This window comes from Cryptosporangium sp. NPDC051539, assembly GCF_044454545.1.
Classification (GTDB): domain Bacteria; phylum Actinomycetota; class Actinomycetes; order Mycobacteriales; family Cryptosporangiaceae; genus Cryptosporangium.
The window spans coordinates 103,814-219,156 of record NZ_JBITDV010000010.1; the positions used below are offsets into that span (position 1 = coordinate 103,814).

The window sequence follows — 115,343 nt, forward strand, 5'->3', positions numbered from 1 at the left end:
CGTCGGCGGGACCGTCGGTGGCGGGACCGTCGGTGGCGGGACCGTCGGTGGCGGGACCGTCGGTGGCGGGACCGTCGGTGGCGGGACCGTCGGTGGCGGGACCGTCGGTGGCGGGGCCGTCGGTGGCGGACGGGGTGGTGCCGATCACCGGCGCGGGGCCGGAGCGGCGGACGAGCAGGAGCGCGACGGCCGCGAGGAGTGCCACGCCGACCAGCTCGGTGAGGAGCGGCGCGAACACCCCCAGGGGTGGCTTCCAGCTGCCTTTCAGCACGTTGAACCCGGACCCGAGCCCGTACTGGAACCGCGTCTGGACGAGCAGCAGCGCCCAGAGGTGGAGCACACCGGTGACCACCGCGACCCCCGGCACGATGCGCCCGATGCCGGTGCGTCCCAGCGCCCGGTCGACCCGCCGCAGCGAGACCGCCGCCAGCACCAGGCCCACCCCGAACGGCATGACGTACCGGCCGTGCTGCGACCAGCCGATCGTGCGCAGGTACGCGAACTCCAGCGCGATCAGCGCCAGGAACGACGTCGCGAAGATCGCCGCCAGCACCAGCGCGTGCCGCCGCTTCACCACCGCGAGGGCCGGCCCGACGAGTGCGCCGACCAGCAGGTACCAGCCGATGATCGTCCAGCTCGGCAACGTCGTCTCGCCGTAGCTGAACTGGCCGACGATCTGGTTGACCCAGAACGACATCCGGGTCAGCGAGAGCTGCCGCACCGCGTCCGACCACGGGATCGACGAGGCGTCGTTACCGACCGCCCCCTCGCTGTCGGAGAGACCGGCCAGCAGCATCCAGCCGATCGCGTACAGACCGACCACCGCGCTGGCACCGAGCACCCACCACACGTCGTGGCGGCGCACCAGCGACATCACGGCCACCCGCCGGGACAGCAGCAGGCAGGCCGCCAGAATCAGGATCAGCCAGATCGGCCCCAGCGCGCGCAGCACGAGCAGCAACGAGCCCGAGACCCCGGCCAGCACCACGAGTTGGCGGGTGAACCGCTCGGTCAGCTCGCCTTCGCGGGCGCGGAACAGCGTCAGGAGCGTCGTCCAGAGCAGAACACCGGCGGCGATCTCCCACCCGTTCGGGTTGATCGCGCCGTTGAGGTCGATCGCCATCGGCGTCGCGACGACGATCACGCCGGCGACCAGCAGCGGACGACGGCGGCGCACCGCGATCCAGACCGCGAGGCCGAGCAGCACGGCCGCGCCGAGCGACGAGACCAGCCGGGCCGCGACGATGCCCGACAGGTCGGGAGAGGCAACCAGCGGGAGGCCGACGATCGCGTAGTAGACGGGGTTGTACCGGCCGGCGGCGCTGGCCACCCGCTCGGTCGTGTCGTCGTGGGGGGCGGGCGTCTGGCAACTGGCGGAGGTGCGCTCTTTCCAAGCGCAGTCGAGGTCGCCGGGGAGCAGGCTGCGCGGGACGTCGAACCAGGCGCCGCCACCGCGGATCGCGTTCGCCGGCTCCGCGTAGATCTGGCCGCTGGCCGCGCCGTAGGCCCGCACCAGGTGCTGGGACTCGTCGTACGTGCCGTTGACCGGCAGCGCGAACGCCCACCCGGCGCCCATCAGGAAGAACGAGACCACGGCGGCGAGCAGTATCCACCGGCCACGATTGCTACCCGGGTCTGCCGCCTCCGGGGTTCGGGCAACCGCCGTTCCGGACCCGGCCACGACCTCATCCTCTCCGGCGAAGAACCCCTGCCCCGCCTCGTCTCGGACACCCTAGTGGTCCGGTGCGACGGGCCTGCGCGCGGCGCGGCCTGTCAGCGCGGCGAGCCGGTGCTGAACCGATTCGCGAGGACAGCCGCTAGGACCTCGGTGCCGGTACTCCCGCGGTGAGCGGCAGCGCGTCCGCCGGGACGGTGGCGGGCTCGGTGGCGTCCGCCGAGGGAAGTTCGGCCCCAAGACCGGCCCCGGGACCGCCGAGGGACGTCCGCGGAGCCCGGCTCAGAACGATCGTCGCGACGATGAGGACGCCGCCGACGGCGGTGAAGAGCAGTGGGATCTGCGGGCCCACCGCCGGAAGCCAGGACCCGTGCAGCGCCCCGAGCGCCTTGAACCGCTGCGTCACCTGGAAGCGGGTCATGACGACGGCGAGCGCCCAGACGTGCATGACCGCTACCGAAAGGCCGCAGATCAGCACGAACCGGCGGGTAGCCAACTCGCCGAGCCGGAACTCCCACCGGCGCAGCGACCCAGCGAACAGCAGCGCGCCGACGCCGAACGGCAGGATGTACCGGCTCTGCTGCGCCCAGCCGATGTGCTGGTAGTAGAGGACCTCGAACCCGACCAGGAACACCACGCTGGTCACGACGATGCCGCTGATCAGCAACGCCTGGCGCCGGGTCGCGAACAGCAGCGTGGGCACGATGATCAGGAACGCGAGACCGAACCAGACCACCAGCATCGTGTTCGGCGCGACCACCTCGCCGTAGCTGAACCGCCCGACGATCTGCGCGGTCCACTGCGTCAGCCGGTCGGCCAGGATGTAGGAGATCTTGTCCACGAACGAGAGGTGCGGCGGTGGCGGCTGCGCGTCCGGGTTGTTGAGGACGCCGGAGAACAGCGTCCACCCGATGCCGAGTACGGCCGCGACCGCGACCCCGATGCCGACACCACGCGAGTCCCGCCGCTGGATCAGCTCCTTCGTCCGGCCGGGCCGGGCCGCGGCCGTGCAGGCGAGCACGGTGAGCCCCAGCAGCAGCGGGCCGAGCGTCCGGATCGAGACCAGCGTCGCGGCGCCGATGCCTGCGGCGATCAGCAACTGACCGGTCCAGCGGTCACTGAGCTCGCCGGACCGCGCGCGGACGAGCGCCAGGAGAGCGGTCCAGGTCAGCACGCCGGCGGCCAGCTCGAGGCCACTCGGGTTGATCGACCCGGCGAGGTTGAGCATGTTCGGGGTGGCCGCGACGATCAGCGACGCCAGCAGCAGCGGGCTGCGACGGCGGACCGCGATCGTGACCGCGGCGGCGAGCATCGCGGCGACCATCGCGCCCGAGATCAGCCGCCCGACGACGATGCCGCCCATGTTCGGGCTGATCACCATCGGGATACCGACCGGCACGTAGTAGAGCGGGTTGTACCGGCCCGCCGCCGTCGCCGTCTGCGTGCGGCTCGGGTCGTCCGGCGGACGCTGCAGGCAGGACGCCGGAAGCTCCCACCGCTGGGCGCAGTCGGCGTTCACCGGCAGCAGGCTGCGCGGGACGCTGTACCAGGCGCCGCCGCCGCGGGCGGCCGCGGCGGGCGAGGAGTACAGCTGACCGCTGGCCGCGCCGTACGCGCGGATGATGTGCTCGTCCTCGTCGTTGGTGCCGTTGGCGGGCAGCGCGAGCGCCCAACCGGCACTGACCAGGAAAAAGGCAGAGAAAGCGAGCAGAAAAACGAGTCGGGAACGGACCGGCCGGACGAGCCAGTTGTTGACGTCAGACGACGATCCGAGCGACACGGAACCTCCTGGCGCGCGAGCGCCCGGTACTCGTCGTCGGGGCACCCTCGAAAGGATGCCCCGACGCCGTTGCGAAACCCCGGCAGGTGCCCTCTACCCCCAACAAGGGGACGTTAAGCACCGGCTGCCGGTTCGATCAGTACCGGTAGTGGTCGGGCTTGTACGGCCCCTCGACCGCTACGCCGATGTAGTCGGCCTGGTCCTTCGACAGCTCGGTGAGCTTCACGCCGAGGGCGGCGAGGTGCAGCCGGGCCACCTTCTCGTCCAGGTGCTTCGGCAGAACGTACACCTGCTTGTCATATTCGGACGTCTTGGTGAACAGCTCGATCTGGGCGATCGTCTGGTTCGCGAAGCTGTTCGACATCACGAAGCTCGGGTGACCGGTGGCGTTGCCCAGGTTCAGCAGGCGGCCCTCGGACAGCACGATGATCGAGTGGCCGTCCTCGAAGACCCACTCGTCGACCTGCGGCTTGATGTTGTTGCGCTTGACGCCCGGGGTCTTGGCCAGGCCGGCCATGTCGATCTCGTTGTCGAAGTGGCCGATGTTGCCGACGATCGCCTGGTGCTTCATCTTGGCCATGTCGGCGGCCATGATGATGTCTTTGTTGCCGGTCGTCGTGATGAAGATGTCGGCGTACCCGACCACGTCGTCCAGCGTCGCGACCTGGTAGCCGTCCATCGCCGCCTGCAGCGCGCAGATCGGGTCGATCTCGGTGACGATGACCCGGGCGCCCTGGCCGCGGAGCGACTCGGCGCAGCCCTTGCCCACGTCGCCGTAGCCGAAGACGACCGCGACCTTGCCGCCGATCAGCACGTCGGTGGCGCGGTTGATGCCGTCGATCAGCGAGTGGCGGCAGCCGTACTTGTTGTCGAACTTGCTCTTGGTGACCGAGTCGTTGACGTTGATCGCCGGGAAGAGCAGGTTGCCGGCCTTGGCGAACTCGTACAGGCGGTGAACGCCGGTCGTGGTCTCCTCGGTGACGCCCTTGATGTCCTTGGCGATCGTGGTCCAGCGCTGCGGGTCTTCCGCGAGGGTGCGGTTGAGCAGCGTCAGGATGACGCCGAACTCCTCACTCTCGGCGGTCGACGGGTCGGGCGCGGAGCCGACCTTCTCGAACTCGACGCCCTTGTGCACGAGCAGCGTCACGTCGCCGCCGTCGTCCAGGATCATGTTCGGGCCCTTACCGCCCGGCCACGCCAGGATCTGCTCGGTGCACCACCAGTACTCCTCCAGCGTCTCGCCCTTCCAGGCGAAGACCGGGACGCCCTGCGGGTCCTCCGGAGTGCCGTTCGGGCCGACGGCGACGGCCGCGGCGGCGTGGTCCTGGGTCGAGAAGATGTTGCAGGAGGCCCAGCGGACCTCGGCGCCGAGCGCCACCAGCGTCTCGATGAGCACGGCGGTCTGGATCGTCATGTGCAGCGAACCGGTGACCCGGGCGCCGCGCAGCGGCTGCTCCGCTGCGAATTCCTTGCGGATCGACATCAGGCCGGGCATCTCGTGCTCGGCGAGCTGGATCTCCTTGCGGCCGAACGCGGCCAGGGAGAGGTCGGCGACCTTGAACGGGGTGGTCCCCGCCGGGGCGTCGGTGACGGCTGTCATCAGTTCTCCTCGTGGTTCCGGTGCGCTCCGGGGCGCCTTTCGGTTTCCCGGAGGTCGACGACCGGGTACGTCCCGGTGTCGTCCGGTATGTCTACGATCGGGTATGCCCCGGTGGGGGCGTCAACCGGGGCCGGGCGTGAGCGTTGGGCGACCGGGATCTCGGCCAGCAACTTCTGGTGCTTGTCGTATTCCCAGCGCAACCAGTCGTCAGCGGGGATGTCCGCCGGGGGAGCCGGCCGGGCCTCGAACCACTCGTCCAGCGCCGCCCGTAGTTCCTCGTCGCGGCGCAGCCGCAGCGCGAAGCCGACGTCGGTCAGCCCGATGTCGAAGCTCTGCAGCAACTCGCGCAGCGTGCGGAGGCGTTGCAACTCGGCCGGACCGTACAGGCGGTACCCGCCGGCCGACCGCGGTGCGGCCACCAGCCCGACCTGCTCGATGTAGCGGAGCATCCGCGGTGACCACCCTGTGGTCTCCGCCGCCTCTTGGATCGTGAGCGTACTCATTACCTCTTGAGGTTAGCAGCGTTCTGTGAAGGTTTCCGAATCGGCCGCAAAACGCAACCGAAGCCACCTGGATGACGTCAATAGACCGTCGGATGAGTCTGTTTCATGACAACGGCGGGGAACGTCCTCGGGCATCTGGCCGAAGGGTGAGAGCATGGACGAGGTTTGTTCGGGATCGTTCCGCTGGGCGGACAGCGCGGATCCGGAGCGTGACAGCTTCGGGCGGTGCGCTCGGTCCCGAACATGCCTCGAGGGGCGACCGGAGGCGAGGAACTGCATGTCCACGACCAGCGACGCCCTTCCGTACGGCTTACGGGACGACGCGTCGGTGCTCGAGGCCCTGCGTCAGGGTGACGACACCGGCTCCTCCGTCGCGCCCGGCACCCGGGCGAGCTGGACCGGGAGCTTCCGCCGCGAGTTGTCCGACGGGATCTCCCGCGTCGGACTCGACGCCCTCTTCGACCGCTACCACCGTTGGTTGTTCGGTCTTTTCATGCGGACGCTACGCGACGGCGACAATGCGACGTTCGCGCTCGGCCAGACGCTGGCGAACGTGGCCGGTGCCCGGCTGACCAGGCCGGAGCAGCTGCGGACGGCGGTCGCCCGTGCGGCGTACGAGAGCGGCTTGCGGGTCGGCGAGGCACGCAGCCGTTCACTACGGACGCGGCGGGCAACCGACGCGGCGACCAGCATCCTGGTCGGCATCATGGACTCCGGGAGCGACGGCGAACTCCGGCGCCTCGTCTGGCGCGCGATGGAGTCGCTCAGCTTCCGCGAACGGTTGCTGTTCGAGCTCGAATGGCACGATCTTCTGGACGAGCGGGAGCTCGCCACCGTGATCGGTGGGCGGCACCCGCTGACCGTGCTGAACCGCTCGCGAGACCGCATCCGCGCGACGCTGACCACCGCGGTAGCCGTCTGGTACGGCAGCGAGAGGTGCACCGACCTGCGTCGTCTCGTGCGGCACGCCGGTGCGGCAGAGGGACGTCCCGGCGCGATGCGCGGGGTGATCGAGCGGCATCTGTACGGCACCCGGTCCGAGGCGCCGTGCGCGACCTGCCGGGACAATCAAGACACGTACGCGCTGAACGTGCTGGGCGAGGCGCTGCCGGTGTTCGGGGTGCCGGCCGGGTTGCGGGAGGCGGCCATCGAGGTAGCCCTCGACTACCGCCGGGCCGTTCGGCCGGTCCAGGGCGCGGCCGGGGCTCCGCGGTCGGCCGTGACGCGCTTGTCCGCGCCGGTGGGGGCGGGTGCTGGAGTCGAGGACGTGGCACTCAGCGGCGTCGCCTCCTATGGCGTGGCCGCCGCGAGTGCGGATTCGGCTGCTTCCGTCGCCGGCGCCACCCGAAAGACGACGGGCGCCGGCGACCAGGACGTCCGCCTCGACGGCCCGCCTCTGGCGTCCATCGACCTCGGCGCGGCCGACGACGACCTCAGCGCGATCACCGTCGACCTGGGCAACCGCTCCGACGGCCTGGATGCGGCTCCCGACCTGCGTACCACCACGAGCCTGGGCGCGGCGCTACTGCGTCATGTCGACGCCGCCGAGGAAAGCCCGGCGGCCACGGTCGCCGAGGGCCTTGGGCTCAGTGCAGGCACGGAGCCGGGTGCGGGCTCGGAGCCGGGTGCGGCGACCGTCGCAGGCCCGGGCAGCGCGGCGACCGGCGAGCGCGCGAGCAGCCCGGCGCACGAGGCGGGCCTGGAGCCTGCCACCGTCACAAACCTGGACAGCGCGGTCCTGGCCGACCTGGCGCGCATGGCCGGCGGCGGTTCGGCCGGCGCGGCCGGCCCTGCCGACATCGGCGACGGCATCAGCGGCGGCCCGGCTGCCGCGGCGGGCCGACCCGCGGCGGGCGACGACACCGTAGTGGCGAGCGATCGCCGCGCGATCGGCGTACCCGGCAGCCTGGCCGCAGCTCTGACCAGCGGTCGCACCGCCGCGGCAAGCAGGCGCACGGCCGCTACTCCCCCGGCGAGCCGGTCCGCCGACGACCCGAGCAGCCTCGGCTCCGCCGCAACGAGCGCGGGCGACCACGCCGTCGGCAGGCCGATCGCCGCCGGCCTGGCGGCCAACGCGGCACCTGCCCCCGCCGTCGGACAGGCGGTAGGCCCCTCCGAAATCGGCGAAGGCGCCAGCACGTCCGGCGCGCCCGGCGCGGGCGGGGCACCCAGCATGGGCGGCAACGCGACCGAGGCACCAGGCACGAGCGGCCCCGCGGCCGAGGCACCAGGCACGAGCGGCCCCGCGGCCGGGATACCGGGCACGAGCGGAAGCGCGGCTGAGGCACCCGGCACAAGCGGCAACGGGGCCGAGGCACCCGGCATAGGCGCAAACACAGCCGGGGCACCCGGCACGAGCGGAATCGTTGCCGGGGCGCCCGGCATGGGCGGCAACGCGGCCGGGATACCGGGCGCCAGCGACGGGCCTGGACTCGGCGGTGTCGCCGTAAGCGGGCCGAGTGCCAACGGCTCGGCCGGTGGCGACCCCGGCGTGGCGAACAGCGCACCCGGCGGCCCGGGAATCGGCGGCGACTTCGGCTCGGGTGGTGCGATCGGCGCCGCCGCGAGCGGACACAATGCGTCCGGCCCGGCCGGCGGTGACCCAGGAATGGCAGCGAGCGCCGCGGGCGCCCCCGGTACGAGCGGCGAGGGCCTCGGCGCCAGCGCGGCGAACGGACCGCACGCGAGCGGCGACCCCGGCATGGCCGGATCCGCCGCCAGCGGACCCGACATGAACGCCAACGCCGCCGGAGCGCCCAGCGCAAACGGCAGCGCCGCAGCCGGGCCCGGGATGGGCGGCAGCACCGCGGGCGGGCCTGGCATGAGCAGCAACGCCGCAGCCGGACCCGGCATGAGCAGCAACGCCGCAGGCGGACCGCAGGCCAGCGGTCTGGCCGGAAACACCCCCGGCATGGCCGGATCCGCCAGCAACGGACCCGGGATGGGCGGCGGCACCGTCGGCGGACCGCACGCCAGCGGCCTCGCCGGAAACACCCCCGGCATGGCCGGATCCGCCAGCAACGGACCCGGGATGGGCGGCGGCACCGTCGGCGGACCGCACGCCAGCGGCCTCGCCGGAAACACCCCCGGCACGAGCGCCAACGCCGGCGCTGCACCCGGCGCAAACGGCAGCACCGCAGGCGGGCCCGGGATGGGCGGCAGCACCGCGGGCGGGCCCGGGATGGGCGGCAGCACCGCGGGCGGGCCCGGGATGGGCGGCAGCACCGCGGGCGGGCCCGGTATGAGCGGCAACGCCGCAGCCGGACCGCAGGCCACCGGCCTCGCCGGAAACAACCCCGGCATGGCCGGATCCGCCAGCAACGGACCCGGCATGAACGCCAACGCAGGCGCAGCACCCGGCGCAAACGGCAGCGCCACAGCCGGGCCGCAGGCCGGTGGCATGGCCGGGGGCGGGCACGGCGTGGGCGGATCCGCGATCGGTGGGCCCGGGATGGGCGGCGGCGCCGTCGGCGGGCCGCAGGTCAGCGGGGCGGCCAGCGGCGGGCCTGGGGCCGGCGGGTCTGCCGCCGGCAGCGATGGGGCGAGTGGCGCGGCTTCGGGCTCTCGGGGCGACGGGCCGGAAGCGATCTCCCACCGCGACGAGCCCGGCCGCAAGCATGCGGACTACTCGGGTGCGGGGCACTCCGGGTCGCCGTGGGGGGCCCCGGAAGAGCTCCGCCAGGTGCGGACGTTCGACTCGGTGGTGCCGCTGAGGCCGAACGCGACGCCGTCCCGGAAGCGGCGGCTGGCGGCGTACGCTTCGGCGGCCGTCCTGGCGATGCTGTTCGGGTTCGGCGCGGTCTGGGTGATCCAGAATCAGGCAACGGAGGACCACACCGACGTGCTCGCCGCGGCCAGCCCCTCCACCAGCGACGGGACGACCGTCGGCGGACCGTCGCCGAAGTCGACCGGGCCCGGGCGGAGCGCCGGCAACGACAAGGGCAACTACGCGGTCGACCTGGACGACAACGAGGCTCCGCCTCCGATGCCGCATCCGTCGACCACCTCGGCGTCGCCTCAGCCGACGCCGTCTCGGCCCAGCCCGTCGCCGTCGAAGCCGTCGACTCCGGCGCCCAGCAGCGTGTCACCCGACCCGCCCGAATCGCCGCAGGAGCCGGACCCGCCGACGGACGATCCGACCACGCCGCCGGACGATCCGACGCCGTCGACTCAGTCGGCACCGGCCTCGCCGACGGTCCCGCGATCCAGCCCGGCGACCGTGCTCATCCCGGCCTGAGACAGACCCCACCCCCAGACCGCCACCACCCCGGCCCACCCGGCCCGAGATCCGACCCACCGGTGAGCCACCCCACCAGAAACCGCCACCACCCCGGCCCGAGACCGGGCCCACCGGGCCCACCGGGCCCACCGGGCCCACACGGCCCACACGGCCCACACGGCCCACACGGCCACCCGGCCGAAACCGGCGCGACTCCGGCCCGAGCCCGGGCCCGGGCCCGAGCCCCCGGTGCGAGACCCGGGCTACAGGTTCGTCGTGGCCTGGAAAACAGTGCCCTCGCCCGAGACCGTGAGCGTCGGGTGCCCCGACGGCAGGTAGCCCGACTGGCCACCGCTGAGCACCACCGGCCCGGTGCCGTCTTCCACCGTCACGACGCCCTCCAGGACGAAGACGATCCGCGGGCCGGTGGCCGTCAGCGTCGCCTGGCCTCCCGCCTCCGCGAGCACGACCCTGGTCAGCGAGAACTCCGGCACCGGCGGGCTCCAGACCCGGACGCCGGGGGCGGGCGACTCCGGCTCGAACGGCACCGCGGCCGACTCTTCGAATCGGACGACGCGCAACAGCTCGGGAACGTCGATGTGCTTCGGCGTCAGTCCGCCGCGCAGCACGTTGTCCGAGCAGGCCATGATCTCGACGCCGACTCCGTGCAGGTACGCGTGCAAGACGCCGGCTCGCAGGAAGATGGCCTCGCCGGGCTCGAGCGAGAGACGGTTGAGCAGCAGCGCCAGCACGATCCCGATGTCACCGGGGTACTGCTCCGCCAGCGACACGGCCAGCGCGTGGTCGGGCGAGGACCCGCCGGCCCGGCAGGCGTCCGCGAAAGAAACGGCGACCTGCTCGGCGTCCGGAAGAGCGAAGAGACCGGCCACGAACGCACGGAGGTCGGCTCCCTCGCGCAGAGAATCGACGAGCGCGCGCAGCGCGGGAATGTCCTGCACGACCGGCGCGAGGACCTCGACCGACCGGGAGACCGGCCGGAAACCGCACAAAGCGGAGAACGGCGTCACCGCACAGATCAGTTCCGGCTTGTGGTGCGGGTCGACGTAGCTGCGGCGAGGGTCACCGAGCGGCGGACCGGATTCCTCCGCCTGAGCGAAACCCTCGCGCGCCTGCGCCTCGCTCGGGTGCGCCTGCAGTGACAGCGGCGTCTCCGCGGCGAGCAGCTTCATCAGGAACGGCAGCCGGGCGCCCAGCGCGGCGGCGACGTCCGCGCCGAGCTCGCCGGCCGGGTCCGCTTCGACGAGCGTGTCGAGCGCGCCGCGGGCGAGCTGGGACGGCGCGGACGGGTGCCCGCCCATCCAGAGCTCGGCCTCCGGCTCCGGGCTGGGGACGGGACGGCCCTGCACCCCGGCGATCGCGGACGTCGAGCCCCAGGCGTAGGGGCGGATGACGTTAGTGAGCAGCTCCATGCGGGGTTTCCTCTTCCGCATCGGTCTTCGGCTTGCCCGCGTGGTAGATGTCGGGCTCGAGATAGATCACCCGGGCGATCGGCACGGCGACCCGGATCCGCGACTCGGCGGCGTCGATCGCGTCGGCGACCTTGGCCGCGGTGTCGTCGTGGTGCACCGCGATCTTCGCGGCGACCAGCAGTTCCTCCGGCCCGAGGTAGAGCGTCTTCATGTGGATGATCCGCTCGACCGTGCCGTGGTCCTGCGTGATCGCCTGCTCGATGCGGGTCAGGTCCTCCGGGTTGGCACCCTCGCCGAGCAGCAGGCTCTGCGTCTCCATCGCGAGGAAGATCGCGACGACGACGAGCAGGAGGCCGATCGCGAGCGTGCCGATGCCGTCCCAGACGCCGTTGTCGGTCAGCAGGGTCAGCGCGACACCGAACAGCGCGAACACCAGGCCGAGCAGCGCCGCGGTGTCTTCGAGCAGCACGACCGGGAGCTCGGGCGCCTTGGCCCGCCGGATGAACCGGATCAGCGACGCCGAGCCGCGGGACTTGTTCGTCTCGCGCATCGCGGTCATGAACGAGTAGCCCTCGAGCGCGATCGCGATCACCAGCACCACGACCGGCACCCACTGCCAGGAGTGGATCGCCTCCGGGTGCTGGAGCTTGTGGTAGCCCTCGTACAGCGCGAACAGGCCACCGACGCTGAACAGCACGATCGAGACGATGAACGCGTAGATGTAGCGCTCGCGACCGTAGCCGAACGGGTGCTCGGGCGTCGCCGGCTTCTGCGCACGACGGCCGCCGATGAGCAGCAGCAGCTGGTTACCCGAGTCGGCGAGCGAGTGGATCGACTCCGCCAGCATCGACGACGATCCGGTGAGCAACCAGGCGAGCAGCTTGGTGACGGCGATGCCGAGGTTCGCGGTGAGCGCCGCGATGATCGCCCTGGTACCGCCTTCCGCACTCACGCGTTGGTCCGTTCCTTCAGCTCGGAGACGGCGCGGACCGCGATCGGGTCGAGGCCGTGCAGCAGGGCCAGGTAGACCGAGGCGAAGTCGGGGACGGCGATCAACGAGGCCAGGCGCTCGAGCTCGGAACCGCCCTCGGCGGTCAGCACGCTGACGCCGATACCGCGCTCACGCGCCAGGTCTTCGATCGCGTTCGCGCGGGCGGCGTCGACCTCGGACTCGCTGTCGTCGCGCAGCAGCACCAGCCGCAGCTTGGTCGAACCGGCCGAGTCCACCCGGTCGGCGAAGAAGTCGTCGACGTCGTCGGCGAGCGAGCCGAACACGCCGTCGATCAGGCCGACCCGGCCCCGACCGGCCTCGATCAGGTTGCCGGCGATGGCGGGGTACCGGGCGTTCGCGGCGAGCTGGTCGGCGAACCGGTTGGCCGCGACGGTCGCCAGCGCCGAGGTGCCCCAGACGACCGGGATCGTGTTCGCGAGCTCGATCGCGAGCGACTTGCCCTCGTTGACGAACGACTCGGCGGTCGGGCGGCAGCGGTCGGCGTCGTTGTCGAGCCGGGTCGCGGTCTCGGCGAAGTCGGCCTCGGCGACCTGGCACATGCCCAGCCCGCGTCCGGCGAGCAGCACCGGCGCGACGAGCGACCAGAACGCCACCCGGGCCGGGCGGCGGCGCGGCACCGGCACGAACAGCGCGCGGGCGCGCTCGGCCATCGACTGCAGCTCGCTGTCGGCCGCGCCGATCGCGACCAGCCGCGCGCCGCGGTGCATGGCGGCCTCCGCAGCGGCGAGCGCTTCCGGACTGCGTCCGGAAGCGGAGACCGCGATGACGACGTCGGCCGCACCGACCCAGCCCGGGACGCCCCGGCTGCGGTGCAGGATGACCGGCACCGGGCAGCGCGGGCCGGCGACGGCGTTCAGCACGTCACCGGTGCGGGCGGCGGTGCCGACGCCGGCCAGCACCAACGCCCGGGGGCGGATCTCCTCGGACAGGACGTGCAGACCGGCCTCTCCGGCCAGCGCGACCGCCTCACGCAGCTGCGGGCCGGCCCCGGCGGTGGCCCGGAGCATCTCGGCCGGGTCGGCGCCGGACAGGACGTCGGTGTCGTCCAGACGGGTCTCGTCGATCTGCGCCGTCACTGGTCACCCCGGTGGCGAGCTTCGTCGAGGAGCAGCACCGGAATGCCGTCCCGGATCGGGTAGGAGCGGTCGCAGACCGTGCAGGCCAGCTCCCCCGCCTCCTCGTCCAGGCGCAGCGGCGCGTGATCGTCGCTGGGGCAGGCCAGGATCTCCAGAAGTGCGGAATCGACAGTCATTCATGCCTCCGGGGTAGCGCGGACCAGGGCGAGCACCCGGTCGCGGATCTCGGCCATCCGTACATCCGTGGCCGCTTCGACGTTCAAGCGGAGCAACGGCTCGGTATTGGACGCGCGCAGGTTGAACCAGGCTCCGTCCGGAAAGGTCACCGTGGTGCCGTCCAGATCGTCGACGTCCGCGTCGGGGAAGGCCGCCAGCACGGCCTGCACCCGACCGGCCTGGTCGGCCACGGTCGAGTTGATCTCGCCGGACGCCACGTACCGCTCGTATTCGGCGCCGAGCGACGACAGCGGCCGGTCGCTCTCACCCAGCGCCGCGAGCACGTGCATCGCGGCCAGCATGCCGGTGTCGGCCCGCCAGAAGTCGCGGAAGTAGTAGTGGGCGGAGTGCTCGCCGCCGAACACCGCGCCGGTCTCGGCCATCTGCGCCTTGATGAACGAGTGCCCGACCCGGGTGCGCACCGGTTTGCCGCCGTGCTCGCGGACGATCTCCGGCACGGCGCGCGAGGTGATCAGGTTGTGGATGATCGTCGCGCCCGGGTTCTTGGCCAGTTCTCGCACGGCTACCAGCCCGGTGATCGCGCTCGGGCTCACCGGCTCGCCCCGCTCGTCCACCACGAAGCACCGGTCGGCGTCGCCGTCGAAGGCCAGACCGATGTCTGCCTTGTGTTCGACGACGGCCTTCTGCAGATCGACGAGGTTCTTCGGGTCGAGCGGGTTGGCCTCGTGGTTCGGGAAGTCACCGTCGAGCTCGAAGTAGAGCGGCACGACGTCGAGCGGCAGGCCCTCACCGAGGACGACCGGCACCGTGTAGCCACCCATGCCGTTGCCCGCGTCGACCACGACCTTCAGGGGCCGGATGCCGGTCAGGTCGACGAGCGACCGGAGGTAGTTCGCGTACTCGGTGAGCAGGTCGACCGCGCTGATGTCTCCGGGCACCTCGGCGGCCGGCGCGCCCTCGGAGAGAATCCGCTCGGCCTCCGCACGGATCGTCGCCAGGCCACTGGCCTGCCCGATCGGAGTCGCGCCGGCCCGGCAGAGCTTGATGCCGTTGTACTTGGCCGGGTTGTGGCTCGCGGTGAACATCGCGCCCGGCAGGTTCAGGTGACCGGCGGCGAAGTACAGCAGGTCGGTGGAACCGAGACCGGCTTCGACGACCGATACGCCCTGGCTCATCGCACCCTCGGCGAACGCCCGGGACAGCGGCACCGAGCTCTCCCGCATGTCGTACGCGGTCACCAGACTGCGGCCGCCCTCGGCCACGATCAGACGAGCGAACGCGGCGCCGAGCGCGCGGGCGACGTCTTCGCTGAACGGGTCGGGCACCACGCCGCGGACGTCGTACGCCTTGACCAGGCCGGAAAGGTCGTGGGAAGACACGGCGCCTGCTCCTTCGATGTGGTGCGTTGGAGAGGAGCCTATCCGGGGCGGACTCAGCGGGGATTGGGTAGGGCGCGCAGGTGCCCGCGGCGGCCCACCTGAGGAGCGGCCTCGGTGCTCTCGGGCTGCGCGGGCCGGGCCGCCTCGCGCACCGCGTCGGCCAATGCGGCCAGGTCGTCGCTGCTCGGCGGCGGCGCGGCCCAGTCGCCCTCGGCACGGACGAGGTCCCAGCCCTTGGGGGCGGTGAGCCGCTCGGCGTGGCCTTCGCACAGGTCGTAGGTGTGCGGTTCGTGCGAAACGGCGAGCGGACCGATCACCGCGGTGGATTCCGCGTAGACGTAGGTCAACGTCGCCACCGCAGGCTGAGAACAGCCATTCTTTGAGCAGCGCCGGTGAGACCTCACGGCGGAACGGTATCGGGCGGGGGGCTCCGGCGCCAACGGTCGGGGCCGGTGTCGCGGGTGTGTCGCGCTTCGAACCCCGGATTCCCTGGTTTCCCGGCGCACTATCCTGCTGACATGGCCACCCCTGCCGAGCACCGGCGCCGACCCGGCACGTCCCGCCGCGACCGGCGCGGCCGGGGCATGCGCGGGCGGCTGGTTCCGGCCACCGTTCCCCTCTCCCGCAGCCGGGCGCAGATCTTCGACGATCTGGTGCTGGACGCGGTCGAGCACCTGGAGCCGCGCTGGGCCACCCAGCTGCGCGACGTCGAGTTCGCGGTGGAGGACGTGCCGCCCGAGCTGCCGTCGTACGACTCCGACGTGCTGGAAGACGGCAACGTGCCGCTGGCCCGGTTGTTGCCGGGCCGCGACGGTGGCCGCGGGCGCAGCACCCCTCCGCGCATCGTCGTGTACCGGCGTCCGCTCGAGGCCCGGGCCTACGACCGGGACGACTTGGCCGACCTCGTCCACGACGTCGTCGTCGAGCAGGTGGCGAACCTGCTCGGCCTCGATCCGGACGACGTCGATCCGCCGAACCACTGACCCCCGGGGGCCTGCCCCCAGACGGACGTCTTGGCAGCACCCGACCTTCGCTATCTCGTCCCCGCTCCGGTAGCGCGGGTTCCATCATGTAACCCGTGACGAGCAGCCCGGTGCGTTACCAAGGGCGCCACGAGCTCGTGCGGGTGGGCCCCGTGCGAGCTCGGCGGTGGCCGGTGGCGCTGCTGGTCGTGGCGTCGGCGGCGGTGGCGTACGCCGGGGCGGCGCTGGCCGGGCCGTTCTCGGCCCCGGTGCCCGACCGGTTCGAGTCCGCACTGATCACGAAGCCGGACGGTGTGGCCGGGCTCCAGGTGACGGCCTACACCGCGCTGCGGGGTTCGTCCGTGACCGCGGCGCGCGAGTTGATGGTGCTGGCCTCGGTCGTGACCGTGCTGCTCATCGCGGTGCTGGTGCGGCGGTTCGGGCTGAGCGTCCCGGCGACGGTGCTGGCCGCGGTGGTGACGGCCGGGCTGCCCTGGGCGCTCGCCGCGCATCGGACGGTGACACCGGTGAACCTGGCGGTGCCGTGGCTGCTCGCGGCCGCGCTCCTGGCCGGGCTGAGGGCCCGCCGACGGCCGGCGCTCGGTTTGGCGGGAGTGTGCCTGCTGGTCGCCGCGCTCACCGCGCCGGTGGTCGTCCCGATTGCGGTGACGGCGATCGCGGTGCTGCTGGCCGGCCACGACATCGGCATCGGCTGGCCTCCCCCGGCGCGGGTGATCGCGGTCGCCGGGCTCGCGGTGCTGGCGGTGGCGACGATGGTGGCCGCCGTCGGGCCCTGGGCCCAGCCCGCCGGGGTGATCGCGCCGCACGTCCTCGACCTGGTCGCGGTGGCCGCCGTCGCCCTCGGAGCCGGGTTCGGCGCGGTGGTCCGCTGGCTGCGGCCGTTCGCGCTGATCGTGTTCGTCGGCGTGGGTGCCGCCGCGCTGTCGACGCCGAGCCGCACGCCGCTGCTCCTGGTGACGCTGCCCGCGGCCGCCGTGGTGCTCGGCGCCGCGTTCGACGCGGCCGCCGAGGCCGCCGGCGTCTTCCGGCGCGGGTTCCGGACGCTCACCGCGGTCGTGGTGCTGGTGGTCGTCGGGGCGTCACTGCTGGTCGCGGTGCCCTCCGCGCGGGCCGATACGTCCGCGGTCGTGCGCACGGATCCCTCGCGGTAGACGCAGCCCTAGCGGCGGGCCAGGTCTTCCAGCAGACCGGCGGCCACCTCCAGGAGGCCCCGCTCGGCCTCGGTGAGGTCGTCCAGGGCCACGGCCAGCCAGGCGTCCCGCTGGGCCATGTCGCTGTGCAGCGCGTCGCGCCCGGCGTCGGTCAGGTGCAGCACCCAGGCCCGCCGGTCGGTCTCGCTGCGGACGCGGAGCACCAGCCCGTCGGCCTCGAGGTCGGCGAAGACGCGGGTGAGCGACTGCGGTTGCTGGTGCTCGGCGGCGGCGATCGCGCCGGGCGTGCTCGGGCCGGAGCGGTAGAGGGCCGCGAGCACGGCGATCTTGTTGGCGCTCAGCGCGGAGGGCGGGCGCTCGACCCGGAGCCGGCGCGCGAGGCGGGTGACCCCGCGCCGGATCGTGACGACTCGGTCCGGGCTCACGTCATGCACACTAGTAAGCTATCACTGAGTACTTCGAGCCAAAAAGCCGACAAGTACCATTAGTTTAATAAGCGATGCGTATCAACTCGGCGATCATCCTGCTCCTCGGCGCGCTGGCGGCGTTCGCGTCCGCGTTGCCGATCGACGCGGCCGTGGGGACGCACGGCGCATTGGCGGTCCTCGGAGTCGTCCTCGCGATGTCGTTCGGCCGGGCCGAGCGCCGCGCGGGCCTGCGCACCCGCCTCGTGAGCCTGGCCGCGATACCCGCGGTGGCCCTCGGAGCGGGGGCCGTCGGCGCGCTCCTGCGTACGGTTCCCCCGCTCGGCGCGGCCCTGTTCGTCGCCGGGCTGGCCGGCGCGATCTGGCTCCGCCGCTTCGGCCCCCGGGGAGCCCTGGCCGGCCGTCTGCTCACGCTCCCGCTGATCGCGATGCTGGTGGTCCCCGTGCCCGTACTGGTACCGCCGGGCCGCCCTCCCTGGACCGTGGCCCTGGGAGCCGCGGTCGTCGCCCTGCTCGCCGCCGCCTGGGCCACGGCGCTGCCCCTGGCGGCCACCCGGCTGCGCCGGCCGCCGCACGAACCGCACGAACCGCACGGTCCGGCGCTCGGCGTTCCGGAACCCGCACCGGTGACCCGCGCGAGCACACTGCGGCCGATCCCCAGTACCCGGCTGGCCGTTCAGATGGCGGTCGCGCTCGCCGCCGCGTTCCTGCTCGGACACCTCGTCAGCCCGGCCCACGGCACCTGGGCCGTCCTCACCGCATTCCTGGTCGGCAGCGGAAACCGCGGCCGGGGCGACGTCGTCTGGAAGGGCGTACTGAGGCTGGCCGGTGCAGCCGGCGGCACTCTCGCCGCCACCCTCCTGGGCCAGGCGTTCGCTCCGGGCGACCCACTCGCGATCGCGGCGATCTTCGCGCTGCTCGGGGTGGCCGCCTGGCTCCGCGAGTACAGCTACGCCTACTGGGCCGCCGGGGTCACCGGAGCGCTCGCGATCCTCTACGCCTATTACGGCGAAGCCGGACCGGCGGCGCTCGGCGCCCGCCTGATCGGCATCCTGGTCGGCGCGATCCTCGCCGTCGGCGCGGCCTGGTTCGTCCTGCCGATCCGGACGTCCGACGTGGCCCGGCGCCGCACCGCCGACGCCCTGGCCGCCCTGAGCGACCTCCTACCGGCCCTGCACACGGACCGTCCGGCCGTCCTGGCCGCGCACGCACGCTTCCACCAGGCCGTCGAGGGCCTGAATCAGCTCGCGCCACCCCTGCGAGCGCTCCGCGCCACAAAAGCCGGCCCCGCCGCCCTCGCGGACGCGATCGACGCGCTGAACGCCTGCGCCGCCCCGCTCGAGACGCTCCTGGACGCCCCGCCCGGCCTCTTCGGCCGCGCGCCGCTCCGACGGGACGTCGGAGCGGCGCGGTCGTCGATCGGTGGTGTCCGGCGCACACTCGCCGGACGGCCGGAGCCGGACGCAACAGCCACGCCCCCACGTGACCCGTCACGGACGGACAGTCCAGCGGAAACTTGCCGGGAGAGCGCCGCACTCGCAGCGCTCGGCGCACACCTGGAAACGGTCAGAGTCGTCTGGAGCCGAAGCCCTCGGCGACGTACACCCTGACGAGCGCGGACGGCGTCAGACGACCCGCTTCTTCAGCTTGCGCCGCTCGCGCTCCGACAGGCCGCCCCAGATTCCGAAGCGTTCGTCGTGCGCCAGCGCGTATTCCAAGCACTCCGCCTTGACCTCGCACCCGGTGCAGATGCGCTTGGCCTCGCGGGTCGAACCGCCCTTCTCCGGAAAGAACGCCTCCGGATCTGTCTGCGCGCAGAGCGCGCGATCCTGCCACTCCGGTGCCTCACCGCTCACGATCTCGGTGATCACTTCTGCGGCCACTCCCGTGCCTCCTCCACTCGTACGCCGGCCGCGCGGCTGGCGCGTCGAACCCCCTGTGGAAGGCGATATGAGCTATCCCCGATGGGAATTACACGCGTGTAATGCCGGTCGCGTCAAGAGACAAATTGACCTGATATGTGTATTTTTATCACGTGTCAGCCTAGGTGAGGGAACCCACCCCGGCAAAAAGGGTCGAAGTATCGCCGACTGGGAACGCCGGTAACCGCAACTTGCAGGGTTCTCACGCCGCTCCAGGGTCCCCATCGTGCGCAATCACCCCAACCGCGAAGCCTGTTCACCAAAATCCCCCAAACAGGGATATTGTTCCCCTATCGCCAGTGTGGGGGAGCAACAGTGGATCGTCCGACCAGCGGTTACTGGCCCAGCAGGGAGACCGTGCTAACCGCACCCGACCGGATCGCCGCCGTCGAACGAGCGACCGCCTCCGCATCCCGGTGCCTGGCCGACCAGCTCGCCCGGCTCGTCGCGGAGGCCTGCGGCGCTCCGAACGCGCTGATCTCGCTGGTCCACGTTCAGCGTCAGGTCGTACTCGGATCGTTCGGTGCCGGCCGGGCCGGCGCCGGTCCGGCCGAGATCGCCGCCGAACGGTCCCTCTGCGAGTCGGTGGTGGCCGCCGGGATCCCGATCATCGTCAGCGACGCCACCCAGGACCGCCGGTTCGCCGAGACGGCCGCCGTCCGCAAACACGGGCTGGGCGCGTACGTCGGCTTTCCGATCCGTGATGCGGACGATCTGGTGGTCGGCGTCCTCGCGATCGGTGACCACCTCCCCCGGGAATGGTCGGCCCGGCAGCTGACCGTCATCGACGACGCCGCCCAGCTCTTCACCGCCGGGCTCTCCGGCGAGATCGACCGCCACCTCCGCGACGCCCCGGAGCAGGAGTCGGTGCCGGACACGATCGCCGAGCTCACCGACGGGCTCGACACGATCCACGCGTTCACCGGCGCGCTGCTCACCAGCCTGCAGACCGGTGTCGCCGCCTGCGACCGCGACGGCAACCTGATCGTCTTCAACCAGGCGATGCGCCGGCTGCTGTCGATGGCGGACGGCGATGACAGCGCCGACCTGGTCCCGGACGAGTGGCCGACCGCCATGCACCTCTACCACCCCGACCACCGCCCGTTCGCCGCCGACGACGTCCCGCTGCGCCGGGCCCTGCGTGGCGAGCGCCTCCGCGAGATCGACGTGCTCGCGCTGGCGCCCGGACGACGTCCGCGGGTGCTTTCGATCAACGGGCAGCCGATCGTCGACGCGTCGGGCGACCGGGTGGGTGCGGTGATCACCGCCGAGGACATCACGCACCGGCGGCGGTCCGAGCAACTGCAAGCCTGCGAGCTGGCCGCGGCCCAGGCCCTGGTCGACACACCCTCGCTGCCGGTCGCCGCCGGCCACGCGCTCGCCGCGATCGGTGAGTGCCTGCACTGGCCGCACGCCGAGCTCTGGCTGGCCGACGAGCTGACCGGTGCGCTGACCCCGACCGCCCGCTGGGACCAGCCCGGCCGGGCACCGATCCCCCGGCTCCCGGACTCGGTCCTCGACACCGACGCCGGGCTGGTGCACACGGTCTGGAAGTCCGGCGCGCCGCTCTGGGTGGCCGACATCGCGTCCGGGCCGATGGCCGACCCGATGGCGGCCGGCTGCGGCCTGCACGCCGCCCTGGCCGTCCCGGTCCGCAGCGGCGAGCGGACGACCGGCGTCCTGACGGTGTTCTCCGCCCACGCCGAGGAGCCGGAGAGCTCGCTGATCTCGGTGCTGCTGGGCATCGCCGCCCAGATCGGCCAGCACCTCGACCGGCGCCGGGCCGAGAGCTACGCCGCGCGGCTGGCCCGCTCCGAGGAGGAGTACATCGCGCTGGTCGGCCACGAGCTGCGTACGCCGCTGACGTCGATCTCGGCCTACACCGAGCTGATCAAGGAGTCCGAGGACGACGAGACGCTCGGCAACGTCCGGCCGCTGCTCGAGGTCGTCGACCGGAACACGCGGCTGTTGCTGAACATCGTCGAAAACCTGCTCGACCTGGCCGCGCTCGACTCCGGACACACGATGCTCGAGCTGGTCCCGACCGATCTGGCGACAATCGTCCGGGACGCGATCGAGGGCTACCGGCCGATGGCCGAGGAGCAGGGGGTCACGGTCCGCGCCGAGCTGCCCACCGACGCCCCGCTGGTGGCCGACCCCGAACGCCTGCGGCAGGCCGTCGACCACCTGATCGACAACGCCGTGCGGTACAGCCCGGACGGCGGCCACGTCGACGTCGGACTCGATCTGAGCGGAGGAGCGCTCGCGCTGACGGTCGCGGATTCCGGGATCGGGATTCCGGTCAACGAGCTCGAGCTCGTCACCCGGCGGCTGCGCCGGGGAACCCGGAGCACCGAACGCAAGATCCGCGGCACCGGCCTCGGGCTGGCCATCGCCACCACCGTGCTGGCCCGGCACGGCGGCACGCTCACGCTCCACTCGGCCGGCGAGCAGGGCACCACGGCCACTGCCCGCCTTCCTCTGCGTCCCCCGCCGGCGGCTACGCCAGAGTGAGCGACGGGCGGGAGGGGACCTCTCCGTAGGTCGTGGTGCGCTGGCGGACCGGGCGGCCGGCGGCCGCGGCCATCGCGGTCAGCTCCTCCACGCTCCGCTCGCTGCCGTTCTCCGACCCGGCCATCCGGCTGATCGTCTCCTCCATCAGCGTCCCGCCGACGTCGTCCGCGCCGCCTTCGAGGATCTGCACCGCTCCGGTGTCGCCGAGCTTCACCCAGGAGCACTGGATGTGGTCGATCCGACCGTGGAACGCCAGCCGTGCGAGCGCGTGCACGGCGCGGTTCTGCGCGTTGGTCGGCCCCGGCCGGGCGATGCCGGCCAGATAGATCGGTGCGTTGTGGTGGACGAACGGCAGCGGCACGAACTCGGTGAAGCCGCCGGTCTCGTCCTGGATGGCAGCCAGCGTCCGGAAGTGCCCGAGCCAGTGCCCGCTGTGGTCGACGTGCCCGTACATCATCGTCGACGACGACCGGATGCCCAGCTTGTGAGCGGTCGTGACGATCTCGATCCACTCCGCGGCCGGCAGCTTGCCCTTGGTGAGCACCCAGCGGACCTCGTCGTCGAGGATCTCGGCCGCCGTGCCGGGGATCGTGTCGAGCCCGGCCTCCTTCATCATCACGAGCCAGTCGTGCACGGACATGTTCGCCTTCGCCGATGCGGTGGCGACCTCCATCGGGCTGAACGCGTGCACGTGCATGCCCGGGACCCGCTGCTTGACCGCCCGGACCAGGTCGGCGTACCCGCGCCCGGACAGCTCCGGGTCGATGCCACCCTGCATGCACACCTCGGTCGCGCCGACGGTCCAGGCCTCCGCGGCCCGGTCGGCCACCTCCTCGTGCGAGAGGCGGTAGGCGTCGGCGTCGGTCCGGCGCTGGGCGAACGCGCAGAACCGGCACCCGACGTAGCAGACGTTGGTGAAGTTGATGTTGCGGTTCACCACGTAGGTGATCGCGTCGCCGTTGACCTCGCGCCGTAGGTCGTCGGCCAGCTTCGTCAGTGTTTCGAGGGCTGCGCCCTCGGCCGCGAACAGCGCCAGCGTCGCGTCGGTGTTGGCCTCGTCGAGCAGTGCGGCCGGATCCGCTGCCGCGATGTCCAGACCTTTACGGACGTCGGACGCGAGCCGTTCCGGAGCCGCCCGCAGCGGGGTCTCGACGTGTTCGGCGACGGCCTCCCAATCGCCGTAGACGGTCGAGAAGTCGCCGCGGCGGTCTTCGGTGCGGCCGGTCGTGTCGATCGTGCTGCCCAGGTCGGCCCGGCCCATCGTCTCCAACAGGGCCGGGTCGGGCTCCTGCCAGGGACGGCCGACCGGCGTCGCGGCCTCGTTCGCCAGCCCGGTCTCGGGGTCCATCAGCGCGGCCACGTGACCGGCCACCCGCGGGTCGATCCAGGGCTCGCCGGCCAGCGCGTACTTGGCGTGGACGGTGAGGCGCTCCTTCAACGTGAACCCGGCCTGGGCGGTACGGCGGGCCAGCTCCTCGATCTGAGGCCACGGACGCTCGGGGTTGACGTGGTCCGGGGTCACCGGCGAGACGCCACCCCAGTCGTCGATACCGGCCCGGAGCAGCAGCGAGTACTCGTCGCGGGTGCCCTCGGCCTCGGGGGTGTGCAGCTCGTCCAGCAGGTTCGGGGGCGCCTGCAGACGCATCTTCGGCCCGAGAACCAGCCGGGAGACCGCGACCGTGGCCAGGAAGTCGTCGAAGTCGGCGTCGGGCTCGTTGCGCATCGCGGTGTCGGGCTTGGCGCGGAAGTTCTGGATGATGACTTCCTGGATGTGCCCGTACTCGCGGGCCGACTGCCGGATCGCGAACAGCGACTCGGCGCGCTCGGAGCGGGTCTCGCCGATGCCGACCAGGATCCCGGTCGTGAACGGGACGCCGACCCGGCCGGCGTCGGTGAGCGTCCGCAGGCGGACGGCCGGCTCCTTGTCGGGCGAGCCGTAGTGCGGGCCGCCCGGCTCGCTCCACAGCCGGGTGGCGGTGGTCTCGAGCATCATGCCCATGCTCGGAGCGACCGGCTTGAGCCGCTGGAGCTCGGCCCAGCTCATCACCCCGGGATTGAGATGAGGGAGCAGCCCTGTCTCTTCGAGCACCGCGATCGCGCAGGCCCGGACGTAGTCGAGTGTGGACGCGTATCCGCGCGAGTCGAGCCACTCGCGGGCGGCCGGCCAGCGTTCTTCGGGCCGGTCGCCGAGCGTGAACAGGGCTTCTTTACAGCCCTGTTCGGCGCCCGCACGGGCGATCGCCACCACTTCGTCCCGATCGAGGAACGTGTGCGGGACCTTGTGCGGGACGGTCGCGAAAGTGCAGTAGTGACAGCGGTCGCGGCAGAGCCTCGTGACCGGGATGAAGACCTTGCGGGAGTACGTGACGATCCCGGGACGCCCGGCATCAACGAGCCCGGCGTCACGCACCCGGGACGCGATCGTCAGCAGCTCGTCCAGGCGCTCGCCCCGGGCGGAGAGCAGCGTGGCTGCTTCGCTCGGGTCGAGGCTGACGCCGTCCCGGGCGCGCCGGAGCGCGCGTTTGAGTCCTCGGTCGTCCGGAGTGCTAGCGACGTTCGGGCGCGTGACCTCGACCATGACGGCCACCTTATGTCGCTGCGCCGCCCGGTGAACCGGGGACGGTTGTGGCGCGGGTTACCTCTCGTCGTGGCGGTGGCGACCCTGGTCGGGCGGGAGCAGGTCGTTGACGTTCACGACGTTCGTCTCCTGCGCGTCCGGGCCGTTGCCGGGCGGGGTCGGGTAGGCGCCCTGAGCCCCCTGGTAGCCGCCGGGCTGGCCCGGGGCCTGGTAGCCGCCGTACGGGGCACCGGAGGCGGGCTGGCTCGGCGCGGCCGGGCCGGACGTCGGGGCCGCGCCGGGCCACTGGCCGGGCTGCTGGGGCTGGCCCGGCTGCGGCTGAGGCTGGCCGGGCTGGGGCTGGCCGGGCTGGGGCTGACCGGGCTGGGGCTGACCCGGCTGGGGCTGACCGGGCCAGGCGGGCTGAGCGGCCCAGCCTTGCGTGGTCTGGTGCGGCTGGACCGCACCCGGCTGTGCGGGCTGACCCCAGTTGCTGCCGCCCTGCGACGGCCAGTTGGCCTGGCCGGGCTGGTCGGGAGCACCGTAGGGGCCGCCCGAGCTCGGCTGACCGGGCTGGCCGCCGTAGGGCACGCCCGAGCTGGGCTGGACCGGCTGACCGTAAGCACCGGGCTGACCGGGAGCGCCGGGCTGACCGGGAGCGCCGTACGGGCCGCCGGAGCTGGGCTGGCCGTACTGGCCCGGCTGGGGCTGACCCGGCTGGGGGTAGCCCGGCTGGCCGTAAGGCGACTGGCGCGCTCCGCTGTCGCCGCCGGTGCCGTCGGACGGGGCCTCACCGTACGGACCGCCCGGGTAGCCACCGGGGCCGTAGCCGGCCTGCCCGGCCGGACGCGCCGGGCGGGTGACGAGCATCGTGCGCACCGCGTAGAACAACCCGCCGGCGACGAGGACCTCCCACCCGACGCCGTCGAGGAAGTTGATGAACCGCGACTCCCAGCCGTACCCGGCGACGAAACCGCCGAGGATCGAGATCAGGCCGAAGAGCGCGGAGAAACCGAGCTCGGCGACGGCCGCGGTGGTCACCAGCTGCGCGAGCGACTCACGCGCGGGCTGCAGGACCACGACCAGGAGGATCGCGAGCACCGGCAGCAGGAACGGGACGATCCCGATGAAACCGCCGCGCGCAGCGGACAGCCGATCGGAGAAGTCACCGCCCAGGATCACGACCGCGAGCAGCTGGACGAGCAGCAGGAAACCGTTGACCCCGACCAGCAGGAGCGCCAGCGGCCCACGTAGCTGCTGGAACAGAGTCCGGGCAGGCGTTTCGGCCTCGGTGGACGACACGGTCCCTCCTTCGTCGGGCGTGGTCTCCGTTTATCCACTAGTGCGCCCGTCAGCCTGGCACATCCCGGGCACGGCGTGCGAGGGGGCGCCACGCCGGGGCCTGGGCGAATCCGGTCCGGGACGTGCGCGACGATGGGAGCATGCGCATCGTCGTACTCGCCGGGGGCATCGGCGGAGCCCGTTTCCTGCAAGGCGTCCGGGCCTGGGCTGATGGTCGTCCGGGAGATCACGAGATCACCGCGGTGGTCAACACCGCGGACGACGTCACCCTGCACGGCCTGCGGATCTGTACCGACCTCGACAGCGTCATGTACACGCTGGGCGGCGGTCACGACGAGGAACGCGGCTGGGGCCGGGTCGGCGAGACCTGGGCGGTGAAGGACGAACTCGCCGAGTACGGCGCGGAGCCGGCCTGGTTCGGGCTCGGCGACCGGGACATCGCGACCCACCTGGTCCGGACGCGGATGCTGGACGCGGGCTACCCGCTCTCCGCGGTGACCGAGGCACTGTGCGACCGCTGGAAGCCCGGCGTCCGGCTGCTGCCGATGTCCGACGACCGGGTGGAGACGCACGTCGTCCTGGCCGAGGAACTGGAGGGCGCAGGCGTGCGGCGGCGCGCGGTGCACTTCCAGGAGTGGTGGGTGCGCTACCGGGCCGGGTTGGAGGCCGATCGGTTCGTCCAGGTCGGCATCGAGGACGCGAAGCCGGCGCCGGGCGTGCTGGAGGCGCTGGCCGCGGCCGACCTCATCCTGTTCGCACCGAGCAATCCGGTGGTGAGCATCGACACGATTCTCGGGGTGCCGGGGATCCGGGCCGGGCTGGCGGCGGCGTCGGCCAAGGTCGTCGGGGTGTCGCCGATCATCGGGGGTGCACCGGTGCGCGGCATGGCGGAGAAGTGCCTGCCGGTCGTCGGCGTCGAGGTGTCGGCCTCGGGCGTCGGCGCGCACTACGGGGCGCGGGCCTACGGCGGCCTGCTGGACGGCTGGCTGGTCGACGAGACCGACGCCGGCACCGTGCTGTTCGGCGCCGACGTGCGCGCGGTGCCGCTCTGGATGACCGATCCCGCGACGACGGCCAGGACGATGGTCGCCGAAGCCGCCGCGATCGGCGGGATCGCCTGATGGGCGTCGTGGGGCCGCAGCCCTCCCCCGCCCCCGCCGGGGGTGCGGCGGCACGGGCGGACGACGTGCGGGTGCTGCCCGTTCCCGGGCTGCCCGAGGTGACGGCGGGCAGCGACCTCGGCGAGTTGCTCGCCGCGGCGGCTCCGTGGCTGGCGGACGGCGACGTGGTCGTGGTCACCAGCAAGATCGTCAGCAAGGCGGAGGGACGGCTGGTCCCGGCCGGCGACGACCGGGAGGCCACGCGCGAGGCCGCGATCGCCGCCGAGACCACCGCGGTGGTCGCCACCCGGGGCCGCACCCAGATCGTCCGGACCCGGCAGGGCCTGGTGCTGGCCTCGGCCGGCGTCGACACGTCGAACGTGGGTCAGGACGTCGTCGCGCTGCTGCCGGAAGACTCCGACGCCTCGGCCAGGCGGCTCCGCGCGGGACTGCGCGACCGGCTCGGGGTGGACGTCGGCGTCATCGTCAGCGACACGATGGGCCGCCCCTGGCGGGTCGGCGTCGCGGACGTGGCGATCGGGGCGGCCGGTCTGCGTCCGCTGCGCGACCTCCGCGGGCAGACCGACGGGCACGGCAACGACCTGGCGATGACCGTCGTCGCCGACTCCGACCAGATCGCCGGGGCCGCGGAACTCGTCAAGGGCAAGAGCGGCGGGGTACCGGTCGCGGTGGTCCGCGGGGTGGCGTCGCTGGTCGACGTCGGCGGGGACGACGGGCCCGGCGCCGCGGCGCTGGTACGCGTGCTCGAAGAGGACATGTTCGCGCTGGGCACGGCCGAGGCCCGGGCACTGGGCCACCGCGAGGCGGTGACGCTGCGCCGCTCGGTGCGCGCGTTCACGTCCGAGCCGGTCGACCCGGCCGCGATCGCCCGTGCGGTGGCCGTCGCGGTCACCGCGCCGGCCCCCCACCACACCACCCCGTGGCGCTTCGTCCACGTCGCGTCGGACGGCGTCCGCAAGCGTCTGCTGGCCGGGATGCGCGACGCGTGGGCCACCGACCTGCGCGCCGACGGGTTCGACGAGGCGGCCATCGGCCGCCGCCTCCGGCGCGGCGACCTCCTCTGGGAAGCTCCGGCCCTGGTGGTGCCGGTTCTGGCACTCGACGGTGCCCACACCTATCCGGACGCCCGGCGGGCCGGCAGCGAGCGCGCGATGTTCCAGGTCGCGATGGGCGCGGGCGTGCAGAACTTCCTGGTCGCGCTGGCGACCGAGGGCATCGGATCGTGCTGGGTGTCGTCGACGATGTTCTGCGCCGGCCTGGTGAAGGCGGAGCTCGACCTGCCCGACGACTGGCACCCGATGGGGTCGGTGGCGGTCGGGTACGCCGCCGAGGAGCCGCGACCCCGTCCGCCTCGGGACGCGAGCAACTTCCTGCTCACTCGTTGATAATTTCCCCATTGGTAGTTGCATGTACGAACAGGACAGCTCGGCATTCCGAATGACTTTCCAGGCTGACCGATAATTGCCTGGAACAGAGCGCCTCCACGTATCCGAACGGTCGGTGCGCGGTAACCCCACGGGCATCGGACGACCGCCGTACGGCGGGTCCTCACCGCCGAGTGGTTCACTCGGCGTTCACCCCGGAAAAAGTTTTGTCCCGGCGCGTACATTCGAATCATCGCCATCCCGGATTACTGGTGCATGTGGACGGTGACCCCCGTTCGGATGTCGCACCGTGTCCGGGTTCGGCGTTTCATGTGTAGTGAGCAGCTGGGGGCTGTCATGCAGGGGGGAACAGTGCGCGGTGGTGGGCTGCGCCCTGGGCGCATTACCGTGGGTGGGCGGCGATGAAGAATCGGAATCCGTTGATTTGGCTGTCCGCGGCCGATCCGGAGATCCTCGCGCGGTGCCGGACCGACCGGCCGAAGTACGTGGGGCTGGGTGCGGCGGTGCTGATCACCGCGTGCATCGGCGGGCTGTCGTGCGCGTTCGCGCTGGCGATGGCGTTACGGGTCAATCCGGTGGTCGCGGCCGTGATGGGGGCCTTCTGGGCGCTCGCGATCATGAGCATCGACCGGTGGATGATCTCGTCGGTCAAGCGCCAGGAGCGCTGGTACCAGAACCTGGGCGCCGCCGCGCCCCGGATCGTCCTGGCCGTCCTGATCGGAATCATCATCTCGACGCCGCTGGTCCTCCGCATCTTCGAACCCGAGATCAACTCGGAGATCGTCAAGATGCACAGCGAAGACGACTCCGCCTACAACCGGTCGCTCCGCACGGATCCGGACGGCAAGCAACTCCAGGCGCTCCGAAAAGAGCAGACCACCCTCAACGGCCAGATCAAGACCCTCCAGTCGGGAAACGTCGACGTCAATTCCGACGCCGAGGTCAAGCGGACGAAAGCCGACCGCGACAGCAAGCAGAAGACCTACAACCAGAACAACGCCGCGTATGACCGGTGCTACCTCGACGACGAATGCGGAGCGGTCAGCAAGTCACAGGCCCTGCCCCTGCTGCAGGCCCAGCGCGACTCGGCGCGGAAAGCCCTGGTCCAGGCCAAGGACGACTACAACGCCGCCCTCGATACTGCGCGGACGTCCCTCCAGGGTGCCCAATCGAAGGACCTCGGGGCCAAGCAGGATCGCCTCACCGAGGTCGAGAAAGGCATCGCCGATCTGGAGAAGCAGCAAGCGGACAGCCGGACCGAACACCAGGCGCGGACGAAGGACAACACCGGGCTGTTGATCCGGATCGAGGCGTTGAACCGGGTCACGGATGACCGGCCCACGTTGCTCTGGGCGCACCTGCTGCTGTTCTTGTTCCTCACTACGTTCGAGTGTCTGCCGGTGTTGGTGAAGTTCCTGCTCTCGCTCGGGAAACCGACCGTGTACGAGCAGGCGGTCGAGGCCAACGAGAACGATCAGATCGCTATCGAGAAGCAGCTCTCGCGGGAGCGGCGGGCTACGCAGCTGATGCTCAACCGGGATCCGTACGTCTCCGCGACGCTCTGGCGCGACAAACGGGACGAGGTCATCCCGGGCCTGGTCGACGAGACGATCGCGGCCGATCGGGACGTGTATCTGACCGCGCTGCGGGAGTCCCAGGAGCGGCGCCGGGCGCGGGCGATCTCCGATCCGGACGCGTATCTCCGGTCGGTCGGCGAGCGCTTCGGGGGCGGCCTCGCGCCGCAGGGTGGCGCGCCGGTGCAGGGGCCGACGGCAGACATCCCGCCGCCCCGCTACCCGAACGCCCCTTACCCGCAGGCCACGCCGGCCGCTCCGCCGAGCCCGCCGGCCGCCTTCCCCTCCACGCCGGGCCAAGCACCCCCGTACCCGGGCCCCGACGCCCCGTACCCCGACGCCCCGTACCCGGCCGCCGAGAACCCAGCCGCCCAATACCCGACCGCCCAATACCCGACCGCCGAGAACCCGGCCGCCGAGAACCCGGCCGCCCAGTACCCGCCGGCCGCCTCGCCGACGAACGGCGCGGCCAACGGGAACAACGGCGACGATCCGCTGATCAACGGGGCGGGGGCGTGGCCACGCTTCGAGCCCGGGTCGCGAGGACGCCGCTCATGACCGGCGCGGCCCTCAACATCGCCGCCACCTGGCGCCGCACCCGTTCGCTCGGCCCCGGCGTCCGCTCGGTCGCCTGGGTGCAGGGGTGCCCGTTCAGCTGCCCCGGCTGCGTCTCCCCGGAATGGATTCCGTTCACCGCGGCGAACGCGTACTCCCCCGAGCAGCTGGCCGAGACCCTGCTCGCGCACAGCGCGGGCGACTCGTCGTTCGAGGGCCTGACGTTCTCCGGCGGCGAGCCGATGGAACAGGCCGAGGGCCTCGCCGCGACGATGCGCGCGGCCCGGTCGATGGTTCCGCACTCGAAGAAGCTGTCGCTGATCTGCTACACGGGCTACCGGCTCGAGCGACTCCGCCGCGATCCCCCGAACCCGGGCGTCGCCGACCTGCTCGCGCTCACCGACGTCCTCATCGACGGCCGTTACGTCGCGGCCCGCAACGACGACCGGGGCCTGCGCGGCAGCAGCAACCAGCGGGTCCACCACCTCACCGACCGCTACCGCGACCGCTCGGACGAATTCGAGCGCGGACGGCGGCGGGTCGAGGTCCGGATCCGTCCGGACGGCGTCCAGATGGTCGGCGTCCCCGGGACCGGCGTCGCGTCCGCCCTCAACGTCGCGTCCGCCCTCGATCGGGCCGTCACGAACAGTGGAGACCCCCGATGAGCGGCAAGAAGACCAGTTACGTCAGCGTCGACCAGGACGCCTGGCGCAATGCCCAGCGTGCGGCCGCCCGGCTCAGTGACGTCCGCAAAGACCTACCACGGATGCTGAACGACGTACGCGAGCAGACCCGGCGGGACGCCGAGCAGGTCACTGCGGGCCTGAGCGCGCGGCAGAGTGCCGCGGAAGCCTCGATCGCCGCGCTGAGCGCGGAGAACCAGCGGATCGAGACCGAGACCAACCGACGGCTGGCCGAGCAGTCCGCCCGGCTGATGGGCGAGATCCGGCAGGAGTCGGACAGCATCCGGGCCGACACGACCGCGGCGCTCGCCCGGCAGGAGAGCGCGCTGCGCGGCGCGCTGGCGGCCGAGCGCCGGCAGCGCGAGCAGCAGGTCGCCGAGCTGCGGCGGGACCTGGCCGACCTGCAGTCCGACCGGGTGCGGGCGCAGGAGGCGGCCGCGGCCTGGATCTCCGACGCGGGGGTCATCCGCGACCTGATCCGCAAGAGCCTCCCGCACGAGCGGTTCGCGCCCGGGCAGCTCGACCGGCTCGACCGCGAGCTGGCGACCGTGCAGAACACGCACAACTCCGGGATGGGCGAGGCGGCGCTGGCCGGCGCGCAGAGGCTCAAGCACGCGCTGGACGACCTGCGCTTGGAGGTCATTTACGCGAAGGACGAATGGGACGTCGTCCGGCTGGCCGCGGGCAAGGACCTGCGAGCGCTCGAGGCGACGATCAACCACAGCGCCACGGTGAAGGGCATCGACGCGACCGGCACCGAGGACGACGAGACCGAGGTCGACGTCGACTACTGGTCGGACGGTGCGCTGCAGGAGCTGCGCGACGAGGTGCACACCGCCCTCGCGTCCACCACCGACGCCTCCGCGCTGACGACCGACCAGCTCCGCGTCCTGCTGGAAGAACGTCAGCCGGAGCTGGTGGAGCGGCTGAACTCGGTCCTCGCGCAGGCGAAGCTGGCGCAGCTCAGCTCGCAGCTGCGTACGAACGTGGCCGACACCGTCGTCGGGGTGCTGGTCGACAGCGGCTACCAGCTCGACGGGCACACGTTCGCGCACGACGACCAGCGGGAGGCGTTCTACGCCAAGGTCGTCCATCCGGACGGCAGCGAGGTCGTGATCGACGTGTCGCCGCGGCCGGAGCAGCCGGAGAGCTCCCAGCTGCGGATCCTCACGTACGACGAGGAGGGCTCGGACGAGATCCGCCGGGTGCGGGCCGACGAGCTGGCCGGCGCGCTCCGCCAGGAGGGGCTCGACGTGCCGCCGCCCCGCGAGGAGGGCAACGGGATCCCGGACGAGCGCTTCCGGGGCATCGAGAACCTCCGCCGCGGCACGGCCGGGGTTCCGGCGCGGGCGTCGGCGAGGCAGGGCCAGAGCGGCTCGGCGGGATGACCGTCGAAGCGGTCGGCTATCAGGGCCCGGCCGAACGCGTCACGGGCGCGCTCCGGCTCACCCGTGGTCCGTTCGCGGTCGTGCACGGGCTGGGCATCGAGGACCGGTTCATCGGCAGCGACTACGTCGAACGCGGCATCGAAGAAGCGCTCTGGGAGGCGCTGCGCGCCGCCGGGTTCGAACGGATCGCGTACTGCTCGGCGCGCGATGCGCTGTACTTCCGCGACGACGAGTCGCGGCAGGTCGGGACGAAGCGCTCGACGGCCCCGGCGGCTGAGGCCCCGGCGCGGCCCAAGGGCATGCGGTTCTTCAGCGGGCCGCAGGGCAAGCGGAATCGCCTGGGTGGCGCGGCCGAGGCCCGGTCCGGCTCGGCCGGCGCCCCGCCGGCGTCCGCGGCCCGACCGCGGACGATGACCGACGCGTTCCTGATCCAGAACCTCGACTACCTGATGACGCAGGACGACGTCCGGACCGCAGTGGTGATCTCGCGCGCCGATCAGTTCCTCGACTTCGTGCGCGACACCCGGGCCCTGGCCGAGAACTTCGGCCGCTGGGTGAGCCGTCCGACCGCCAACCGCTGCCTGCTGCTGTTCCCGCAGCGCGAGGTCGAGCGGGTGCTGGAGCTCGTCCGGGAGAGCCGGAACTACCGCGACCTGGCCGAGTTCCTGGACGCCGGCACCCAGCGGTCGACGTCGCCGTTCGGGCAGATCGGCGAGCCGGAGGCCGACGAGCTGGCCCGGCTGATCTCGCTCGTCCGGCTGCGCGACGGGCTGGAGATCGGCGACTGGAACGAGCTCCCGAAGCTGATCGCGGCGGCGGCCGCCCAGCGCGAGATGGGGGCCTCCGGATGGCTGGCCGAGCTGCGCGAACTCGCCCGCACCGACACCCCGCTCACCGCGCGGGTGCTGAGCCGGCGCGGAGTGATGGCGAGCGCGCTCCCCGACCGCACCGCGCAGGAGCGGCTGGACGAGCTCGTCGGGCTCGCGCCGGTGAAGGAGCACCTCCGGTCGCTGATCCGGCGGGTCGCGGTCGACCAGGCGTTCCGGGAGGCCGGGCACGCCGACCGCTCCGAACCGCCTGCGCGTCACCTCGTCTTCACCGGCAACCCGGGCACCGGCAAGACGACGGTCGCGCGGCTGGTCGGGGAGATCTATCGCGATCTCGGCGTGCTCCGCCGTGGTCAGCTGGTGGCGCCGGAGGTCAGCGACCTGGTCGCCGACTACGTCGGCGGTACCGCCACGAACACCAACCGCCTGGTGGACGAGGCGATGGACGGCGTGTTGTTCATCGACGAGGCCTACCGGCTGAGCGAGCAGCGCGACGGGTTCGGGCAGGAAGCGATCAACGCGCTGCTGTCCCGGATGGAAGACGCCCGCGATCGGCTGGTCGTGATCGCGGCCGGCTATCCGAACGAGATGTCGACGTTCCTCGACTCGAATCCGGGGCTGCGCAGCCGGATCCCGTTGGCGAACGTCGTCGAGTTCCCCGACTACGAGCCGGCCGAACTGCTGACGATCCTGCACGACGAGCTGGGACGGGCCGGGCTGGCCGTGGCGCCGTCGTTCGCCGACCAGCTCCGCGAGGTCATCGACGGCGTCTACCGGACCCGTCAGAAAGACTTCGGCAACGCCCGGACGATGCGCGAGTTCGCCCAGGAGCTGCGGAACCGCTGGGCCGACCGGGTGCTGCCGGGTGACGCCCGGCGTCCGACGCCGGAGCAGGTGGCGGCGGCCCGGGCCGAACCGCTCACCGAGGACGACCTGCCCGAGCGGTACCGGGTGCACCTGGCCGCGTCGGTGCCGACGATCGACGTCGTGCTGTCCGAGTTGGACGCGATGGTGGGGCTCGGCTCGGTGAAGGACACGATCCGCCGGCTGGCCAACCGGCTGCGGCTGCGGCAACGCCTCGGCGGCGAAGCGCCGGTCGCGCCGCACCTGCTGTTCCTCGGGCCGCCGGGCACCGGCAAGACCACGGTGGCCGCGACGATCGGCCGGATCCTGCACAGCCTGGGCCTGCTGGCCAAGGGGCACGTCGTCGAGGCGACCCGCGACAAGCTGGTCGCGGGTTACGTCGGACAGACCGAGGGCAAGACGACCGCGCTGATCGAGAAGGCGCTCGACGGCGTCCTGTTCATCGACGAGGCCTACAGCCTGGCCGGGCGGGGCGAGAACGACTTCGGCCGGGACGCGATCAACGTCCTGGTGCCGGCGATGGAGTCGCTGCGGGGGCGGCTGGTCGTGGTCGCCGCCGGATACCCGGAGCCGATGCGCGAGTTCCTGGCGCAGAACGAGGGGCTCGCGTCCCGGTTCACGGTCGAGGTCGACTTCCCCTCGTACACGCCGGACGAGCTGGGGCTGATCCTGACCCGGATGGCGGAGTCCTCGCGCCCGGCCTACCAGGTGCTGCCCGAGGTGCGGACGCGGGCCGAGCTGGTGCTCGCGCGCCGGCAGCAGGCGCGTCCGCGAGACTTCGGCAACGGCCGGGCCGCGCGCGGGCTGCTGGTGGAGATGGAGGAGCGGCTGGCCGAGCGCACGCTCGAGCTCCCGGAGGACGTCGATCCGCAGCAGCTCACGACGTTCCGACCGGAGGACGTGCCCGATGCCTGAGTGCTGTCCGGTGTGCCTGCGGGAGATCGAGCCGGCCGACGTGTGCGGCGGATGCGGCTGGGTGCTGCGCAGCGGGGTGCGCCTCGGCGGTCTGACCGACGCGGCCCGCGAGGCGTTCGCGGCGAAGCTGGGGGCGGCCCAGCACGCCATCGACGCCCGGGCGGCGGTACGGGTGCTCGACTCGCTCGGCGCGGACGAGCCCGGGCTGGCCGATCGGATGCGGCGGGTGATGCGTGGATCGGGTGCACCGGTGGCGGGCGGCGGTGCCCGGCCCCGGGCCGAGGATCTCGGCGGGATGCTCGCGCCGCATCTGGCCCGGTTGGTGGCCGGGGAGATCGACCGCTTGGCCGTCGTCGAGATCGGGGCCGAGGCGGTGACCCTGCACCGCGTGCGGGTCGATCGGATCGGGACACCGGTCTCCGATCCGGCGGTGGCGTGGGCGTGGACCGCGCTGGTTCCGGCGCTGCCGTCCGACCGTGAGCTGCGGCTGCTCCGGCTGGCCGGAGGGATCGGCGACGGCGACGGCGCGGCGCCGACGGGAGCCGAGCTGACCGCCGGACGGCTGCCGGCGGAGTTGACCGAACGATCGCTGAGCGGTGCGTTGGTGCTGGTCCGGCGGGTCGCCAGCTGGCCGGTGCTGGACGCGCTGGTAGACGCGCTGGCCGAACGACTCGGGACGCCGGCCGCGGTGACGGTCGCCGGCGCGCTGGACGACGCCCTCCGGCGCGCTCCGCTGAGGCACGACTACGCGCTCGCGATCGCCTCGCTCGATCCGTCGACCGGGCGGGTGGCGGTGGTCCCGAAAGTCCTGTTCGGACGGGGAACCAGCGTCGTCCCCGGACGGGAGCCGATCGAGGACGTCCCGGTGGCCCGGATCGGCGCCGACGATGAGGTGACGCTGGCGGTGGTCGCGTGTCCGGAAGGCCGGCCGGAGGACTGGTATCCGGTGCAGGCCGCCGTCGTCGCACTGCCGGGGGACGGCGTGACCGTGCAGATCGCGTTGGAGGGGCCGGGCAAGGTCCGGTTCCTCGCGCCGGTCGGGGTGCGGGACGTTCCGCTGGAGTGGAACTCGCTGCTCGGGCGTGTGCAGGACGCGGAGGTCCACCAGCCGGTCGACTGCGTGTTCGCGGTGGAGCTCGGCGGTGCTCCGGCCGAGGTCCAGGCGCGGCTGGACCTGATCGAGAACACGCTTGCGCTGCTCGCCGCCGAACACCCGCAGCCGCTGGCGTTGCGGGTGGCGGTCATCGGCTACGACGACCACGTGCTGGACGGCGGGCGGCGGGTGCCGCCGGTCGTGCACCCGGCCGGGCTCGAACCGATCGCCGCCGCGCGTACCCGGGTGCGGACGCTCCGCCCGGCCGAACGCGGCCATCCACTGGTCGCACCGGTCGAGGACGCGATCGCCGAACTGCCGGCGCTGGACTGGCGCACCGGGATCCCCCACGTTCTCGCGGTGCTGGGTAGCCGGCCACCGCATCCACCGGAGGGCGACGGCAGGAGCCCGCGCTGCCCACGCCAGTTCAACTGGGAGACGACGATGGACGGTCTCGTCCGAATGCAGTCACTGCGCCGCGTGGCGGTGCGGTTCCGGCCGGAGATCGAGCCGGTGACCTTCGAGCGCAACGCACCGGGCCGGGCCCAAAAGGCCTGGCACGGGCTCGGCGCCGACGGGGTCCTCGACGGCGAGGTCACGTCGGCGTGGGACCTGGCCCAGCTGACCGGCTTGGAGCCACGTCCACGGCTCCGGTCCGGGGTACCGCTCCCCGGCCTGGTGCTCGGGGGTGCGGCATGACCTCCCCTTACCTGGAAGCGCACGGCGTCCGCATCGGCCTGTGGGGTGCCAGCGGTAGCGGCAAGACCACGTACCTCGGCTCGATGCGCACCGCGGTCACCCAGGCGTCGAAGGACAAGGTGGCCTGGACGGTCCGCGGCGCGGACGAGGCCTCGGTGTCGATGCTCGCCCAGTGGCAGGACACGTTGACCGGCGAGCGCGCGTTCCCCGAGGGCACGACGAGCAACACCCCGATGCGCTGGATCTTCCAGGGCGAGCGGCAGCCCGGTGGGCGTCCGATCGGGATCCAGCAGCCGAGCAGCCGGCGCAACGACCACGTCCAGTTCGCGCTGGACGTGCTCGACGTCCCGGGCGGCCTGGCGAACAACCAGGCCTGGCTGAACCCGCAGCCGGACGAACCGCAGCCGGTGGACGACCTGGACTTCGACTTCGAACCGGCCGAGGCGGGCGCCGAAGCCGCCAGCCGCTCGACGCCGCTCGCCGATTTCGTCGAGCACCTCGCGGGCTGCGACGGGATCCTCTACCTGCTCGACCCGGTCACCAACGATCTGGAGGACCAGGCGTTCCAGAACTTCAGCGGGCTCCTGGCCCAGATCGAGTATCTGGTCGCGACCCAGAACCGGCTCCGCGGCACCCGGCTGCCGCACTTCCTCGCGTTCTGCGTCACGAAGTTCGACGACCCGGTCGTCCTGGAGATGGCGCTCGGTCAAGACGGCATCCAGGCGCTGAAGGGCCAGCGGCCGCCGATCAAGCCGACCCAGGAGGACGCCCGGCGCTGCCTGGAGATGCTGAAGTACAACTCGGCGAACGGCGGGGTGGCGAACGTCCTCGACGCGGTCGGCCACTTCTTCCTGCCCGGCCACGTCCGGTACTTCGCGACGTCCTCGATCGGCTTCCGCTACGGACCGGACTCCCGTTTCGACCCGGGCGATTACCTCAACACGGTTCCGCAAGGCAACAAGACCCGGATCCGCGGCTCGATCCGCCCGTTCAACGTGCTCGAACCGCTGGTCTGGCTGGTGAGCCGGATCCGTGAGGCACAGCGGAAGAGCCCCGCCAATGGCTTCTGAACCCGGCGGTGTGCTCGTCGAGTGGGCGCAGTACGGCAAGCACGCCGGCCAGCGGGCCGACTACGGAGTTCTGGCCTGCAGCGCCGGAGCGCTGACGCAACGCCACTTCGACAAGATCATCCAGCAGTTCTCCCCCGGAACCGCCTCGGTCCGGCGTACCGGCCAGGTCGACTCGCTGCCCTGGGTGACGTTCACCGCGGCCCGGATCGCCAAGGTGCCGTACGTCGGCGTCGCGGTCCAGGAGTGGCCGACCGACCCGACGGCGGTGGACCACTTCGGCCGCAGCATCGTCGACACCCGGTTCTTCACCGTGCCGCTCGACGTGTTCCTGGCCGGCTTCGGCACGTACGGCTCGTTCTACCGGGCCGTGCAGCACCAGCGGCCGACCGAGAACGGGGCCGAGGAGCGGGTACCGGCCGCGCCCGATCGCCCGGCTCCGGTCGTCAGCGAGTCGACCGCTCGGGGCGTGGCCGCGCGACTGCTCAACGGGCCGGTCGTGCTCCTGCCGGCGTCGCGGAACACCGTCGAAGCGCGGATCGCGGTCATCGACCAGGTCGCGTCCTGGCTCCCGGCCGGGGCCCGGGCGAGCCTGACCGCGAGCACCTGGGTCGACCGCCGCTCGTCGCACTCGCTGCGGCTGGTCTTCGCCCAGCCCCTCCGCTCCGAGGACGACGACGTCGACCTCGATCAGCCGGTTCCGCCGGCGGGCAGCACCGAGTACCGGCAGTACCTCGCCGCGTACCGGGAGCTGCTCGGCGGCGACTCCGGGGTTCAGGACCGCCTGGCCGCCGACACCGGGCACTACAGCTTCGCCACCCCGGACGAGATCGTCGCCGCCGTCCGCCGGCCCGTCGTCGACGAGTTGCGTCGCCGGGCGGCGTCCGGTTCGTTCGACGTTCCGCGGGCGGTGGCGGTACTGACCGAGCTGCCGACGACCGTGGACGACGACGGCGTGATCCTGACCGCGCTTCTCCCGTCCCTGCACGGCGCCGACCTGAAGGTGCTGGAGAAACACTGGGTGCCCGCGGTCTTCCCGGCCGCCCGCGACGCCGTGATCACCGCGGCCGGCACCCCGTCCTCGGCCGATTTCGTCGCGCTGGTCGACGCGCTGACCGCCGTCGGCGAGCTTCCCCCGCTGATCACGGCGCTGCTGGCCCCCGGCTCCAACGGACTCCCCGACCCGCAGCGGGCCGATCTCGCCGCGCGGATCCTCACCGGCTGGTCGCTGAGCGCCGCCGACGCGGACTCGTTGCGCGGGTGGTTCAACGCGCACCCGGACGCCGCGCTGTTCCTCGTCACCCGGCAGGCCGTGTGGCTGGGGAAGAACGAGCCGCAGGTCTCGGTGGCCGCCCTGCTCGAGAGCCTCCGGAGCGTGCTGACCGGGACGCTCGGCACCGAACTGCACCCCTTCCGGCTACTCGCCGCGCGAGCGGGCGAACAACTGCCCGGTCTGAGCCCGGCCTCGCTCACCCAGCTGACCCGCCACCACACGCTGCAGGACTGGCCGGCCGCGACGCTCCTCCATGCCGCCGCGACCCTGCGGCGGGTCACGCCCGAGGTCACCCACGCCTATCAGATCTGGTATCGCGAGAACGAGCAGTCGTTCGACGGTGATCGCCGGGGGTTGTGGGCCACGGAGTTCCAGTACGCCGGCATCGAGGTCCCACGCCCGAAAATCCAGTATTGGGGCCGGCGCAAGGAGAAAGAACCCCAGGAACTGACCGAGTTCGTCGCCGACGTGCTGGCGCCGTCCCAGGACCCGCACAAGGGCGTTTTCAACGCGGCGATCACCCGCTACTTCGAGCCCCGCCGCGGTGACCTGGCCGTGCTCGCCGGGGCCGACGGCCGGGTGATCGTCGTCGACGCGCGGAATGCCGGTGGCCCGTCCGCGGTCCGCTGGGCGGTCGGATATCCGGACGTGGCTCGCATCGGGCTGACCTGCCTGCTGCGCAGCACGATCGCCGCGGTCCCACCCGGCCGCGGACCGTGCCGGGTCGCCGTCGTCCCCACGCCCGCGGGACGCGTGGGCGGGTACATCGACGGCTTGGGGCTCGGCAACGTTGCCGCGGTGGCCGCCGTACTGCTGACCGGCCCGGCGACGATCGTGGGAGCCCCGGCGAATCTGGAGCAGCGACTCGCGTTGCTGGAGTCCGTCGGAGCGCTGCTGCCACGGGGGTGCCTCGCGTCGCTGCGGATGACGACCGGCCCGAGCACGGCGCCGCACCACCCGTTCCACCTCCAGTTCGCCGACCCGCCCGAGACCCCGAAACACGGGGCCGTGCTGACCTGGGCCGACCTGCGGAAGTCGGCCCAGCCGTTCCTGGTCGACGCTCGCAGCAGGCTCTACCTCCAGCGGCTGATGCTGACCCGCGCGATGCACCGCGGCACCGACGGCCTGGTGGATTGCCTCGCGGCCGACGGCACCGCGCTCGATCTGGACGACGCCGACGACACCGGGTCGCTCCCGGACTGGCGGCGGATCGGCCTCAGCTGGCCCTCGGCCGACGGCCGACCCCAGGACGACGCGGTCTCGGACGACCTGCGCGAGGCGCGGCACCGGATCCGCTGGGACATGTTCGACGGTGACCGCAGCCTGGTCTCGACGATCCACACGCTGCTCGGCGAGGGCACGATGGCCGACTTCGAGCGCGTCCGCGAGTACGTCGTCGCCTACCAGGGCTCGCGGGAGTCCCTCCTGCAGACACTCGGCCGATCGTGCGAGAAGCTCAGCGGGCGGAAGGGCCAGCGCGACGAGCGCATCCTGCAGGGCGTCGCGTGGCTGCTGACGGAGTTCGTCCCCCTCCCGGCCTCGAGCGACACCCCGAACCCGCAGTCCCTCGCCGAGCTGGCGCGTTGGCCGGCGCTCTCGGTGCGACTGTTGTTCCAGGTCGCCCGCACTGACCCGCCCGTGGTCAGCACCTGGGTCAGCGCGATCTCGGCCGCGCGCGGCGGTCTGCCGCCCGAGCTCACGAGTTTCGGCGTTCTGATCTGGCCGAACGAGTTCCCGTTCGACGAACGCGCGGTCCGTCAGATGGTCGAGACGCACCGGGCGAACGCGACGTCCGCGCTGATCAGCCTGGCGCTGCTCAACGGCGCGACGCACCCGGTCGTCGGTGCGCTCGTGGACGCGGCCGAGCGTGGTGGTTCCCCGGTGCCGGCCAGCCTGCTGGGGATCAGTGACGTCGTGGAGCCCCGGGCCGGAGTGGCGCAGTGAGTGGCGTCGGGGTCGTGCTCGGCGGCGACTACGCCGCCGTGCACCGCGAAAGCTCCTCCACCCTCGTCCGGGGCCTCGTCTCGTGGACCGGGCTCGACCCTCGGGCCGGGGCGACCTCGCTCGATCGGTTGCCGTGCTGCGACCCCGAGGTCGTCGGCGACATCGTCGGACTGCTCGCCTCCTCCCCCGACCGCTGGAGCCGCCCGGTCACGCCGAGTGGGCGCACCGCCGCGGACGTGTGCGCCGGGTTCCTGAGCGCGCTGCTCGGTGAGCCGGACGAGACGCTCACGATCGCGGTGCCGGACCGCTGGTTCGGCACCCCGACGTTGAGCCTCGCCGCCGACCGGCTGACCCGCCTGCTGGACAGCGCGCCTACGCTCGCGCCCTACTCCTGCTGCGTCACGGCGGGCCTGTCCGAGCAGGGCTCGGCGCTGGTCTGCCACGTCGACCAGACGCGCGTCGACGTCGGGCTCTGCGACACCGACGGCGACACCATCCGGCTCGTCGACATCGGCAGCGCCGCCTTTCCGGACGTCGTGCAGCAACTGGCCGACGCCGCCCAGCCGCCCTCCGGGCACGAGCCCGATCAGCTGCGCGAAGCCATCCTGCGCTGCCTGGCCCCGCAATCCGACCGGGCGAGAACCGCGGTCCGGCACTGGCGCGCGGCCCGGGCCTACGCGCCGGTCGTGGCCGGTGTCCGCTACCAGGTGCCGGCCGGCGCGGTACTCGACGCGAGCGACGCCGTCGCCTCGGCGTTGACCACGGCGTTGCAGGGCCGGAGCGCGGCGAACGTCGTCCGCATCGGCTCCCTGAGCCCGCTCCCGATCGTCGGCGACGTCCTCGGCGCCACCGCGATCACCGCCACCGCGCTCACCGCGGCCCGCGGCGCCGCGTGGCTCACGAACTTCAGCGTCGGCCAGGGGCACGACGTCACGCTCCGGGTCAACCAGATTCGCGGCGGACGGCCGCTGACCGCCGACCTGCCTCTGCTCGCAGCCGACCGTCCGCCGTGGCTGGACGACGGAGCGACTCCGCTGGTGGTCGTCGACGACGACTTCCCCGGCCTGGTCGAGCTCGACGTCCGGCCGCTCAGCGGGCCGGCCAGCCGCTGGGACGCCCGGGTGACCGACCTCCGGCCGGGCGATTACCGGGTGCGGGTGCGGATGTCCCGGCACCGGCCCGAAGCACTCGTCCTGCGCCCGGCCGACGGCGGCACCGAGCGGGTCCTGCTCCTTCAGGAGGCGACATGACAACCCTTCGGGAGGCGAGATGAGTACCGACGTGGCCGGTTCGGCCGCGCTGACGTCGTTGCGTTCCGCGCTCACCTGGGCCGCGGACGCTCTCCGCGCGGCGACGCAGGCCGAAACCGACGAATCCGGTGCCGGTCTCGTGCTCGCACTCGCGCTGACCACCACGCTCGACGCCGCGGACGACTTCGGCGTCGCGCTGGGCGGGTTCCTGGCCGCGGTGGAGGTCGGCGCGGCCGGCACCGACGCGATCACTCACCGCGCGGCCGCGCTGACCCAGCTCGCCGACGAGGTGCAGCGGCTCCGGGTGACGGTGGCCGCACAGCGCCGGGCCGACGTCGAGCGCGCCGAGCTGAGCGCGGAGTACGACCGGCTGACGGCCGAGCTCGACGGGCTCCGGCGCGCCGCGGAGCGGGCCGAGCTGATCCCCGAGCTCAAGGCCGCTGCCCGCATGCTGCGCGGATCGGTGGACTCGGCCGCGGCCGAGTCCGGTCTGGCCGAGCGAGCGGTCACCGTCGCGGCCGCCGACTTCGGCGACCAGCTGGATCGCCTCCTGCCCTTGTTCGAGGGCGAGCTGCGCCGCACCGTCGCCGAGGCCCTCACCGCCCAGCGGCGGCTCCGCGACACGCTGCGCACCCGCACCGAGGCGATGGCCGATACCGAGCTGGAGGCCACCCGCCTCGCCGCCGAGCTGGCCGACGTCGAGGCCCGGCTGGAGGCCGCCATCGGCTCCCACCAGGACCGATGCTCGGCACTCAAGGCCCACGTCGCCGACGACCGGCGTATCAACGAGAACGTCGGCCGCCTGTCCGAGGTCGAGACGCTGCTCAGCCGCGCCGACGGCATCCTGACCCGTCTCCTCGACGAGAACGCGGACGCGGCCACGCGTCTGAGGGCCACGCGGGGACTGAGCGGAGATCAGACGTGAGCTGCTACTGCCGCCAGACGATCCAGGTGTCCACCTCGGAGTGGGCGATCGCGAGCTCGGCCCGCGACGAGCTCGCACGCCTCGGCTCGACGATCCCCGGCCGGCTGGCCGACCTCCGCGCCCAGGCCCGGCGCGACCTGGAGCAGAGCGTGGCCGAGCTCGGCGCCCGGGCGAGTGCGTCCGAGCGGGCGCTGGCCGGGCTCACCGGTGCCGCCGCCGACCTGAACCGCTCCATCGACCGACGGCTGGCCGGGATCGACCGGGACGTCGCCGCCGGGATCGGCGAGCAGCGTGCGCTGGGCGTCGAGCTCAAGGACCTGATCGCGGCCGCGGGCGCCCGGTTGAACGCGGCGGTCACCGCCGAGCGGCGGGCTCGCGAGGTGCAACTGGCGGCCCTCCGCGCCGATTACCGGTCCTTGGCCGACGCCCGGTCGTTCGCCGCCGGGACCGCGCGCGACGTCCTCGCCGGCGCTCGGGCCACCGCGACGCTCATCGCGGACGCCCTGCCGCACGAACGCTTCGCCCCGGGGCGGCTGGCTCGGCTGAACGCCCGGCTCGACGACGCGGTCGCGAGCGCGAACTCCGGATTCGGCGAGGCCGCGACGGCGGAGGGGCAGGCGGTCCTGGCCGAACTCGTCGAACTGCGGCTCGAGGTCGAACTGGCCGACCGCGACCATCGACTGCTGCGAGTCACCGCGTCCGAGGCGTTGGGGCTGGTGGAACTGGCCACCGAGGACGTCCGGACGGTTCCCGCGGTCGACACCGACGGCAAGCCGATCGACGTCACCGTGGACGTTCCGTACTGGTCCGCCGGTGCGTACGACGAGCTGATCGCCGACCTCGCCGAGGCCCGGCGCGAGATCGACGAGGCGAGCCCGGAGCGGTTGCGGGAGATCGTCACGGTGGTGGCGCCCGAGCTGGAAACGCGGTCGGTCCAGGTGGCGACGAACGCCCGCAGCGCGCAGGCGCAGTCGCAGCTGCGGGTCAACGTCGCCGATGTGGCCGCCGGCGTGCTGGCCGACCAGGGCTTCGAGCTGGAAGGCGGCGTCTGGGCCGGCGGCGACGACCGCAACGCGTTCCACGCCTGGCTGGTCCATCCCGACTCGACGGAGGTCGTCCTCGTGGTCGAACCGAACGCCGACGGCACCGGCAGCCCGGCGCTGCGCCTGGAGTCGTTCGACTCCGCGGACACCGCGGCGGCCGAGGAGATCCGGAAGCAGCGCGGGCTCGACCTGGCCTCGGCCCTTCGCGACGCCGGGCTGGGCGCCGGGGTTCCGTCCCGTGACCAGGGCAAACCCGACCCCGCTCTGCGTGACCTCGACCGGGTCGAACGGACCGCGCCGGTCCGCCGGCGCGGTTAGACGCGGCCCGCGTCGAGCGTTGTGAGGATGCGCGCCAGCGTCGGTACGTCCACCCCGCTGGGCGCCTCCACGGCGGTGAGGATGCCGACCATCGAGCTGGCTTCCATCAGCGCGATCCGGGTGGGCGGGTGGCCGGCATCGCGGAGCTGGTCGCTCAGCGCCTGAATGATCCGGTTCGGCCACTCGGCCGACTCCGCCGCCTGGCACACCGCCGCATAACCCTCGACGACACCGGTGCTGATCTCCGAGCGTCCGTCCTTGGCCAGCAACCGGCCGAGCGGTGTCGGCGGCCGCCCGCCGTCGAGGTAGAGCAGCACGGTGAGCATGCCGACCATCCGCCCGTTGCGGTGGTCCGGCGCGGTCAGCGGGATCCACCGGCTCAGCACGTCGATCCACCGGCGGAAGCTCGCGGCGCCCAGCTCCGGCCCGTAGCGGCACAGCCAGACCAGCGCGTTCCACAGCTCCGGCCGCAGCTCCGCCGCGGCCGGAGCCGTCGCCCGCAGCGCGCCGAGCGCGTACTCCACCGCCTCCGGCGCCCCCGGAGGCCCGGCCAGCAGAGCCCTCAGGTCACCCAGCGATCCGCCACTACTTTCCGGCGGACGCGAAATCGCGAGCGGTCCGAGCTCGGCCTCCCGGTGGATCGGCGCCAGCACCGACAACGCGTGCTTCAGGTCGACGCCGTGCGGCCGGCCGTGGAAGGCCAGGTGATCGATCAGGGCCGCGGTCTCGGCCGGTCCGTCCACCAGTTCCCAGAGCAGCGCGCGGTACCGCTCGGTGGGCTCGCGCACCTCACCCCACTCCCGCGACTCGCCCCATCGGACGGCCTCGTCGCCGGGGCGCGTCCGGGCGGTGACCGCGAGCCGGATCCGGTGCTCGGCATCGGCCTGCGCCCAGGTGCTCACGGTCAGCCGGGCCCGCTGGCCGTACGGAAGCAGGGACGTGACCGCGTCGAGGAACGCCAGCCGCTGCGACACGTGCTGCTCCGTCGTGACCGGGGGCGCGCCGAGCACCGCGACCGGGCTCTTGAGCAGCAGCGCGGTCGTGTCCACGACCAGATCGAGCCCGGCCCGGTCGATCTCGGCCTCGAGCGCCTCGGGGTCGAGCGGCGGCAGCCGGAGTTCGAGCGTCGCGCCGTCCGGCCGGGACGGGATGTCGGCGGCGCGGATCGCGCGGTACAGGTCGGTGTAGGTCACCGGATGGCCGGCCAGCATCGCGAACGGCACGCACGCGAACGTCGTGGTCGCGATCGGACGCCCGGCGGCGTCCAGATCCCGGGTCCACTCCCGAACCGCGAGCCCGAGGACGCCCGGCCGGCCGGTGCGGGCCGCATAGCCGGTCGACACCCACGGCAATGCGTCCGGCGTCGGGCGGGCCGACGGGGGACGCGGTGTGCCCGGGCTGAAGCGGGAGAGGATCGCCAGGTACTCGCGGGGGGTGAACGTCGTCCGGTCGGACCGCAGGATCCGGTAGTCACCGGCGGCTCCCGGGGTCTTCCCGAGTACCGCCCACCCGGCCGCCAGAGGCAGCCCGGCCACCCTCAGCTCCCGACGCCCGCGGCGCGGACCTTCTTTTCCAGCCAGAGGAACGGCTCCAGGACGCTCACCGGGCGGACCTGCGAGCGGATGACCGGGGCCCCGTTCGGCGTCACCCGCACGTTCGAGTGGTCGTGGAGCAGGAACCGCCCGGTCGGGCCCACGTAGAAGCCCACCGACGAGCTCGCGAAGTACTGGACCCGATCGGGGTGGAAGTACCGCTGGATGCTGGCCCGGACGATCGCGCCGGAGTCGTCGGCCTGGTCGGGCGTCAGGTGCTCGAACAGCTCACGGGCGTACTCGGGCGGGACGTACGGCAGCATCATCTCGTCGGTACCGGTGAACACCGCACCGATCCGGAACGCCTCCCGGAACACGTCCTGGTCGTCGAGTTTGGTGATACAGACCGACAGGTGGTGCGGCAACTTGCCGTCGGTGATGCGCCCTAGTTCGTCGGCCCGGCGCACGAGTTGCTCGAGCGTCCGCTGCACGTAGCTGTACGGCGTGCGGCCTTTGGGGTCGAACAGGTAGACGAGCGCGTCGCACTGCGCGAGGTGGCGGTACATCCGCTCCAGGTCGTCTTCGGGGATCTCGGGGTCGTCGAACGCGCTCAGGCCCTGGTCGTCGTCGTCCGCGCCGAAGTCGAGGTCGTAGCCGCCGTCGTCGTCGGGCTCGGGCTGGACGTTCGCGAACAGCCGGCCGGCGACGTCGACCGTCTCGACCTCGAACACGTGCTGGGTCGGGCGCCGGCGGCGTAAGAACCCGGTGCGGACGTCGGGCCCGCGGCTGAAGAACCGCCAGCCGAGCACCGTGGAGTTGCTCGTCGCGCTCGGGAAGATGCGCAGTTCGTCGAGCTGATGCGTGCTCTGGCTCAGGAAGTCGGACGCGGTGTCGTCCCGCCCGGCGATGATCCAGTCGCTCTGATCAGTGGGACGGACCACCGCGATCTGCAACGCGGCCAGGAACGACGTCTTCCCGCTCTGCGGTGCCCCCCACAAGCCGATGCGCACGGTACGCGCCGGTCCGGTCTGCGAGGATTCGGTCCCCGTTGCCAAGCTCACCATCGTCCCCAGACCCCCCGACGCGCCCCCACGTTCCACCGTCCACTTTCTCACGACGGGGCGAGGCCGAGGGTCGTCGATCCGGTCAGAAACTCCGGTAGTCGCGGGGGGAGAACCGAGGCCCACGGCGGGGCGGACGGGCCGCCGGGCCGACCTCGACCAGCCGGATCGCCCGCGCGCGATGCGGTGCGTACGGCGCCAGCACCTCGAGCATCCCGGCGTCGTCGAGCCTTCGCCCGACCAGCGCCCAGCCGACGACGTTCGGCAGGTGGTAGTCACCGACGCTGACCGCGTCCGCGCCGGACATCGCGCGTTGCACCGCCTCGGCGGCGGTCCAGGGGCCGATGCCCGGCAACGTGCACAGCACCCGGACGGCGTCCGCGACCGATCCCGAGACGAGCTGATCGAGCCGGGCGGCCACGGTAGCCGCGGCCCGGATCGCGCGCCGCCGGGACACGTCGACCCCGGCCTTGTGCCACTCCCAGTCCGGGATCGCCAGCCAGTCGGCCGGGTACGGCGCCACGGCCATCCCCGCGGGTGCCGGGCCCGGCGCAGGTGACCCGAACCGCCAGACCAGTTCACGCCACGACCGGCGGGCCTCGATGCCGGTCACCTTCTGCTCGAGCACGGCCACCGACACCTGGTCGAACAGCAGCCGCGTGGCCGGGAAGCGCAGTCCGCCCCCACAGATGCGCCAAGCCTCGGACAACACCGGGTGCGGAGCGGCGTCCAGCACCCCGACGAAGTCGTCGACGCGGTCGTCGGCACAGAGCAGTGGGGGGAGGTGCTCCAGCATCCAGTCCGCACCCGGCCCCCAGGCCTCGGCCACGACCGTGTCGGTACGGCGCAGGCGCAGCGTGACCGGCCCGGACGGCGTCGGGGCGGTCCGCCACAGCGCACCGTCGGTCAGCCGCTGGGTGGGGTCACCCTTCCCGCGGGCCAGGTGCCCGAGCGATCGCCGGATGTCCAGCGGGAAGTCCGGCCGCCACTCGCGCGTCCGGGGCTCGGAGACGACGGCCTCAGCAGAGATTGCTCGCACCCTTGTTCCTGAGTGCCTCGACGAGCTTCTTGACCTCCTGCGCCCGGTCGCGGGGGCAGACCAGCAGCGCGTCCGGAGTATCGACGACGACCACGTCACGCATGCCGAGCAGCGCGACCGTGCGGCTCGCGCTCGGCACCACCATCGAGCCGGTCGTGTCGACCGTGATGATCCGGTCGGCCGAGCCGACCACGACGTTGCCGTCCGCGTCGGCCTCGAGCACCGCGCCCAGCGTGTCCCAGTCGCCCAGGTCGTTCCAGCCGAACCCGCCCGGGACGACCGCGACCTGCTCGCGGGCGGCCGCGTCCTCCATGATGCCGTGGTCGATCGAGATCTTCGGCAGCCGCGGCCAGACCTCGGCCAGCACCTCGTCCCGGCGCGGCAGGTCCCACGACTCGCAGATCTTCATCAGACCGCTGTAGAGGTCGGGCAGCTGACGCTCGACCTCGGCGAGCAGTGCGTCCACCCGCCAGACGAACATGCCGGCGTTCCAGACGTACTCACCGGAGTCGACGTACTGCTTCGCGACGTCGGCGGTGGGCTTCTCCTTGAACTCCAGCACCTCGCGGGCGCCGGTCGGCAGGTAGTCGCCACAGCGGATGTAGCCGTAGCCGGTCTCCGGGTGCGTCGGCGTGATGCCGATGCAGACCAGCTTGTGGTCGGCCGCCGTCTTGATCGCGGTCTTCACCGTCGAGACGAACGACCGCACGTCGCGGACGACGTGGTCGGCCGCGAACGAGCCCATCACGGCGTCCGGATCGCGACGCTGGATCAGCGCGGCGGCCAGCGCGATCGCCGGGCCGGACTCCTTCGGGCCCGGCTCGACCACGATGTTCGACGCCGGCACCTCGGGCAGCTGGCGGGCCACCGCGGCCGCGTGGGCGGCGCCGGTGACGACGAACGTGTCACCGGGCAGCGACAGCGAGCGCAAGCGGTCCATCGTCTCCTGGATCAGCGTGCGATCGCCGCCGGTGAGCGGGTGCAGGAACTTCGGGTGCCCGGCCCGGGAGAGCGGCCACAGACGCGTGCCACTGCCACCGGCCGGGATGACCGGGTAGAAAGCGCCGCTCATGAGGTGGCCGCAACCGCTCTGGTGAAGCTGGCCAGGTGTGCCTCGGCCGACGCGTCCCAGGAGAACTCGAGCGAGCGGGCGCGGCCGGCCTCACCGAGCTGGGCCCTGCGGTCGTGGTCGTCGAGCAGCGCGGCCAGGTCGGTGCCGATCTGGTCGGCGTCTTCGCTGGTGTAGGCGACCGCTTCGCCGCCGACCTCGGGCAGCGAGAGGCGGGGGGTCGTCAGCACGCAGGCGCCGCAGGCCATGGCCTCGAGCACCGGCAGGCCGAAGCCCTCGCCGTGGCTCGGGTAGGCCACCACGATCGCACCGCCGAGGTAGCCGGGCAGGTCGGCGTAGCGCAGGTAACCGGGGCGGATCAGCCGCAGGTGCGGCGGGATCTCCTCGATCGCGGTGTCGATCTCCTCGTCGTGGCCGGAGCCACCGGCGATCACCAGCGCCGGCGGCGCCTCGCGGTGCTCGCAGGCCCGGGCCCAGCCGCGGATCAGGTTCGGGACGTTCTTCCGCGGCTCCTGGGCCCCGAGGAACGCGACGTAGCTGGCCTGGCCGATACCCAGCCGGGCCCGGACGCGTGCGCACTCGGCGTCGTCGGGCACGTGGAACACCCTCGGATCCACACCGTGGTAGGCGACGTCGAGCTTCGTCGGGTCGGCGTCCAGCAGGCGGATCAGCTCGTCGCGCGTCGCCTTGCTCGGCACGATCACCCGGGACGCCCGGCGCATCGCGGTGCGGGTCGCCGACCGGAAGAACGCGCCCTTGCCCTTGTCGTAGTGCCGCGGGTCGGTGAAGAACGTCGCGTCGTGCACCGTCACCACGACCGGGCAGGAAACCCGCAGCGGCTGGGTGTAGTGCGGCGAGTGGACCACCTGGGCGGCGACGTGCTGGGCCACCAGAGGCAGGCCGGTCTGCTCCCACGCCAGCCGGGCCGGACGGTGGGCCACCGCCGCCGGAGCCGGGACCACCGTCGCGGCCGGAACGAGCCGGCCGTAACGCTCCGCATCGGCCCGCTGGCAGACGACTGCCAGATTTGCACCCGCTCGGCCGAGGGCTGGTAGCAGCCCGTCGACGTACCGACCGACGCCACCACGGTCCGCGGGGACCGCCGTGGCGTCGACAAGGACTCGGGGGCCGTTGCCGCCTGTCACCAGTTGTCTCCTCGTCGACCTGTTCGTCTTACCCAGGTTGCCGACTTGCGCCTGTACCCGGGGTCGGCCGTGACCCCGTTCACGGAAGGCCTCCCCGGCCTCCCGCGCTGTAGAGCGTACGCCCGAGTGGCACCCGTCACCGCACGGTCGGCCCCGTCCGGCTGGGCGGATGAGGATGCCCCGTCCGGATAGTGACACGTTCCTCCGCTGTCCGGTTAGCGGCCACTGGATCAATTCATTCCAGCGTTTCCGGAGGGTTTCCTGGGGCTTCACCTGAATGCGGACGGTGACCGCCGGGGAGTCCCCGACGGCCACCGTAGCGGGTCGGATTACTTCGTGAACCCGATGTAGGTGCTCTTCAGGTTGAGGTTCACGCGGAACTGCGAGCCGGTGACCGTCACCGCGGTCGACTTGCCGCCGGCCACCGTGCCGTACAGCTTGATCGACTCCGCCCGGCCGCCCCACTTGCCCGCCCCGGTGCGAGTCACGACCTGGATCGCGCTCACCGAGGTCAGACCGGCGGCGCCGTCGGCCGCCGCGAGCCGCGCCGGGGTCAGCACGACGCTCCAGTTGGTCGCGGACGAGGCCGCCGCCAGCGTGTACGGGTCGGCCTTGGCCGGCAGGTAGCCGACCTTGCCGGGCGCGGTGTAGCCGCCGCTGTCGGAGGAGAACTCCGCGCTGATGATCTTGCCGCCGACCGTGAGCACGGTGCCCGCGGTGGCCGCGATCGCCGCGTCGGTGGCCGCGGTCTGCGACAGCGCGCCGTCCCAGCACTGGTTGGCCTGGGTATCGATCACGTCGTAGTAACGCGACGGGGTGATCTTCGCGGCGGCGTAGGTCCGCGCCGCCAGCGTCTGCGCCTGCAGGGCCGCGGCCGGCCAGCTGGACGGCATCTCCGAGGCGACGACGCCCGACAGGTACGTGTCGAGCGGCATGTTCGCGACGAACCGGGCCGCGTTGTCGGAGACCACCGCGGTCAGCGAGCCGGTGAACGTCACGCTGCTGCCGCCGCGGCAGTCGCCCTTGGGCGTGCTGTAGTCGACCTTCAGGGTCTTCGGACCGCTGAACGTGACCGGTGCGGCGAGCGTGTAGCCGGTCTTCCAGACCGAACCGACCTTCTCCTGGACGACGTAGCTCGCGCCGTTGCGGGCGACCCGCCAGGCCGCCTTGGCCGGCAGCTTCACGGTGGTGCCGTCGGCCGCCTTGGCGACGACGCCGCTCACCGTGGTGCCCGCGGTCGGTACGAGCGCGAAGAAGCCGTTGTCGATCGCGGAGAGCCGGACGCGCAGGTTCGGGTTGCCCTTCGCGGTCAGCGCCGCGCCGGGGTAGTAGAAGCCGACGATCTGGGTCGCGGTCAGGCCCTGCTTGGCGGCGCCCTTCGCGCCGTACTGGCTCAGGCCGCGGCCGTGGCCGTTACCCGCGCCGAAGAGCGTGAGGCCGGTCGCCGGGACGGCGGTGGCGCCGGTCGGCAGCGCCGGGGTGACCGGCGCGGTGGTGACGGCCGCGACCGGCTTCGTGGTCACGGCGGGCGTCGGCGTGGGCCGAGCCACCGGCTTCGTGGACGTGGTGGGCTTGGCGACCACCGGGTTGGCGGTCACGGCGCCGAGCTTGTACGCGGAGACCAGGGACTTCGCGCGGGTGCGGACCCAGTCCAGGATCGCCAGGCCGTAGGTGCCGGGGCACGCGGTGGAGCTGGTGCTCTGGTGCGGGTAGATCGTCGGCAGCGTGAGCGTCGTCTTGGTCGTGAACTTCGTGGACGGGCCACCGGTGAGCGCGGTGGTGCCGGCCGGGTTGACCTTCGCCGTGCCGAGCTTGAACGCGGAGTAGCGGGCGACGGCCTCCTTGGCCGCGGCCGAGACGGCGACCTTGGTGTGGTCACCGATGATGCCGATGCCGCTGGTCCCCGAGTTGAAGCCACCGGCGTGCGCGCCGACGACCGCCCGGGTGAGGCCGCCGTAGCGTCCCTCCCAGACCCGGCCGAAACGGTCGATGAGCACGTTGTAGCCCACGTCGCCGTACTTCTCGGTGACGGCCATGTAGTAGTAGATCGAGCGGATCATCGCCGGGACCTGCTCGGCCGTGTAGCCGTTCGAGGTCGCGGTGTGGTGCACGACGATCGCGTTGACCTTCGGCGCGTAGGCCGGTGTCCACTTCAGGTACGCGGGGTTCGCGCCCCAGGCCGCGCGGCTGTAGATCTTGACGACGCCGTTGCCGTAGGCGGTGGGCGTGGGAGCAGCGGTCAGCGGGTCGGACTGGGCCACCTCGTCGCCGTCGGTGACCGGGGCCGGGGCCGGGGCACTGTCGGCGCCCGGGTCGATCAGATCGACCTTGACGTCGACCGGCTGACGACCGGAGACCGTGGTGACGACGACCTCGGCGGTCACCGCCTCGCCGGTCCAGATCAGGCCGGGGCCCTCCCGCACGTCCAGCGGAACCGCGTTCGTGCCGTTGCGGTCGTCGTTCTCGCCGTTGCGCGCCGTCGTCCACGAGGACCAGGCGCCGGAGGACGACGCACGGGTGCGGACCGCGACGCTGACCTTGCCGAGCGACGGGTCGCGCTGCCAGCTGACGCCGACCGCGGAGAACGAGCCGGAGACGACCGTGCGCAGCACACGAGGCTCGTCGGCGGCCGCCGCGGCGGCGGGGGCGAACGCGAGCGGGACACCGGCGGGCTGGCTGACGGCGGCGGACGCGCCGCGAGCGGGCCGGTCAGCGCTGCCGAGCGCGTGGGTGCGGACCGAGATCCTGGCCGGGGTGGCGGATCCCTTGACCGTGCTGCCGTCCGCGACGGCGGCGGCCGTCTGCTGGGTCGCGTTCGCGGGGACGGCCGAGGCCGGAGCAGCGGGGGCCGGAGCGATCGGGGCCGGGGCCACGGCCGCGGAGGCCGCGTGCTCGGTGGCCGCGCCGGCCAGCGGAAGGGCCGTGGCCGGTGCGAGTGCGAAGCCGCCGGCGACCGCCGCGACGACCGTGGCCGGGAGGGCGATGGCCCACCGGCGCGCTGTCGTGTGTCGAGCCATGAAGCTGATCTCCCGCGTTCGTCGAGCTACGGCTTGAGTCGTGGAGCTGGCGTCCACGAACAAGCCGTCGGCGGGTTCGGTTGCAGGATGAGTGAGCCGGACGCCGTGCACCCGGGGCTCACCCGGCGTGCAACGATGCGGCAACCGAACAGGCTCGAAGGGCGGCGGACGAGGCATGGAGACACCCGACGCGGTGCTGCGGAAGGCGCTCGCGGACGACCCCGGCCGCCCGTTGATCACCCAGTACGACGACCGCACCGGCGAGCGCGTGGAGCTCTCGGTCGCGACCGTCGACAACTGGGTCGCGAAGACCGCGAACCTGCTGCAGGAGACCGGGGTGGAGCCCGCCGCCACGGCCGCGGTGCTGCTGCCCGCGCACTGGCAGACCGCGGTGATCCTGCTGGGCTGCTGGCGCGCCGGGGTCGCGGTCGACTACGCCGCCGTCGCGGCCGGCGAACGCGAGGCGGACGCCGCCTTCGTCGCCGCGGATCGCGCGGACGAGGCACCGGACGCCGACGAGGTGTGGGCGCTGTCTCTGGCCCCGATGGCCGCACCGCTCCGCGAGGTGCCGCCGGGCACGGACGACTACGCGGTCGAGGTGCGCGGGCAGGGCGACCGGTTCACGCCGTACCGGCCGGTCGACGCGGACGGACCGGGGCTGATCGGCGTCGGATCGCTCGCCGAGGTGGTCGCGCTGGGGCGCACCCGGGCCGCAGAGCTCGGCCTGGCCTCCGGCGGCCGTCTGCTCGTGGGCACCGACGAGCGGAACCAGCCCTCACCGGTCGACTGGTTGCTCGCGCCGCTGGTCGCGGGCGCCGGTCTGGTGCTGCTGCGCCACCCCGACCCGGCCCGGGTCGACCACCTGGCGGAGACCGAACGGGTGACCGTCCGCTACTGACAGCAGAACCCCGGCTCGCGGTCCGCGAGCCGGGGTCCCTGTGCTGGATAGCTGTGTTGCGTCTTCTTGGGGTGCGCTGGGGGCTCCACCCCCTGGGGAGGATCGAGTGGAGAATCCGGCGCCCCTCCGAACCGTGTCGCCGAAGCGTCTACCGCGTGCTGCGGCGACGGGCTTCAGCAGAACCGGCTAATAAGTCGCCGTCTTGGACCCGGGTGGCCCCGGATCGCGGACGGCAACTCCTCGATTTAGCCGGTGGCCCTGGCGACGCTGCCACCGACTGAATCGGGACCGAAGCTCCTGCCATGCCACCTCCTTCCGGACGTCCAGATAAGGACATAACGTGTCTATCAGACTCAATGCCGCAATGGAAGCTTTGGGGCACTCTGCACCCAATTGCAACTCTGGTCTCGTTGGTATCTGTCCAGAGGTGTCTGCGCCGGGTGGCCGGAGATCCCTAGACTCACCGCGTGAAGCTCTCGGTGCTGATGCCCGTCTTCAACGAGGAACGCACGGTCGCGGCTGCGGTCAAACGCGTCCTCGACGTGGACTACCCCTGCGAGATGGAACTCGTCGTGGTCGACGACGGGAGCCGGGACGGCACCGCGGCCGCGCTCGCCGGGCTCAGCGACCAACGCCTGGTGCACGGCGCGCACCCGCTCAACCGCGGTAAGGGCGCCGCCGTCCGCACCGCCGCCGGTCTGGCCACCGGCGACTACGTCGTCGTCTGCGACGCCGACCTGGAGTACGCCCCGGAAGACATCCCGAAGCTCGTGCGCCCGGTGCTCAACGGCGACACCGACGTCGTCTTCGGCACCCGGACGTTCGGGTCGCACGCGTCGTACTCGTACTGGTACGTGCTGGGCAACCGGGGCGTCACCACGGCCTGCAACGTGCTGTTCAACTGCTACCTCACCGACCTCGAGACCGGCTTCAAGCTGATGCCGACGTCGCTCTACCGCGACCTCGACATCCGCGAACCCGGCTTCGGCATGGAGGCCGAGGTCGCCGCGAAGCTGCTCAAGCGCGGGATCCGGCCTTACGAGGTGCCGATCAACTACCGGGCCCGGGGCCGCGCCGAGGGCAAGAAGATCACCTGGCGCGACGGGGTCGAGGCGGTCTGGATCCTCGGCCGGATCCGCGCCGGCGGCCGGTGACCTTCTCGGTACTCGGCCAGGATCCGGTCACCGGAGAGCTGGGCGTCGGAGTGGCGTCCTGTGTGCTGGCGGTCGGGCGGGCGGTGCCGTGGGGGAAGGCCGGGATCGGGGTCGTCGTCACCCAGTCGCAGCCGCGGCGGGGCTACGGCCCGCACGCGCTGGCCGGGCTGGAGGCGGGCGTTCCGGTCGGGTCGGTGCTGTCGACGCTGCTCGGGCGCGACGCCGGAGCCTCCGGCCGCCAGGTCGCGGTGCTGGCTGCGGACGGGTCGGTCGCGGTGCACACCGGCGACGACTGCCTGGCCACCGCCGGTGACCGCTACAGCGACGGCTGGAGCGTCCAGGGCAACCTGCTCCGCTCCCCCGCCGTTCTGGACGCGATGGCGGACGCGTGGGTGCGTAGCGCGGCGCCGCTGGCCGAGCGGCTGCTGACCGTGCTGGAGGCCGGTGAAGCCGCGGGCGGCGATCTGCGCGGACGCCAGTCGGCGGCGCTGCTGGTCGTCGGCGGCCGCCGGGTGACCGAGCCGTGGGACGCGGTCGCCGTCGATCTCCGGGTCGACCACGCGGAGAACCCGCTGGCGCAGCTACGCCAGTTGCTGGCGATGCAGAGGGCCTACGAGGACGGGGACAGCGCGGCGCTGGCCGAGCTGGCCCCGGACAGCACCCGGGCCGTCCACGCGGCCCTGGACGCCGCCCGGCGCGGGGATCTGGACGGCGCCCGGGCCGCGCTGGCGGAGCTGCGCCGGAATCCGGAATGGGAGCGGTGGCTGCGCTCCGGGGCGATGGCCGGGAGGTTTCCGTACCTCACCCGGTTGCTCGACTGAGAAGGTCCCTTGACCCGCGTCTGACCATGGACAACGCTGGTGGTGCTGACGTGACCTGATGGCCCGGCCCCGGGGAGACCTGATGCGGCACTTCGGAAGCCTGGTTCTCGCCCTGATACTCGCGCCGGTGGCGTGGGTCGGTGTCGGGTTCGGTGGCAATCACCTGATCCGGGGGACGGTGCGGCTCCAGAACGCCACCGATACCGACCGATATATCGGTATCGCGATGTTAGTGGTGGCGGCGATCGCCATCGGGGTGCTGCTGGCGACGCGGCTGTCTCCGGTGGGGCCGCTGGTCGCCGGTATCGGGCTGCTCGCGGTGTCCGGGCTCGGGCTCTCGACGAGTTCGCCGGTCTACGACCTCGGCAAGGACGTGCTCAGCACGGCCGATCAGCAGGCGCTGGTGACGCCGATCGCGAACGGGTGGCTCTGGTTTCTCGGGGTGTTGCTGCTGATGCCGGTGGTGGTGCCCGCGCGGTGGCGGAAGAAGCCTCCGCCGCCGGCCCCGGTCCCGTCTCCCGACCGTCGCCTGCCCCTGGGCGCCCAGCCCCCGGGCGGACCCGGTGGACCTGGTGGGCCGGTTGGTCCTGGTGGACCGGTTGGGCCTGGTGGACCTGGTGGACCTGGTGGGCCGGGAGCGCCCGGTGGGCCCTACGGGCCGCCGCCGGGTGCCGGCGGGCCGGGCAGCTTCGGTGCCCCCGGGACTCCGGGCGGGCCGGGCGGGCCGGGCGGGCCAGGGCAGCAGGCTCCCGGTGTGTACGGGTCGCCGCCGAACTACGACCCGCCACCGGCCTACGACCCGCCGCCGAGTTACGACGCCCCTCCGGCGCCGAACTTCGACGACACCCCCGCCCCGCAGCCGACGAAGCCGTTCCCGGCCAGCTACGGGCCGTCGACCTACGGGGCGTCGCCGAACTACGACACCCGGCCGGCCGAGGCACCGGGCTCGGCGCAGTTCCCGTCCGCCTCGCCGTACCCGGGCAGCCCCGGCAACGTCGGCCAGCAGTACCCGGCGTCCACGTACCCGTCGGCGTACTCCGCCCCGGAGCCACCGCAGGCCCAGAACCCGGGCCCGACGAGCTACGCACCGACCGTCTACGGCCGCTCCCGCAACGACGACGACCCGGCCCCGCCGCCGCCCGACAACGACGATCCCCAGGAGACCCGCCGCCTCTGACGGGTCAGTTCTCGCTGACCGCGCCGGGCAGCCACTCCGCGAGCTTCCCGCGCACCTGCGGGTCGCCGAAGAACGCGGTGTGCACCACCGCGTTCGCCGACGGCACCACGTACGGCGTGCTCACCCGGTAGGCGCCGGCCTCGTACACGCCCTGCGTCGGCACGACCAGGTCGTTGCCGGCGCCGAAGAACGGGTCGACCAGCGCGTTCAGCGCGGTCAGCTTCAGGTTGCCCGCCGCCGGGGTGAAGTCGGACGCGATCGCCCGGACCGCGCCCGCGATGCCCTGCGCACCGGCTCCGAGCGACCCGGTGTTGGCCGCCGCGACCGCCGGGTTGCCCGGGTCCATGGCCGCCAGACCGGACAGCCCGTTGAACACGCCGGTCGCGATCTGCTTCACCAGCTCGATCACCGCTTCCGCCGTCGCCGTGGCCGGCTCGTCCGGCAACAGCGAGAACAGGTTGCTGAACACGTCGATCAGCGTCGTCCAGCGCTTGGGTGACGCCAGGACCGTGCCGTCGTTCGGCGTCCCGACGTGGATGAGCCGGCGGATCGTCGGAGCCGGGACCCCCGCCGCCGCGGCCAGTGCGGGGTCGGCGATCCGCCGGCCCACCAGCCCCCCTCGCGAGTGCGTCAGCAGGTCGAGCGTCAGCGGCCGGTCGCGCGGTAACCGCCCGAGGAACCAGGTCGCGTTGAACGCCGGGTCGACGTGCAGGGTCTGGTGGTCGAAGCCCAGCACCCGGCCCTCGTACCGCTCGATCAGCTCGGCCAGGTCGGGCCCGGCACCGGGCCGGCCGAGTCCGGCGAACCCGCCCCGGATCGTGCTGAACGTGCCGTGCACCAGCACCAGGAACGGCTTGTCGGCCAGCCCGGCCAGCCGGGTGGCGTCCACACCGCCGGGCTCGGGCACCGCGTCGACGTTGTCGGGCGTCAGCAGCCGGAGTGCGTGCGGCCGGTTCCGGTCCTCCCACCAGCCCACGACGACCTTGCCCGCGGCCGCCGCCGCGGACTCGATCGGGAACCGGATCAGGTGCAGCACCTTCCGGATGCCGAACCCGAGCAGCCCCCGGCGCCCGTCGCCGTTCTCGACCGGCGACATCGGAATGACGAACGTCTGCGTCACCCCGGCGCGCACCGGGGCGATCCCGAGCACGGAAGTGCGCGGTGACCCGTCGGCGATCGCCGCCGCCGTGGCCACCGCGTCGGCGTCGACGTGCCAGCGCATCAGCCCGGCGGAGTCGACTTCCAGCACGACCTGGCCCTCGTCCGGGCCCGGCGCCGGCACCGTCATCTCGACGTGCGGCGCGCCGGTCATCCCGCGCGCCGGGCCGCCCGCGCCCGATGCCCCCGTGAGGCCCGATGCACCCGTGAGGCCCGGTTCCACCGTGATGTTGTCCATCGGCACCGCGAGCACCGACCGCATCCCGGCCGCCTCGACCACCGGGCCGAGCTTGGCGTCGATCCCGTCCTGGGCCGCGAGCGCGGCAGTGAATCCGCCCGGCGCGACCGACCGCACCGGTGCCGACATCGTCGCGGCCGGTACGACGTCGGCGGTCGCGCTCGTCCCGACCGACCGCATCCGCACGCCGTACGGCAGTTCCAGTTGACTATCGCGTTCGAGCTCAGGCACTGCTGACCTTCCCGATCCACCTCACCCGCAGCCGCGGGTGACCGAAATAGACATGGGCCGGTGAGCGCAGGCAGGACCGGCCCGGTCCGCGCGCCGACCAGCACCGCACCGCGTGCGGCGGTCGCTCGAGCGCGGTCCGGAGCCCGGCCGGGATCGGCCCGCACTCCAGCCGCGCCACCGCCTCCGGGCCGAGCACGCTCGGCCGAGACCCTGGACGGACGCCGGAGCGCCTCGGTCGTCACCCCGGGGACGACCGGGTCCGGGTCGTCGAACGCACGCGGCACCGCAGCGAGGTCGGTGACCGGCAGCGGCGACGGCAGCACGCCGACAGTGTGGTGCACCGGCGCGAGGCCGCGCGATCACTTCAAGAGTTGGCGCGCCATCACGATGCGGTTGATCTGGTTCGTGCCCTCGTAGATCTGCGTGATCTTCGCGTCCCGCATCATCCGCTCGACCGGGAAATCCTTCGTGTACCCCGCGCCACCGAGCAACTGCACCGCGTCGGTGGTCACCGACATCGCGGTGTCGGACGCCAGCACCTTGGCCGAGGCCGAGAAGAAGGTCAGGTCGGGCTCACCGCGCTCGGCCTTGGCCGCAGCGACGTACACCAACTGCCGTGCCGACTCGATCTTCATCGCCATGTCGGCGAGCATGAACTGCAGGCTCTGGAAGTCGGCGATCGAGCGGCCGAACTGTTTGCGCTGCTTGACGTAGTCGCGCGCGACCTCGAACGCGCCCTGGGCGATGCCGACGGCCTGGGCGCCGATCGCGAGCCGGGTGTGGTCGAGCGTGCGCATGGCGGTGGCGAAGCCGGTGCCCGGCTCACCGACGATGCGGTGCAGCGGCACCGTGCAGTTCTCGAAGTAGACCTCGCAGGTCGGCGAACCCTTGATGCCGAGCTTGCGCTCCGGCGTCCCGACCGAGAAGCCCGGGTCGTCCTTGTGGACCACGAAAGCGGAGATCCCGCGCGCACCGGCCGTCGGATCGGTCTTCGCCATCACGGTGTAATAGGTCGAGATGCCGGAGTTGGTGATCCATGCCTTGGTGCCGTTGATCACCCAGTTCTCACCGTCGCGCACGGCCCGGGTCGTCATCGACGCCGGGTCGGAGCCGGCCTCGCGCTCGGACAACGCGTACGAGAACATCGCCTCGCCCCGAGCCAGCGGCGGCAGGACCTCGCGCTTCAGCTCGTCCGACCCCGACAGGATCACCGGCGTCGAGCCGAGCTTGTTGACGGCCGGGATCAGCGAGCTCGACGCACAGACCCGGGCCACCTCCTCGACGACGATCGCACCGGTGATCGCGTCGGCGCCCTCGCCGTCGTACTCCTTGGGCACGTGCACCGCGTGGAATCCGGCTCTGGTCAGCGCTTCCCGGGCCTCTTCCGGAAAGCGCGCCTGGTCGTCGACCTCGGCCGCGTGCGGGGCGATCACCTCGTCGGCGATCTCCCGAACCGCGTCGCGCACATAACCGTGTTCCTCCGCAAGCCGGTAGATACCGAACGAAGCGTCCACGGCATAAATCCCTTCCGCCCGGATAAAAGGTGAACACGAGCCTTAACGCTCATTAAGTTGTTCTGACTGTAGCGGTCGGGGAGAGTAGTTCGGCGTGCGGCATGGTAGGCACCACCTATGCTCGTACGGTTGAGACGACCCGGACGGCCCCTGCACCCCGCCCGGCCCCAATAGAGCTGACCCGGTGGGTCTTGCCACAGGAGGAAGCACGCGTGTCGGAATCGATCCCCCAACGACCTCGCCTCACCGTTCTCGGCACGGGTTATCTAGGGGCCACCCATGCCGTCTCCATGGCCGAACTCGGCTATGAAGTGCTCGGTGTAGACGTCGATGAGTCCAAGATCACCAAACTCGCCGACGGCCAGGTGCCGTTCCACGAGCCCGGCCTCGACGAGATGCTCCGTCGCAATCTCGCCACCGGCCGGTTGCGCTTCACGACCTCGTATGCCGAAGCCGCAGAATTCGGCGACGTGCACTTCGTTTGCGTCGGAACGCCCCAAAAGGCGGGTTCGATGGCCGCAGACATGCGCTATGTCGAATCGGCCGTGGTGTCACTCGCGCCGCATCTGACGCGAAAGGCGCTGGTAGTCGGGAAGTCGACCGTTCCCGTGGGCACGGCCGAGTGGGTCGAAGAACTCGTCGCGCAGCACTCGCCCGACGGCCTCGGCGTCGAGGTGGCGTGGAACCCGGAGTTCCTCCGTGAGGGCTTCGCGGTCGAGGACACGCTCCGGCCCGACCGCCTGGTGTTCGGCGTCAAGAGCGAGTGGGCGCAGCAGATGCTCGAGGCCACCTACAAGGGTGTGTACGAGCTCGGGGTGGCCGAAGACCGCGAGGTACCGACGGTCGTCACCGACTTCCCGACCGCCGAGCTGGTGAAGGTCGCCGCGAACTCGTACCTCGCGACGAAGATCTCGTTCATCAACGCGATGGCCGAGGTGTCGGAGGTCGCGGGCGCGGACGTCACGCAGCTCGCCCGGGCGATCGGCTACGACGTCCGGATCGGCAACAAGTTCCTCCGCGCCGGTGTCGGCTTCGGCGGCGGCTGCCTGCCCAAGGACATCCGGGCCTTCCAGGCCCGCGCCGACGAGCTCGGCGTCGGTCACGCGCTGCGGTTCCTCAACGAGGTCGACCAGATCAACGACCGCCGTCGGGAGAAGGCCGTCTCGCTCGTGACCGAGCTCGTCGGGGGCTCGTTGAGCGGGGCCCGGGTCGGTGTGCTCGGTGCCACGTTCAAGCCGAACTCCGACGACGTGCGCGACTCGCCTGCGGTGGCGGTCACGCGTCTGCTGGTCGAGGCGGGTGCACAGGTCACCGTCTACGACCCGCAGGGCATCGACAACGCACGGCGAGCACTGCCGACCGTGACCTACGCCACCTCGGCGATCGACGCGATCCGGGACGCGGACGCGGTCGCGGTGCTGACCGAGTGGGAAGAGTTCCGTCACGCCGACCCGGTGACGCTCGGCAAGGTCGTCGCGCACAAGCGCGTGGTCGACGGTCGTAACTGCCTCGACCCGGCCGTGTGGCGTGCCGCGGGCTGGGAGTACCGGGGCATGGGTCGCGCCTGAACCCGACGTACGTTGGAATCATGCACAGCTCGGCAGAAGACATCCGGAAGCTGCTGGCGGCGAAGACGTGGGCGTTCGTGGGCCTCACGGATTCGCCGTACCGGACCGTGTACCAGATGGCGGCGTTCCTGCAGCGCAACGGCGTCCGGATCGTGCCGGTGAACCCACGGGCGGAGTCCGTGCTAGGTGAAGAGGGTCACACGTCGGTGCCGACCGGCATCGACGTCGTGGCCGTCTACCGTCGCTCGCAGTTCGTCGGGCCGCACTTCGACGAGGCGGTCTCCGCCGGAGCCTCGGGCGTCTGGACGCCGTTGGACGTGACCGACGAGGCCGCGGCGGCCCGCGCTCTGGACGCGGGCCTCACCGTCGTCATGGACCACTGCCCCAAGATCGAGTGGCCCGCGCACGGGCCTAGCTGAGCTCTTTCCGGAGCGCGGCGTCTTTGGTGGCCACCAGGGCTCGCAGGTCGTCCTGGAACGTGGCCATCTTGGCGCGGAGGGTCTCGTCGGTCGCCGCGAGGATGCGTACGGCCAGCAGGCCGGCGTTCCGCGCGCCGCCGATGCTCACCGTGGCCACCGGGACGCCGGCCGGCATCTGGACGATCGAGAGCAGCGAGTCCAGGCCGTCCAGGTGCTTGAGCGGCACCGGCACGCCGATCACCGGCAGCGGCGTCATCGACGCGACCATGCCCGGCAGATGGGCGGCGCCGCCCGCACCGGCGATGATCACCGTCAGCCCCCGGTCGACAGCCGACTCCGCGTAGTCGAGCATCACCCGAGGAGTGCGGTGCGCGGACACCACCCGCACCTCGTGATCGACGCCGAACTCGGTCAGCGCCTCGGCCGCCGCTTTCATCGTGGGCCAGTCCGAGTCGCTGCCCATGATCAAACCGACGGTCACGAATCTTCTCCCTCTCGTAGCCAGTGCACGGCCCGGCGCGCACGGCGCAGGACGTCCTCCAGATCGTCGCCGAGTGCGGTGACGTGCCCGACCTTCCGCCCGGGGCGGAGTTCCTTGCCGTACAGGTGCACCTTGACGCCCGGCTCAGCCGCCATCATGTGGTGGATCCGCTCGTCGAGCGTCATCTCGGCCGGAGGCTTGTGGTGGTGCTCGCCGTCGTCCCCGGAGGCGTCCGCGCGCAGGGCCGCCCCGCTGGGGGCTGCCATTCCGGGGGTCGGGGGCGTCACGTCGCCGCCGAGCAGGTTGGCCATCACGACGTAGGGCGCGGTGAGCCCGGTCGCACCGAGCGGGTAGTCGAGCACCGCCCGCAGGTGCTGCTCGAACTGCGACGTCCGCGAACCCTCGATCGTCCAGTGCGCCGAGTTGTGCGGGCGCATGGCCAGCTCGTTGACCAGGATTCCGTCCGCCGTCTCGAACAGCTCGACCGCCAGCACCCCGACGACGCCCAGTTCGGCGGCGAGCCGGATCGCCAGTTCCTGCGCCTCGATCGCCCGCTCTTCGGAGAGGCCCGGCGCCGGGGCGATCACCTCGACGTTGATGCCGTCGCGCTGCACGGTCTCGACCACCGGCCAGGCCGCGACCTGCCCGAACGGCGACCGGGCGACGACCGCGGCCAGCTCGCGGACCAACGGGACCCGCTCCTCGACGATCAGCGGAGTCCCGGCGTCGAGGAGCTCCTGGACCTGCGCCGGGTCGTCGACCATCCAGACACCGCGGCCGTCGTAACCGCCGCGGGTGGCCTTGGCCACGGCCGGGACCCCGAACCGGATCACGTCGTCCACCGACGCGACCGGGGCCCAGCGGGGCATCGGCGCGGCAAGCGCGGCCAGTTTCTCGCGCATGACCTGCTTGTCTTGCGCGTGGATCAGCGCGTCCGGACCCGGGTGAACCGTGACGCCCTCGGCGACCAGCGCCCGCAGGTGCTCCGGCGGCACGTGCTCGTGGTCGAACGTCACCACCTCGGCGCCGGCCGCGAGCTTGCGGAGCGCGGCCAGGTCGGTGTGCTCGCCGATCAGGACGTCGGCCGCGACGAGCGCGGCACCGTCGTCGGGGTGGGCGGCGAGGATGCGCAGTGACTGCCCGAGTGCGATCGCGGCTTGATGGGTCATCCGGGCGAGTTGGCCGGCGCCCACCATGCCGACTACCGGGAGCCCGGTACGGGGGTGCATGGCAGAAGGCTATCCGGACCGGCCGGTCGAACCGGGGACGGCCGGGGTCCGTGACCATGACATGCAAGACCTTGCCCCGCGAGCGCCTCGGAACGGCGGCGCATATCCTCGATCGGTGAACTTCGTCCGCCGTCTTCGTGACCGCTGGCACGCGCTGATCAAGGAGCTCACGAAGTTCGGCATCATCGGCGTCGTCAACACCGTGCTGGACTTCGCGGTCTGGAACGCGCTGCTGTCGATCGGCCCGATCAAGGCCCAGGTGGCCTCGACCGTGGTGTCTGCCACGTCGTCGTACTTCATGAACCGGCACTGGACGTTCCGGCACCGGGCGCGGTCCGGCCTGCGCCGCGAGTACCTGCTGTTCTTCGTCTTCAACGCGATCGGGCTCGTGATCACCGCGGGCATCCTGGCCATCGCGTCCTACGGGTTCGACGTCGGGAACGTGGCCGCGTTGAACGTCGTCAAGCTGTTCGCGATCGCGATCGCGACGGTGTTCCGGTTCTGGGCGTATCGGCGCTGGGTGTTCCTGCATCCGGAGGACACCCTGTACGAGCCCGACCCGGCGAGAATCTAACCCGTGATTCTTGGTGACGTGCACAGAGTCTCTATCGTGGCGCACGTGACTTTGTTGGCGAAGCTCCGAGCCGGTCGGGACGGGCTCTTCCGTCAGTTGGCGTCGTTCGGGGTCATCGGCGCGGTGAACTTCGTGATCGACACCGCGATCTTCAACCTGCTCTTCGTGATCGGTCCGGTGAAGGCGCAGATCGTGGCCACCACGGTGGCGACGACGCTGGCGTACTTCGCGAACCGCCACTGGACGTTCCGGAAGCACGAGCGGTCCGGGCTGCGACGCGAGTACATGCTGTTCTTCGCGCTCAACGGCGTCGGGCTGGCGATCACCGCGGCGATCGTGGGGGTCGCGAAGTACGGGTTCGACCTGCACGACCAGGTCGCGCTGAACGTCGTCCGGCTGTTCGCGGTGGGCGTCGCCACGCTGTTCCGGTTCTGGTCGTACAAGCGCTGGGTGTTCGGCGGGGTCGTCGTCCCCGACGAGGACGTGGCCGCCGCGGTCGCCGCCGCCGCCCCGCCCGAGTCCGCCGCCGAACTGATGGCCGCGGAGGCCGCTGACGCCGCTGAGATCCACGATCCGCACGCTTCCGAGGCGGACGATCGAGGGGCGGACGAGGCCGTGCTGCCGGAAGGCTCGGTTCCGGGCCAGCGAACCGATCTCGAGCCCGCCCGCGCCGACAGTTAGTCGAGGTCGTCCTCGTCCAGGTCGTCCTCGTCGGACTCGTCGTCCTCGTCGGACTCGTCGGGGAGCGGCTGCTCCTCGAGGAGTTCGTAGATCACGGCGTGGACGTGCTCGACCCGGGGAACGTTCTGCACGACGACAACGCCCCGGTCGGACGCCAGGTCGACGTAGAGAGTGCCGGCGCCCAGCATCCGCTCCAGCAGCGTGTGCTCGAACGAGACGTCCTCGATCCGCCCCAGCGGAATGTCTCGCCCGTACCGCGCCAACACGCCGGACCGCAGCACCAGGCGCCGATCGGTCACGGTCAGCGTCGTCGTCAGCCAGTGCAGCACCGGCCTGGACGCCGACGCCAGCAGCACCAGCACCGCCACCGCCGCGATCCCCCACCGGGTCGACGGCTGCGACACCACGTACCCGAGCGGCCCGGCCAGCCCCACCACGACGACCGCGATCACCGCGGGCCGGACGAGCACCCGCACGTGAGGGTGGCGGTGGACGAGGAGCTCCTCGGAACCGAGCAACAAAACAGCCACCGGCGTCTCCGGAATAATCCGACAAATCGACTGCGTCGGTACTCGACCTCGCGTCCGGCAGGCTAGAGCATGTGGGCGACCAGCGGGGGGAGCTTCATGCGGCGACACGACATCCGAACCATCGGGGTGGGACTGGTACTCACCGGCCTACTCGGAGCCACGGCGGCCTGCGGTGGTGACGACAGCCCGGAACCCGCTGCTCCCACTACGTCCGGATCGAGTAGTGCCGTGACCGGAACCACCGCGGCGGCGAGCCCGGTGACCGGGTCCGCCGCCATCGACGCGGCGATCACGCTGAGCGCACCGGCTGAGGGCGCGACCGTCGGTCGCAGCTTCCTGGTCCGAGGGTCCGGCGTCGCGTTCGAGGGGACGCTGCTCTGGAGCCTGGACGGGCCGGGCGAGCCGATCACCGGCTACACCAGCGCGGGCAGCACCCAGAAACAACCGTTCCAGTTCACGGTCGAGGTACCGGCGGCCGGCGCCTACGAGCTCGCGGTCTACCGGGAGTCGGCCGCGGACGGCAGCCGCACCGACGTGGTCGAACGCCACATCACCGTCAAGTAGCGGCTACTCCTCGCCCGGTCCGTCCACGATCAGGATCAGGCGGCGGGCGACGTCGGCCGGGTCGAGGCGGCCGTCGGCCACCGCGGCGCAGAGCGAGTCGTGGTCGGGCAGGTCGAGCACCCGGGCGAGCATGGAGAGCGGCCGGTCGTGAGCGAGCACGCGGCCCTCGGCGGCCAGCGCCGCCGCGATGTCGCGCCTGCCGTTCTCCACCGAGAGCTCCGAGACGCCCTCGGTGAACCAACGGCGGATCTGGATCTGGGCCTGCGGGCTCTTCGTGAACTGCAGCCACTCCTCGCTCGGCCCCGAATACTCTGACGGCGACGTGAGGACTTCCACCACGTCGCCGTCGGAGAGGGGCCGGGCCAGCGGTACGAGCTGGCCGTTCACCTTGGAACCGATACACCGGTCGCCGAGATGGGTGGAGACCGCGTACGCGAAGTCGACCGGGGTCGCGTCTTCCGGCAGGCTGATCGCCCGGCCGTTCGGCGTGAACACCATGACTTCGTGGTCGGCCAGGCCGGAACGCAGCGAGTCCATGAACTCGCCCGGCTCGGCGGCGTCGCCTTCCCAGTCGAGCACCCGTTGCAGCCACTCGAGTTCGGCGGCCGAGTCACCGACGCGGTCGCGCCCGAACCGGTGCAGCGCCGCGATGCCGTACTCGGCCACCCGGTTCATGCCCTCGGTGCGGATCAGCACGTCACAGCGGCCGTCGGGAGCGATCACGGTGGTGTGCAGCGACTGGTACATGTTGAACTTCGGGACGCCGATGTGGTCTTTGAACCGGCCCGGTATCGGGTGCCAGCGTCCGTGGATGATGCCCAGCGCCGCGTAACAATCGGTCGGCTCACCCTCGATGACCACGACGAGCCGGTCGGCGCCGATGAAGTCGGCGGGCGCGTTCGGGGTCTTGTTGATCTGCTTCCAGACCGACTTGAGGTGGCGGTCGCGCCAGGTCACGGTGGCTTTGATCCGGGCGCCACGCAGTTCGGCCGCGGCACCGGCCACCAGCTCGTCGAGGTACTTGCGGCGTTCGGTCATCCGCATCTCGACCCGGTGCTCGACCTCGGCGTACGCCTCGGGCTGCAGGATGCGGAAGACGAGGTCTTCCAGCTCGCGCTTGATCTGGTGGATCCCGAGCCGACCGGCGAGCGGGATCAGCACCTCGTTCGTCGCGCGCGCGATGCGCTGCTGCGACGGGCCGGACTTGAAGCCGAGCGTCCGCATGTTGTGGACGCGGTCGGCGAGCTTGATCACCAGCACGCGCGGGTCGCGGCCGGCGGTGATGATCATCTTGCGGTTGGTCTCGGCTTCGGCGGCCGCGCTGCCGAACCGGACTTTGTCGAGCTTCGTCAGCCCGTCGACGAGAAGCGCGACCTCGCCGCCGAAGTCGGCACGGAGCTGGTCGAGCGTGTACTGCGTGTCTTCGACCGTGTCGTGCAGGATCGCGGCGACCAGCGCGGTCGTGTCCATCCCCAGCTCGGCGCAGATCTCGGTGACCGCGAGCGGGTGCGTGATGTACGGTTCTCCGCTCTTGCGCATCTGACCACGGTGAGCACGCTCAGCGATCGTGTAGGCGCGGCGGAGGACGTCGACTTCAGCCTTGGGATGCACGGCCCGGTGCAGCCCGAGCAGCGTGTGCAGCGGGTCGGTCTCACGGCTCCCGGCGACACCACCCCGCAACAGAGCCCGGAAGGCTCTGACCGGCCCCCCCGTTACCGTTCCGCCGGTTTCCGCGTCGCTTGACGCGCGCCGGCCGAGCGGCTGAGTCGGATTCGACCCGAACGGGGTGGCCTCGGCGCTCATGCCTCGGCCCGTCCAGGGACTGTCGCAAACCTGCGACCGGACGCGGACCGTTGGGTGTGCTGGTCGAAACCCAGACACGAATCGAAAGCGGTCGAGAGCGCACGCGTCGACATGCGGGCCGCTCACCCCCTAGTCGGTCGCCGAGACAGGAAGTCGAGATGTACCGATGGTATGCGCCCAAACGGCGCGTTGGGGCCCCCGACGGGGCGTCCGATCCGTGCGGCGCCCTCAGATAGGCCGTTCGACGGAGCCCGGCTAACCGATTGATCTCGGCGAGGCTTGCGTATCGATGTGTTTCCGATATATCGTTAGTGCATCGGTACTACATCTACTCAGGAGGCACTCATGTACCGCACACCTCATGAACACCGCGGCCGAGGCCGTGGACGGCATGGTTTCTTCCCCGGCTTCGGCGGTCAGCCGCCGTTTCCGCCGGGGGCTCCGGGCTTCGGTCCGGGGGGCCCGGGCGGTCCGGGTTTCGGCGGCCCGTTCGGTCCGCACGGCCGGGGCGGGCGTCGGGGCCGGCGTGGCAACGTTCGCGCCGCTGTTCTCGTCCTGCTCCGCGATCGGCCGATGCACGGTTACGAGATGATCGGCGAGATCGCCGAGCGCAGTAACGGAATGTGGCGGCCCAGCCCGGGCTCGCTCTACCCCGCTCTCCAGCTCATGGAGGACGAGGGACTGGTCACGATCGAAGAGAGCAACGGGAAGCGTCTCGTCTCTCTCACCGACAGTGGCCGCGCCGAGGCCGACGCACTCGCCGAGCAGCCCGCACCGTGGGCGCAGGCGTCCGAGGGCGTCGAGCAGAGCATGATCGACCTGCACCAGGCGATCGGCCCGATGGTTCAGGCCGCCGGTCAGGTCGCTCAGGTCGGCACGGAGGAGCAGCGGCAGAAGGCGGTGGAGATCCTCACCGAGGCCCGCCGTCGCCTGTACGGCCTACTAGCCGAATCGGAGTGAACACCAACATCGATGGCCCGCGTCGTTTCCGACGCGGGCCATCGGCTTGCGCGCTGCCCCCGAGCCCAAGCCTGCGCTCCGCCCCCGAGCCCGCGCTTGCCCTCTGACCCCCGAGCCCAAGCCTGCGCGCCGCCCCCGAGCCCGCGCCTTGCTCTGACCAGGAGCCCGTTCAGATGAGGCGGCGGTCTACGGCCCAGCGGGACAGTTCGTAGCGGTTGGACATCTGGAGCTTGCGGAGCACGCTCGACACGTGCGTCTCCACCGTCTTGACGCTGATGAACAGCTCGCTCGCGATCTCCTTGTACGCGTAGCCGCGGGCCAGTAAACGCAGCACCTCGCGCTCGCGGTTCGTGAGCAGGTCGAGCTCCGGGTCGCGCACCACGGTCTCGGGCCGTTGCGTGAACGCGTCGAGCACGAACCCGGCCAGCCGCGGCGAGAACACCGCGTCGCCGTCGGCGACCCGCTTCACCGCGTCGGCCAGCTCGTCCGCGGCGATCGTCTTCGTGACGTAGCCCCTGGCGCCGGCCCGGATCAGCCCGATCACGTCCTCGGCCGCGTCCGACACGCTCAGAGCCAGGAACTTCACCTGTGGCAGCGTCGGCCGGATCGCTTCCAGCACGGCCCGTCCCCCACCGTCGGGCATGTGGACGTCGAGCAGCACGACGTCGGGGGTGAGCGCGGTGATCACCGACACCGCCTGCGGCACCGTGCTGGCCTCACCCACGACCTCGACCGATCCGCCGAGTTCGGCGCGGACGCCGGCGCGGAACATCCCGTGGTCGTCGACCAGGACGACCCGGACCCGGCCGTCAGTTGGTGTCGTCATCTCAGTCACCGTTCGTGCGTTTCATCGTCAGCCGGACCTCGGTACCGCTACCCGGACTGCTCCGGATCTCTGCTTTCCCACCGTGCCGCTCCATCCGACCGAGGATCGAGCCGCGCACGCCGTGCCGGTCGTCGTCGACGTTCGACGGGTCGAAACCGCGGCCCCGGTCACGGATGAAGACGCTGACCTGATCGGGCTCGATCTCGGCGTACAGCGACACGGACGCTACCCCGGCGTGCTTGCCCGCGTTGACCAAAGCCTCGCGGGACGCCTGCACCAGCGCGGTCAGCCCCGGGTCGAGCGCGCAGTCACCGACCACCACCGCGTCGACGCTCACCGCGAACGCGTCCTCGACCTCGGCCGCGGCCTCCTCGAGCGCCGCGCCGATCCGCTCGGCCGCGGACGCGGTCGGCTTGTACAGCCAGTTGCGCAGCGAGCGCTCCTGGCCGCGGGCCAGCCGCGCGACCTCGCGGGGGTCGGCCGACCGGCGCTGGATCAGCGCGAGCGTGTGCAGCACCTGGTCGTGGACCATCGCGGCGATCTCGGCCCGCTCCTGCGAGCGGATCCGCTCGCTGCGCTCGGCGCGCAGCTCGATGATGATCTGCGCCAGCCAGGGCGCCAGCACCAGGGCGACGCCGGCCAGCAGCACGCCGCCGAACAGCAGACCGTCGCGGACCGACTCCCACTCGCCGGCGAAGACGAGGAAGCCGACCAGCCCGATCATCACCAGGACGCCGCCGCCGAGCAGCCGGACCGCCATCATTCCGCGGCCGCCACTCAGCACCGGCCCGAGCCAGGGCACCTGCGGCGCGGCCGCTACCCAGCGCTGGCGCTGGATCGGATCGGCCCGGCGCCAGACCAGCGCGGCACCGACCGCGACGACGCCGAGACACCAGACCAGCACCAGCTGGCTGCTCCCCCCGACACCGAGCAACACGACGATGATGCCGAGGCCGAACACCACGAACGCGACGAGCTGGCCGGTGTCGCGGCGACGTCCGCGCTGTTCGGCGGCCGGGTCGATCGCGAGCACGGCCCAGAACACCGCGTAGAGCACGGCGCCGATGCCGCCGAACGCCAGCAGCACCAGGAACACCAGCCGGACGACGAGCGGCCGCGCGCCGACGTGCTCGGCGATACCGGACGCGACGCCGCCGAGCACCCGGTCGTCGGTGCGCCGGTAGAGCCGGCGGATCGGGACGCCGGACGCCGTCGAGAGGCCGGAGTCGAAGCCGGGTGCGGCCGCGCTGGCCGCTCCGGCCGCGGCCCGGGTCGCCGCGGCGGCCACCTTGCGGGCCGCGGCGGCCGCGCGCTCGGCAGCCACGCCGTGGGCGGCGAGGTGGCGCGCGGACGCCTTCTCGGCGCTCTGACGGGCGGCATCGGCGTGCTTCGCCGCGATCCGGGCCGCGGCCTCACGCATCTCCTCGGCCGAGCGGGTGCGCTCGGCGGCGGCCTGCTGGGCCGCCGCGAGGTACTGGGCCGCGAGATGCTGTGCGTCCGCGTACGGCGTCGGCGGGGCACTCGTCACGTACGGCGCGTGGGGCGCCGCCGTGTGAAGGGCCGTCGCACGAAGGGCCGTCGTGTGGGGAGCTCCGTTCGGGAAAGGAGCCATGGGCGGGGCTGACTGGGGCGCGGGAGGGGCCTCGGCGGGGCCGGCGCCGGGCCCGCGATGGGCTGGCGTAGTGATGATTCCTCCCGGGTTCACAAGTTGACGTCTCCGATCGTCACACCATCCGGGCCCGCTGACCACGGGGAGCTTCCCCGAGATCTGGTCCGAGCGCAGATCAGGGTCCGATCAGGGTCGTGCCCGATGGTCCGCGAGCGTCCCGGCCGAGAGTATCGATCACATGGACAGCCTCGACCCCCCTCGCGAGCCAGTGCCGGACACCGGCTCCACCTCGCCCAGCGGCTCAGCCGCGGCGTCGGACTCCGCATCAGCCGGGTCGACGTCGTCCGCCGGGCCGCAGCCCACCCAGCCCCCGCCTCCCCCCGGACCGGTTCCGCCGCCACCGGGCGCACCCTGGGCCGCCGGTACCGGTACCAGCGCCGGCAACGGATCGGCCTGGAACCGCTACCGGACCCTGACGCGCACGAAGCAGGGCAAGGTCGTCGCCGGTGTCTGTGCCGGCCTCGGCCGCACCACCGGCACGGACCCGATCCTGTTCCGGGTCATCCTGACCGTGCTGGTCTTCTTCGGCGGCGTCGGCGCGCTGCTCTACCTGGTGGCCTGGGTCGTGCTGCCGATGGACGACGAGCCGGCCTCGCCGCTGGAGTCGCTGCTCGGACGCGGCCGCTCCGGTACCTCGCCGGCCGCGACGGTCGGGCTGATCGCGCTGGCCGCGATCGTGCTCGTCGCCTCGTTCTCGAACGGGCTGCCGTCCACGCTGCTGCTGGCCGCCTGTCTCATCGGCGGCATGATGCTGCTCCGGCGGACCGGTCAGCACCACGGCTACCCGCCCGCGCCGGTCGGCGCCGGGTATCCGGGCGGCTGGACCCCGCCGACCGGCCCCGAAGGACCGTCGGGCCCGGGTGGCCCCGGTGGGGGCGGCCCCGGTGGGGGCGGCCCCGGTGGCGGTGCGCCGACCTCGCCGACCTCGCCGAGCGGTGCGTCGTTCGGTGACGGGCCCGGCAGTGCCCCGACCACGGTCACCACGGCGGCCGCCGCCGACCTGAGCGACCCGTCCGGCCCCGGCCCGTCCGGCCCCGGCCCGTCCGGCCCCGACCAGTCCGGCTCCGACGCGACCGGCACCCACACGACCGGCTCCGCTCAGACCGGCTCCGCCCAGACTGGATCGTGGGCCGCCATGGGCGCCGCTGCCGATGCTCCGGTCACCGCACCGGTGCCCCCGTCGGTGCCCTCGGCCCCCGAGGCTCCGTTCGTGGCGTCCGCCCCGCCGTACGGTGCTCCGTCCGCTCCGGGCTACGGACCGGCACCCTACGACCGGCCGGCCGCGCCCGGTTACGGCGGCCCGCAGACCTACGGTGCTGCTGCGTACGGGGCTGCCGCGTACGGGGCTCCTGCGTCCGGAGCTCCCGCCTATGGAGCCCCGGCCGCCGACCCCTACACGCAGCCGTTCGCGCCCTACGGGCCGTACGGACCCCAGGGCGGCCCCGGCTACCCGGCGGTGCCCCCGGTCCCGCCGTTCCCCCCGCGCGGACGCAAGGCCAAGCGTCCGAAGGAGCGCTCGATCCTCGGCCGGCTGACGTTCTCGGTGGCCTGCCTCGCGATCGTCGTCCTGCTGATCATCGTTTCGGCCGGGGTGCACATCCCGTTCAGTGGCTTCGTGGCCCTGGCGCTCGGCATCCTGGCCGCCGGTCTGCTGGTCGGCACCTGGTTCGGCCGTGCCCGCTGGCTGATCCCGATCGGCGTGATCCTGACGCTCATGCTGGGCGTCAGCGCAGCCGCGGAGAACTCCGACGGCGGCCACCAAGGCCGCCGGGACGTCAGCTACGCGCCGACCGCTCTCGAGCAGGTCATGCCGCAGTACCAGCTCGGCGCCGGTGACTTCGAACTCGACCTCCGCAACATCGACTTCAACGGCGTGACCCGGACGATCGAGATCAACACCGGATTGGGTGACACGAAGGTCCAGCTCCCGCCGGACGTCGACGTCACGGTCGACTACGACATGGGCGCCGGCGACGCGGAGGTCTTCGACCACGACGACAGCGGGCTGGGCATCAACGGCGTCTACTCCGACTACGGTGCGAACGGGGCGGACACCAGCGACCTGAAGCTGGTCATCCACCACGGCGCCGGTGACCTGGAGGTTTCCCGATGAAGCGGCACCCCGTCGACAGCGTCTCGCTGGTCTTCGCGCTGCTGTTCGCCGCGGCCGTGTCGTGGTGGGGCGTGGCGATGATCAGCAGCGACCCGCTGCACGTCCCGGCGGCGTGGATCGGAGCCAGCCTGCTGCTGATCATCGGGCTCGTCGGCCTGATCAGCGCGCTGCGTCCGCAGCGTCCGCAGGCCGCAGCACCGATCACGGTGCCGCAGGCCCCGCAGCCGACGCTCGAGCCCGACCCGTACAACGACCCGTTCCTCGCCTCGATGCAGCTCCCGCGCGTCGACGGGGTGCTGGACGCGGACGCGATCGCCGCGGCCTACCGGGAGGCGGGCTTCGACGATCCCTCCCACGCCGGTCCGGCGCACGTCGGCCCGTCGAGCCCGATCTCGCCCGCCGGCACCGCGGTGCTCGACCGTCCGTCCGAACTCTCCGAGCTTTCCGAGGACGACGCGGACGAGCCGGACGCGCCGAAGGTCGAGTCCGGTACCAACACCGCGCCGACCGCCGAGCTGCCGGTGCGCGACCGGAAGGCCGGGGAGACCAAGGAACTCCCGGCCGACCGGGACGGCGGGGCGGCCTCGTGATCGCGCTGCTGCTCACCGGGGTACTCGGGCTCTGTGCGCTGGCCGCGGTGATCCGGGTGGACACCGCACCACCGACCGAGCGATAACCGACCCGACAGCCGGACGCGGCCTCAGCAATATGCTGGGGCCGCGTCCGGCTGTTGGGGTTCGGACGGAAACGCCGACACGCAGGGTGAGTGATGGCAGACCACGCAGATTTCCCCCGGCCGGACGCCGGACCGCTCGCACTGTCCGACCGGGCCGTCGGGCCGGTGGCCGCGAAAGCACTGACCGCCGAGGTCGCCCGGCATCCGGGTCCGAAAACGGTCCTGGTGGTGGGCGTGACCCCCGGTGACACGGTGGTCGACCGGGTGCTCGGCGTGATCATGCCGAACGACCAGGTGGTCGTGGTCGCCGACGGGCCGGCCGACGAGCTGCTCGGCGGCAGCGACACGTTCGCCGGGCGGGTGACCGTACGCAAGGACCTCCCGGCCGACGTCGCCGAGCTGCCCGCCCCGGTCGACGTGGCGGTCGTCGCGCGTCCGGCGCTGCACCCGACCGTCGTCGACCGGATCCGGCCGCTGCTGGCCGCGGACGGCGTCCTGACCGTGGCCACGGATGCGACCGGCGGCGACCCGCTGTCCGGCGTCGCCGACGATCACGCCGTGCGCACCGACCGGGTGTTCCGGTCGTTCCCGCCGCTACGGGTGCACCAGCTGCGCTTCACGCCGGCGACGCCTCACCTCGCGGCCCGCCTGGGCCCGGCCGAGGTGCCGAGTCACGTCGCGGTGACCAAGCGGATGGGCATCGACTCGAACGGCGTCGCGTTCGGCGGGCTCGTCGCGGGTGCGGCGGTGCTGACCAAGCTCGTGCGCCCGCGGTCGAAGGCGTGGCTGGTGCCGGCCGCACTGGCGCTGCCGGTGGCGGCGTTCTTCCGCGACCCGCGCCGGATCGTGCCGGACGACCCGCGGGCCGTGGTGTCGTCGGCCGACGGCAAGGTGCTGGCCGTCGAGCGGCTGACCGACACCCGCTTCGGTGCGGACGAGTGGCTGCGGATCTCGGTGTTCCTGTCGGTGCTCGACGTGCACGTGAACCGGTCGCCGGTGGCCGGGCGGGTCGTGACCGTGCTCCGCGAGGAGGGCGGGTACGCAAATGCGATGACCGCGGCCGCGGAGCACAACGTCGCCTGCTACACGGTGCTCGAGACCGTGCACGGGCGGGTCGTCGTCGCGCAGCGCTCCGGGCTGATCGCACGGCGGATCGTGAACCGGGCCGGCGTCGGGGCGCTCCTCGCGAAGGGCGAGCGCTACGGCCTGATCCGGTTCGGCTCCCGCACCGACGTCTACCTCCCGGCCGCCGCTGCCGAGCCCCTCGTCAGCCCCGGCGAGCGAGTAGTGGGCGGCGAGACCCCCCTCGCCCACTGGATCTGAGGTGGGCGGCCTGCTGAGGGCGACGCTGACAGGCGAGCGCGCCTCCTTGTGGCGGGAACCCTGAGGCCACGGCGTCGTCGCGCTCGACTGTCAGCCCCGCCCTCAGCAGGCTCCACGTCAGAACAGAAAGGCCGTCCCGCCTTCACGGGCGGGGCGGCCTTGTTTGATTCATTGACCTGGAGCCTGCCGAGGGCGGGGCTGCCTAGCGTGCGCGACGACGCCGCGTATGCCTGATACTCAAGTCGTCGCGCACGCTTGGCAGCGTCGCCCTCGGCAGGCCGCCCACGTAAGTCGTCCTCGGCAGGCCGCTCACACAGCCGCGATGCCGCGTTTCTGGCGGGCCCAGAGTAGGGGGCCCGACAGCAGGTACGCGCCTACCAGGAGGCCCAGGGTCGTCGTGGGGTCGAGGACCACCGCAACGGCGCCCAGCGGCAGCAGCCACTTCGGCACCCGCTTCAGCGCCCCGATCTTCAGGTACGGGAACGAACTCACCATCGCGATCGCCAGCGCGGCCACGAACAGCGGCGCCGCCCAGCGGCCGGCGTCCGGCCGTATCAGCACCGCGAGCACCGCGATCGCCGCCGCGATCGTCGTCGGCACGCCGGAGAAGAACCGCCCGTTCTTCGGCGAGACGTTGAACCGAGCCAGCCGGATCGCCGCGCAGATCGCGATCAGCCCGCACGACACCCCGGCGACCACGGTCGGGCTCGGCCCGGCCAGCCAGGCGAACACCACGACCGGTGTCGCGATGCCGAACGAGCACATGTCGGCGAGCGAATCCATCTGCGCGCCGAACGGCGTCGAGACGCCGAACGCCCGCGCCAGCGCGCCGTCGACGCCGTCGAAGACGACGCAGCCGAGCAGCACGGCCGCGGCGATCCGCACCTCGCCGTGCAGGACGGCGAAGATCGCCGCCAGGCCCAGCAGCAGGCTCGCCAGCGTGCACGACTGCACCACCGCGAACTGGCATCGGCGAACGATCGTCGGCTCCCCGGTCAGCAGCGGCGCCGGCTGCGGCGCTTCGGCCGCGAGCCGCTCAGCGGTGGTCTCGAGGGCTGGGCGCCCCCGGCGCCGACGGACCGACACTGTGTGCACCGGGTCTCCGATCCGCTGAGTCTCCCCATCGGGCCAGGTGAGCGTGGTGTACGGGCCGACCGGCTGCATCTCGTCGGCGCCGGGCGGACCGCCCGCGTCGATGCCGCCGCGCCGCCTGACCAGCACGCGACGGGCGAATGTGCCGCCGCGGCGGAGCCCACGGCTCCACCGACGGCCAGCCGGACGGGGACGGCCTGAACTGCGCCGCCATGGTCTCGCTTGCACCCCGAATTCCTCCTGGGCCTGCGCCGGGTCTGAGGTTCGCGCCGATCGGTGCGGCGCGCCTCCTGCATGGACCTCGAGCGTCTCCTACGCCTGGGTCCCGAACTAGCGGACGTACATTCGCATATACGTCTCGCGGCGTTCAGATGTTCGACCAAGAAGTATGAGTTCCCCGTTGAGTCGCCGCCCAAGCGGAAGACACCCCGAACGGGGGCACAAACTGGTCCGATCCCTCCACGCGGACCCGCCACCAGGCGGTGGCTCCGCACGTTGGACCTGCTCATCGCGGTGCGGTTCGTTCCACGTTACCCCACCGGAGCTACCCGAGTGAGACTGCTCACATTCGGCATCCGGACCTCCGAAGAGGGGTAATCACTCCCATTCGATGGTGCCCGGCGGTTTGCTCGTCACGTCGAGCACCACCCGGTTCACCTCGGCGACCTCGTTGGTGATGCGGGTGGAGATCTTCGACAGCACGTCGAACGGCACCCGGGCCCAGTCGGCGGTCATCGCGTCCTCGCTGGTGACCGGACGCAGCACGACCGGGTGCCCGTACGTACGCCCGTCGCCCTGGACGCCGACGCTGCGCACGTCGGCCAGCAGGACCACCGGACACTGCCAGATGCTCCGGTCGAGCCCGGCAGCGGACATCTCCTCGCGGACGATCGCGTCCGCCTGCCGGAGCAGGGCGAGACGGTCGGCGGTGACCTCGCCGATGATCCGGATCGACAGCCCGGGGCCGGGGAACGGCTGCCGCCAGACGATCGCCTCGGGCAGGCCCAGCTCCAGGCCGACCTGGCGCACCTCGTCCTTGAACAGCATCCGCAGCGGCTCGATCAGCGAGAACTGCAGGTCTTCGGGGAGACCGCCGACGTTGTGGTGGCTCTTGATGTTCGCGGTGCCGGTGCCGCCCCCGGACTCGACCACGTCCGGGTAGAGCGTGCCCTGGACCAGGAACTCGATCGTCTCGCCGTGCTCGCCCGCCTCCGCGATCAGCTCGCGCTCGGCGGCCTCGAACGTCCGGATGAACTCCCGGCCGACGATCTTCCGCTTCTGCTCGGGGTCGGTCACCCCCGCGAGCGCGTCCAGGAACTGCTGCTGCGCGTTCACTACTTTCAGGCGGACGCCGGTCGAGGCGACGTAATCCTTCTCGACCTGCTCGGCTTCGCCGTCCCTCAGCAGCCCGTGGTCGACGAATACGCAGGTCAACTGGTCTCCGACGGCCTTCTGGACGAGGGCCGCGGCGACGGCGGAGTCGACACCGCCGGACAGGGCGCAGATGACCTGCTTGGTGCCGACCTGGCTTCTGATCAAGTCGACCTGGTCGGCGATGACGTTGCCCATCGTCCAGTCGGGAGCGATACCGGCGACCTCGTAGAGGAACCGCTCGAGCATCTTCTGGCCCTGGGCGGTGTGCAGCACCTCGGGGTGGAACTGCACACCGGCGAAGCCGCGGGCGGTGTTCTCGAACGCGGCGACCGGTGCGCCCGCGGTGGCTGCGGTGACCAGGAAGCCCTCGGGGGCGCGGCTCACGGCGTCGCCGTGGCTCATCCAGACGTCCTGCTCGGTGGGGAGGTCGGCGAAGACGACGCCCGGATCGAGGACGGTGAGCTTCGTGCCGCCGTACTCGCGGTTGCCGGTGTGCGCGACCGTGCCGCCGAGCGCCTGGGCCATGGCCTGGAAGCCGTAACAGATGCCGAAGACCGGCACCTGGGCGTCGAACAGCGTCGCGTCGACGCCGGGAGCGCCGTCGGCGTAGACGCTGGACGGGCCGCCGGACAGGACGATCGCGGCGGGCTTGCGCGCGAGCATCTCGGCGACCGGCATCGTGTGCGGAACGACCTCTGAGTAGACCTTCGCTTCCCGAATCCGGCGAGCGATCAACTGCGCGTACTGCGCACCGAAATCAACCACGAGAACGGGGGAAGGCAAACTCATACGTCCCAGCGTAGTAGCCCCAACTACCCCTAATCGATGGCGGCCCACCGAGAGCGAGCCCGGCGGGCTCCAGGTCAGTGCGTCGGGGCGCTGGGGCGCAGGGCGCCTTCGGCGTCGGCGGGTACGGCGGGGAGCCTCGGCGGCACCGGCGCCACCACGCGGTACGAAGCGCCCTGGGCCGGGCGGGGATCCACGTCGCCCCGGTTGGGCCAGCAGGACATGGCTCGCTCGGCCTGAGCGGTGATCGACAGGCTCGGGTTCACGCCCAGGTTGGCGCTCAGGGCGGCCCCGTCCACCACGTGCAGGCCCGGGTAGCCGTAGACGCGGTGGTACGGATCGACCACCCCGGTCTCGCGCGAGTCGCCGATCGCACAGCCCCCGATGAAGTGCGCGGTCATCGGCACGTCGAACGCCTCGACCAGCGTTCCGCCCGCCATGCCGCCGATGCGTTCGGCCGTCCGCCGGGTCGCCTCGTGCCCCAGCGGCAGGTAGGTCGGGTTCGGGGCCCCGTGGCCCTGCCGGGTCGTCATCCGGCGCCGCCCGAACAGCGTCCGCCTGGTGTACGTCGTCAGCGAGTTGTCGGCCGACTGCATCACGAGCAGGATGATCGTCCGCTCCGACCAGCGGCGCAGCCACAGGATGTGGCGAGCCTTCCCGGCGTTCCGCGCCATCGCGCCGAGCCACCCCACCCACCGCGGCTTCCCTGGCGGCGGGAGCACGGTGGTCAGCATCCCCATGAAGTTGCTGCCGCGCCCGTACCGCACCGGCTCGATGTGCGTCTGGGCGTCCGGATGGAACGACGACGTGATCGCGACGCCGTCGGCGAAGTTCTCCCCCTCCTCGACCCGCAGACGGTTCGCGCCCAGCAACGCCTCGGAGTTCGTCCGGGCGAGCACGCCGAGGCGCGGCGACAGGTCGGGAAGGTGGCCCTCGTCCCGGCAGGAATGCAGCAACCGTTGGGTCCCCAGCGCGCCCGCCGCCAGCACGACCTGCGAAGCCGTGAACGTGCGCCGGCGTCTTCCCCGTCCGGTCGCCACCGTGTCGACGGAGTACCCGTCGTCGACCGGCCTGATCGCCACCGCGGTCGTCCGCTCGAAGACCACCGCACCGTTGGCCTCGGCCAGGTACAGGTAGTTCTTGACCAACGTGTTCTTCGCGTTGTGCCGGCACCCGGTCATGCACTCGCCGCAGTGCGTGCACCCGACCCGGCCGGGTCCCGCTCCCCCGAAGTACGGGTCCGGCACCGCGACGCCGGGCGTTCCCAGAAAGACTCCGACCGGCGTCGGGCGGAACGTGTCCTCCACCCCCATCGACGCGGCCACCGTCCGCATCACCCGGTCGGCCGGGGTCGTCCGCGGATACGACCGGACGCCGAGCATCCGCGCGGCCTGGTCGAAGTGCGGCGCGAGCTCGGCCTTCCAGTCGGCGATGTGCCGCCACTGCGGATCGTCGTAGAACGCCTGCGGCGGCTCGTAGAGCGTGTTCGCGTACACCAGCGAGCCCCCGCCGACTCCGGCACCGGCCAGGATCAGCACGTCCCTCAACAGCGTGATCCGCTGGATCCCGTAGCAGCCCAGCCACGGCGCCCAGAGGTAGCGCCGCACGTCCCACGACGACCGCGGCAGCTCCTCGTCGGCGAACCGCCGACCGGCCTCGAGAACCGCGACCCGATAGCCCTTCTCGGTCAGCCGCAGCGCGCTGACGCTGCCACCGAATCCCGATCCGATGACCACGACGTCGAAGTGATCCATCGTCGAACCGTGACATCAGCGAATGGCGGAGTCAATCTTCTGGCCGAGATAAGTCGTCGGCTGATCCGATACAGCGATCTCGTGGAACCCCAGACGGTCGTAGAACGCCCGGGCCTTCACGTTGGCGGGCACCATGCCCAGATGCACCGCCGGGACGCCCTGGGCCGCCAGAGCACCGAAGAAACGCCCGATCAGCGCACGCCCGAACCCCCGCCCCTGGACCTCCGGAAGCAGATCGACGTGCAGATGGGCGGGGTACGGCGTCAATTCGGGCAGCAACATCCGCTCGGGATCGTGCAGCAGGCGCACGATCGCATCCGTCGGAGTGTCGCCGGCGGTCAGCGGCCACCGTGCGGCCACCGACGGCAACCACTCCCCCCGGAAGCGCCGGACGAACGCCGGGGTGTCGGCGGTACCGACGACGTACCCGACGGCCCGCTCCCCGTCGTCGAGGACGAACGCGAGTTCGGGCTCGAACGCCACGTACGGGTCGGAGAAGGCCGTCGGGAAGATCGACGGGTCCGGGTAGAACGGCCGGGCGTCTTCACCCACGTGCGCCGTACGCACGCAGACGTCCCGCACGGCGTCCAGATCGGCGTCCCCGTAGGGACGGATCTCAGCGCGTGACAACCAGGTCGACCTTCTGGAAGGCCTTCACGTCCGAGTAGCCGGTCTTCGCCATCGCGCGGCGGAGGCCGCCGAACAGGTTCAGCGACCCGTTCGGGTCGTCGGCCGGGCCCTCGACGACCGTCGACAGGCTTCCGAGCGGCCACTCCGACGGCGAGGGGACGTAGCTGCCGCGGGGTAGCTTCGGGTGCGACGCCATCGGGTGCCACCACGCACCAGCGGCGGGCGCCTCGGCGGCCACCGAGAGCGGCTGGCCGAGCATCACCGCGTCGGCGCCGCAGGCGATCGCCCGCGCGATGTCGCCGGACGTCTGAAGCTCGCCGTCGGCGATCACGTGCACGTACCGGCCGCCGGTCTCGTCCAGGTAGTCGCGGCGGGCGGCGGCCGCGTCGGAGATCGCGGTGGCCATCGGCACCCGCACCCCCAGGACGGCGTCTTCGGTCGCCCACCGGTCGGCGCCGGTGCCGACGACGACGCCGGCCGCGCCGGTGCGCATCAGGTGCAGCGCGGTCTGGTAGTTCGCGCAGCCACCGACGATCACCGGCACGTCGAGGTCGGCGATGAACTGCTTGAGGTTCAGCGTCGGCCCGGACGTCGTCACGTGCTCGGCCGAGACCACAGCACCTTGGATCACCAGCAGGTCGACGCCGGCCGCGATCGCCTCGAGCGCGAGTTCGAGCGTGTGCTGGGGCGAGATGCGGATCGCGGTCGTGACGCCGCCGTCGCGCATGACGCGGATGCGCTCGCTGATCAACTCGTGCTTGATCGGCTCCGCGTACGCCTCCTGCAGACGCCGGGTCCGGCGGGACGCGTCCGGGAGCGAGGCCAGCTCCTCCAGGATCTTGGTCGGGTCGTCGTACCGGGTCCAGAGCCCCTCGGCGTTCAGGACGCCGAGGCCGCCCAGCCGGCCCACCTCGATCGCGGTCTGGGGGCTCATCGTCGCGTCGGACGGGCTCGCCACCAGCGGCAGATCGAAGCGGAACGCATCGATCTGCCAGGCCAGCGACGTGTCGTTGACGTCACGCGTCCGTCGTGACGGCACGATCGCGACCTCGTCCAAGTGGTAGGCGCGGCGGGCGTTCTTGCCCATCCCGATCTCCACGGACATGTTCAAAGCGAGCCCCTTAACCCCACCGGACCGAAGGCATCACCCTATTTCACGCCTTCCGGCTGGCGTAGTTGGGCGCCTCGACCGTCATCTGGATGTCGTGGGGGTGGCTCTCTTTCAGACCGGCCGCGGTGATCCGGACGAACCGGCCACGCTGCTGCAGGTCTGGCACCGTGCGCGCGCCCACGTAGAACATCGACTGCCGCAGACCACCGACCAGCTGGTGCGCCACCGCGGCGAGCAGGCCCCGGTAGGGCACCTGGCCCTCGATGCCCTCGGGCACCAGCTTCTCGTCCGAGGCGACGTCGTCCTGGAAGTACCGGTCCTTGGAGAACGACTGCTGACGACCGCGGCTCTGCATCGCGCCGAGCGACCCCATGCCCCGGTACGTCTTGAACTGCTTGCCGTTGATGAACTGCAGCTCGCCCGGGCTCTCTTCGACCCCGGCCAGCAGCGAACCGAGCATCACCGTGTCGGCCCCGGCCACCAGCGCCTTCGCGATGTCTCCGGAATACTGCAGACCACCGTCGCCGATCACCGGGACACCGGCGGCCCGGCCCGCCCGCGCCGCCTCGAAGATCGCGGTCACCTGCGGGACGCCCACCCCGGCCACCACCCGGGTGGTGCAGATCGAGCCCGGCCCGACGCCGACCTTGATCGCGTCGGCGCCCGCGTCGATGAGCGCCTGGGCGCCCTCTTTGGTGGCGACGTTGCCGCCGATGACCTGGGCCGCCGTGTCGGCCTTGACCCGCCGGATCATCTCGGCGACGGCGCTGTTGTGCCCGTGCGCGGTGTCGACGACGATGATGTCGCAGCCCGCGTCCACCAGCGACCGGGCCCGCTTGTACGCGTCCTCGCCGACGCCGACCGCCGCGGCCACCACGAGCCGGCCGTCCGCGTCCTTCGTGGACAGCGGGAACTGGTCTTTCTTGACGAAGTCCTTGTGGGTGATCAGCCCGCAGAGGCGATTTTCGACGTCGACCAGCGGCAGCTTCTCGACCTTGTTGGCGCGCAGCAGCCGCAGCGCCTCGTCGGGGTCGACGCCCACCGGCGCGGTGATCAGCGGCATCGGCGTCATGACGTCGCGGACGCGCCGGGACGAGTCGGTCTCGAAGCGCATGTCGCGGTTGGTGACGATGCCGACCAGCACCCCGTCGGAATCGACGACCGGCAGGCCGGAGATGCGGTACCGGCCACAGGCCCGGTCGACGTCGGCGAGCGTGTCGTCCGGCGAGCAGGTCACCGGGTTGGAGACCATACCGGACTCCGACCGCTTGACCTTGTCGACCTCGGCCGTCTGGTCGTCGATCGAGAGGTTGCGGTGCAGCACGCCGACGCCACCCTGGCGAGCCATCGCGACCGCCATCCGGGCCTCGGTCACGGTGTCCATCGCGCTGGAGAGCAGCGGGATCCGGACCGAGATCTCCCGGGTCAACCTGGCCGTGGTGTCGACCTCGCTGGGCATCATGTCGGATTCGCCCGGCAACAACAGCACGTCGTCGAACGTCAGCGCAGTCGGGGCGAACAACTCAGCGAGTGAGTCCGGTGCGGCGAATACAGCGGGGTCGACCTGAGGCAGCATGCCTCATCGTAGCCGTCAGCAACTATCACTCGGAGTCCCCGCCCGGGCTACGGATGGGGCGGATGAGACCTGCGAAAACTACCGAGACAAGCTGAATCGGTGCTGCTCACACCGGTTCGGGACAACGCCGTACACCGAACTCACCGAGTGGTAGACCTCACGTCCGTGACCCTCGTTCCGGTACGCCGCGTGGTCGGAGCACTTCTCGCCGTCGGTCTCGCGCTCGGCTTCTCCGCGCCCGCCTCTGCGGCGGCGCCCGCCCCGAGCATCCGCACGGTGACCGTCACCTCGTTCGACGGGACCCCGATCGTCGTCCATCTGTTTCCGGCGACCGGACTGACCGCGGGGAAGAGAGCGCCGTCGGTGCTCTTCGGACCGGGCTGGGGTTCGGCGGGCGAGACCAACCCGGCCTCACCCACGGTCGCCGGGCTGAACAACGCCGGGTACAACGTCGTCACCTGGGATCCGCGCGGCTTCGGGAAGTCCGGCGGAGCGGCCTCGGTGGACTACTACAAGTACGAGGGCCGGGACATGCAGACCCTGGTCAGCTGGCTCGCCGAGCAGCCAGAAGCCCAGCGGGACGGCGCGAACGACCCCCGCGTCGGGATGGCGGGCGGCAGTTACGGCGGCGGCATCCAGTTCGTGACCGCCGGCCTCGACCGCCGCATCGACGCGATCGTGCCCACGATCGCCTGGAACTCGCTGGTCAACAGCATGTATCCGAACCGGACCGCGAAGACCGGCTGGGGCAACCTGCTCTGCCTCGCCGGCTCCGCCGGCACCAACCGGCTGGCCCAGCAGGTCAAGGACACCTGCGCACTGGCTTCCACCGGCGCGCTCCCGTCCCCCGCACTGGAGGCCTGGTGGCGAGACCACGGCCCGGCCGGCCGGCTGATCAGCCGGGTCCGCGTCCCCACGATGATCGTGCAGGGCACCGTCGACACGCTCTTCCCGCTGCGGGAGGGCATCGCCAACTACAACGCACTCCGGACGTCGGGCACGCCGGTGAAGATGGTGTGGTTCTGCGGCGGGCACGGCGTGTGCAACACACCGGCCGGGGCCGCGGGTCACGTCGAGGCGCTGACCGTGGCCTGGTTCGACCGCTGGCTCAAGCGCCGGCGAGGCACGGCGACCGGCCCGGGTTTCGAGTACGTGGACGACGCCGGCGTCTGGCGCGGAGCCCGGTCCTATCCGCTCGGCGGGACGCATCAGATCCGGAAGACCGGCTCCGGGACGCTCGCGTTCAGCCCGGCCGACACCTCCGGCACCGACGTCGCGGCGGCACCGGCGGTGAACGCGGTCCGGATCGCCGGGCCGGCCGCGACCGGACGACAGGTCGTCGGCCCGCCCACCCTGAAACTGACCTACCGGGCGACCGGCGACACGCCGCGGACGTCGCTCTACGCGCAGGTCGTCGATACCGGCCGGAACCTGATCGCCGGGAACTTCGCGACCGCGCTGCCGATCGTCCTCGACGGGCGCACGCACACGCTGTCGGTGCCGCTCGGCGCACTGGCCTGGAACGCCGCCTCTCTGACGCTGGAGATCACCGGCGGCTCGCGGCTGTACTTCCCGCAGCGGGCCACCGGGGCCGTGACGCTCCGCGCCGACGTGAGCTATCCGGTAACGGCGCCAGCACACAGCGTTATCTGAGGTGTCGGCCGATCGAAAACCCCTCCCAGCGTCGTGTCAAGGGGGAAGGCGCGGCGAAGCACGTGCGGCTACGGTGGGACCGTGCAGGACGAACCGCTAGACCCGTTCGCGGGTGATCCGACCGACCCGACGTCAGCCCTCGACGACGACGGGCCGGGTCGTGGTGGTGTGCAGCCACTCACCGCGGAGGAGCGGCAGGACGTTCTCGACGACCTGGCCGACCTCGACGTCTACGAGGCGCTGCTGACCGCCCGCGACATCCGCGGGCTGGTCGTCGACTGCGAAGACTGCCGGGTACCGCATTACTTCGCCTGGGATCTGCTCCGGGCGAACCTCCGCCACCTGCTCGTCGCAGGGCGCACCCGCGTGCACGAGCCCGCGTTCGACCCCGACCCCAGTGAGTACGTGACCTGGGAGTATGCCCGCGGGTACGCCGACGGGATGCAAGACGCGGTCGACGACGCGGACGACAGCGAGGCCTAGCGACTCGCCCGGCCTCGGGTGGCGGCGGTGGGGAGCTACCCGGTCGCCGCGGCCGGTGCCTCGGCGCCGGTCTGCTGGCCCGGATCCGGGTTCGCCTGCCCGGTGTCGGGCGACTCCGGTGCGGTCGTCCCCGGGCTCTCGGTCGCCGGACCGCTCGGGTCGGTCGGCTCGCTCGGCGGCGTCGGATCCGTGGTGGCCGGCGGCGGCTGCTGGGTCTGCCCTTGCGACTGGGACGGGTTCGGAGCCGGGCTCGGCGTCGGCGCGGCCGACGGTGACGCCGACTGCGAGCCGTTCCGGCCGCCGCGCTGATGGCGCTGCCACCGCGACCGGGTTGACGCATTCGTGCTCGGGTTGTCGGTGCCGGCGGTGCTCGGTGAGTCGGTGATCGTGCCGTCCGGATCGATGCCCGGCATCGACGTGGTCGTCTCGTGGAGGTCGGCGGCGAGTGCGTCGGCCTCGTCCGAGCCGTCGCGGACGTGGTGATCGAGCTTGTCCTTGGCCTCGGCGACGTACCGGCGGGCCGCGTCGGTGTCGCCCCGCTGCATCGCCTCGCGCGCTTTCCGCAGCGACGCGTGCGCTTCCTCGCTGGCGACGATCGACTTGGCCCGATCGGCGTAGACGACGCGGCTGATCGGCCACAACGTGTCGCCGGGGTGGGCGGTCGCGGCGGCCGCGACGCTGCCGGCCGAACCGGCGGCGAGGATCGCTGCGGTCGCGGCGACGGCCACCACCACCCGGTCGTACTTCCGGCGACGCGGGCGTCGGCCGTTGCGATGCGTCCCGCCGGTGTCGTCGCCGTCGCCGCCCGGCCCGTCGAACGTCGCGACCGGGCTCTCGGGCTTCGCGAACTGCTCGGTCGGCTCGTCACCGGCCCGCAGGTGGTCGGTGCTGCGCAGCTCGGCCGAGGGACGGGCGTAACCGGCGGCAACAAACGCCGATCGCGCCGCTTCGTCGATGCGGTCGGGCTCGCGGAACAACGGGAGCGGCGTCGTGGCCTCACCGAAGCCGTCGACGTCGACGTCGTGCGAGCCGTGGTAGCCGTTGCGGTCGTGGTAACCGCGGTGCTCGTGGTATCCGCCGGGCTCGCGGTAGCCGTCGACGCGCGGCAGCATGTCGGTCGCGGCCTCGTCGGTGTACCGGGCCAGGAACTCGGTCGCGTCGTCCGCGGTCGTCAGCAGGACCGGCGACCGGCTATCCGGAACGGACAGCGGCGGCAGGCCCCGGTCGACGTCGTCACGCCAGCCGGTGAGCAGGCGGGCCGTCACGTCGGCCCGGTAGGTGGCCGGGAGCTCGCCCCGGCCCAGGGCGTCCAGCAGGGCGTTGTCGCGCAGGATCGCATCCACAGCAGGGTCGGCTTCGTCGTCGAACGGGTCAACCAACCCGTGGCGGTCGGGAACGCCGTGTGCGCTCATGCCGTCTCCCGGACCGGATCGAGCGTCCGGCGGAGCCGATTCAGCGCCCGGTGCTGGGTGACCCGGACCGAACCGGGACTCATGCCGAGCGCCTGGCCGGTCTCTTCCGCGGACAGCCCCACCGCGATACGCAGCAGCAGGACGTCACGGTGGGCCGGCGGGAGCGTGTCGAGCAGGTCGCGCATGCGGCGGGACGAGTCGGCGTCGATCGCGAACCCCTCCGGGCCACCACCGGGAGCGATGGTGTCGGGGACCGTCTGCACCGGAACGCCGAGTTCGCGGGCGGCGACGCGGTGCGCGTCGGTCACCTTGTTCGCGGCGATGCGGAAGAGGAACGCCGTGAAGGGGCGCCCCTGGTCGCGATAGCGAGGCAGTGCGTGCAACACCGCGAGACACACCTCCTGCGCTACGTCGTCAGCCGTCGTGTAGGTACCGCCACCGGCTCGGCCCAGCCGGGCGCGGCAATAGCGCACCACCATGGGCTGCACCTGCCGGAGCAGTTCGGCGGTGGCTGCCGCATCGGACTGCGCCGCCCGGGCTGCCAGCACGTCCAACTCGCGTTCGACGCCTCCTCCGGACGGAGCTGCCCCGGTCATCGTCGCCCTGTCGGCGTACTGCAGGCCACGGTTCCTGACCGTAGCCTGCCAGCGAAGCCCGCGGGCGGCACCTGTCCGCACGGCCCAAACCCATCCCCCGGACGGATGAGAGCGCCTGGCCCGGATCGCAAGGTCAATCCGCAGGTCAGAGGGGGATAGATCAAATTCTCAACTACTTCGTCGGGCCGCCGAGGCTCTGTTGACCGGACGGTCGCGGAGCGTAGCGGGTGGCAGCTTCGGCGACACTGAGTAATGTCGACATGACACTTCGGACGGTCCAGAAACTGCCCAGGACGGTATTTCACCCCGGAATGAGCGCCCGGCCAATCCACCGTCCGGTCAAGGATCACATCCTCGAAACGACGCAACCTCCTGCGTTTGACTCGCTCTTCGACGCAAGATCGATGCAATATCTCGTCCGGACGCGTTTCCCGCCTCCTACCAGGGGAATTAGCTGGAGCGTCGCACCGGCAGTTTCACCAGGAGGACCCATGGCCGACGTCCGGCGCCTGCCCGGCACCAACACCGACGTCTGGGACTGGCAGCTCGAGGGCTCTTGCCGCGGTCTCGACAGCGCGCTGTTCTTTCACCCCGACAACGAACGAGGCCCGTCGCGGGCCCGACGCGAGAACGCGGCCAAAGCGATCTGCGCGGCCTGCCCGGTAGTGGAGCCGTGCCGTGCGCACGCACTCTCCGTGCGCGAGCCGTACGGGGTGTGGGGCGGCCTGTCCGAGGCCGAGCGCAACCAGCTCCTCGGCACCGGCCGGGGCGACGCGATCTGCCCTCCGGCCCAGCCCGCGGAGATCGTGCGCGCGATCTGAGGCTCGGCGTGGGCACCACTCGGGGCGGCCGGCGCGGCAACCGGCCCTTCGCCCGGCCTGCGGTGGTTCGCCGGGCGGCGTGAAATCGCAGTAAAAAGGCCGGTGGGGCGAGCCCCACCGGCCTTGGACGTGCAACGGGTCAGAAGCCCGGGCCGTGGCTGTGGCTGTGACCGTGACCACCGTGGGAGTGGCCGGCGGACTCCTCCTCAGCCGGCTTCTCGACGACCAGGCTTTCGGTCGTGAGGAGCAGACCGGCGATCGACGCGGCGTTGGCGAGCGCGTTGCGCGTCACCTTCACCGGGTCGACGACGCCCTGGGCGACCAGGTCGCCGTACTCGCCGGTGGCCGCGTTCAGGCCCGAGCCGACCGGCATCTCGGAGACCTTGCTGACCACGACGCCGCCCTCGAGGCCGGCGTTCTCGGCGATGTTGCGCAGCGGGTAGGAGAGCGCCGCACGGACGATCGCCACACCGGTCGCCTCGTCGCCGGTCAGCCCGAGGTTGCCGTCGAGCGCCGGGCCGGCGTGCACCAGAGCGGTGCCGCCACCGGCGACGATGCCCTCTTCCACGGCCGCCTTGGTCGCCGAGATCGCGTCCTCGATGCGGTGCTTCTTCTCCTTGAGCTCGACCTCGGTGGCCGCGCCCACACGGATCACGCTGACGCCGCCGGAGAGCTTCGCGAGGCGCTCCTGGAGCTTCTCGCGGTCCCAGTCGGAGTCGGACGCCTCGATCTCGTTCTTGATCTGCGAGATCCGACCGGCCAGACCCTCGGCCGAGCCGCCACCGTCGACGATCGTGGTGTTGTCCTTGGTGACGGTCACCCGGCGAGCGGTGCCCAGCACGTCGACGCCGACCTGGTCGAGCTTGAGGCCGATCTCCGGGGCGATGACCTGCGCGCCGGTGAGCTCGGCGATGTCGCCCAGCATGGCCTTGCGACGGTCTCCGAAGCCGGGCGCCTTGACCGCGACGACCGTGAAGGTCTTGCGGATCGAGTTGACGACCAGCGTGGACAGCGCCTCGCCGTCGACGTCCTCGGCGATGATCAGCAGCGGCTTCTTCGCCTCGACGACCTTCTCCAGCAGCGGGAGCAGGTCGGTGATCGACGAGATCTTCTCGGTGGTCACGAGGATGCGGGCATCCTCGAGAACCGCCTCGAGGCTCTCGGTGTCGGTCGCGAAGTAGGGCGAGATGTAGCCCTTGTCGATCTGCAGACCTTCGGTGACCTCGAGCTCGGTCTCCATCGCCGAGGACTCCTCGACGGTGATGACACCGTCGCTGCCCACGACGTCCATGGCCTCGGCGATCAGGTTGCCGATCGTGGCGTCCTGGGCCGAGATCGTCGCGACGTGCGCGATCGACTGCTTGGACTCGACCGGGATGGCCTTCTCCAGCAGCGCGGCGTTCACGGCGTCGACGGCGGCCTGGATGCCCCGGCGAACCGCGATCGGGTTCGCGCCGGCGGCGACGTTGCGAAGGCCCTCACGGACCAGCGCCTGCGCCAGCACGGTCGCGGTGGTCGTGCCGTCACCGGCGACGTCGTTCGTCTTGGTGGCGACCTCCTTGGCGAGCTGAGCGCCGAGGTTCTCGTACGGGTCGGTCAGCTCGACCTCACGCGCGATGGTGACACCATCGTTGGTGATCGTCGGGCTGCCGAACTTCTTGTCGAGGACCACGTTGCGGCCCTTGGGGCCGAGCGTGATCTTGACGACGTCCGCGAGCGCGTCGACACCGCGCTCGAGTCCCTTTCGGGCGTCGTCGGAGAAGCTGAGTATCTTCGCCATCTTTTTGGGCAATCCCTATCTAGATACCGGCAAGAAACGCGTTCGCCCCGGCGACGTGCGGCCGGGGTTCCGGCCGCCGTCGCCGGGGCGAACGCGTCAAGACAAGGCTTACTTCTCGACGACCGCGAGAACGTCGCGGGCCGAAAGCAGCAGGTACTCCTCGCCGGCGTACTTGACCTCGGTGCCGCCGTACTTCGAGTAGATGACGGTGTCGCCGACCTTCACGTCCACCGGAACCCGGGTGCCCTTGTCGTCGACACGGCCGGGGCCGACCGCCAGTACGGTGCCCTCCTGGGGCTTTTCCTTGGCGGTGTCCGGGATGACGATGCCGGAAGCGGTCGTCGTCTCGGCCTCGTTCGCCTGGACCAAGATGCGGTCCTCGAGCGGACGGATGGTGACCTTGGTAGCGGTCGTCACGTCTTTGTCCTCCCCCTTCGTGGGGTGCAAACCGTTGCAATCCACCGGTGCTTCACGGAGCGGCTCGCCGTCGCGGGGATCAAGACGCCCTCGTGCACGAGTTGGCACACTCGAAGGTCGAGTGCTAAACGAACCCTAGCAGTTGTTGGCACTCCGTCAAGCCGAGTGCCAGCGACTCGGCAACGTTCCGGATGTGCGCGCTCGGACCGGTGATGAGTCACGCGGTTCTCCCGATCTTTCTCGATCTTTCTCATCTGACTGGCCAGGCACGTGTCGTATAGTAGCCCGGAGCGATCAGTTGATTACTTTCAGTACACGCGTTAGGTTCCCCGTGTGACGTGGGCCGCAGAATTCACGAACAGTTGACACGGTTACTCTTCCTGACAGTGGGGCGGCGGGGAAGAGTTGGTCGTAGCGGCGGCACCAGCCAGGGCCCCCAATGGAGGAGCAGGACGATGCAGGCTCACATCGGCGACCGGGTACACGTACACGGATACACGACCGGGTCGCCTGACCTCTGGGGTGAGGTCCTGGAAGTGCGGGGCAACCAGGGACAGCCCCCGTACCTCGTGGCGTTCAACGACGGTCACCAGGGCCTGATCTTCCCGGGGCCCGACGCGGTCATCGAGCACACCGCCGCTCGTCGCTGAGTTTTCGCGGTGGTGCCGCTGGGCACCGGCCAGGCATGGGACGTATTCGGGTCGGCACCGCCTCCTGGACCGACCGGACACTGATCGCGTCCGGGTGGTACCCCGACGGCGCGGAGTCGGCCGCTGAGCGGCTCGGGTACTACGCGTCGCAGTTCGACATCGTCGAGGTCGACTCGACCTACTACTCGCCCCCGGCCGAGAACACGGCTGCGCTGTGGGCCTCACGGACGCCGGATGGTTTCACGTTCAACATCAAGGCGTTCTCGCTGCTCACGCAGCACCCGACCCGACCCGGCGCGCTCTACAAGGACCTCCGGGAGTCGTTGGGCCCGTCCTCGGAGAAGAAGAACGTCTACCTCCGCGATCTGGACGACGCCGTCGTGGACGAGGTCTGGGAACGGTTCCTCGCGGCCCTGCAGCCGCTCCGCGACGCCGGCAAGCTCGGCGCGCTGCTCTTCCAGTTCCCCCAGTGGTTCCCGATCGGGCGGCGCAACCGGGAGTACATCCTGGCGGTGAAGGAGCGGTGCGGCGCGGACCGGATCTGCGTGGAATTCCGCAACAAGACGTGGCTGTCGGCGGAGAACGCGGAGACGACGCTCGGGTTCCTGACGGACTACCAGGTGCCGTACGTCGTCGTCGACATGCCGCAGGGGCACGCGAGCTCGGTGCCGCCGATCGTGGTGGCGACGGCCGAGCTGGCAGTCGTGCGGTTCCACGGACACAGCGAGAAGTGGACCAGCAAGGACATCCACGAGAAGTTCGGATACCTGTACTCGGAGAAGGAGATGGAGGAGTGGGCGCCCCGGATTCGGGGGTTGGGGGCCAAGGAGACGCACGTGCTGATGAACAACTGCTATTCGGACTACGCACAGCGCAATGCCGCCCAGCTCGTAGACCTCCTGAGCTCGGAAGACAAGCCCTAGTCGGGGGTTGGTGGCCGTCGCACAGCGCACCCCACGGGAGCCGGCGCTCGACGCTGACGGGTCGACCGGGGACGCGGGACGGGCTCGGCGATCGGGGACGCGGACCGATCAGCATGCCGCGGGGTGGGTGGCGCTCCCGGCAGATGCTCGATCGGTACGGCGCGTCCGCCGCATCCGGTCGAGCCCGGGAGGCGTATCAGCGATTGTCGTTGGGCGATCGACTCTGAAATGTTCGCCTTGCTCGGGCGGATCGCGGCGCGAGTCGGCGGTAGTGCGCGCGGCGAGCCGACTCGGCGCGCTTGCCTCACCGGCGTCGGTCGACCAGCGCGACCGAGCGCCAAGCGGGTGCGTCGCCGACGCCGAGGATCGTGAGGACGACGTCCGCGCGGACGGTTGCTCCGCGGCATCGATGTACGCGGCTGCGCCGCAGCCGACCCACACGAGAAGCCCGGGTCTGCAGCAAGGCGGCCACCGCAGCCGCGTCGGTGCTTACGGGCCGGGCGGCGGGCCGGCCGGGCGAAGTAGGCGCTTTCGTGTGCCGCGCTCGACGTGCTCGCTCCTCCGTCTTGGCCCAGGACGTGGCCACGGTCGAGGGTGAGGTGGTGCGGTGCGGGCTCGCACCGAGCGCGCACCGCACCGGAGTCACTCGGTCGGCGGCGCCGTGTCGGCCTGCGGGTAGTCGGGCAGGGGACGGTCGGCGACCATACCGATCGGCGTCTCGGTCGGGGTGAAGGTTCGCCGCACGAGGACGCCCGGCTGGGTGTCCAGCGTGTGCCCCACGTCCACCGCACCGTCGGTGACGCTGACGAACGCCGTCGTCCACTTCCCGGCTCCGGTCTCGTCCGCGTAGCTGGACGTGATGAAGCGCCGGTGGATCGGGCGCAGCTCCGGCCCGTAGGGAGTCTTGTAGAAGCTGTACAGGTAGAAGAAGTGGAAGCCGATGTTCGTGTTCAGCACCGTGCAGCTGTAGCGGACCAGCTGGTCGGGGTAGCCGTCACCGGTCACGTCGGCGATCGCACCCTCGTTCACCTGGTAGAAGAGACCGTCGTGGACGGCCGCGCCCCACTCGCCGTCCTTGGGCCCGGTCATCTCCTCGATGTGACCGCCCGGACAGGCGGTGCCGTCCGGCAACGTCACGGTCGACCAGGGCACGGACTTCATCCGGCCGAAGTCGATCTTGGTGTTGTTCGTGTTCGGCTTCACGGCGGCCTGCGCCGGCGCCGCCGTGAGTGCGACTCCCGCGACCGCACTCGCAAGCATCACCGCCGCGACCAATCGCTTCCCGATCCTCATAGGACGCTCCAATCTCGCCGGTCCCTCCGACGACCGGGGCAGAGTTTCGCGACGCGGAGCAAATCGCCAGTAAACGTCCCCTTGCCGACACTCTCGTAACGATCTCGCGATTGCCAGAAAGGCCCTCAAACCGGCTCGCGACGCTCCGAAAGCCGTTCTTGCTGGCAATCCGTGATCATTTGCCGGAAGTCCGGTTAGCTGAACGGCATGAACCGGAGGATCAGTGCGTTTCGCCGAGCCATCGCGATCGCGGCCGTCGTCGTGCTGGCCGCGTGCGGGTCCGCGCCGACCCACGGGGGTGCGGGTTCCACGCCGCAAGCCGTGGAACCCTCGCTGTCTCCGTCTCCGTCGCCGAGCGGGCCGACCGAGTTGCCTCTCGGCGGGCGGACGATCTTCCCGGGCTACCGGGTGATCGCGTACTACGGCAGCACCGGCGGCGGCACTCTCGGTGTCCTCGGGGAGGCTCCCCCGGACGCGATCGTCCCCCGCCTGCGCGCGGCCGCCGCGCCCTTCGCCACCCCCGAGCGTCCGGTCCAGATCGCGTTCGAGCTGATCGTCCGGGTCGCCGACCGGCAACCCGGGCCCCACGGCATCTACAGCCACAGCATCAAGCCGTCGGTGGTCCGCCGGTACCTCGAGGCCGCCGAGCGGGCCAAAGCGCTCGTCGTGCTCGACGTCCAGCCCGGCCGGCTGAGCTTCCCGGACGCGATCCGGCCGTACCGGTGGGCGCTGGAACACCCCAACGTCGGGATCGCGCTCGACCCGGAGTGGCGCGTCGGGTACGACCAGGTGCCGGGCACGGTGGTCGGGCAGGTGTCAGCGGCCGAGGTCAACAAGGCGTCCGCGTACGTGGCCGACATCGTCCGCGCCGAGAACCTGCCACAGAAGCTGTTCGTGCTGCACCAGTTCCGCCGCCGGATGCTGCCCGACGTCGAGCGGATCGTGCCTCGCGCGGGGCTGGCGATGGTGCAGCACGTCGACGGCTTCGGCAACCGCGAGCAGAAAGACGCCACCTACGCCGCGGTCCGGCGTCCCGAGCAGTTCCACCTCGGCTACAAGCTCTTCTACGACGAGGACGTGGCCCGCTACCAGCCCGCCGAGGTACTCGCCTTCTCCCCTCCCCCCGAATACGTCAGCTACCAGTAGCCCACGCCCTAGTGGCGGCGGCGGGGATGGGGCGGGACCTGCTGGCCGGCGCCCCAGCCCAGTGCGCGGACGGTGGTGGTCGTCTGCGTGAGGGCGCGGGCGTTGCGTTCGTCGTCGGTTTCCAGGCGCGAGTACGCGTCGTCGCGGATCTTGATCGCGGCCATCAGCAGCGTGTCTTCGGAGCGCGACGGGGACGGCGTCGCCTCCAGGACCTCGACGGCCTCGGCCGCGGCCTCCGCTGCCTCTTCGACCCGCCCGATCGCGCCCATCGTCGCGCTCGCGGCGGCCAGCGACCGGGCCAGGTCGGGCAGGTGCGGGTTCGGGTCTTCGGCGGCCAGCTGACGCCGAATCGCGATCGCTTCGGCGACCGGCGACAGCGCGTCGTCCGGGCGGGCCAGCCGCACCAGCCGGTTGCCCAGGTTGTGCAGCGACAGGGCCAGCTCCGGCAGGTACGCCGCGCCCTCGGTGTCGGCCAGCCGCCGGTACACCTCGACGGCCTCCTCGACCGGCGTCAGCGCCTCCTGCTGCCGCCCGGCCTCGGCCAGCCGGATCCCCAGATTGTTGAGCGACGCGGCCAGGTTCGGCAGGTACGCGGTCGAGTTCGACGCGACCAGACGCCGGTAGACCGACACCGCTTCCTCGGCGGGCTGCAGCGCCTCCCGGCCGCGGCCGGTCTCGGCGAGCCGGTTCCCCAGGTTGTTCAGCGCCAGCGCGAGCTGCGGCAGGTGACCCACCGAGTCGGCCGCGACCAGACGCCGGTAGACGACGACGGCTTCCTCGGCCGGCTCGATCGACTCCTCCGAGCGCTCCAGGTCGGCCAGGCTGATGCTCAGGTTCGTCAGCGAGAACGCCAGCTCGGGCTGGTAAGTGGCGCGGTCGATCACGGCCAACCGGCGGCAGACCGCGACCGCCTCCTCCACCGGGTCCAGCGCGGCCTCGCGTCGCCCGGACTCGGTGAGCCTGATCCCGAGCGTGTTGAGCGCCGTCGCCAGCTCCGGCAGGTAGCTGACCGAGTCCTGCGCGGCCAGACGCCGGTAGGCGACCGCGGCCTCCTCGGCCGGCGGCAGGGCGTCTTCCGGACGTCCGGCGTCGGCGAGCGCCGAGCTGAGCAGGTCCAGCGACATCGCCAGGTCGGGCAGGTACGACGCGTCCGACATCGCGAGCCCGCGCTGCACCGCGACCGCGTCCTCGGCCGGGGCCAGCGCATCTTCGGTATGACCCAGTGCCGAGAGACGGATGCCCAGGTTGTTCAGGCACCGGGCGTATTCGCTGAGCTGGTCGGGCGTCCCGTCCGAGCCCGGGTAGGCCGCCGCGACCAGCCGGTCCGACAACGCGGCCGCGATGACCGCCCGGCTCGGCGTGTAACCGATCGAGAGCACCAGCGAGTCGAGTTGCTGCACGGTCTCGTCCGGGACGCCGTCCACGGCCAGCAGGTCGCCGATCGCCTTCGTGTACCGCTCGGGGGCCAACAGCGTGAGCGGCTGGGCGTACCGGTGCGGCGCGGTCTGCAGCAGCCAGGGCAGCGACACGCTGATCCGGTTCTTCGCCCGCTCCTGCCGCCGGGACGGCGTCGGGGCGGACAGGCAGCGGATCAGCGCGGACGCAGCGTGCAGCGCGGCCAGCGGATCGAGCTCACCGCAGATGTTCGAGATGACCGCCGACCACTCCGGGTCGGCCAGGCTCCCGGCCAGATCCAGCAGGTGGGCGTCGGCCAGGCGGGCCGGACGCGGTGAGGACCAGCCGGCCTCGGTGGTGCCCCGGTAGAGGCGGGAGAGCGCGATCGCGACGTCCGCGCGGCGGTCCGGCGGCACTTGCCAGGGCGGGGGCACGGCCCGCAGCGCGTGGATCGCGGCCTCCGGCGTCGCTGCGGGCAGCAGGTTCACGACGGCCATCGCCCAGTCGCGCTGACCGTCCTCGATCGCGCAACCGGCCGCCGCGAGCACCGCGGACACCTGCCGCCGCTCGTACGCCAGCACACCGGCGACGGGATCGGGCCCGCCACCGTCCCGGCGCGTGTGCCGCCGGAGCGCCGGCGCGGTCGCGTCGAGAACGCGCAGGGCGGCGTCCGCATAAAAGTCGAGGGTCGTGCCCCAGAGGCCGGCCGGGGGCGGCGAGGTCAGGCGGGCGAGGTCGGCCCGGGGCAGGACGCCGTCGGAGACGGCGCGGTTGGCGAACGCGGCGACGGCGGCGCGCCAGACCGCGGCCGACTCGCCTCCGCCGAGCTGCGAGGGCAGCGAACCGAGCGGTAGCGGATTCGGCGAGACCCAGGACCGCAGCCGGTGGGCCTCGGAGAGGTCGGTGAACCAGCCGTCGGGCGAGCGCGCCAGCAGCAGGACACGGATCCACGGGGCGGCGCCGTATTCGTCGATCGTCGCCAGCAGTTCGCCGACCAGCGGGCCGACCGACTCGGCCTGGTCGACGACCAGCAGCGTCGGCGTGCGCAGACGGGCGACCGACCGGATGCCGGCGATCACCTCCCCGGCCCGGCGGAGCTCCTTCTCCCAGTGCGTCCGGTCGGGGCCGGTCTCCTCCAGGTCGTTGATGCTGATCGAGCGCCAGTTCGCCGGGGGCAGGTGTACGAAACCGGCGAGCCAGCCCTGAGCCTCCAGCGCGGCGCAGACCTGCTGGGCGGCGTGGGTCTTGCCCTGGCCGCCGGCACCGCAGAGCAGGCGCAGGACCGGTCCGCGGTCGGCCTGGATCGCCCAGGCGACGAGGTCGTCGACCTCGGGGCGGGGCTGGATCGGGACGATCCGCGCTTCCGGGCGCAGCCATTCGGACGCCAGCCCGACCGGCACCACCGTGCCGGTCTCGAACAGCAGGCCGCGCGCCTCGGCGAGGGTCTCCGGCACCGGGAGCGGCGAGCGGACCCGGTCGCGGAGCTCGATCTCCGTTCCCGCGGGCAACTGCGGCAGTTCCGGCTCGGCCGGAGCGCTGGAGCCGCTCTCGATCGCGAGCAGGCCGCCGAAGCCCTGGACGCCACCGGCGCCGTACTCTTCCGCCCGGTAACCGCGCTGGTCACCGAAGTAGGGATCGTAGCCGCGGGGCGCGGGGTAACCGTGGTCGTAGGACGGCTCGCCGTAGCTGGGGCCGAACGTCGGATCGCCGTAGACCGGACCGTCGTCGCGGATCTGCTCGTAGACCCCGGTGCGGTACCCGGGGTCGTACGGGTCGTAGGCCGGAGAGCCCGGTCCGTGCCCCGGAGGTCCCCCGTAGGCGGCCTCGAGCTCCTGGTACTGCGACGAACGCACGTCGCCGAAGCCGTACTCGCCCGGGTCGCCGTACCCCAGGTAACCGCCGTACCCCGGCTCCTCCCGCTGCTGCTCCCGGCGATCGCGCCGACTGGGCCTACGCCCGGACGAGCGTCCCGAAGGCGCTCGTTCCGCGGCTTTGTCCACGCCCTCGGACCGGATGTCGTATTCGACCCAGCCCCGAGACGCTCGCCGACGTTCAGCCACTCTCGGTTCCCATGGCTCTCTCGGCTCCTTCGGCTCCCCGGCTATCAGGCAGCGTCATGAGCACCGTCGCTCGCCACCGACTCGTTCGCATCACGCGGGTGGGGCCACCTCGGTTCAACGGGATTCCCGGATTGATCGGGCCGGCGCGGGAAACCCCTGGCCGGGCTCGTATGTGAAGATGAGCGGCCGTGGAGGTTTCGGACGTCTCGGCGCTGCGGTCACCGGCCGGGGCCGCTGCACTGGAGGCGGCCGCGGTGGGTGGTGACCCGCTCGCGCTGGCCACCCGGCTCCGCGCGGCCGGCCACGACCCGCACCTGGTCTCGCTCGCGCTCACCCAGCAGCGCCTCCGGCGCTCCGCCGCGACCAAGCTGGGATCCGACGCTGCCGCCATGTTCTTCACGCCGGACGCCGCTGAGCAAGCCACCCGCGGCTCGGTGGCCGGTCGCCGGGCCGCCCGGCTGGCGGGCAGCGGTGCGCGCCGTGTCGTCGATCTGGGGTGTGGTGCCGGGGCCGATCTGATCGCGCTCGCCCGTGCGGGTCTGGACGCGACCGGCGTCGAGCGCGATCCAGTGACCGCGGCGGTCGCGGCGGCCAACGTGGAGGCGCTGGGGCTCTCGGAGCGGGTTCGGGTGATCCGCGGGGAGGCGGCGGACGTCGATCTCTCGGCGTTCGACGCGGCGTTCTGCGATCCGGCGCGACGATCCGGCGGGCGGCGGGTGTTCGATCCGGACGCCTACTCTCCACCGTGGTCGTTCCTGCTGACGCTGGCCGAGCGGATACCCCGGACCGTGGTGAAGGTGGCGCCGGGGATCGACCACGAGCGGATACCGGCCGGGGCCGAGGCCGAATGGGTGTCGGAGCGGGGCGAGGTGGTCGAGGCCGCGATCTGGTTCGGCCCGCTGGCCGGGGTCCCGCGGAGGGCGACGCTGCTGCCCGGCCCCGGCCCGGCCGGATCGCCTCCGCCGGCTGCGGCCGAGTTGACCGGGAGTGGGTCGCGGGAGGCACCGGTCGGGGACATCGGCGGGTACCTCTACGACCCGGACGGCGCCGTGGTGCGCGCGCATCTCATCGCGGAACTGGCCGATCGGATCGGCGGGCGGCTGCTCGATCCCTCGATCGCCTACCTCACCACCGGCGAACTGCGCCCGACGCCGTTCGCGCGGGCGTACGCGATCGAGACCGTACTGCCGTTCGGCGTGAAACGGCTGCGGGCCGAACTGGCCCGCCGCGACGTGGGACGGGTCGAGATCAAGAAGCGGGGCACCGCGGTGACGCCCGAGCAGCTACGGCCCCAGCTGAAACTGTCCGGGCCCGAGGAGGCCACCGTGGTCCTCACCCGGCGGGCCGGGAACCCGATCGCGCTGATCTGCCGCCGGCTCTGACGGTACGGTGCCGGGCGTGATGAGGCGCGTCGCGGTGGCGCTGTTCGGGCTCGCGCTCGTCGTCGGCGCGTACGACGCCCAGCAGTGGGTGGAGGGGGCGGGCGACTTCGACTGCGCCGGATATCTGCTCCAGCGCGACTGGGCGTTCTCGTCCTGGCTGGTGCCGGGCCTGGCCGGGGTGGCGGGCTGGTGGGTGCTGCGGCGGCCGATGCCGTGGGCGGTACCGACCGGCGTCGTGCTGCTGGCGGTCTCGCTGGTCTGGTACGCGATCAGCGCCGCGGTCGGGCCGATGAACACGATCGTGCGGGCGGCCGGGACGGCGCCTCCGCGGGACCTGCCCGGCGACCCGGGCAGCTCGAGCGACGTCGTCATGTGCGTGACGTCGAGCGCACCGGCTCCGGCCATGGACCGGCCGTTCGCGCTGGTGGCGGTGATCGGCATGGTGGCGTGTGTGGCCGCGCTGGCCACCGTCGTCCGGCCCGGTCCCGCGAAGCCGGCCGACGCGGTCACGCACTGGGCGCGGGGATGGCGGGAACTCGGGCTGATCGCGACGGCCTGCGGACTGGCCTGGGCGTGCTTCACCGCGGAAGGGCTGCTGCCGTCGCTGGCCGCGGTGTGCGCGCTGGTCGCCTGCGCGGTGTGCCTGCTGGGCGAGACCGCCGGGCCGTGGAGCGGTCCGGTCGGCGTCGTGCTGCTCGGGCCGCCGATCGCGGCGATCGTGCTCGGCGCGACCGACGGCCTGCTCACGCTGCTGCTCGGCGTCGCCGCCGGGCTCGTCGGCTCGGTGCTCTACGGCCGGCGTTACGTGTCGCGTCCCGACACCACTGAGACGAACAGCGAGGCGTAACGCTTGGCGTCGACGTCGAGCGCCACGTCGACGACCGGCGCCGGCTGGTGGCGGTGCGGGTCCCAGTCTTTGTCGCTCGCGCTGCGGCGGTCGACGACCGTGCACCCGCGTGTGTAGCGCCCCTCGAGCTCGACCCTCACCTCCAGCGCCTCGGTGGACAGCCCCTCCGGCGCGATCACCGACGCGACCGCACCCGCGTCACCGATCTCGGCCGAGTCCAGCTCACCGTTCATCCGGTAGAGCAGCAGCTGCCCGGCCAGCCGGGCGGACGGCACGTCGGACTCCGCCATCGCGGTCGCGTCGGCCTCGCTGACCCGCACCGAGTAGAAGACGTCGAGGCCGTACATCGTCACCGGCACGTCGGCGCCGAACACGATCGCGGCGGCCTCCGGATCGGCGAACACGTTGAACTCGGCCGACGCGGTCACGTTGCCACCGTTGACCGCGCCACCCATCAGCACGATCCGCTCGATCTTGCCCCGCAGTTCGGGGTAGCTCCGCAGCAGCAGCGCGATGTTCGTCATCGGCGCCAGCGGGATCAGCGTCACCGGGGTCTCGGCTTCACGGAGCAGGTCGCGGAGCAGTTCCACCGCGTGGCGCTCGTCGAGCGGCCGGGGCGACGCCGGTAGCCCGATGTCGGCCAGGCCGTCGGAACCGTGCACGTGCTCGGCGGTCTGGGTCGCGTCCGGCTGGGCGAGATGCGGCGGGTCGATCAGCGGACGCCGGGCGCCCGCCGCGACCGGCAGATCGGCCGGCGCACCGGCGACGTCGAGCACCCGCAGCGTGTTCGCGACGACCGGCTCGAGCCCGGTGTTGCCTGCGACGCAGGTCACCCCGAGCACGTCCAGAGCCGGCGACCCCACTGCCAGCAACAGCGCCAGCGCGTCGTCCACACCGGTGTCGACGTCCAGAATTACCGGTCGACCGGCGAAAAGTCCCATGAGTGCGCCTCACGTCGGAGCCAATGGGTGGGCGGGTCGGCGAGCGGCACCGGAGCCGACCGCCACCGGGAGATCACCACGAGCCGGTTGTCGGCGGACGTGAAGACCTCGGAGCTGATGTGGTCGAGGTTTCGCTCGAGCTGGGGTACGCCGACCGCACAGGCCCAGTCGACCAGGTCCTGGTGCGCCTCGGGATGAGCCGCCATCTCGACCATCCGCACGATCACGCCATCACGACCTCGGTGACCGGCAGGGACGAGTCGGCGGGCAGGTCGAGCGGGGACGGCGCCACCCCGGCGGCCACCAGCCTGGCCCCCAGCGCCGCGACCATCGCACCGTTGTCGGTGCAGAGCTTCGGGCGTGGCACCCGCAGCCGGATCCCGGCCTTCTCGCACCGGTCGGCGGCCAATGAACGCAGCCGCGAGTTCGCCGCGACCCCGCCGCCGATCACCAGCGTCTCGACGCCGTTGCGCTTGCACGCCTCGACCGCCTTGGCGGTCAGCACGTCGGCGACCGCCTCCTGGAAGGACGCCGCGACGTCGGCCACCGGCACCGGCTCACCGTTGCGCTGCCGGGTCTCGACCCAACGGGCGACCGCGGTCTTCAGGCCCGAGAACGAGAAATCGAACCGGTGCTCGGCGAGGTCTCGCGGCCCGGTCAGCCCGCGCGGGAACGCGATCGCCGCCGCGTCGCCCTCGCGCGCCGCCCGGTCGATCGGCGGCCCGCCGGGGAACGGCAGCCCGAGGACCCGCGCGACCTTGTCGAACGCCTCGCCGGCGGCGTCGTCGATCGTCGCGCCGAGCGCCTCGACGTCACCGGTCAGGTCGTCGACGAGCAGCAGCGACGAGTGACCGCCCGACACCAGCATCGCGATCGCGGGTTCGGGCAGCGGCCCGTGCTCGAGCGTGTCGACCGCGACGTGCGCGGCCAGGTGGTTGACGCCGTACAGCGGCTTGCCGAGCGCCAGCGCGTACGCCTTGGCCGCGGCGACACCCACCAGCAGCGCACCGGCGAGCCCGGGACCGGCGGTGACCGCGATCGCGTCCACGTCACCGAGGGTCACCCCGGCGTCGGCGAGCGCGCGGTGGACGGTGGGGACCATCGCCTCGAGGTGCGCCCGGCTGGCGACCTCGGGTACCACCCCACCGAACCGGGCGTGCTGCTCGACGCTCGACGCGACCGCGTCGGCGAGCAGTTCGTAGCCGCGGACGATGCCGACACCGGTCTCGTCGCAGGACGTCTCGATGCCCAGTACCAAAGGTGCGTCCATCACTCCCCCCTCGCCTCCCACTGCATGACCACGGCATCGGTGCCGCTGGGCTGGTAGTAGCCGCGGCGGAGCCCCACGGCCTCGAACCCGCGGCGAGCGTACAGCCGCTGAGCGGGTCCGTTGTCGGCCCGGACCTCGAGCAGCACCTGCCGGGCGCCGCGCCGGACCGCCTCGTCGAGCAACTCGTCGAGCATCCGGCGACCCAGGCCGGAGCCCTGCCGGTCGCGGCGCACGGCGACGTTCTGCACCCAGGCGTCCTCCGGGCCGTAGACGCAGAGACCGGCGTAGCCGATCACCTCGTCGTCCTCGACCGCGACCCGGTACCAGCGGGTGTCGGGCTGGGCGAGCTCCGACCAGAACATGCCCGGCGACCACTCCTCGTCGCCGAACAGGTCTCGCTCGATCGGGCCGATCTCCTCGATGTGCCACCAGCGCATCGGGGCCAGGATCACGTCAGCACTGATTTCGCGGCGCCGGGCTCCACCGCGTCGGGCCGGCGCAGGTAGAGCGGGGTGAGCGGCTCGGCCGGAGCTTTACCGAGGACGCGGTCGGCGGCGCGGCGGGCCAGGCCGGCCACCGTGGGGTAGAGCGGTTCCTCGACCGGCAGCCCGAGTTGCCCGGCGTACAGCGCCGCACCGCTGCCGACCGCGACCGGAGTCTCAGCGGCGAGATGGGACGCGAGGTCGGCGGGCTTGGCCACCGCGGGGCCCTCGACGCGCACACCGGCCTCGTCGTACCGGGCCCAGTACACCTCGCGCCGCCGCGCGTCGGTCGCGACCAGCAGCGGACGCCCCGGCCCGGCCAGACCGTCGAGCGAACAGACCGGGTACGCCGGGATACCGAGCGCATCGGAGAGCGACGCCGCGGTGACCAGCCCGACCCGCAGGCCGGTGAACGGCCCCGGGCCGACCCCGGCCACGATCGCGGCGAGATCTGCGGCGCGGATGCCCGCCTCGTCGAGCACGGCGCGGATGCCCGGCGCCAGCGTCTCCCCGTGCCGCTTGGCGTCGACCACCACGTGCTCGGCGCGCACCGCCGCCTCACCGTCGGAGAAGTCGACGACGCCGACGGTCACAGCAGCGGTAGCGGTATCGACCACGAGAGCCAGCACGCCACAACTTTACGTTCGGGTGCCGACAGAGTGGGCGTCGGCCGGTGGACGGTCGCCGGTGGCGCCCGGCACCACCCTGTACGCCGTGAGCTACGACAACTACAACTCGTACGGGTACACGCCGGCCGCACCGCCACCGGTGGAACCTCCGCGGTCGTCCGGGCGCAGCATCGGCGTGTGGCTCGTCATCGGCTTCCTGGCCGCGCTGGTTCTCGTGGTCGGCTGCCTCACGCTGTGCGTGATGGGCGGCTTCCTGCTCGAGAAACAGGACGCGGCCAAAGCGTCCGCCTCGCGGTCGTCGCAGTCCTCGTCCGTACCGTCGTCCGCGGCGGCGCCGGTCGAGCGCCAGACGCTCCGACCGGCCGGCGCGCCCTACAGCTGGCAGGTCCCCACCGGATTCGTCGAGGTGACCGCTCCCGCGTCGCTGCGAGGCGAGGCTTCGCACCCGTCCGCCGCCGCGCTGACGACGTCCGACACCGCCAACGTCATCGTCACGAACTCCGACGAGCTCAAGGCCGACGCCACCACGCTGGACGACGCCACGCTGCGCTCCGAGACCGATGCGGTGGTGAAGGACCTGGGCCACGACCCGACCACCGGGAGCGCGGTCACCGTGCGGGGCTACCGCGCGCTCCGCTACACGTTCCGGTACGGGGCCGACGAAGCCGACAACTACTTCGTGTTCAACGGCACGACGGAGATCCAGGTCCTCTGCCGGTGGAGCGACAAGAAATCGGAGATTCTCCGCGGCTGCGAAGAGATGCTGTCGACGCTCACGATCGACTGAAAGCAGCGAGGCGTACGGGGCGAATGTGCCCCCAGATGGGGGCCGTACGGCCACTGGCGCTTGGTCCGCTGTGCGACAACTGTGTCCGGTACGCGACAGTGTTTGCGTCGGCATCGGCACACCCGGAACGTCATCGGCGCAGCATGCTGGGGTTGAATCGGGGCCGGTGATGAGCCCATGACGACCGGAGAAGAGCGGAACTAGCATGAGTTACGACCCGAACCAGCCCTATGGGCAGCCGAACGACCCATACGGTCAGCCGGCGAACCCGTACGGCCAGCCGTCGTCGGGGTCTCCGTACAACCAGCCCCAGTCCGGGTCTCCGTACAACCAGCCCGGTTCCGGCGACCCGTACGGCCAGCCCGGTTCCGGCGCTCCCTACGGCCAGCCCGGTTCGGGCGACCCGTACGGCCAGCCCGGTTCCGGTGGTCCTTACGGCCAGCCGGCCTCTGGTGTTCCGTACGGCCAGCCGCCGGCGAACCCGACCGCGCCGTTACCCCCGGGCGACCCGTACGCGAACCCGAGCGCGGGCGCCTACGGCAACCCGAGCGCCGGTGCCTACGGCGCCGACCCGTACGCCGCTCCGGCCGACCCCTACGGGAACCCGGCGGGCGCCTACGGCGCCCCGGGCGGCGGTTACCCACCGCCGGCCCCGCCGAAGAAGAGCAAGACCGGCTGGATCGTCGGCGGAATCGTCGGCGTGGTCGTCGTGATCATCCTGGTCTGCAGCGTCGGTACCTGGCTCGTCTCGAAGTCCGACGACAAGAACGACACCGCGACCACGAAGCCCAGCGGCAACTCGACCGCTCCGTCGAGCACGGCCTCCACGCCGGCCACGCCGGAGTCCACCGGGCCGTCGATCGACACCAGCCGCCCCGAGGTCCGTCCGGCCGGCGCGCCGTTCAGCGTCCGGCTGCCCGAGGGCTTCCAGGAGGTCAAGGCCCCGAGCTCGGAGACGACCGGCGCCAGCAGCGAGTACACCGCCGCGATGGCGACGTCCGCGTCCGAGCAGAACGACTTCCTGATCCTCGACTCGTACACGCTCCCGGCCGACACGAGCACGATCAGCGACACGCAGCTCGAGACCGAGTTCGACGGTCTGGTGAAGCGAATCGGTCAGGACGCCACAACCCGGCAGAACGTGACCTACAACGGTTACAAGGGGTACTTCTACCAGTTCAACTTCGGGACGGCGAAGGCCTACAGCTACTTCATGTTCAACAAGACCAAGGAGATCCAGATCCGTTGCCAGTGGGCCGACCAGGAGTCGCAGATCAAGACCGGCTGTGACTACATCCTGAACACGCTCACGATCGACTAACAGCTGGGTCACGGATCGGCAACCGCCGTCCGCAGCAGGGGGCGACCCCTGCACCATCGACCAGATACCGAACGCCGCCGACCCAACCCCTGGTCGGCGGCGTTCGTGTGTCTCACCCGTGGAAGCGCGTCTTGAGTTCCCGCTTGAGGACCTTGCCCGACGGGCCGAGTGGGAACGCCTCGACGAACTCGACGATCCGCGGGTACTTGTGCCCGGCCAGGTGCGTCTTCGACCAGGCGATGATCTCCGCGGCGTCCGGAGTGGAGCCCGGTGCCGGCACGACCACCGCGCAGACCTCCTCGCCGTGCGTCGGGTGCGGCACCGCGATCACCGCGACCTGAGCGACGTCCGGGTGGCGCATCAGCACCTCTTCGACCTCGCGCGGGTACACGTTGAACCCGCCGCGCAGCACCATGTCCTTCTTGCGGTCGACGATCGTGATGTAGCCGTCCTCGTCCTTGGTGCCGAGGTCACCGGTGCGGAACCAGCGGTCGACGATCGCCTCCGCGGTGGCCTCCGGGCGGTTCAGGTAGCCCTTCATGATGTTGTGGCCGCGGATGACGATCTCACCCAGCTCGCCGGTGGGCACGAGCTCGATGCGCTCCTCGATCTCGGGCCGCGCGATCTCGGCGTCCACCCCCCAGATCGGACGGCCGACCGTGCCGGGCTTCGTCGGGAAGTCCTTCTGGTTGAACGTCGCGACCGGAGACGTCTCGGTCAGGCCGTACCCCTCGTAGACCGGGATCTCGAACACCCGCTCGAACTCTTCGAGGACGCTCAGCAGCAGCGACGCACCGCCGGAGATCGCCAGCCGCAACGGCGGCTTCTCGCCCGTCCCGGAGTTGCGGATCGCCTCGAGCACCGCCATGTACATCGTCGGGACCGCGATGAAGTTGGTGACCTTCTCTTTGATCATCAGCGCGACCGCGCTGGGCCCGTCGAACCGCGGCATCAGCACGAGCGTGCCGCCGGCCCGGAACGTGACGTTCAGCGACACCGTCTGCCCGAACGAGTGGAACAGCGGGAGGCAGCCGAGCACGATGTCGTCCGGGCTCGTGTTGAACGAGGTCAGAACACTGGTGTCGACGTTCATCACGATGTTGAGGTGGGTCAGCATCGCGCCCTTGGGCTTTCCGGTGGTGCCCGAGGTGTAGAGGATGACCGCCACGTCGTCCGGTTCGGCCTGCTCGTACGTCGTGATCGGTTCGGTCTGCTGGGCGATCTCGTCGATACGAGGTGCGTCGGTTTCGGGTCCGGCGTCGCCCATCACCGTCATCAGGGGGACGTCGGCCAGCTCCGCGCCTTTGGCCCCCTCGCCGAGCAGCGGACCGGCGCAGACGAACAGCTTCGACCCGGAATCCTTGAGGACGTACTCGATCTCCTCGGCGCGCAGCAGCGCGTGGACCGGCACGACCACCGCACCCAGCGACGCCGCGCCGTAGTACGCGAAGACGAAGTGCGGGGTGTTCGGGATCAGGATCGAGACCCGGTCGCCCGGGCCGATGCCCTGCGCGCGGAGGACCGCGGCGTACCGCTTGGCCTGGTCCCAGACCGCGGCATAGGGCAGCCGGAGGTCTCCGAGCACGAGCGCGGTGTGGTCGGGTCGCCGAGCGGCGGTCTCGGCGAGGATCGAGGCGACGGAGAGGGGCACAGGAACCTCCGGGGCGGCGGCAGCGACGACTACGCGAACAACGCGGTAATTCGTGTAATCGTGCCATCGCCACTCGCTACCCGCAGGGGTTCCTGCAGCGTGTGCCCCCTTGGAGCGCCCGTCTGTAGGTGTGGCCGCGCCTCGACGCCGACGGGACCCTCTCCGGATCGTCTCCGCCGGCACCCACCCCAACGACACGCCGCTACTCGCCCGGACCACCCAACCCGACCGGCGGCGACCGGCCGAACGATCTCCGGATGAACAGCGACGAGCCCCACCTACCGAGGACCAACCGACCCACCACACGCCGCCCGGGCCGGTCGATCACGCGCCGGGCCGGTCTCGGGGTGCCCCGGCCGGGCCCGGGACGGCCTCGCGCACGTCCGTCCCGGGTCTTGGCCGGCGAGGGCCCGACCAAGGCCGGCCAGGACGCCCACCTCCGCGAACGAGGATCGAGTCGCAGCCGTCAACGAATGGCTCTCAACGACTTCGACACCGGCTCTAGTGCACCTCGGTGAGGGTTCCCTTCGCGACGTCGTAGACGAAACCGCGGACGGAGTCCTTGTGCGGGATGAAGGGGTCGGCCTTGATCCGGGCGATCGACTGGCGCACGTCCACGTCGAGATCACTGAACGCCTCGGCCGCCCAGGACGGCTTCAACCCGGTCTCGGCCAGGATCGACGCCTTGAACTCGTCGTCGGTGAACGTCAGCATCCCGCAGTCGGTGTGGTGGATCAGGACGATCTCGGTGGTACCGAGCAAGCGCTGGCTGATCGCGAGCGACCGCAGCTCGTCGGCAGTGACGACCCCACCGGCGTTGCGGATGACGTGCGCGTCGCCTTCGCTGAGGCCGAGCAGGCCGTAGGGATTGAGCCTGGCGTCCATGCACGCCAGTACCGCCACGCCCTTGCCGGGCGGGAGCGGCAGGTCGCCCTTGTCGAAGTTCGCCGCGTACCGCTCGGCGTTCTGCACCAGGTCATCGGTGACGCTCATCAGGCGTTCCTTCCTATTTCACAGATAGGCGAACTCTAATACCTCCCGGTAGCAGCCGTGCCGCTCCCACGGGGGCGGAGTCGCGTCGCTGTCGCGTGGCGGCCGCTTCGGGCATACTCGTCGCATGTCGCTCGAGGTTCAGCTGCCGCTCTACGGCGACGACCGCGAGCGCGGAGACTTCCCCGGATCAGCGGGCCGCTGACGCGGCCACCCGGCCCCGTCACCAACGGGCCGAGGCGTTCCGATCCCGCCCGCTCCACTCCCGGGGAAGCCCATGTCCCAGCACGAGATCTCCGACGCGCGCTCGCCGCTGGCGCTGCTGCGCCAGCGCGTGGTCGCCCGCCTGCTGGCGTCGAGCCTGCTCGGGCGGCTTCCCACCGGGATGATCCCGGTCGCGCTGGTGCTGTTCACCCGGGGTTCGTCGGAGGGCTACGGCGTCGCCGGTGCACTGGCCGCCGCCTACACGGCCGGCACGGCCGTCGGCGGTCCGGTGCTGGCCCGCCGGATGGACCGCACCGGTCAGACGCGGGTCATCGTCGGCGCGGGCGTGCTCTGCTCCGCCGCGCTGGCCGCGCTGCCGTTCGTCGGGCCGCTGACCGGGATCGTCGTCGCGGTGATCGCCGGAGCGGCGACCCCGCCGGTGGAGCCCGGGCTCCGGGCGATCTGGCCCACGGTGCTCGGAGAACGTGAGGTACCCCGCGTCTACGCGCTGGACGCGGCCTCGCAGGAGCTGATCTTCGTCCTCGGGCCGCTGATCGTGCTGATCGCGACCGCGTTCGGCCCGGCCGGCGGCCTGTACGCGGCCGCGGTGATCGGGCTCGCGGGCACGCTCTGGTTCGCCGCCGCGCCGCAGTCCCGGCAGTGGCGCCCGGCCGAAGTCGAGGAGCGGCACTGGGCCGGTGCGCTGCGCCCACCGCGCCTGCGCCGGGTCTACGTCTCGATGCTGCTGGCCGGCCTGACCATCGGCACCTACCCGGTGGCGGCGGCCGCGTTCAGCGAGGCGTCCGGCCATCGCGGCTGGACGGCCTGGCTGGTGGCCGCGAACGCCGGGGGCGCGCTGTTCGTCGGCGTCTGGTTCTCCGGGCGCTCCGACCGGGTGTCGCCGGGGCGGGTCCTGCCCTGGTTGCTCGGCGCCCTGGGCGTCGGGTACCTGCCGATGGCGTTCGTCCCGACGTCGTCCGGGGCGTTCCCGCTCGCGCTGGCGTTCAGCGTGGTGAGCGGCTTGTGCCTGCCGCCGATCATCACGCTGGTGTTCCTGGCGATCGACCGGCTCGCGCCCGCCGGGACCGTGACCGAGGCGTTCGCCTGGCTGATCACCGCGTTCCTGGTCGGCAGCTCGATCGGCGCCGCGGTGGCCGGAGTACTCGTCACCGCCGCCGCGGTGCCCTGGGTGTTCGCGCTGGCCTGCGCGTCGTCGCTGGTCGGCGCGCTGCCCACGATCCGGGTGCTGGCCGGGCGCGACGCGCCGGCCTGACCAGCTCCGGGGCTCAGGCGAGGTCGAGTGCGGCGAGGCGGGCGGCCCAGTCGCTCCCGTGCGGGATCAGCGTGGCGACCCGGACGTCGGAGTCCTCGTCCCGGTCGAGGCGGATTTCCAGGTAGCCGTCGGTGAGCTGCTCCACCAGGCCGGCGCCCCACTCGATCACGGTGACCGCCCGGTCGACGTCCGCGTCCAGATCGAGGTCGTCGACCTCGGCGACGTCGCCCAGCCGGTAGGCGTCCGCATGGACGAGGGGAAGCCGACCGCCGAGGGACGGGTCGGGCGGATGGACGCGGGAGATGACGAACGTGGGGCTCGTGACCGCACCGCGGACGCCGAGACCGGCACCGATCCCTTGCGCGAGCTGGGTCTTCCCCGCGCCCAGCGGACCGACCAGCACGATCAGGTCTCCGGCCCGCAGGACCGTCGCGAGCGCACGCCCGAGGTCGCGCGTGTCGTCCGCGGTCTTGAGGAACATCAGGCGCCCTTCCGCCGCAGGATCCGATCGAGTGCTTTGCGCTGCTGTTCCCCGGCCCGCCGGGCCCACCCGCGGCGCTGCTTCGCCGCCGCCGACTCGCTGCGCTTGGCCGCCGACGAAGGACGACGCCCGCCTGCCACCAGCGCGGCCCGCCGGAACAGCTCGGCCAGCGCGTCGTTCGTGACGTCGGCGTGCTCCATCAGCGTGCAGTGGCCGCCGTCGGGGACCTCCAGCAACGCGGCTTTCGGCAGCAGCTTCGCGATCTCGCGGGTGTGCTCGACCGGCGTGAGCAGGTCTTTGTCGCCGCAGACGACGAGCGTCTCGAGGCCGGCGAACGCCTCCAGCGCCGCGTACCGGTCGTGTTGGGAGAGCGTCGAGAGGTAGCCGGCGATGACGTCGACGCGGGTGCCCTCGTTCATCCGCTCGACGTACTCGACCAGCGCCGGGCTGGGGTCGGGGGTACCGAAGCCGTAGCGCTTGGTCAGCAGGAAGGCCAGGTCGCTGCCCGACCGGCGGCCCCGCTCGGCCATCACCGGCTGCCAGCGCAGGACCCGGCTCAGCGTCGGCGTGACCGCACCGCGGAGCCACGCGACGATCGGCGGGAATCCGAGCGCGACGTCGTCCAGGTGACCCGCCGACGTGGACACCAGCGCCACCCCGACGACCCGGTCGAGCACCAGGTCGGGGTACCGCTCGGCCAGCGACATCAGCGTCATGCCGCCCATCGAGTGCCCGGCCAGCACCAGCGGGCCCTCTGGCGCGACCTTGGCGATCACCTCGGCCAGGCTGTCGGCGAGCTGGTCGATCGTGTAGTTCCCGTCCGGCCGCGGCGCGGACTTCCCGTGGCCCGGCTGGTCGTAGAACACCATCCGGACGCTCGGGTCCTCGCTGCCGGTGAAGACCCGGCGCTGGAAGTGCCAGGTGCCCATGTCGAGCGCGAACCCGTGGACGAAAATCACGGTCAGGTCGGGCTCGCCGTCCGCCTCGACGGTCTCGACGTAGAGATCGACGCCGTCGGCGGTGACGATCCGCGCGTTGTCGTACGGCAGGGCCCCGAACGGCTCGTCGCCGTAGGGATCGTCGGCCCGGCGGCGGCGGCGCACCGCGAACCGCTCGGCCGCGACACCGGCCGCGGCCCCGGCGGCCAATGCACCGACCAGCGCTCCGGCCAGGCCGAGCGCGGCGGACACGCCTCCGGATCCGGCGTTGCTGACCGCCTTGGCGGGATCCATCGTCAGGCCCCCACGTACGTGCGCGGCACCCGGGCGCCGACCCGGGTGACGATCTCGTAGTTGATCGTGCCGACCACGTCAGCCCAGTCGTCGGCGGTGGGTTCGCCCTGGTCGCCTGGGCCGAACAGGATCGCTTCGTCGCCGTCGGACACCGGGTCGTCGCCGACGTCGAGCACGAACTGGTCCATGCAGACGCGTCCGGCGATCGTCCGGCGCTTGCCGCCGAGCAGCACCGGGCCGCCGTTGCTCGCGTGCCGCGGGATCCCGTCGGCGTACCCGAGCGGGATCACGGCCAGCGTCGCCGGGGCCGTGGTGTGGTACGTGTGCCCGTACGAGACGCCCTGGCCGGCGGGCACCCGCTTGGCGATCAGCACCCGCCCGCGCAGTGTCATCGCCGGGCGCAGCGCCTCGGCGGCCGGCCAGTCCGGGATCGGCGACAGCCCGTACACCGAGACACCCGGGCGGACCAGGTCGAAGTAGGCCTGCGGCAGCGACAGCGTGCCGGCCGAGTTCGCCAGGTGCCGCACCTGCGGTCTGATGCCGTGCCGCTCGGCGACGTCCAGCGCCTCGTGGAACGTCGCGATCTGGGCCGCGATCGTCGGGTGCCCCGGGGCGTCCGCGTAGGCGAAGTGGCTCCAGACGCCGACGATCTCGACGGTTCCCTCCGCCGCGGCCTTGGCCGCCGCGGTCAGCAGGTCGGGCCAGTCGTCCGGCGTCGCGCCGGACCGGCCGAGTCCGGTGTCGACCTTCAGGTGCAGCCGCGCGGTCCGGTCGGCCGCCTTCGCCGCCGCGACCGCTTCGTCGAGCAGGCGGACGCTCGGGATGCCGACGTCGACGCGCTGGGCGATGGCCGGGGTGACGTCCGTACCGGGAGCGTTGAGCCAGGTCAACACCGGTGCCTTGATGCCGGCGGTGCGTAGTTCGAGTGCCTCGGTGACCGTGCAGACGCCGAGCCAGGTCGCACCACCGGCGAGCGCGGCCCGGGCCGACGGCACCGCACCGTGGCCGTAGCCGTCGGCCTTGACCACGGCCATCGTCGCGGCTGAGTGCTCCGCGGCCCGGCCGGCCAGGTAGGCCGTGTTGGCCCGGATCGCGTCGAGGTCGATCACCGCTTCCGCTTGCAGCATTCCTCCAGTCTCCCAGGACTTCGGACGTGGACTACACCCGGACGTCCCGGGACCAGGCTCGGCGTAGTGCGTGCTCGGTACCGGGGCCGAGCAGGCCGTAGGGCGTGACCCAGGTGCCGCCGAGCCCGGCTCCCTCGGCGGCTCGTACCGCGTCACCGAGCCGGTCGGGTACCGACGCGCCGGTGTCCGACCAGAGCCCGACCGACAGGACGTACCGGCGGCGCTCGTTCTCCGGGAGCGTGGCCAGCAGCCGCTCGACGGTCGCCGGGTGGCCGGAAAGGCCCGGCAGGTACCAGAGCACCAGCTGATCGGCGGCCGCCAGCAGCGTCGGGTAGTGCTGGCCGAACTCCCGCCCCCGCCGGGACAGGTCCGGCCAGGACACCCTGGCGTCGACGAGCAACGACGCCCGGTGCCTGCGGGTCACCTCGGCGACCCGCCGGATCACCGCGGCCACCTGGCCCGACCGCCAGACGCCGATCGGCTCCGCGTCGATGTCGACGCTGCCGTCCGGGCGGCGCGGCCAGTCGGCCGCACCGGTCGCCCGCCGGTACTCGCGCAGGTCGTCCGGCCCGTAGCCGAACTCGTAGAAGTCCAGTTCGGTCAGGTTGATCGCCTGGACCGGGTAGTGACCGAGCACGTAGTCGGCCATCGCCACGACCCGGTCTCCGACCTCCCCCTCGGCCAGCGCTGTCAACGACGGGCGCAACGGCGACGCCACCCCGTGGGCGTCCCGGGCGGCCAGTTCCGGACGCCCGGCCAGCAGTCGCTCGGCGAGTACGTCGATCACCGCGACGACCGTCCGGCCCGCCTCCACCGACGTCACGACGACGCCGAACGGGTCGGTTCCGGCCCGTGCGATCTGCGCGGCCCTGGCGCTGGGCCGATCGGCCCAGCGGAACGTCGTCCAGTCGGCCCGCCCGGCCGTGACCGCGACCGCCGTGGCCCCCAGCAGCGCGATCCGGTTGCGGGCGGCGTCCGGGGCCCGGCCGGCCGTCAGCACGTCGTCGAAGCCCAGGCTGAGCGTCCGCGTCGGGGCCGGGGGTTCGGCCGCCGCACCGACCGTGAGAGCGCCCAGCGCACCCACCGCTCCCTGCAGGAACCGTCGGCGGCTCACCCGGGCGCCGCCTCCACGGGCTGGGGCCGTACCTCGGGCCGGCTGACGACGCCGGTGCGGCTGAGCTTGTTCCATTCCGCGCGAGTACCTCGTAGCTCGAGAACGACGGCCCAGACCATGACCGCGCTCATCACGAGCGAGTACAGCGGCCAGATCGGGACCAGATAGAGAAAACGCAGGTCGCGCCAGGCCCGGTCGAGGGCGAGCGCGAACAGCACCGCGATCAGGCCGGAGATCAGCCCGAGCCAGCCCAGCACGGCCAGGCCGGTCGACCCGATCGGCGCGCGGCCGGTCGCGGCGAGTACGGGCAGCAGCACGACGGTCATCAGCTGCAGCACCGGGACGACGAGCATCGCGCCGACGTTGAGCACCAGGAACAGGCCGAACGGCCCGTAACGGGGACGGCCGATCATGTCGTGGTGGATTCGCGTCGTCTGCAGGAACCCCCTCGCCCAACGGACGCGCTGCTTCCACAGACCCCGGACGGTGGCCGGTACCTCCGCGTAGACGGTCGCCTGGGGACGGAAGTTGATCTGGAACCCCATCCGCTGGACCCGCCAG

General features: G+C 71.9%; 93 protein-coding genes (1 of these 93 cut by a window edge). 41 read left to right on the plus strand and 52 right to left on the minus strand.

The window, feature by feature from the left end; genetic code table 11:
- The 4 genes from ACIBZJ_RS28965 to ACIBZJ_RS28980 all read right to left on the minus strand — a co-directional run.
- Positions 1 to 1,681: DUF2142 domain-containing protein (locus ACIBZJ_RS28965; protein ID WP_395935072.1), on the minus strand; the 1,681-nt coding region annotated here is incomplete at its 3' end.
- Positions 1,682 to 1,817: 136 nt separating this feature from the next.
- A complete protein-coding gene (locus ACIBZJ_RS28970) occupies positions 1,818 to 3,455 on the minus strand; it encodes a DUF2142 domain-containing protein (protein ID WP_395935074.1) in 1,638 nt (545 codons plus the stop codon).
- Positions 3,456 to 3,591: 136 nt separating this feature from the next.
- Positions 3,592 to 5,055 (minus strand): adenosylhomocysteinase, encoded by a 1,464-nt coding sequence (gene ahcY, locus ACIBZJ_RS28975; RefSeq protein WP_395935076.1) that lies wholly within the window; start codon positions 5,053 to 5,055, stop codon positions 3,592 to 3,594.
- Positions 5,055 to 5,558, minus strand: a complete 504-nt coding sequence (locus ACIBZJ_RS28980; RefSeq protein WP_395935079.1) for a MerR family transcriptional regulator — start codon at positions 5,556 to 5,558, stop codon at positions 5,055 to 5,057. The genes ahcY and ACIBZJ_RS28980 overlap by 1 nt, the downstream gene beginning before the upstream one ends.
- A gap of 277 nt (positions 5,559 to 5,835) precedes the next feature.
- Between ACIBZJ_RS28980 and ACIBZJ_RS28985 the strand changes: the two genes are divergently transcribed.
- Entirely contained in the window at positions 5,836 to 9,795 is a 3,960-nt protein-coding gene (locus ACIBZJ_RS28985; protein WP_395935081.1) for a hypothetical protein, read from the plus strand.
- A gap of 245 nt (positions 9,796 to 10,040) precedes the next feature.
- Here the strand turns inward: ACIBZJ_RS28985 and manA are convergent, their stop codons facing one another.
- The 6 genes from manA to ACIBZJ_RS29015 all read right to left on the minus strand — a co-directional run bounded on the left by manA (position 10,041) and on the right by ACIBZJ_RS29015 (position 15,255).
- Positions 10,041 to 11,207: a mannose-6-phosphate isomerase, class I gene (gene manA, locus ACIBZJ_RS28990; RefSeq protein ID WP_395935083.1), complete on the minus strand. Its 1,167-nt coding sequence runs from the start codon at positions 11,205 to 11,207 to the stop codon at positions 10,041 to 10,043.
- Positions 11,191 to 12,159 (minus strand): cation diffusion facilitator family transporter, encoded by a 969-nt coding sequence (locus ACIBZJ_RS28995; protein ID WP_395935086.1) that lies wholly within the window; start codon positions 12,157 to 12,159, stop codon positions 11,191 to 11,193. The genes manA and ACIBZJ_RS28995 overlap by 17 nt, the downstream gene beginning before the upstream one ends.
- Positions 12,156 to 13,226, minus strand: coding sequence for an SIS domain-containing protein (locus ACIBZJ_RS29000; RefSeq protein WP_395935576.1), 1,071 nt, complete (start codon positions 13,224 to 13,226; stop codon positions 12,156 to 12,158). Before ACIBZJ_RS29000 ends, ACIBZJ_RS28995 begins: the two co-directional genes overlap by 4 nt.
- 65 nt (positions 13,227 to 13,291) lie before the next feature.
- A complete protein-coding gene (locus ACIBZJ_RS29005) occupies positions 13,292 to 13,471 on the minus strand; it encodes a Trm112 family protein (protein ID WP_395935089.1) in 180 nt (59 codons plus the stop codon).
- Positions 13,472 to 14,851 (minus strand): phosphomannomutase/phosphoglucomutase, encoded by a 1,380-nt coding sequence (locus ACIBZJ_RS29010; protein WP_395935091.1) that lies wholly within the window; start codon positions 14,849 to 14,851, stop codon positions 13,472 to 13,474.
- Positions 14,852 to 14,904: 53 nt separating this feature from the next.
- A complete protein-coding gene (locus ACIBZJ_RS29015) occupies positions 14,905 to 15,255 on the minus strand; it encodes a DUF3499 domain-containing protein (RefSeq protein ID WP_395935093.1) in 351 nt (116 codons plus the stop codon).
- Between the two features lie 114 nt (positions 15,256 to 15,369).
- On the opposite strand from ACIBZJ_RS29015, the gene ACIBZJ_RS29020 reads away from it, so the two are divergent.
- Together ACIBZJ_RS29020 and ACIBZJ_RS29025 are read left to right on the plus strand one after the other, a co-directional pair.
- Positions 15,370 to 15,834, plus strand: a complete 465-nt coding sequence (locus ACIBZJ_RS29020) for a metallopeptidase family protein (RefSeq protein WP_395935095.1) — start codon at positions 15,370 to 15,372, stop codon at positions 15,832 to 15,834.
- 95 nt (positions 15,835 to 15,929) lie between these two features.
- Positions 15,930 to 16,985: a hypothetical protein gene (locus ACIBZJ_RS29025; RefSeq protein WP_395935097.1), complete on the plus strand. Its 1,056-nt coding sequence runs from the start codon at positions 15,930 to 15,932 to the stop codon at positions 16,983 to 16,985.
- Between the two features lie 8 nt (positions 16,986 to 16,993).
- On the opposite strand, the gene ACIBZJ_RS29030 is transcribed toward ACIBZJ_RS29025, so the two are convergent.
- Positions 16,994 to 17,410, minus strand: a complete 417-nt coding sequence (locus ACIBZJ_RS29030) for a MarR family winged helix-turn-helix transcriptional regulator (RefSeq protein WP_395935099.1) — start codon at positions 17,408 to 17,410, stop codon at positions 16,994 to 16,996.
- 74 nt (positions 17,411 to 17,484) lie between these two features.
- Here ACIBZJ_RS29030 and ACIBZJ_RS29035 point away from each other — a divergent pair, with 74 nt between their 5' ends.
- Positions 17,485 to 19,020, plus strand: coding sequence for an FUSC family protein (locus ACIBZJ_RS29035; RefSeq protein ID WP_395935101.1), 1,536 nt, complete (start codon positions 17,485 to 17,487; stop codon positions 19,018 to 19,020).
- Between the two features lie 15 nt (positions 19,021 to 19,035).
- Here the strand turns inward: ACIBZJ_RS29035 and ACIBZJ_RS29040 are convergent, their stop codons facing one another.
- Entirely contained in the window at positions 19,036 to 19,293 is a 258-nt protein-coding gene (locus ACIBZJ_RS29040) for a WhiB family transcriptional regulator (protein ID WP_395935103.1), read from the minus strand.
- Between the two features lie 354 nt (positions 19,294 to 19,647).
- Between ACIBZJ_RS29040 and ACIBZJ_RS29045 the strand changes: the two genes are divergently transcribed.
- Positions 19,648 to 21,846 carry an ATP-binding protein gene (locus ACIBZJ_RS29045; RefSeq protein ID WP_395935105.1) on the plus strand — a complete coding sequence of 733 codons (2,199 nt, stop codon included), beginning with the start codon at positions 19,648 to 19,650 and terminating at the stop codon, positions 21,844 to 21,846.
- Here ACIBZJ_RS29045 and ACIBZJ_RS29050 read toward each other — a convergent pair.
- Together ACIBZJ_RS29050 and ACIBZJ_RS29055 are read right to left on the minus strand one after the other, a co-directional pair.
- A complete protein-coding gene (locus tag ACIBZJ_RS29050) occupies positions 21,833 to 24,424 on the minus strand; it encodes a bifunctional FO biosynthesis protein CofGH (RefSeq protein WP_395935107.1) in 2,592 nt (863 codons plus the stop codon). The two genes, ACIBZJ_RS29045 and ACIBZJ_RS29050, sit on opposite strands and share 14 nt — an antisense overlap.
- A gap of 57 nt (positions 24,425 to 24,481) precedes the next feature.
- Entirely contained in the window at positions 24,482 to 25,705 is a 1,224-nt protein-coding gene (locus ACIBZJ_RS29055; RefSeq protein WP_395935109.1) for a hypothetical protein, read from the minus strand.
- A 140-nt stretch (positions 25,706 to 25,845) separates the two neighbouring features.
- Here ACIBZJ_RS29055 and cofD point away from each other — a divergent pair, with 140 nt between their 5' ends.
- The 12 genes from cofD to ACIBZJ_RS29115 all read left to right on the plus strand — a co-directional run bounded on the left by cofD (position 25,846) and on the right by ACIBZJ_RS29115 (position 44,629).
- Positions 25,846 to 26,826: a 2-phospho-L-lactate transferase gene (gene cofD / locus ACIBZJ_RS29060; RefSeq protein ID WP_395935111.1), complete on the plus strand. Its 981-nt coding sequence runs from the start codon at positions 25,846 to 25,848 to the stop codon at positions 26,824 to 26,826.
- Positions 26,826 to 28,211: a coenzyme F420-0:L-glutamate ligase gene (locus ACIBZJ_RS29065; protein WP_395935113.1), complete on the plus strand. Its 1,386-nt coding sequence runs from the start codon at positions 26,826 to 26,828 to the stop codon at positions 28,209 to 28,211. The genes cofD and ACIBZJ_RS29065 overlap by 1 nt, the downstream gene beginning before the upstream one ends.
- A gap of 401 nt (positions 28,212 to 28,612) precedes the next feature.
- The gene (locus ACIBZJ_RS29070) at positions 28,613 to 30,343 is read left to right on the plus strand and encodes a DUF4407 domain-containing protein (RefSeq protein ID WP_395935115.1); all 1,731 of its coding nucleotides are present in this window, start codon (positions 28,613 to 28,615) and stop codon (positions 30,341 to 30,343) included.
- Entirely contained in the window at positions 30,340 to 31,005 is a 666-nt protein-coding gene (locus ACIBZJ_RS29075) for a 4Fe-4S single cluster domain-containing protein (RefSeq protein ID WP_395935117.1), read from the plus strand. The genes ACIBZJ_RS29070 and ACIBZJ_RS29075 overlap by 4 nt, the downstream gene beginning before the upstream one ends.
- Positions 31,002 to 32,411 (plus strand): hypothetical protein, encoded by a 1,410-nt coding sequence (locus ACIBZJ_RS29080; RefSeq protein ID WP_395935119.1) that lies wholly within the window; start codon positions 31,002 to 31,004, stop codon positions 32,409 to 32,411. Before ACIBZJ_RS29075 ends, ACIBZJ_RS29080 begins: the two co-directional genes overlap by 4 nt.
- The gene (locus ACIBZJ_RS29085; protein WP_395935121.1) at positions 32,408 to 35,017 is read left to right on the plus strand and encodes an AAA family ATPase; all 2,610 of its coding nucleotides are present in this window, start codon (positions 32,408 to 32,410) and stop codon (positions 35,015 to 35,017) included. The genes ACIBZJ_RS29080 and ACIBZJ_RS29085 overlap by 4 nt, the downstream gene beginning before the upstream one ends.
- Positions 35,010 to 36,809 (plus strand): hypothetical protein, encoded by a 1,800-nt coding sequence (locus ACIBZJ_RS29090; RefSeq protein ID WP_395935123.1) that lies wholly within the window; start codon positions 35,010 to 35,012, stop codon positions 36,807 to 36,809. Before ACIBZJ_RS29085 ends, ACIBZJ_RS29090 begins: the two co-directional genes overlap by 8 nt.
- Entirely contained in the window at positions 36,806 to 37,879 is a 1,074-nt protein-coding gene (locus tag ACIBZJ_RS29095) for a hypothetical protein (protein WP_395935125.1), read from the plus strand. The genes ACIBZJ_RS29090 and ACIBZJ_RS29095 overlap by 4 nt, the downstream gene beginning before the upstream one ends.
- A complete protein-coding gene (locus ACIBZJ_RS29100) occupies positions 37,869 to 41,093 on the plus strand; it encodes a hypothetical protein (RefSeq protein WP_395935127.1) in 3,225 nt (1,074 codons plus the stop codon). Before ACIBZJ_RS29095 ends, ACIBZJ_RS29100 begins: the two co-directional genes overlap by 11 nt.
- Positions 41,090 to 42,343 (plus strand): hypothetical protein, encoded by a 1,254-nt coding sequence (locus ACIBZJ_RS29105; RefSeq protein WP_395935129.1) that lies wholly within the window; start codon positions 41,090 to 41,092, stop codon positions 42,341 to 42,343. The genes ACIBZJ_RS29100 and ACIBZJ_RS29105 overlap by 4 nt, the downstream gene beginning before the upstream one ends.
- A gap of 19 nt (positions 42,344 to 42,362) precedes the next feature.
- The gene (locus ACIBZJ_RS29110) at positions 42,363 to 43,268 is read left to right on the plus strand and encodes a hypothetical protein (RefSeq protein WP_395935131.1); all 906 of its coding nucleotides are present in this window, start codon (positions 42,363 to 42,365) and stop codon (positions 43,266 to 43,268) included.
- Positions 43,265 to 44,629, plus strand: a complete 1,365-nt coding sequence (locus ACIBZJ_RS29115) for a hypothetical protein (RefSeq protein ID WP_395935133.1) — start codon at positions 43,265 to 43,267, stop codon at positions 44,627 to 44,629. The genes ACIBZJ_RS29110 and ACIBZJ_RS29115 overlap by 4 nt, the downstream gene beginning before the upstream one ends.
- On the opposite strand, the gene ACIBZJ_RS29120 is transcribed toward ACIBZJ_RS29115, so the two are convergent.
- The 6 genes from ACIBZJ_RS29120 to ACIBZJ_RS29145 all read right to left on the minus strand — a co-directional run bounded on the left by ACIBZJ_RS29120 (position 44,626) and on the right by ACIBZJ_RS29145 (position 53,492).
- The gene (locus ACIBZJ_RS29120; protein ID WP_395935135.1) at positions 44,626 to 46,164 is read right to left on the minus strand and encodes a hypothetical protein; all 1,539 of its coding nucleotides are present in this window, start codon (positions 46,162 to 46,164) and stop codon (positions 44,626 to 44,628) included. The two genes, ACIBZJ_RS29115 and ACIBZJ_RS29120, sit on opposite strands and share 4 nt — an antisense overlap.
- 2 nt (positions 46,165 to 46,166) lie before the next feature.
- On the minus strand, positions 46,167 to 47,216 hold the full coding sequence (locus ACIBZJ_RS29125) for a hypothetical protein (RefSeq protein ID WP_395935137.1): 1,050 nt from the start codon (positions 47,214 to 47,216) through the stop codon (positions 46,167 to 46,169).
- A gap of 91 nt (positions 47,217 to 47,307) precedes the next feature.
- Positions 47,308 to 48,261 carry a DNA-3-methyladenine glycosylase family protein gene (locus ACIBZJ_RS29130; RefSeq protein ID WP_395935139.1) on the minus strand — a complete coding sequence of 318 codons (954 nt, stop codon included), beginning with the start codon at positions 48,259 to 48,261 and terminating at the stop codon, positions 47,308 to 47,310.
- Positions 48,242 to 49,333: a mannose-1-phosphate guanylyltransferase gene (locus ACIBZJ_RS29135; protein WP_395935141.1), complete on the minus strand. Its 1,092-nt coding sequence runs from the start codon at positions 49,331 to 49,333 to the stop codon at positions 48,242 to 48,244. The genes ACIBZJ_RS29130 and ACIBZJ_RS29135 overlap by 20 nt, the downstream gene beginning before the upstream one ends.
- Complete coding sequence (locus tag ACIBZJ_RS29140; protein ID WP_395935143.1) at positions 49,330 to 50,475, minus strand: glycosyltransferase family 4 protein; 1,146 nt, start codon at positions 50,473 to 50,475, stop codon at positions 49,330 to 49,332. The genes ACIBZJ_RS29135 and ACIBZJ_RS29140 overlap by 4 nt, the downstream gene beginning before the upstream one ends.
- Before the next feature lie 329 nt (positions 50,476 to 50,804).
- Complete coding sequence (locus ACIBZJ_RS29145) at positions 50,805 to 53,492, minus strand: SpoIID/LytB domain-containing protein (protein ID WP_395935145.1); 2,688 nt, start codon at positions 53,490 to 53,492, stop codon at positions 50,805 to 50,807.
- 175 nt (positions 53,493 to 53,667) lie between these two features.
- Between ACIBZJ_RS29145 and ACIBZJ_RS29150 the strand changes: the two genes are divergently transcribed.
- The 4 genes from ACIBZJ_RS29150 to ACIBZJ_RS29165 all read left to right on the plus strand — a co-directional run bounded on the left by ACIBZJ_RS29150 (position 53,668) and on the right by ACIBZJ_RS29165 (position 57,542).
- On the plus strand, positions 53,668 to 54,390 hold the full coding sequence (locus ACIBZJ_RS29150) for a TIGR03089 family protein (RefSeq protein ID WP_395935147.1): 723 nt from the start codon (positions 53,668 to 53,670) through the stop codon (positions 54,388 to 54,390).
- Between the two features lie 467 nt (positions 54,391 to 54,857).
- Entirely contained in the window at positions 54,858 to 55,544 is a 687-nt protein-coding gene (locus ACIBZJ_RS29155; protein WP_395935149.1) for a glycosyltransferase family 2 protein, read from the plus strand.
- Positions 55,541 to 56,365 carry a DUF1028 domain-containing protein gene (locus tag ACIBZJ_RS29160; protein ID WP_395935151.1) on the plus strand — a complete coding sequence of 275 codons (825 nt, stop codon included), beginning with the start codon at positions 55,541 to 55,543 and terminating at the stop codon, positions 56,363 to 56,365. The genes ACIBZJ_RS29155 and ACIBZJ_RS29160 overlap by 4 nt, the downstream gene beginning before the upstream one ends.
- A gap of 82 nt (positions 56,366 to 56,447) precedes the next feature.
- A complete protein-coding gene (locus ACIBZJ_RS29165) occupies positions 56,448 to 57,542 on the plus strand; it encodes a hypothetical protein (RefSeq protein WP_395935153.1) in 1,095 nt (364 codons plus the stop codon).
- A gap of 4 nt (positions 57,543 to 57,546) precedes the next feature.
- Here ACIBZJ_RS29165 and ACIBZJ_RS29170 read toward each other — a convergent pair whose 3' ends face one another.
- Positions 57,547 to 59,169, minus strand: coding sequence for a hypothetical protein (locus ACIBZJ_RS29170; RefSeq protein WP_395935155.1), 1,623 nt, complete (start codon positions 59,167 to 59,169; stop codon positions 57,547 to 57,549).
- A 359-nt stretch (positions 59,170 to 59,528) separates the two neighbouring features.
- Complete coding sequence (locus tag ACIBZJ_RS29175) at positions 59,529 to 60,683, minus strand: acyl-CoA dehydrogenase family protein (protein ID WP_395935157.1); 1,155 nt, start codon at positions 60,681 to 60,683, stop codon at positions 59,529 to 59,531.
- 101 nt (positions 60,684 to 60,784) lie between these two features.
- Here ACIBZJ_RS29175 and ACIBZJ_RS29180 point away from each other — a divergent pair, with 101 nt between their 5' ends.
- Together ACIBZJ_RS29180 and ACIBZJ_RS29185 are read left to right on the plus strand one after the other, a co-directional pair.
- Entirely contained in the window at positions 60,785 to 62,251 is a 1,467-nt protein-coding gene (locus ACIBZJ_RS29180; RefSeq protein ID WP_395935159.1) for a UDP-glucose dehydrogenase family protein, read from the plus strand.
- Between the two features lie 20 nt (positions 62,252 to 62,271).
- Positions 62,272 to 62,670, plus strand: a complete 399-nt coding sequence (locus ACIBZJ_RS29185; RefSeq protein WP_395935161.1) for a CoA-binding protein — start codon at positions 62,272 to 62,274, stop codon at positions 62,668 to 62,670.
- Here ACIBZJ_RS29185 and purE read toward each other — a convergent pair.
- Positions 62,663 to 63,133, minus strand: coding sequence for a 5-(carboxyamino)imidazole ribonucleotide mutase (purE, locus tag ACIBZJ_RS29190; protein WP_395935578.1), 471 nt, complete (start codon positions 63,131 to 63,133; stop codon positions 62,663 to 62,665). The genes ACIBZJ_RS29185 and purE overlap by 8 nt on opposite strands.
- Before the next feature lie 14 nt (positions 63,134 to 63,147).
- Complete coding sequence (locus ACIBZJ_RS29195; RefSeq protein WP_395935163.1) at positions 63,148 to 64,380, minus strand: 5-(carboxyamino)imidazole ribonucleotide synthase; 1,233 nt, start codon at positions 64,378 to 64,380, stop codon at positions 63,148 to 63,150.
- A 115-nt stretch (positions 64,381 to 64,495) separates the two neighbouring features.
- Between ACIBZJ_RS29195 and ACIBZJ_RS29200 the strand changes: the two genes are divergently transcribed.
- On the plus strand, positions 64,496 to 64,954 hold the full coding sequence (locus tag ACIBZJ_RS29200; RefSeq protein WP_395935165.1) for a GtrA family protein: 459 nt from the start codon (positions 64,496 to 64,498) through the stop codon (positions 64,952 to 64,954).
- 45 nt (positions 64,955 to 64,999) lie between these two features.
- A complete protein-coding gene (locus ACIBZJ_RS29205) occupies positions 65,000 to 65,635 on the plus strand; it encodes a GtrA family protein (protein ID WP_395935167.1) in 636 nt (211 codons plus the stop codon).
- Here ACIBZJ_RS29205 and ACIBZJ_RS29210 read toward each other — a convergent pair.
- On the minus strand, positions 65,632 to 66,165 hold the full coding sequence (locus ACIBZJ_RS29210) for a PH domain-containing protein (protein WP_395935169.1): 534 nt from the start codon (positions 66,163 to 66,165) through the stop codon (positions 65,632 to 65,634). The two genes, ACIBZJ_RS29205 and ACIBZJ_RS29210, sit on opposite strands and share 4 nt — an antisense overlap.
- 228 nt (positions 66,166 to 66,393) lie before the next feature.
- Here ACIBZJ_RS29210 and ACIBZJ_RS29215 point away from each other — a divergent pair, with 228 nt between their 5' ends.
- Positions 66,394 to 66,729 (plus strand): Gmad2 immunoglobulin-like domain-containing protein, encoded by a 336-nt coding sequence (locus tag ACIBZJ_RS29215; protein WP_395935171.1) that lies wholly within the window; start codon positions 66,394 to 66,396, stop codon positions 66,727 to 66,729.
- A gap of 3 nt (positions 66,730 to 66,732) precedes the next feature.
- Here ACIBZJ_RS29215 and ACIBZJ_RS29220 read toward each other — a convergent pair whose 3' ends face one another.
- Positions 66,733 to 68,409: a RelA/SpoT family protein gene (locus ACIBZJ_RS29220; RefSeq protein ID WP_395935173.1), complete on the minus strand. Its 1,677-nt coding sequence runs from the start codon at positions 68,407 to 68,409 to the stop codon at positions 66,733 to 66,735.
- 468 nt (positions 68,410 to 68,877) lie between these two features.
- Between ACIBZJ_RS29220 and ACIBZJ_RS29225 the strand changes: the two genes are divergently transcribed.
- Complete coding sequence (locus ACIBZJ_RS29225; RefSeq protein ID WP_395935175.1) at positions 68,878 to 69,492, plus strand: PadR family transcriptional regulator; 615 nt, start codon at positions 68,878 to 68,880, stop codon at positions 69,490 to 69,492.
- A 169-nt stretch (positions 69,493 to 69,661) separates the two neighbouring features.
- Here ACIBZJ_RS29225 and ACIBZJ_RS29230 read toward each other — a convergent pair whose 3' ends face one another.
- Together ACIBZJ_RS29230 and ACIBZJ_RS29235 are read right to left on the minus strand one after the other, a co-directional pair.
- Entirely contained in the window at positions 69,662 to 70,318 is a 657-nt protein-coding gene (locus ACIBZJ_RS29230) for a response regulator (protein ID WP_395935177.1), read from the minus strand.
- A gap of 1 nt (position 70,319) precedes the next feature.
- Positions 70,320 to 71,513 (minus strand): PspC domain-containing protein, encoded by a 1,194-nt coding sequence (locus tag ACIBZJ_RS29235; protein WP_395935580.1) that lies wholly within the window; start codon positions 71,511 to 71,513, stop codon positions 70,320 to 70,322.
- A gap of 652 nt (positions 71,514 to 72,165) precedes the next feature.
- Here ACIBZJ_RS29235 and ACIBZJ_RS29240 point away from each other — a divergent pair.
- The 3 genes from ACIBZJ_RS29240 (at position 72,166) to ACIBZJ_RS29250 (ending at position 76,099) form a co-directional block, all read left to right on the plus strand.
- A complete protein-coding gene (locus tag ACIBZJ_RS29240; RefSeq protein ID WP_395935179.1) occupies positions 72,166 to 74,100 on the plus strand; it encodes a PspC domain-containing protein in 1,935 nt (644 codons plus the stop codon).
- On the plus strand, positions 74,097 to 74,690 hold the full coding sequence (locus tag ACIBZJ_RS29245) for a hypothetical protein (protein WP_395935181.1): 594 nt from the start codon (positions 74,097 to 74,099) through the stop codon (positions 74,688 to 74,690). The genes ACIBZJ_RS29240 and ACIBZJ_RS29245 overlap by 4 nt, the downstream gene beginning before the upstream one ends.
- 179 nt (positions 74,691 to 74,869) lie before the next feature.
- Positions 74,870 to 76,099, plus strand: a complete 1,230-nt coding sequence (locus ACIBZJ_RS29250) for a phosphatidylserine decarboxylase (RefSeq protein ID WP_395935183.1) — start codon at positions 74,870 to 74,872, stop codon at positions 76,097 to 76,099.
- 309 nt (positions 76,100 to 76,408) lie between these two features.
- Here ACIBZJ_RS29250 and ACIBZJ_RS29255 read toward each other — a convergent pair whose 3' ends face one another.
- From ACIBZJ_RS29255 to guaB, 6 genes are all read right to left on the minus strand, one after another.
- Positions 76,409 to 77,320 carry a CDP-alcohol phosphatidyltransferase family protein gene (locus ACIBZJ_RS29255; RefSeq protein ID WP_395935185.1) on the minus strand — a complete coding sequence of 304 codons (912 nt, stop codon included), beginning with the start codon at positions 77,318 to 77,320 and terminating at the stop codon, positions 76,409 to 76,411.
- 468 nt (positions 77,321 to 77,788) lie between these two features.
- Entirely contained in the window at positions 77,789 to 79,354 is a 1,566-nt protein-coding gene (gene guaA, locus ACIBZJ_RS29260) for a glutamine-hydrolyzing GMP synthase (protein WP_395935187.1), read from the minus strand.
- A gap of 74 nt (positions 79,355 to 79,428) precedes the next feature.
- A complete protein-coding gene (locus tag ACIBZJ_RS29265) occupies positions 79,429 to 81,105 on the minus strand; it encodes an FAD-dependent oxidoreductase (protein WP_395935189.1) in 1,677 nt (558 codons plus the stop codon).
- 15 nt (positions 81,106 to 81,120) lie between these two features.
- Positions 81,121 to 81,735: a GNAT family N-acetyltransferase gene (locus tag ACIBZJ_RS29270; protein WP_395935191.1), complete on the minus strand. Its 615-nt coding sequence runs from the start codon at positions 81,733 to 81,735 to the stop codon at positions 81,121 to 81,123.
- On the minus strand, positions 81,722 to 82,840 hold the full coding sequence (locus ACIBZJ_RS29275) for a GuaB3 family IMP dehydrogenase-related protein (RefSeq protein ID WP_395935193.1): 1,119 nt from the start codon (positions 82,838 to 82,840) through the stop codon (positions 81,722 to 81,724). The genes ACIBZJ_RS29270 and ACIBZJ_RS29275 overlap by 14 nt, the downstream gene beginning before the upstream one ends.
- Before the next feature lie 49 nt (positions 82,841 to 82,889).
- The gene (gene guaB / locus ACIBZJ_RS29280) at positions 82,890 to 84,422 is read right to left on the minus strand and encodes an IMP dehydrogenase (RefSeq protein WP_395935195.1); all 1,533 of its coding nucleotides are present in this window, start codon (positions 84,420 to 84,422) and stop codon (positions 82,890 to 82,892) included.
- 165 nt (positions 84,423 to 84,587) lie between these two features.
- Here guaB and ACIBZJ_RS29285 point away from each other — a divergent pair, with 165 nt between their 5' ends.
- The gene (locus tag ACIBZJ_RS29285) at positions 84,588 to 86,075 is read left to right on the plus strand and encodes an alpha/beta hydrolase family protein (protein ID WP_395935197.1); all 1,488 of its coding nucleotides are present in this window, start codon (positions 84,588 to 84,590) and stop codon (positions 86,073 to 86,075) included.
- A gap of 81 nt (positions 86,076 to 86,156) precedes the next feature.
- A complete protein-coding gene (locus ACIBZJ_RS29290; protein WP_395935199.1) occupies positions 86,157 to 86,558 on the plus strand; it encodes a DUF5319 family protein in 402 nt (133 codons plus the stop codon).
- A 35-nt stretch (positions 86,559 to 86,593) separates the two neighbouring features.
- On the opposite strand, the gene ACIBZJ_RS29295 is transcribed toward ACIBZJ_RS29290, so the two are convergent.
- Complete coding sequence (locus tag ACIBZJ_RS29295; protein WP_395935201.1) at positions 86,594 to 87,970, minus strand: hypothetical protein; 1,377 nt, start codon at positions 87,968 to 87,970, stop codon at positions 86,594 to 86,596.
- The gene (shbA, locus tag ACIBZJ_RS29300; protein ID WP_395935203.1) at positions 87,967 to 88,566 is read right to left on the minus strand and encodes an RNA polymerase sigma factor ShbA; all 600 of its coding nucleotides are present in this window, start codon (positions 88,564 to 88,566) and stop codon (positions 87,967 to 87,969) included. The genes ACIBZJ_RS29295 and shbA overlap by 4 nt, the downstream gene beginning before the upstream one ends.
- Positions 88,567 to 89,057: 491 nt before the next feature.
- On the opposite strand from shbA, the gene ACIBZJ_RS29305 reads away from it, so the two are divergent.
- Complete coding sequence (locus ACIBZJ_RS29305) at positions 89,058 to 89,387, plus strand: WhiB family transcriptional regulator (RefSeq protein WP_395935205.1); 330 nt, start codon at positions 89,058 to 89,060, stop codon at positions 89,385 to 89,387.
- A 139-nt stretch (positions 89,388 to 89,526) separates the two neighbouring features.
- Here the strand turns inward: ACIBZJ_RS29305 and groL are convergent, their stop codons facing one another.
- Entirely contained in the window at positions 89,527 to 91,167 is a 1,641-nt protein-coding gene (groL, locus tag ACIBZJ_RS29310; RefSeq protein WP_395935207.1) for a chaperonin GroEL, read from the minus strand.
- A gap of 108 nt (positions 91,168 to 91,275) precedes the next feature.
- On the minus strand, positions 91,276 to 91,584 hold the full coding sequence (gene groES / locus ACIBZJ_RS29315; RefSeq protein ID WP_395935209.1) for a co-chaperone GroES: 309 nt from the start codon (positions 91,582 to 91,584) through the stop codon (positions 91,276 to 91,278).
- 455 nt (positions 91,585 to 92,039) lie between these two features.
- Between groES and ACIBZJ_RS29320 the strand changes: the two genes are divergently transcribed.
- Positions 92,040 to 92,234 carry a DUF1918 domain-containing protein gene (locus ACIBZJ_RS29320; RefSeq protein ID WP_395935211.1) on the plus strand — a complete coding sequence of 65 codons (195 nt, stop codon included), beginning with the start codon at positions 92,040 to 92,042 and terminating at the stop codon, positions 92,232 to 92,234.
- 35 nt (positions 92,235 to 92,269) lie between these two features.
- Positions 92,270 to 93,157 carry a DUF72 domain-containing protein gene (locus ACIBZJ_RS29325; RefSeq protein WP_395935213.1) on the plus strand — a complete coding sequence of 296 codons (888 nt, stop codon included), beginning with the start codon at positions 92,270 to 92,272 and terminating at the stop codon, positions 93,155 to 93,157.
- 642 nt (positions 93,158 to 93,799) lie between these two features.
- Here the strand turns inward: ACIBZJ_RS29325 and ACIBZJ_RS29330 are convergent.
- Positions 93,800 to 94,450, minus strand: coding sequence for a hypothetical protein (locus ACIBZJ_RS29330; RefSeq protein ID WP_395935215.1), 651 nt, complete (start codon positions 94,448 to 94,450; stop codon positions 93,800 to 93,802).
- Positions 94,451 to 94,657: 207 nt separating this feature from the next.
- On the opposite strand from ACIBZJ_RS29330, the gene ACIBZJ_RS29335 reads away from it, so the two are divergent.
- Positions 94,658 to 95,596: a hypothetical protein gene (locus tag ACIBZJ_RS29335; RefSeq protein ID WP_395935217.1), complete on the plus strand. Its 939-nt coding sequence runs from the start codon at positions 94,658 to 94,660 to the stop codon at positions 95,594 to 95,596.
- Positions 95,597 to 95,604: 8 nt separating this feature from the next.
- Here the strand turns inward: ACIBZJ_RS29335 and ACIBZJ_RS29340 are convergent, their stop codons facing one another.
- Entirely contained in the window at positions 95,605 to 98,991 is a 3,387-nt protein-coding gene (locus tag ACIBZJ_RS29340) for a tetratricopeptide repeat protein (protein ID WP_395935219.1), read from the minus strand.
- Positions 98,992 to 99,239: 248 nt separating this feature from the next.
- Between ACIBZJ_RS29340 and ACIBZJ_RS29345 the strand changes: the two genes are divergently transcribed.
- Both ACIBZJ_RS29345 and ACIBZJ_RS29350 read left to right on the plus strand, forming a co-directional pair.
- Positions 99,240 to 100,433, plus strand: a complete 1,194-nt coding sequence (locus ACIBZJ_RS29345) for a methyltransferase domain-containing protein (protein ID WP_395935221.1) — start codon at positions 99,240 to 99,242, stop codon at positions 100,431 to 100,433.
- Between the two features lie 16 nt (positions 100,434 to 100,449).
- Complete coding sequence (locus ACIBZJ_RS29350; RefSeq protein ID WP_395935223.1) at positions 100,450 to 101,280, plus strand: hypothetical protein; 831 nt, start codon at positions 100,450 to 100,452, stop codon at positions 101,278 to 101,280.
- Here the strand turns inward: ACIBZJ_RS29350 and ACIBZJ_RS29355 are convergent.
- From ACIBZJ_RS29355 to tsaB, 5 genes are read right to left on the minus strand one after another with little or no spacing between them, the layout of a single operon-like run.
- Positions 101,235 to 102,221, minus strand: a complete 987-nt coding sequence (locus ACIBZJ_RS29355) for a nucleoside hydrolase (protein WP_395935225.1) — start codon at positions 102,219 to 102,221, stop codon at positions 101,235 to 101,237. The genes ACIBZJ_RS29350 and ACIBZJ_RS29355 overlap by 46 nt on opposite strands.
- The gene (locus ACIBZJ_RS29360) at positions 102,194 to 102,448 is read right to left on the minus strand and encodes a hypothetical protein (RefSeq protein WP_395935227.1); all 255 of its coding nucleotides are present in this window, start codon (positions 102,446 to 102,448) and stop codon (positions 102,194 to 102,196) included. The genes ACIBZJ_RS29355 and ACIBZJ_RS29360 overlap by 28 nt, the downstream gene beginning before the upstream one ends.
- Positions 102,445 to 103,494 (minus strand): tRNA (adenosine(37)-N6)-threonylcarbamoyltransferase complex transferase subunit TsaD, encoded by a 1,050-nt coding sequence (gene tsaD / locus ACIBZJ_RS29365; RefSeq protein ID WP_395935229.1) that lies wholly within the window; start codon positions 103,492 to 103,494, stop codon positions 102,445 to 102,447. The genes ACIBZJ_RS29360 and tsaD overlap by 4 nt, the downstream gene beginning before the upstream one ends.
- Positions 103,491 to 103,928, minus strand: a complete 438-nt coding sequence (gene rimI / locus ACIBZJ_RS29370; protein WP_395935582.1) for a ribosomal protein S18-alanine N-acetyltransferase — start codon at positions 103,926 to 103,928, stop codon at positions 103,491 to 103,493. Before rimI ends, tsaD begins: the two co-directional genes overlap by 4 nt.
- Before the next feature lie 11 nt (positions 103,929 to 103,939).
- Positions 103,940 to 104,602: a tRNA (adenosine(37)-N6)-threonylcarbamoyltransferase complex dimerization subunit type 1 TsaB gene (gene tsaB / locus ACIBZJ_RS29375; protein ID WP_395935231.1), complete on the minus strand. Its 663-nt coding sequence runs from the start codon at positions 104,600 to 104,602 to the stop codon at positions 103,940 to 103,942.
- 85 nt (positions 104,603 to 104,687) lie between these two features.
- Between tsaB and ACIBZJ_RS29380 the strand changes: the two genes are divergently transcribed.
- Positions 104,688 to 105,389, plus strand: coding sequence for a hypothetical protein (locus ACIBZJ_RS29380; protein WP_395935233.1), 702 nt, complete (start codon positions 104,688 to 104,690; stop codon positions 105,387 to 105,389).
- A gap of 205 nt (positions 105,390 to 105,594) precedes the next feature.
- The gene (locus tag ACIBZJ_RS29385) at positions 105,595 to 106,710 is read left to right on the plus strand and encodes a hypothetical protein (protein WP_395935235.1); all 1,116 of its coding nucleotides are present in this window, start codon (positions 105,595 to 105,597) and stop codon (positions 106,708 to 106,710) included.
- A gap of 112 nt (positions 106,711 to 106,822) precedes the next feature.
- On the opposite strand, the gene ACIBZJ_RS29390 is transcribed toward ACIBZJ_RS29385, so the two are convergent.
- Entirely contained in the window at positions 106,823 to 108,361 is a 1,539-nt protein-coding gene (locus ACIBZJ_RS29390; RefSeq protein WP_395935237.1) for a long-chain fatty acid--CoA ligase, read from the minus strand.
- Between the two features lie 501 nt (positions 108,362 to 108,862).
- Entirely contained in the window at positions 108,863 to 109,354 is a 492-nt protein-coding gene (locus ACIBZJ_RS29395) for a beta-class carbonic anhydrase (protein WP_395935239.1), read from the minus strand.
- Positions 109,355 to 109,628: 274 nt separating this feature from the next.
- Here ACIBZJ_RS29395 and ACIBZJ_RS29400 point away from each other — a divergent pair, with 274 nt between their 5' ends.
- A complete protein-coding gene (locus ACIBZJ_RS29400) occupies positions 109,629 to 110,828 on the plus strand; it encodes an MFS transporter (RefSeq protein ID WP_395935241.1) in 1,200 nt (399 codons plus the stop codon).
- A 13-nt stretch (positions 110,829 to 110,841) separates the two neighbouring features.
- Here the strand turns inward: ACIBZJ_RS29400 and tsaE are convergent, their stop codons facing one another.
- The 5 genes in view from tsaE to ACIBZJ_RS29425 are tightly spaced (at most 31 nt apart) and all read right to left on the minus strand, a layout consistent with a single transcriptional unit that may run on beyond the window.
- Positions 110,842 to 111,309 carry a tRNA (adenosine(37)-N6)-threonylcarbamoyltransferase complex ATPase subunit type 1 TsaE gene (gene tsaE / locus ACIBZJ_RS29405; RefSeq protein ID WP_395935243.1) on the minus strand — a complete coding sequence of 156 codons (468 nt, stop codon included), beginning with the start codon at positions 111,307 to 111,309 and terminating at the stop codon, positions 110,842 to 110,844.
- Positions 111,309 to 112,541 carry an alpha/beta fold hydrolase gene (locus ACIBZJ_RS29410; RefSeq protein ID WP_395935245.1) on the minus strand — a complete coding sequence of 411 codons (1,233 nt, stop codon included), beginning with the start codon at positions 112,539 to 112,541 and terminating at the stop codon, positions 111,309 to 111,311. Before ACIBZJ_RS29410 ends, tsaE begins: the two co-directional genes overlap by 1 nt.
- 2 nt (positions 112,542 to 112,543) lie before the next feature.
- Positions 112,544 to 113,668: an alanine racemase gene (gene alr, locus ACIBZJ_RS29415; RefSeq protein WP_395935247.1), complete on the minus strand. Its 1,125-nt coding sequence runs from the start codon at positions 113,666 to 113,668 to the stop codon at positions 112,544 to 112,546.
- Between the two features lie 31 nt (positions 113,669 to 113,699).
- Positions 113,700 to 114,782, minus strand: coding sequence for a hypothetical protein (locus tag ACIBZJ_RS29420; RefSeq protein WP_395935249.1), 1,083 nt, complete (start codon positions 114,780 to 114,782; stop codon positions 113,700 to 113,702).
- Positions 114,779 to 115,343 carry the 3' portion of a glycosyltransferase gene (locus ACIBZJ_RS29425; RefSeq protein WP_395935251.1) on the minus strand. Its footprint extends 686 nt past the window's final position, so the window shows 565 of its 1,251 coding nt (coding positions 687-1,251); its start codon lies beyond the right edge, outside the window; it ends in the stop codon at positions 114,779 to 114,781. The genes ACIBZJ_RS29420 and ACIBZJ_RS29425 overlap by 4 nt, the downstream gene beginning before the upstream one ends.

Excerpts from the sequence above, each read along its gene's own strand:
- ACIBZJ_RS29090 (WP_395935123.1), top strand. The coding sequence starts at position 35,010 with ATGCCTGAGTGCTGTCCGGTGTGCCTGCGGGAGATCGAGCCGGCCGAC.
- ACIBZJ_RS29075 (WP_395935117.1), top strand. The coding sequence starts at position 30,340 with ATGACCGGCGCGGCCCTCAACATCGCCGCCACCTGGCGCCGCACCCGT.
- ACIBZJ_RS29225 (WP_395935175.1), top strand. The coding sequence starts at position 68,878 with ATGTACCGCACACCTCATGAACACCGCGGCCGAGGCCGTGGACGGCAT.
- ACIBZJ_RS29295 (WP_395935201.1), bottom strand. The coding sequence starts at position 87,970 with ATGAGCGCACACGGCGTTCCCGACCGCCACGGGTTGGTTGACCCGTTC.
- ACIBZJ_RS29165 (WP_395935153.1), top strand. The coding sequence starts at position 56,448 with ATGCGGCACTTCGGAAGCCTGGTTCTCGCCCTGATACTCGCGCCGGTG.
- ACIBZJ_RS29320 (WP_395935211.1), top strand. The coding sequence starts at position 92,040 with ATGCAGGCTCACATCGGCGACCGGGTACACGTACACGGATACACGACC.
- ACIBZJ_RS29395 (WP_395935239.1), bottom strand. The coding sequence starts at position 109,354 with ATGAGCGTCACCGATGACCTGGTGCAGAACGCCGAGCGGTACGCGGCG.
- guaA (WP_395935187.1), bottom strand. The coding sequence starts at position 79,354 with ATGAGTTTGCCTTCCCCCGTTCTCGTGGTTGATTTCGGTGCGCAGTAC.
- ACIBZJ_RS29020 (WP_395935095.1), top strand. The coding sequence starts at position 15,370 with ATGGCCACCCCTGCCGAGCACCGGCGCCGACCCGGCACGTCCCGCCGC.
- ACIBZJ_RS29065 (WP_395935113.1), top strand. The coding sequence starts at position 26,826 with ATGGGCGTCGTGGGGCCGCAGCCCTCCCCCGCCCCCGCCGGGGGTGCG.
- ACIBZJ_RS29400 (WP_395935241.1), top strand. The coding sequence starts at position 109,629 with ATGTCCCAGCACGAGATCTCCGACGCGCGCTCGCCGCTGGCGCTGCTG.
- ACIBZJ_RS29275 (WP_395935193.1), bottom strand. The coding sequence starts at position 82,840 with ATGTCCGTGGAGATCGGGATGGGCAAGAACGCCCGCCGCGCCTACCAC.
- ACIBZJ_RS29335 (WP_395935217.1), top strand. The coding sequence starts at position 94,658 with ATGAACCGGAGGATCAGTGCGTTTCGCCGAGCCATCGCGATCGCGGCC.
- manA (WP_395935083.1), bottom strand. The coding sequence starts at position 11,207 with ATGGAGCTGCTCACTAACGTCATCCGCCCCTACGCCTGGGGCTCGACG.
- guaB (WP_395935195.1), bottom strand. The coding sequence starts at position 84,422 with ATGCTGCCTCAGGTCGACCCCGCTGTATTCGCCGCACCGGACTCACTC.
- ACIBZJ_RS29035 (WP_395935101.1), top strand. The coding sequence starts at position 17,485 with ATGCGTATCAACTCGGCGATCATCCTGCTCCTCGGCGCGCTGGCGGCG.
- ACIBZJ_RS29000 (WP_395935576.1), bottom strand. The coding sequence starts at position 13,226 with ATGCTCCGGGCCACCGCCGGGGCCGGCCCGCAGCTGCGTGAGGCGGTC.
- ACIBZJ_RS29245 (WP_395935181.1), top strand. The coding sequence starts at position 74,097 with ATGAAGCGGCACCCCGTCGACAGCGTCTCGCTGGTCTTCGCGCTGCTG.
- ACIBZJ_RS29230 (WP_395935177.1), bottom strand. The coding sequence starts at position 70,318 with ATGACGACACCAACTGACGGCCGGGTCCGGGTCGTCCTGGTCGACGAC.
- ACIBZJ_RS29265 (WP_395935189.1), bottom strand. The coding sequence starts at position 81,105 with ATGGATCACTTCGACGTCGTGGTCATCGGATCGGGATTCGGTGGCAGC.
- ACIBZJ_RS29150 (WP_395935147.1), top strand. The coding sequence starts at position 53,668 with ATGGAGACACCCGACGCGGTGCTGCGGAAGGCGCTCGCGGACGACCCC.
- ACIBZJ_RS29110 (WP_395935131.1), top strand. The coding sequence starts at position 42,363 with ATGAGTACCGACGTGGCCGGTTCGGCCGCGCTGACGTCGTTGCGTTCC.
- ACIBZJ_RS29355 (WP_395935225.1), bottom strand. The coding sequence starts at position 102,221 with ATGGGACTTTTCGCCGGTCGACCGGTAATTCTGGACGTCGACACCGGT.
- ACIBZJ_RS29070 (WP_395935115.1), top strand. The coding sequence starts at position 28,613 with ATGAAGAATCGGAATCCGTTGATTTGGCTGTCCGCGGCCGATCCGGAG.
- ACIBZJ_RS29325 (WP_395935213.1), top strand. The coding sequence starts at position 92,270 with ATGGGACGTATTCGGGTCGGCACCGCCTCCTGGACCGACCGGACACTG.
- ACIBZJ_RS29330 (WP_395935215.1), bottom strand. The coding sequence starts at position 94,450 with ATGAGGATCGGGAAGCGATTGGTCGCGGCGGTGATGCTTGCGAGTGCG.
- ACIBZJ_RS29185 (WP_395935161.1), top strand. The coding sequence starts at position 62,272 with ATGCACAGCTCGGCAGAAGACATCCGGAAGCTGCTGGCGGCGAAGACG.
- ACIBZJ_RS28980 (WP_395935079.1), bottom strand. The coding sequence starts at position 5,558 with ATGAGTACGCTCACGATCCAAGAGGCGGCGGAGACCACAGGGTGGTCA.
- ACIBZJ_RS29180 (WP_395935159.1), top strand. The coding sequence starts at position 60,785 with ATGGTAGGCACCACCTATGCTCGTACGGTTGAGACGACCCGGACGGCC.
- ACIBZJ_RS29240 (WP_395935179.1), top strand. The coding sequence starts at position 72,166 with ATGGACAGCCTCGACCCCCCTCGCGAGCCAGTGCCGGACACCGGCTCC.
- ACIBZJ_RS29135 (WP_395935141.1), bottom strand. The coding sequence starts at position 49,333 with ATGAGCGGCGCTTTCTACCCGGTCATCCCGGCCGGTGGCAGTGGCACG.
- ACIBZJ_RS29005 (WP_395935089.1), bottom strand. The coding sequence starts at position 13,471 with ATGACTGTCGATTCCGCACTTCTGGAGATCCTGGCCTGCCCCAGCGAC.
- ACIBZJ_RS28985 (WP_395935081.1), top strand. The coding sequence starts at position 5,836 with ATGTCCACGACCAGCGACGCCCTTCCGTACGGCTTACGGGACGACGCG.
- ACIBZJ_RS29250 (WP_395935183.1), top strand. The coding sequence starts at position 74,870 with ATGGCAGACCACGCAGATTTCCCCCGGCCGGACGCCGGACCGCTCGCA.
- rimI (WP_395935582.1), bottom strand. The coding sequence starts at position 103,928 with ATGCGCTGGTGGCACATCGAGGAGATCGGCCCGATCGAGCGAGACCTG.
- purE (WP_395935578.1), bottom strand. The coding sequence starts at position 63,133 with ATGGGCAGCGACTCGGACTGGCCCACGATGAAAGCGGCGGCCGAGGCG.
- ACIBZJ_RS29410 (WP_395935245.1), bottom strand. The coding sequence starts at position 112,541 with ATGGATCCCGCCAAGGCGGTCAGCAACGCCGGATCCGGAGGCGTGTCC.
- ACIBZJ_RS29305 (WP_395935205.1), top strand. The coding sequence starts at position 89,058 with ATGGCCGACGTCCGGCGCCTGCCCGGCACCAACACCGACGTCTGGGAC.
- ACIBZJ_RS29100 (WP_395935127.1), top strand. The coding sequence starts at position 37,869 with ATGGCTTCTGAACCCGGCGGTGTGCTCGTCGAGTGGGCGCAGTACGGC.
- ACIBZJ_RS29085 (WP_395935121.1), top strand. The coding sequence starts at position 32,408 with ATGACCGTCGAAGCGGTCGGCTATCAGGGCCCGGCCGAACGCGTCACG.
- ACIBZJ_RS29095 (WP_395935125.1), top strand. The coding sequence starts at position 36,806 with ATGACCTCCCCTTACCTGGAAGCGCACGGCGTCCGCATCGGCCTGTGG.
- ACIBZJ_RS29145 (WP_395935145.1), bottom strand. The coding sequence starts at position 53,492 with ATGGCTCGACACACGACAGCGCGCCGGTGGGCCATCGCCCTCCCGGCC.
- shbA (WP_395935203.1), bottom strand. The coding sequence starts at position 88,566 with ATGACCGGGGCAGCTCCGTCCGGAGGAGGCGTCGAACGCGAGTTGGAC.
- tsaE (WP_395935243.1), bottom strand. The coding sequence starts at position 111,309 with ATGTTCCTCAAGACCGCGGACGACACGCGCGACCTCGGGCGTGCGCTC.
- groL (WP_395935207.1), bottom strand. The coding sequence starts at position 91,167 with ATGGCGAAGATACTCAGCTTCTCCGACGACGCCCGAAAGGGACTCGAG.
- ACIBZJ_RS29050 (WP_395935107.1), bottom strand. The coding sequence starts at position 24,424 with ATGGTCGAGGTCACGCGCCCGAACGTCGCTAGCACTCCGGACGACCGA.
- ahcY (WP_395935076.1), bottom strand. The coding sequence starts at position 5,055 with ATGACAGCCGTCACCGACGCCCCGGCGGGGACCACCCCGTTCAAGGTC.
- cofD (WP_395935111.1), top strand. The coding sequence starts at position 25,846 with ATGCGCATCGTCGTACTCGCCGGGGGCATCGGCGGAGCCCGTTTCCTG.
- ACIBZJ_RS29080 (WP_395935119.1), top strand. The coding sequence starts at position 31,002 with ATGAGCGGCAAGAAGACCAGTTACGTCAGCGTCGACCAGGACGCCTGG.
- alr (WP_395935247.1), bottom strand. The coding sequence starts at position 113,668 with ATGCTGCAAGCGGAAGCGGTGATCGACCTCGACGCGATCCGGGCCAAC.
- ACIBZJ_RS29195 (WP_395935163.1), bottom strand. The coding sequence starts at position 64,380 with ATGCACCCCCGTACCGGGCTCCCGGTAGTCGGCATGGTGGGCGCCGGC.
- ACIBZJ_RS29385 (WP_395935235.1), top strand. The coding sequence starts at position 105,595 with ATGAGTTACGACCCGAACCAGCCCTATGGGCAGCCGAACGACCCATAC.